Below are 115,343 nucleotides of genomic sequence, written 5' to 3' on the forward strand. Positions count from 1 at the left end.
GGCAAGCCCCTGGCGATCCTCGGCACCAGCCTCGTCACCGCGGCCGCCACCCGGGGCCGGGTACGCCCGCCGGTCGGCTGGGGAGCGACGGCCGCGGGCGGCACCGTGGCGGGCGTCGGCTTCACCGTGTCGCTGCTGATCGCGACGCTGGCCTTCCACGGGCAGCGCCTCGCCGAGGCCAAGATCGGCATCCTCAGTGCCATGGCCGGGGCCTTCCTGCTGACCTGGACGGTGACCGCGGTCATCGGCCGCCTGCCGAAGTTGCTGCGAGGCCGCGCACTGCTGGGCACCGCGGAGAGCATCGTCGATCTCGCCGTACCCGTCGATCCCGACAGGGACAAGGTGCGCGGGCCGCACGACGCGCCGGTCACCGTCGTCGAGTACGGGGACTTCGAGTGCCCGTACTGCGGTCGCGCCGAGCCCGCCATCAGGGCGCTGCTCGCCGAGTTCGGCGACGACGTCCGCTACGTGTGGCGGCACCTGCCGCTGCGCGATGTGCACCCGCGTGCCCAACTCGCGGCCGAGGCGACCGAGGCAGCCGCGGAGCAGGGGGCCTTCTGGGAGATGCACGACCTGCTCTTCGCCCACCAGGGCGCCCTCGGCTCCGCGGACCTGTACCGCTACGCGGAGGAACTGGCCCTGGACACCGAGCGCTTCCGCCGCCACCTGCGCCACCGCGCCGGAGCCCGCCGGGTCGCCGAGGACGTCGAGTCCGCCGATCTCAGCGGTGTCTCCGGAACTCCGACCTTCTTCGTCAACGGCCGCCGCCACACGGGTGCGTACGACATCGAACACCTCTCGCGTGCCGTCTCCACGGCACGCAAGAGGGCCGCCCTGGAGGCCGCCTGAGGCGGCCGCCCCGCGCGGACGGGGCGGCCGCCTCAGGACGGCAGGGCAGCGTCGGCGGAGCCGGGCTCCTCGTCCTGCGTCATCGGCAGGCACACCACGAAACGCGTGTCGCCCGGGCGGGAGTCCACCCGGATGTCGCCGTGGTGCTTGTTCACCACGATGCGGTACGAGATGTCCAGGCCGAGGCCCGTGCCCTCGCCGACGCCCTTCGTAGTGAAGAACGGCTCGAAGATCCGCGGCCTGATCTCCGGCGCGATGCCCGTCCCGGTGTCGCCGATCTCCACCAGCAGCCTGCGGCCGTCCTCACCCCAGGTCCTGACGGTCAGCGTGCCGCCCGTGCCCATCGCGTCCACCGCGTTGACGATGAGGTTCGTCCACACCTGGTTCAGCTCGGCGCCGTACGCCGGGATCTCGGGCAGCGTCCTGTCGTACTCCTTCACGATGCCGATCCCCTGCGGGATCTTCGCGCGCAGCATGGTGAGCGTGGCATCCAGCAGCTGGTGCACGTCCACGGTCTGCTGGGGCGCGCGGTCCAGCTGCGAGTACTGCTTCGCGGCCCCCACCAGGTCGGAGACCCGGGTGACCGCGTCGTCGATCTCGCCCATCAGCAGCTCGGTGTCGATCGCGTACGCGAGCCAGCGCACCGCCGAGTCGAGGTGGTCATCGCCCACCGTGTCCGCGACGGTCGCGAGCCACGGCACCCCGACACCGCCGGCGACGAGCGTCGGGGCGATGTCCCACGCGCCCGCGACGCCACGCCCGTCCAGCCAGTCCGACAGCTCGTCCTCGGCGTCCGACGCCCGCATCGCCGACAGCGCGGGCGCGGACGCGGCCTGCTTCACCGCGGCGTCCTGCAACTCGACGAGCTGGTGCAGGCGCGACCCGTCCAGCCGGCCATCCGCGATCATGGCCAGCTTGTGGCGCATGGCAGCGACCCGGTCGCGCAGCGCCTCCGTCGCCCGCACGGCGGCCGCCGCCGGGTTGTTCAGCTCGTGCGTGAGCCCCGCTGAGAGCGAGCCGAGCGCCAGCAGCCGCTCCCGCTCGCTGAGCATGAGGTAGGTCGCCTGAGTCCCGAAGAACAGGCCGTCCAGGAGGTGGAGGGCCATGGGGAACCAGGTGGAGACGGCGGTGGCGAAGTCCTCGGCCGGCAGTACGAAGAACTCGGAGTCCGAGATCGCCCGCATCGTGTTCGGGTACACCTGCTCGACCCGGTCGCCGAGGTACGCCTGGGTCGCTCCGGCATAGGCGCCACGCAGGTCCGTCCTCTTCACCTCGACCTCGTTGCCGTGCACGGACGGCGCGAGCGCGATCGAGCCGCTCAGCAGTACGAAGAAGCAGGTGGCGGGTTCTCCCTCGCGGTACACGTCGCTGCCCGCGCCGCGGGTCTCCACCCGTCCGCGCTCCGCCAGCCATCGCAGCTGGCCGTCGTCCAGCTTCTCGAAGAGGAAGAGGCCGCGCAGCTCCTCAGGCGACGACGGGCGGTCCGATGCGGTCATTGCGCCTCCAGATAGCGGTGTGCCAGCGAGACGGCCATCGCGCCCTCGCCGACGGCCGACGCCACACGTTTGACGGACTCCGACCGCACGTCTCCGGCGGCGAAGACACCCGGCACGCTCGACTCCAGGTGGTAGGGATCGCGCGGCAGCGGCCAGCCCGCCACGCGCTGCCCGCCCGACACCAGGTCCGGCCCGGTGACCACGAAACCGTTCGGGTCCCTGGCCACCACGCCGTCCAGCCACGCCGTGCGGGGCGCGGCGCCGATGAACACGAACAGCCACGACGCGTCGACCGTCTCCGTCGCGCCGGTACGCACGTCACGCAGGGTGAGCTGCTGGAGGTGGTCGCCGCCCTTGCCGTCCACCACCTCGGTGCAGGGATGGACCTCGATCGTGTCGATGGCCGAGATCTGGTCGATCAGGTAGCGCGACATCGACCTCGTCAGGTCGGGGGAGCGCACCAGCATGTGCACGCGCCGCGCGTACCGGGAGAAGTACACGGCGGCCTGCCCCGCCGAGTTCGCGCCGCCGACCACGAACACTTCCTCGCCGGAGCAGTTCTGCGCCTCCGTGACGGCCGAGCCGTAGTAGACGCCCGCGCCGGCGAACTCGTTCAGGGCGGGCGCGGGCAGCCGCCGGTACGAGACCCCGGTGGCGAGCACCACCGTGTGCGCCCCGATCGAGGCGCCCTCGCCGAGACGCACCACGCGCGCGGAACCCGCCGCCTCCAGCGAGACGACCTCCCGGGCGCTGAGGATCTCCGCGCCGAACTTCAGGGCCTGGCGGCGCGCCCGGTCGGTCAGCTGGGAACCGGAGACCCCGTCCGGGAAGCCCAGGTAGTTCTCGATGCGGCTCGACTGGCCCGCCTGGCCGCCGGTCGCCTCGCGCTCCACCAGGACGGTGCGCAGCCCCTCGGACGCTCCGTAGACGGCGGCGCCGAGCCCCGCCGGGCCGCCGCCGACCACCACCAGGTCGTAGAAGTCGGACGCGGGCGTCGTGGACAGGCCGACACGCGCCGCGAGTTCGCCCTCCGCGGGCGACACGAGGGAACTGCCGTCCGCGAGCACGACGAGCGGCAGCGCCGAGGCCGCGTCGGCACCGGCCGCGGCGAGCAGCCGCGCCCCCTCGGGCTCGTCCACGGGCAGCCACTGGTACGGCACGAGGTTGCGCGCGAGGAAGTCGCGCACCGCGAACGAAGGCCGCGACCAGCGGTGCCCCACCACGCGTGTCATGGCGGCGGCCGGGTCGGGCGTCGCCAGCCACGCGTCGAGAAGCGTGTCGATGACCGGGTACAGGTGCTGCTCGGGCGGGTTCCACGGCTTGAGCAGGTAGTGGTCGAGGTCGACGACGTTGATCGCGTTGATCGCGGCATCGGTGTCCGCGTAGGCCGTCAGCAGGACGCGGCGCGCCAGCGGGAACAGGTCCATCGCCTGTTCGAGGAACTCGATGCCGTTCATCCGGGGCATCCGGTAGTCGGCCAGCATCACGGCCAGCTGCTCGCCGCGCAGCTTGATCTCGCGCAGGGCGTCCAGGGCCTCCGCGCCCGAACCTGCGCGCACCACCCGGTACCGGTCGCCGTACCGGCGCCGGATGTCCCGGGCCACGGCCCGTGAGACCGTCGGGTCGTCGTCCACGGTCAGGATCGTCGGATTCGTCATGGAACCATCATCCGGGCTGCTCCCGATGATCGTCGAACGCATTCATCGTCGTCGAACGGGCTTCGCGACCACCCAGTCTAGTGACGGTGCACGCGCGGGCGCTCGACGTCGAAGGCGAGCGCGGTGCGCTCGGGCGCCGGCGCGGGGTGGTAGCGCCCCGCACCGAGACCGGCCACCGGGCCGCACGGCCGGGTCCCCGTGGTCGTGCGACGCGCCACCGACAGGGTTGGCCGGCTCCAGCAGGCCGTGGTTGACGGGCCCGCCCGGACACGCTGATGTACGCACGGCGACCCTCTGGCCGGCCGGCGCGAAATCGGCCTCGAACACACGCTCGCGGGCCCGCCGGGACGGGACCGCTGCGACGGGAGCAACGACGCGACCCACGTGCGACCACAGGGCGCGCGCAGAGCGCTAGCCTGGCCGCATGCACCTCGTGCTGACCTCGGACACCCATCTGCCGCAGCGGGCCAAGTCGCTGCCGGACGAGCTTCTCGACGCGATCTCCCGTGCGGACGCCGTGCTCCACGCCGGCGACTGGGTCGACGAGGCGACACTCGACCTCTTCGAGGCGCGCTCACGGCGGTTCACCGGGGTGTACGGCAACAACGACGGGCCTGAGCTGCGGGCGCGCCTGCCCGAGGTGGCGTACGCGGACCTCGGCGGGGTGCGGTTCGGCGTCGTCCACGAGTCCGGACCGGCGCAGGGCCGCGAACAGCGGTGCGCCGCCCGCTTCCCCGACGTCGACGTCCTCCTCTTCGGGCACAGCCACATCCCCTGGGACACGACGCCCCCTGGCGGCCCGCGCCTGCTGAACCCCGGCTCGCCCACGGACCGCAGGCGCCAGCCGTACTGCACGTACGCCACCGCCGAGGCAGCCCAGGGCCGGCTGACGGACATCAGGTTCCACCGGCTCCCGCGCCGGTGAGCGGACCGCCCGCTGCGACGCCCCTGCACGCGCCCAGCCCCGGGCTCACCGGGCGGCGTGTGCGGCGAGCTCCGCCTCGATGAGGTCGGCGGCACTGACGGCGCCGCCCTCCAGCGCCATGCCGGCGCTGATCTCGCCCAGCCTGCGGGCGACTTCGCGATCCGAGGCCAGCGAGAGCACCGCCTCCCGCAGCGCACCCGGCGTCGCGTCGGCCGTGTCGAGGCGACGCGCGACCCCGAGACCCACCAGCGTGTCGGCGTTGCCGAACTGGTCGACCGCCTGCGGCACGGCCAGCATCGGCGTGGCCGTGGCGAGGCCCTCCTGGCTGCCGCCCGCGCCCGCGTGTGTGATGAACGCGTCCGCCTGCCGCAGCACCGACAACTGCGGCACCCACTGCCGCACCTCGACGTTGCCCGGCACGCCGCCCAGGTCGCCCTCGGTCACGTACCGCCCGATTTGCAGGACCACGTGCCACCCCGGCAGGTCGCCGAACGCCTCGACGCAGGCGCGGTAGAAGGCCGGCTGCTTCGTGAACGTCGAGCCGAGCGAGACGAGCAGCACCCGCTCCGCCCCCTCTGGGCGCCGCCACTCGCCCTGCTCGTGACGCTCGCCCTGGCACGATCCGACGAACGTGTAGACGGACTCGTCCACCCGGTCGGCGTTCGGCTGCAGCACCTTCGGGATCAGGACGAGACACCGGTCCGGTCTGCCCATGAAGTCCTCGACTCTCATCACCATGCCGTTCTCGGCGATCCACTTGGCGAATGTGGCGAAGAACGCCGCTCCGCGCTCCGTGCGCCGCAGCGGCTCGAACAGCGGTGCGCCGACCTCCTCCTCGTAGCCGCGCCACGCCACCATGCTCGGCGAGAGCTGCACGATCGGCACGCCCCACCGGTGCGCGAGGACCCTCGCCGGGTAGGACGTGAAGTCGTACAGGACGAGATCGGGCCGGTCGTCCGCGAAGGCGGCGGCGAGTTGCGGCAGGGCCTGGATCGCGTCCGTGAGGAACGGCTCGACGGCGTCGATCAGTTCAGAGCCCCACGCGTCGGGGTCGTCGTCGGTCGGCAGGACCGACGTGTAGGGGACGGGCCGCGCGCCCGATGCCGCGACCACGTCCACGAAGGAGGGCGGGATCGCGTAGCTGACCCGGTGGCCCCGCGCGACGAGTTCCCTGACGACGCCCAGGTTCGGGTGCACGTGCCCGGCGGCCGCGACGGAGAACATGGCGATATGGGCGCGTTCGGCAGGGGTCATGCGCCCGAGCCTAGGCATGCGGCCCCGTGCGCGCGGGGCAATTCCGCTCCGGCGCCGCGCGCGCCGGAGCGGAATCGAACGGTCCCCTCGACTTCCCCTCGGATCCGGCCGGCCGGCGACCGGCGGCGGTCACCGGCCGCCCGCCCGAGGCCGGGTCAGGCGGCCGTGCTCGCGGGCGCGTTCGACGTCAGGCCGGGAGGCGCCGCGGCGAGCGCGGAGCGGATCGCGTCGATCAGGGCGAGTGCCGACTCCTCGGTGAGCTCGACCGCGACCCGGGACGACGGCCCCTGCGACGGGTTGAGGAAGTCGATGTTGACCGTGTGCTCGTAGGGCGCGTGCTGCGGGTGGTCGACGTAGACCATCGCCTCGGTCAGCGCGAAGTAGCCCTGCGCGCCCTTGCCGCTGCCATCGAGCGCGAACTTCTCGGTGAGATAGGTGCACATCAGAGGTGCTCCCCGAAGAAGCTGAAGATCTTCTGCCAGCCGTCCATCGCGGCCTGCGGCCGGTAGCTCGGGCGGTCCACGGCGAAGAAGGCGTGACCCGCGTCGTCGTAGCGGTGGAACTCGTACGCCTTGCCGCGCGCCTTGAGCTCCTCCTCCAACTCGTCCACGTGCGGCGGCGACGGGTACTGGTCGTCGTTGCCGAACAGGCCGAGCAGCGGGCTGCTCAGGTCCCGTACCCGGTCCTTCAGCGGCGACACCTGGAGCGGGAAGCCCTCGGGCGGTGTCCCGGTGACGAACGCGCCGTAGCAGTCGACGCCCGCCTGGAGGTCGAGGCTCGCGAGCGCGAGGAAGGACTGGCGGCCCCCCGAGCAGTAACCGATCGTGCCCACCTTGCCGTTGGACGACGGCAGGCCGCGCAGGTACGCCGCCGCGCCGGCGACGTCGCCGACGAGCCGCTCGTCCGGCACACCGCCGGCGGCGCGTGCCGCGGCCGCCGCGTCGTCGGGTGCCGCGCCGGGGGCCTCCCGGCTGTAGAGGTTGGGGCAGACGGCCGCATAGCCCTCGGCCGCGAAACGCCGGACGATCTCCTTGGTGGGAGCGTCATAACCGGGCATGTGGTGGATCACCACGACACCGCCGAACGGTCCGGCGGCCATCGGGCGCGCGGAGTACGCCTCGATCCTGTCCCCGCCGTGGCCGCTGACGGTGACGGTCTCTGCCAGCACTGCGTCGTACATCGAAGTCCCTTCAGTGCGGATTGCTGGCACGTACACTAAGCCTCTTCCCCGCCGCCCCCGGCACCGCCCCGCTACTACCGGAGCCAGTGACTCCGCAGGGCTGCCGCGGCCGCTCCCCGGGGCGTTGCCCCGCGTTCCCCGAACGGCACCCGAACGGGCCGCACCTGTGGTGTGATGCGCGTAGACAAACGATGAACATGACATTTGTTCGAGACGGAAAGGGCATCTCCATGCGGAAGTTGCACCAGGTCGCCGCCGCGGTCGGGGCGGGCGTACTGAGCGCGGGCATCCTCTACGGCACCGGCGTCGCGGGCGCGGACACCGGACCGCACGGCCACCCCGGAAGCGAGCCCGAGAACATAGGGCTCCTCGTCGGCCAGATCGACGACTACTACGGGGCGCACCAGGCGGCCGACGGCACCTGGGAGGCGTCCCCGGACAGCCCGTACGCCCACGACCTCGCCCGCATCGAGGCGGGCGCGAAGCGGGACATCGCACGCGCCACGGCCGGCCACGGCCACGGGCGCGACCAGGGCGGGCACGGCGGGCACGCGTCGCACAAGAAGCCCGCGATCGTCCTGGACGTGGACGACACGGCACTGCTCAGCTTCACCTACGAGCGCGCCACCCACTACGTGTACGACGACGCCACCTGGAACGCCTTCGTCTCCAAGGCCGACCGCCCGGCCGTCTACGGCATGCCGGGCCTCGTCTCCTACGCCAAGGACCACGGCGTCGCGGTCTTCTTCGTGACGGGCCTCGCCGAGGACCTGCGCGAGCCCGCCGTGCTCAACCTCAAGGCGACCGGGTACGACACCCCGCTCGACCGTGCCCACCTGTTCACCAAGGACAAGGCGAACCCGCCCGCCTACCTGGGCGACTGCGCCACCGCGGCCGCATGGAACTGCACCACCGTGCAGTTCAAGTCCGCCACCCGCGAGCACATCGAAGCGGACGGCTACGACATCATTGGCAACTTCGGGGACCAGCAGTCCGACCTGACGGGTGGCCACGCCGACCACGCGTACAAACTGCCCAACCCCACCTACTTCGTGCAGTGAGAGGGTGACCGCGGGGGCAACGGACGCGCGCGGGCGGGGTGTCATGCGGCTCCCCGCCCGCGAGGACCCCCTCGCCGACCACCGACCGATTCGCGGGAGCCCCCTACTACGCCGACGTGATCGCCGGTGCGGCCTGCCGGTTCATGATGATCCTGGTGCCGCGCCTCCGACCGGCCCGCTGACGCGGGGCGCGAAACCGGTCACACTCACCGCGGCGGCGGCGTACGCCGCACGCGCGGCGAGGGCTCACGCCCCTACCCGTGCAGCGCCGCTTCGCCCGCGACGTGCTCACGGATCTGCTCGGCCGTGAGGTAGGAGCCGGTGTACTCGAAGTCGCGCAGCGTGGCGCGCTTTTGCGCCTGGAAGCCGGTGCGCACGAAGTCGTCGCCCGCGACGGCGTTGAGCATCCAGTTCGTCATGACACGCGACTTGGCGACGTTGGTGCGCAGCGCCGACCAGTGGTAGCCGCGTGCCACCGCCTGGGCCGGCATGCCGCGCAGTGGGATGCCGAGCGGCTTGGAGACGGCGTCCCTTCCGCCGAGGTCCACGACGAGCCCGAGGTCCTTGTGCTCGTACGGGCGCAGCGGTTGGCGCCGCAACGTCGCGATGAGGTTGTCCGCCATCCGCTTGCCCTGCCGCATCGCGTGCTGGGCGGTCGGCGGGCAGATGGCGCCGTCGCCCACCGCCAGGTCGGGAACGGCGGCCGCGTCGCCGACCGCGAACACGCCGTCGAGCCCCGGGACCGCCAACTCGGGAGACACCAGCAGCCGGCCCTTGACCGTCTCGGAGTCGAGCGTCGCCACCAACGGGCTCGCCGCGACACCGGCCGTCCAGATGAGCGTCCTGCACGGCAGCACGCGCCCGTCGGTGAACGTCACCTCCTCCGGCGCCGCCTTGGCGATCGAGACGCCGAGCGACACCTCGATGCCGCGGCCGCGCAGGATCTCGAGCGCGTCGCGCCCGAGCTTGTCGCCGAGCTCTGGCATCAGCTTCGGCGCGATGTCGATCAGGTGCCACTTGATCAGCTTGGGGTCCAGCCTGGGGTAGCGTTCGGCGGAGTTGCACGTCAGCCGCTGCAGGCAGGCCGCGGTCTCGGTACCCGCGTAGCCGCCGCCGACGACCACGAACTGGAGCCGCGAGGCACGCTCCGCCTCGCTCTCGCTCGCGTCTGCCAGATCCAGCTGGGAGATGACGTGGTCACGGATGTACGCGGCCTCCGCCAGCGTCTTCATGCCACGCGCGTGCTCCTCCAGGCCGGGGATGTCGAAGGTGCGCGTGATGCTCCCCGGGGTGAGCACGAGGTAGTCGTAGGGCTCGTTGTGCGTCTCACCGGTGATCTTGCGCAGGACGCAGACCTTGGCCTTGTGATCCACGCCGATGGCGCCGCCGGGAAAGATCCGCGTGCGGTGCCGCTGGCTGCGGCGCAGCGAGACGGCCACCGACTGCGGGGTGAGCACCCCCGACGCCACCTGGGGGAGCAGGGGGAGGTACAGCTGATAGGAGAAGGGAGCCACGAGGCAGATGTCCGCCTCGCCGGGCTTGAGACTGCGTTCGAGCCGGCGTACACACTCGACACCGGCGAAGCCGGCGCCCACCACGAGGATCCTCGGTCGTGCCACGGTCTCGGTCCCTTCTCGGTGCTGCGCGGTCAACACTCGACTGCCCCCTGATACCGGTCCATCACCTCCATCTTGGCGACCCTTTTCGCGCGCCGCCACACCGTGGCCGTCGCGGCCGGAAGAAGAGCGCGGCGGTATCGGGCCGTCCCGGCCCACCGGTCAGGCCCGGGCGACGGACGTGAGGTGGGCGAAGACGACCACATTGGCGCTGTAGCCCGTCTTGCGGTCGAAGCGCCCGCCGCAGGTCAGCAGCCGGAGCTCGGGACGTCCCGTGTCTCCGTACACCTTCTTGCTGGGGAACGCCCCCCGGGCGAACGTGCGCACCGAGTCCACCGTGAACACGGCGGTCCTGTGGTCCTTCCGCGTGACCTTGACGGGGTCGCCCGGGCGCAGGGCGTTGAGGTTGAGGAAGATCGCCGGACCGGTCTTCGTGTCGCGGTGGCCCACGATCACCGCCGTTCCCTGCTGGCCCGGGCTGGGCCCCGCCGCGTACCAGCCGACCTCGTGCGGCTTGCTCATGGGCGGGGTGGAGAGCCGTCCGTGCGAGTCGAGCCCGAGCCGGATGACCGGAGCCTCCACCACCATCCGCGGCACGGCGAGCCTGACCGGCGGCGAGGCCGGCAGGGGCGCGTGGGAGGCGACCGGGGCGGGGTGCTCCCGCGGCCCGCCGCCGGCTCCGTCCGAGGAGCCGGCGGCGACCGTCGGGGCGTGGGAGGAGGCGTCGCCGCCGCACCCGCGCACCACGCCGAACAGCAGTGTCGCCGTCACGCTGAGGGTGATGGTGAGCCGGCAGCCGCGGCTTGGGCCACGGCGCCGGCGGCGGCGGCGCTGCGGTTGCGGCTGCCTGCGCGGTTGCGGTTGCGCGTAGGCGTACGGGCGCGGTCGGGGGCGGGGCCGGGGCGCGTTACGCGACACCATGGGCGCGACGGCGCGTCCGGCGCACGAAGATCAGCCCGGCGGTCGCGATGGCGCCCGTGACCAGCAGCGGGGCCGCGATGGACGAGCCGCCGCCGGTCCCGCCCGTGGTGGTGGGCGGCACGCCGCCACCGCCCGCGTGCACCGGCCCGAGCGGCTTGTGGTCGGCCGCCCCGCAGTCCACCTTGAAATTCTTGTGCTTGGGCACGCCGCCGGGGAACGTCCAGGTGAGCGTGTAGGTGCCGTTGGGCAGTGACAGGTTCTGCGTCGCGCCGGCACCCTTTTTGAGCTTCAGCCGGCCGGTCAGCGTCGGCTTGGTGGCGGCCTTGGGCAGGGGGGTGAGGCTGTAGGAGACGGCGGGCAGGGTCTGGAAGTTGGACGCGGCCAGGTTGAACGTGCAGACCTTGGGCGCGTCGCTCGTGTTGGCCGCGGGCACGCCCGCGGGGTGCACCTTGAGGACACCGCTGTCGCCGGGTGCCGCGACGGCTGCCGAGGCGCACAGGAAGGTCGTGCCGCCGAGAACCAGCGTGGCCAGGGCCACCGCGCCCGTGCGGGGCCGGCGCGGGCGGGGAGATGCCGAGAGGGTCATGCGAGGCTCCTTTAAGCCGTGTGATTGTCATACTTGTGGGCCGATGGCCACTTGATGTCACGGTCCGCAGGCGAAAGCCCCAAGAAACTCTGACGGAGCGTGATATCCCACCCGAACAGCCCACCCCGGGACCCACCGGCCTGGTCGGCCGGACCATCTGCCCGGTTGTGCGTCCGGACGAAGACGCGAAGACGGGGTCCGTGCCCCCTTGCCGACCCAGGTCGGGCCTTTTTGCTCCCCGGGACGCCGGGACTCACCGCACCGGTCACGCCGAGCGGCCCCGGACGACCACCCGGATGTCAGGCAGGGTGCGTCCGGCGGGCGTCCTGCGGCCGAATGCGGCCGTCGGCCGCAGGGGCCGTGTAGCGCAAGCGGTGCAACAGGCCTGTGTTCGTGAAGCCGATTCTCCGGTAGATCCCCTCAGCGCCGGGCTCGGCACCGAGCACAGCCGTGCGCAGGCCGTCGTCGTACGCGCGTGACAGTGCCGCGCGCACCGCCGCAGTCGCGAAGCCGCGTCCCCGGGCCCGCGGGTCGGTGGCCACGTTGTAAAGCCCCGCCACCCCCTCGTGTCGGAAGACCGACGCCACCGCTACCGGCGTCCCGTCTGCCCGGACGACCACATGGCCAAGCGGCGCGTCATCCGGGGAGGACGCCGAGAACAGGGACGCGAGGACACGGTGTCCGAAGTCGGATGTCACCGCCGTCCAGCCGTAGGCGGAGGCGTACACGCCCATGAAGTCGGCCAGTTCGGCGCGCGTGGTGACCGGCCTTACGTCAACGCGTCGCTCGGCCGGGGTCACGGCTGCCAACCGTGCCGTCATCATGCGTACCGGGGGGAGCGGTTCGAGGCCGAGCGCCTCCAGGCGTGCCGCCAAGCCGGACGGCTGCGCGTCCGGACCGACCCACCAGTCCTGCGCCCTGCTGTGCGGAGCCCGGCCGCAGATCGCCCGTACTCGTCCCGGAAGCCCGCGCACTGTGAAGGAATGCGCGAAGACCGTGTTGAGCGGCCGCGCGTCGGTGTCCGCGCTGATCGCCGTCCAGCCCGTCCCGACCTCGAGCCGCACCAGCGGCGAGGTGCCGTGGTGGGCCAGATAGGCGTAGGGGTTCGCCTCGACGCGCACGATCAGCGCACCGCCACCAGCACGCAGCTGTTGCCGACCTGCCAAACCGGCCCGACCTGGCGGAATCCGGCGTCGCGCAGCATCGCGGCGTGCCGGTTGAGCGTCAGACCGTTATTGCCCCCAGAGCCTCTCTCCGTGCGGCGTCGGCGCTCGGCGAACAGATCTGTCAGCTCCGGGTCCCGCTCGGCCGCCGCCCACCATGACTCCCAATCCTCGTACGAGAACGCGTGCTGACGCCCGGCACGCCGACGGCCCACATGCACGGCGATGTCGGCCGCTTCCTCGGGCAGCAGGTGATCGGCGTTGACCAGGACGCCACCCGGCCGCACCATCCCCGCGAGCTCCCCGTACACCCGCCGCAGCATGTCGCACGGCAAGTAGTGCATTGCCGTGGTCGACACGGCGGCGTCCAGCGGGCCGTCCAGGCCGAGCCGCGACGCCCAGCCCTCGGCGCCGATCACCGCCTCGACATAGCGGACCGCGGCTGCGGGGACGGACGCGCGGGCGTGTGCACGCCCCAGCTCAAGCAGGACGGGATCCATGTCGACGGCGACGATCCGGGCATGCGGCATCCGGCCCGAGAGGCGGACGGCAAGCGACCCCGGGCCACAGCCGAGGTCCACGACCAGGGGCCGGGCACTGTGTGCGGTCACGTGTTCGATCACGTCGGCGACGACTGTGAAGCGTTCTTCGCGGTCGAACGCGTAGCGCTGCTGTTGCTGCTCCCAGCGCTCCACCCATCGTGTCGCCGTGACAGTGCTCAGCCCCATGGTGCCCGGTCACCTCTCGTCTCGATCCGCCTTTCGGCGAGGTGACAGAAATCTACATCCGAAAATGGTTTTCATCTGAACCGCCGGTGCGATCGGGTGACGGCAGCAGTCCCGCGCAGACTGCCGGCCCCCCAGCAGCGCCTCTCGGCGCACCTCAGAGACGACCCAGTACGGCCAGAAGGCGATCGATCTCCTCGGGAGTGTTGTACACGTGCACACTGACCCGCACCGATGTCCGCGCCTCACCGGCGCGTGCCTGGCAGTGGCCGTCGGAACGCACCATGAATCCGTGGCTGTACAGGATGAACCCCAGGTCGGCCGAGTCGATCCCTTCATGGCGCAGGGTCACGACGGCCCGCCGATGCTGCGCGGACGCGTCCTTCGAGAGGCTGAGGGCGCATCCGAGCACCTCGTAGCGGCGCAGACGGCTCAGTCCCTCCGTGAGGCGCGCCGCCAGTCCCACCGTCCATTCCTCCACGCGCCCGACCCCGGCGGCGTCGAGCCAGTCGAGCGCCGATTCGAGGCTCGCGATGCCCGCGGTGTTCGGGGTGCCGGCCCAGCCGCCCGGCGCGAACGCGGGTCCGCGCGCGCCCCGCGACCACACCGCGCCCGTGCCGGGAAGCGCGAGTACCTTGTGGCCGGAGAACACCGCGAAGTCCACGTCGAGTTGCGCGAGATCGAGTGGCACGTGACCGACGCTCTGTGCCGCGTCCAGACAGATCACCGTGTCGGGGCCTGCGAGCTGCCGGATCCGGTGCACATTCATGTCGCCCCCGTACACGTGGTGCACGTGCGTCGCCGCGACGAACCGCGTCCGTGGCGTGAGGAGCCCGGCCAGGGCCTGCGTGTCGTAGTCGTGCGAACCGTCCTGGTAAGGCATCTCCCGCACCGTGACCGCCACTCCGCGCGCGGCCAGCAGGTTCACCGCATCCAGCCACGGCAGCGCGTTCGCCTGGTGGTCGCCGAACGGAACGACGATCTCGTCGCCGTCCGCCAGTACCCGCGGCAGCCAGTCCAGTGCCACCGCACGCAGACCCTCGGTCGTCCCGCTCGTGAAATGGACGCGGGAACGGTCGGGCCGTGGATCCCCGAGGAACGTCTTCACTCTCGTCCTGGCCCGTTCCACGAGCGCGGTCGTCGCGTTCGCCCAGGGATAGGTGCCGCGGCCGGCATTGGCGTTGGACGTGGTCAGATACGTCTCGACGGCGTCGAGCACGGCCCGCGGTTTCTGCGAGGTCGCCGCGCTGTCCAGGTATGCGAGTTCGGGATGGGAGGCGATGATCGGGAACTGTGCGCGCAACGGCTCCTGCCATGCGCGCAGATGGTCGGGAAAGTCCGGCAACGCCCCTCACTCCCCTACCAGTTCGCCGCCACCGTCCCGCCAGGCAACGATCCCGCCCGCAAGACTGCGTACATCGGGATGACCGAGCCGGGTAAGCAGCGCCGCGTACCGCGCCGACCGTTCGCCCACCGGACACGCCAGGAGCACCGGCCTGCTCCTGCTGAACGGCAATCCGCCTCTGACCAGTTCCTCGAACAGCTCGTCCACGATGTTGAGCGACCCGTCTATGTGGAGTGCCGCATACGCGAACGGGCTGCGCAGATCCACGACGAGGGGTGCCTCCTCCGCGATCCACCGACGAGCCCCCGCCACGTCCATCGAGAAGGCCTTCGCGACCTCCTCCTGTGACACCGATGCCACCGACTCGCCCCGCGACTCGGCCCCGAACAGTGCGGGCCGCCGCTTGCGCACATACCCCAGGTAACTCTCGATCCGATCGCACACGATGAAGACCGCCGACCTTCGCTCCCCGTCATCCGCCCTCAACCCATCCTCGTAGCGCCGTAGGTGGCGCACGGCACCGAAGTACGCGGCTCCGCCGGTCGGGCCCGAGAGCACGCCGCACCTGCGCACCAGCGTCAGCATCCCGTCGATTGCGTCGTCCGATGTCACCGGATCGATCTGCCGGTAGACCGCCGGGTCGAAGAGACCGACCTCCTTGACCTCGTCGATGTTGCGGATCCCCGGCACGAAGTCCGATTTGTGCGCGACGAGACCCACCACCTCCACCTCGGGATTGTGCGCGCGCAGCACCCGCGCCACCCCGCTGGAGGAACCGGCCGTGCCGACACAGGCGACGAAGAAGTCCGGTGCCCGCCCGCCCAGGTCCCGCACGATTTCCGGGCCCGTGCCCGCGGCGTGCGCGTCCGCGTTGCGCGCGTTGAAGTACTGGTCGGTGTGGAGGTATGCGCCGCCTGATTCGGCCAGCGCTTGGTGGAAGCGTGTGAGCGGGTCCTCGGTGTCGGCCGGATCGAGGCACTCCGTGCGTCCCGGCAGCTCTTCGATCTCCGCACCGAGCAGCAGCAGCAGGTCCTTGATCTCCGGCACCTTCATGCGGTTCGTGACGCTCTTGAACCCGAGCCCGTGCATTCCCGCGATCAACGCCAGCGCCTTCGCCGTGTTCCCGCTCGACAGCTCCACCACCTGACTGCCGCGCTCCACGGCATCGGGCAGACCGGGGCTGACCATGTTCCAGGCAGCGCGGTCCTTCACCGAACCGAACGGGTTGAACAGTTCCAGCTTCGCGTACAGATCGATGGATCTCAGACCGTGCACGGCCGGGTCGATGCGCAGCAGAGGCGTGTCCCCGATGATCTCCGTCACGTTGTCGTACCTCATGCGTTCGCTTCCTCCTGCCGGGATGCCCCGGCCTGGTGTGTCTCCTCGTCCGATGGGAGGGGCCAGTAGTCGGCGTCGATACGCCAGCGCGGGCCCGCCTCGGTGGCGCCCGGCAGGACGGCCACTTTCCGTGCCCTGGGGCGTTGTTCCGCCTCGTGCGCGCCGAAGTCCATGCAGTAGCCGGCGGTGTTGGCGAAGCACAGCAGGTCACCCTGCGCGGGCAGCCGCGGCAGGAAGACCAGCCGCTTCGTGATCAGATCGGACTCCAGACAGAGGTTGCCGAAGAGGTACACACCCACGGGCCCGTCCCCGCCTGCACCGGGGTCCGCCGAATGGCCGCCCGCGAAGGGCACTGGGCCACCGGAGGGCCCCGAGGCCCGGGGCACCAGCAGCGGATCGATCAGGATGCCGTGGTCCTCCAGCGGACAGTCGCCGGCGTTCATGTCCAGCCGTACCTGCCAGGCGCCGCTGTGTTCGTGAACGCCCCCCGGGTCCTCGTCGTCCCGCCGTACCTCCAGTACGCGGGCGAGGGTGATCCCACACTGGTCGGCCAGCGCGCGCCCGGGCTCCGCGTAGACGTCGTACAGGTGCTCCTGGAGCAAGGTGGCAAGCGGTCGGCCGAGCGACGGCGCCCGCGTGCGGAGCAGCTCGTCCAGGTATGCGGGGCCGGCTACTGCCCGGTGGGCCGGATACAGGCCGAGCCCGCCGGCGAGAGTGCCGCCCTCGTTACGCAGTCCGTATCCGTGGTTCTGCCACGTCAGCGGCGGCCTCTGCGCGAGGACCGCACGCGTCAGCTCGGTGGTGTAGGCCTCCCATTGCGCCGCCTCCGCGAGGTAGCTGACACCGAAGCCGCCTCCTGTGTCCACGACGCGCGGCCCCAGGCCGCGGGCACGGCACATGTCCATGACCTTGACGCAGCCCTCGAGCGCGAGCGCTTTCTCCTGGAGGTCGGTGGTGTCCAGGTGGTACCCGACCCCAAGCAGCTCGACCGCATCCGGGTAGCGCTCGACAGCGTCGAGTAACTGAGGCACTCCGGCCACTGGCGTACCGAACCGGCTGCGGCGCGTGAGTCTGCGCACGCCCGCGGACGGAAAGCCGGACAGCCGCAGCAGCACCCGCACACGCGGGGTCCCGTCGGTGCGCGCGAGGCGGACCAGCGCCTCCAGCTCCTCGCGGCTGTCGACGTGGAACGTGACACCGACGCGGGCCGCGAGCCAGCAGAAGGCGGGGTCCTTCGGGCCGGTGGCCACGATACGGTCCGCAGTGAACCCCGAAGCCAGCGCGTGTTGCAGCTCTTGCAGGGAGGAGACGTCGACGGACGCGCCGGTTGCCGCCAGGCGCCGCAGGAGCGCACTCGACGCGGACGCCTTGTGCGCGAAAAGCGTGGTGCCCTTCAGACGGTGGTGGCGGAAGACCTCGTCGAAACGAGCGGCGTTCTCGGCGATCTGCTCGGGTATCACGACGTTCAGTGGGGTGCCGAGGCCGTCGGCAAGCGCGTGCAGGAATGCGGTGGATCCCGTCAGCGACGCGGACCGCGGAGCGAGTCTCGGGTGCAGGTACAGCGGAGCCCCCACAACTTTTTGACCTCCTCGCAGTGGCCGGTGACCACTCGTGATCGGTTGCGTAGCCGTTGCAGGTTTTCCATCCCGTCCCGCTTACATGCAATGAAAACCGTAATCATTTGTTAATGGGATACCTGAGGCGAGGAAGCTGGCATCATCGAGGGCATGGTGGAACGTGTGGTCGCCGCGTGCGACGGGGCATCGAAGGGCAATCCGGGACCGGCGGCCTGGGGCTGGGTCGTGGGTGACACGGCCGGCGCGCCGGAGCGCTGGGAGGCGGGACCGCTCGGTACCGCGACGAACAACGTCGCGGAGCTGACCGCCCTCGAGCAGCTGCTCGGCTCCACGGACCCCGCCGTGGCGCTCGAGGTCCGTATGGACTCCCAGTACGCGATGAAGGCCGTCACCGAGTGGCTGCCCGGCTGGAAGCGCAAGGGCTGGAAGACGTCCGCCGGCAAGCCCGTCGCCAACCAGGAGCTGGTCATGCGCATCGACGCGCTGCTCGCGGGCCGCACAGTCGAGTTCCGGTACGTGCCCGCGCACCAGGTCGGCGGCGACCCCCTGAACGACTTCGCCGACCGCGCGGCCAGTATGGTCGCGCGGACGCAGGAGGTGGCCGGCAGCGCGTACGGCTCCGCGGCCCCGCCGCCGAGCGCCACCGGCGAGGGGTCGTCGGCCGCGGCCCGCGCGAAGCGCACACAGGGGGGTGGCGCCGCCCCGGGCAGGCGTGGCGGCGGCTCCCGCACGCTGAAGGCCAAGTTTCCCGGCCGGTGCCGCTGCGGCCGCTCCTACGCGGCCGGCGAGGACATCGCCAGGAACGACGACGGCTGGGGCCACCCGGCCTGCAGGACCGCCGCGGTCTGAGGCGCCTGGCCGGTCGTTATTTCAGCGCGGCGGCGGCGAGGCGCAGCTCGCGGAACGCCTGGTCCAGCTGTTCGCCGAGGGGGACCGACGGGTCCTCCATCCAGCGGTGGGTGGCCATGGCGAGCGTGTCCATGCCGACCTGGGCATGCAGTGGTGCGCTCCTGGCGTCGACGCCGCGGGCTCGCAGGGCATCGGTCAGAGCACTGACCAGGAGCGCACGCTTGGCCAGCGAACGTTCCTCAAGGGCCGGGGTCTCGGCGATCAGGCGGGCGCCGCGCTCGGTGAAGGGCCGGTTGCGCTCGAACAGCGGCACCGACTCGTGGAAGGCCGCACGCAGGGCGGGCAGCGGCTTCACGGCGTGCGGGACGGCCGCGACCGCCCGGACGAGCACGTCGCACAGTTCGCCCTCGCCGCCGAAGAACATCTCGCGCTTGTCGGTGAAGTGGCGGTAGAACGTGCGCTCGGTGACACCCGCGCGTGCGGCGATCGCCTCGACCGGGGTCTGGTCGAAGCCGCGCTCGGTGAACAGTTCGAGGGCGGCCTCCAGGAGCCGCTGACGTGCCGCCTCTCCGCTTCTTGGCATGCACCGAACGGTAGCACTTCGTGTCAGGGACTGACGTATACCGCGTCAATACGTGACATTGTGTAGCGTCAGCGAGTGACGCATTCGCGGGTGCGCGCACGGCGTGACCCGCCCGGCGTTCGGCCGGGCGGGTCACGCCGTGCGGTGCGTGGTGTGCGGTGGATGGCACCAGGCCGTCAGGGGGCCTTGTTGTAGACCGCCACGTAGTCGACGTTCATCTGGCCGCCGGAGACCGTGGCCGCGTTCGGCCCGCCCCCGAACGCGTTCGGGAAGCCACCTCCCATCGCCAGGTCGTAGATGATGAAGAACGGGTGGTCGACGGCCTTGGCCCAGGTGTCCGCGTCGACCTGGGACGAGTTGACGGTGAAGTAGTTCTGGCCGTCGAGGTACCACCGGATCTGCTCGGGCGACGTCGACCTGTCGATCTGCACGGCGTACGTGTGGTAGCCGGACTGGCAGCCGGCGCAGGCGTGCTCGCCGCTGCCGATGCCGGTGGACTCGTTGCACGGTCCGCCCGGGTTGACGCCGCAGTGCAGGGTGCCGAAGACCGAACTGCGGCCGTTGATGTCCTCCAGGATGTCGACCTCGCCCGAGGTGGGCCAGGTCGTACCCGTACGCAGCGGCTGGCCCAGCATCCAGAACGCCGGCCAGTAGCCCGCGCCGTTGGACGTCGAGACGTCCGGCTGCTGGATCGAGGACTGCATCATCACGACGCCTCCGGGAGGCGCCCCGAACGAGTCGTCCTGGGTCTCGACCCGGCCGGACGTCCAGCCGGACGCCGGATCACTGCCCGAGTGCAGGGCCTTGAGCACCAGGTGGCCGTTGCCGTCGAGGAACACGTTGGAGGTCGAGTCGGTCATCGTCTCGATCTCGCCCGTACCGAAACTGCTGCCCGGGCCGGTGTCGTACTTCCAGGTGCCCGTGTTCAGTCCACTGCCCGACGCACCGTTGAAATCGTCGCTCCACGTCGTGGTGAAGCCGGCGGGCGGGGCCGGGACGGCGGACGGCGCCGCCGCGCTGCCTGCGTCGGCCCGGGTCGCCGCCGCGCCCCGCTGCGCCGTCGCCGTCAGCCCTGCGATGCTGAGCGCGCCGACGGACAGCCCGACGAGTGCGAGACGGATCCTGGACCGCCGTGACCTGCGGTCGATCGATGGCCTTGGGGTCTCTCCAGGGGCCATGGAGCATCTCCTGTTCCGTGTGAGCCCGATGTGGGGGTCCGCCCGTACACGGCGTGTCCGCAGGGGAGTTCGGCCATGACCTCTCCTGACAGGGTGGGGGCCGTGGAGGGCGGGGACTCCGATTGAGAGCGCTCTCTCAATCAGGAGTTGTCTACCCCCGTCCGCAAGGGCCGTCAAGGCGCCGATCCAAGTGCGCACGTCAAAACAGGTGGGCCAGGACGCGCCGGCGGGCGCGCGCCCGCCGTTCAGGGCTTGACGCCCACCCCGGCGAGGCCGTGAAGCTCCGCTCGGTCGTAGGGCTCCTCGGGTGCATCGGGGCGCCACAGGGGCAGCGGCACGATCCCCGGCTCCATGAGGTCGAACCCCGCGAAGAACGGCCGCAGTTCCGCGGAACCGCGCATCACGAGCGGCGTCGGCGTCCGCTCGTACACCTCTTGCACGGCGCGCTGCCCCGCAGGCGCCGGGCCGTGGTCGAGCGTCGCGTGGGTCAGGACGAGCACGCTGCCCGGCGCGAGCGCGTCGCGGAGAGCGGCGATGATGTCCGCGGGCCGGTCCGTGTCCCGCAGGAAGTGCACGACGGCGACGAGCATCAGCGCGACAGGACGGGAGAGGTCGAGCAGGCGCGTGCCGGGATGGGCGAGCACCGCCTGCGGGTCGCGCAGGTCCGCGGCGACGATCGTCGCATCCGGGTTGCCCTCAAGCACGGCCCTGCTGTGCGCCACCGCCACCGGATCGTTGTCGACGTAGACCACCCGCGCGCCGGGCCGCGCCGCCTGCACCACCTCGTGCACGTTGCCGAAGGTCGGTATGCCGGATCCGATGTCCAGGAACTGCGTAATGCCCCGGTCCGTCGCGAACCGCAGGGCGCGCTGCATGACGGCACGGTTCGCCCGGGCGATGGCGGGGATGCCCGGCATCGAGTGCAGCGCGGAGCGTGCCGCCTCCCTGTCGGCCTCGAAGTTGTGCGAGCCCCCGAGGAAGTAGTCGTAGATGCGGGAGACGTTGGCCCTGGTGATGTCGACGCCGCGGGGCGCCCAGGAGGGTCGGTCGGTCACGGCGGGTTCCTCCGGATCAGGTCGCGCGATGCTGCTGCGCCCATGACCCTACTGAACGTCACCGGGCCGGCGGCCGCGGCCGTGACCCAGGGGCCTTCATGCCGGCCGGGGCGCGACGGCGCCCGTACGTGTCGCAGGGCGACTGGGGCGCGAGAGGGCGTCCGGTGCGTGAGATGGCGCCCGGTGAGGGGGTTGACTTCCGAGATGGTTAGTACAGAGCCTAGACATACCCCGGACGGTAGTCCGTACGAACAGTCCTGTGCGAGGTTGGCATGCAGAGAATCGGCATCATCGGCGGTGGCATCCGCGGCTCCATGTACGCGCACTCCCTGCGCGGCTTCCCCGGCGCCGACGTGCGCGCCGTGTGCGACCTTGCGGAGCCCGTCGCGCGCAAGGTCGCCGACGACTTCGGCCTCAGCGCGTACACGGACCACCGGCGCATGCTGGCCGAGCAGGAGCTGGACGCCGTGATCGTCGCGACGCCCGATTTCGCGCACCGGCAGGCGGCCGTCGACGCCGCGTCCGCCGGTTGCCACCTGCTGGTGGAGAAACCCCTCGCGACCACGCGCGAGGACGCCGATGCCATCGCCGCGGCCGTACGCGCCGCGGGCGTCCAGTGCATGGTCGGCTTCGAGAACCGGTGGAACCCCGCGATCAGGCAGCTGCGCGAGCGGTCGGCGGCCGGCGCGCTGGGAAGAGTCCTGACGCAGAACATCCTGCTCAGCAACACCTACTTCGTGCCGACGACGATGATCGGCTGGGCGGCGAAGTCGTCCCCTGCCTGGTTCCTGATGAGCCACACCGTCGACGCGGCCGCATGGGTGAGCGGGCGCACCGTCACGGCTGTCGACGCGCGCGGTTCGCGCGGTGTGCTCGCCGCTCGGTCCGTCGACACCTGGGACGTGGTGCACGCCCTGCTGACCTTCGACGACGCCACCACGGCCAACCTCACGTCGACGTGGGTGCTGCCCGACTCGATGCCCTCCGTCGTGGACTTCCAGTACCAGGTGATCGGCGAGGGCTCCGCCATGTACGTCGACCTCCAGGACCAGAGCGTCCGGCAGGCCGGCCCCGAGGGGTTCCGCTGGCCCGGCCTTCTCGGCGGCGAGATTGACGGACGCCTCCAAGGGCCGCCCACCTGGATGGTGCAGGACTTCGTCTCCCGCCTTGAGCGGGGGGAGCCGGTCGGTCCTGGACTCGACGAAGGGGCGGCCGTGACGGACGTCGTCGTGGCGATACACGAATCGCTCGAGTCCGGGAACACGGTCCCCGTCGGTGCCGGTACCCGGGGCTGACAACGCCCCGGCAGGAGAGTCACGAACCCGGCCGCCCGGCCGCCCGGCCCACCGCGCGGCCGAACGGCCGAGGCCGCGATCAAAGGAGCGCACGTTGTCCCGAACCGCCGGCACGGACACGGCCGAACCCGGCACGCAGTCTGCGGGCGCCGGCCGGCCGCTCGGCACGAAGGTCGCCGTCGTCGCGGCGGCGCTCGGCCTCATCTACGGTTACGACTCCGGCTCCATCAGCGGCGCGCTCGTATTCCTGAAGAAGGACTACGACCTCAGCACGCTGTGGGTCTCCGTGATCACGTCCATCGTGGTGTTCGGCAGCCTCGTGGGAGCCGCGGTGGGACCGAAGGCGGCCAACAGGCTCGGCAGGAAACTCACGATGATCCTCGTCGCCGGGGGCTTCGCGGTGTTCGCGGCGCTGAGCGCGGTACCCATCGGTGTGTGGTGGCTGACCGGCGTCCGGCTGCTGCTCGGCGTCACGATCGGACTGTCCACCGTGGTCGCGCCGGTATTCATCTCCGAGTTCGCCTCGGAGCACAACCGCGGCAGGCTCGGCACCGCCTACCAGTTCTTCACCTGTGCGGGCGTGATCATCTCGCTGGTCGTGGCATGGGCGCTGTCGGGCGGCGGCTCGTGGGAGGCCCTGCTCGGCATCTCCGCCGTCCCCGCCGCCGTGGTGCTCCTCGCCCTGCTGCGCTTCCCCGACAGTCCGCGCTGGTACGCCATGCGAGGACGCTACGACGAGGCCAGGGCAACCCTCGTACGGGTGGAGCCGGACAGCGACACGGACGGCCGACTGGCCGCGATCCGGGCCGACCTGGCCCAGGGCGAGCAGGGCACCTTCCGGGAGATCTTCACCCGGCGCTACGCGCGCGCCACGTTCTTCGTCATCGCCTTCGGCTTCTTCGTCCAGATCACCGGCACCAACACGATCCTCTACTACAGCCCGCTGATCTTCGACAAGGCGGGCATCGCCGACGCCTCGGAGTCGATCCTGCTGTCGGCCCTGGTCCAACTCGTCGCGGCGGTCGGCGTCGTCCTGTCCATGCTCGTGGTGGACCGCTGGGGCCGCCGCCCGCCGCTCCTGATCGGCACGGTGGCCATGGTCGCGGGGCACCTGGTGATGGCCCTGGTGTTCGCTCGGCACACCATCACTCCTGGCGCCGGCTACGCCGCCGTCGCCGGCATCGGCATCTTCTACCTCGGTTTCTACTTCGGCATCGGATCGCTCATCTGGGTCTACACCGGCGAGGCGTTCCCCGCCCGGCTGCGCAGCGTCGGCGCCGCGGCCCTGCTGCTCTCCGACTTCGTGGCCAACCTCATCGCCACGTTCGCCTTCCCCGGCGTCCTGTCCGATCTCGGCGGCTCGGTGGGATTCGGTGCGTTCGGCGTGCTGTCGCTGCTCGCCCTCGCCTTCCTGTACCGGATGGCCCCGGAGACGAAGGGACGTTCGCTGGAGGAGATCCGGGGCTACTGGGAAAACGGCGGCCACTGGCCGGCGGTCCCGCCCGGCAGCCAGGGCTGAGACGCGCGGACGCGTGCGGACAGGCGAGTCGACCGCCCTCAGCGGACCAGCCCGAGCGACTGGGAGAGCACGATCCCCGCAGCACCCAGCAGTGTGGCGTGGTCGTCGTCCCTCGCGAGGACGATGTCGGGCGGACCGCCGGGGTGCGGCAGCACCCATCCGGTGACGTGGCGCTCGATCGCCGAGCGCAGAGTCTCGCCGCCCGCGACCACGTCGCCGTGCAGCAGGAAAAGGCCGGGTGCCAGCGTGTGCTGCAGGTTGACGATGCCGACCGCGATGTTGCGCGCGTAGCGGTCGAGGAGTTCCAGGGCCGCCGGGTCGCGGCGCGCGGCGAGCGCGGTGAGCCGCCCGGGCGTCATCTCCCGCGCCGCGGGCAGGCCGAGGCGCCCCGCCTCGCGGCGCAGCCACACTCCGGTCGCTACGGTTTCCCAGCAACCCCTGCGACCGCAGTTGCACACCTCGCCGTCCAGGGCCACGACGCTGTGCCCGATCTCGCCACCGGCACCCGACCTGCCGCGCTGCACGGCGCCGTCGAGGACCAGCCCCACACCGAGCACGTCCGCGAGGTACAGCGAGGCGAACGACCGCACCCCGCGGGCCTGTCCGAACCAGCGGTCGCCGAGCGCCTGGGCGCGCGGATGGTGGTCGATGTGCACGGGCAGCCCGAGCCGCTCCGAAACGAGGGGCGCGAGGGGCAGTCCGGACAGTGCGGGGGCCAGGCTGACCTCGACGATGGTGCCCGTGTCCGTGTCGACCATGCCGCCGGTGGCGATGCCCACGCCCAGGGCGCGGCGGCCGTCGGCAGGCAGCACCCGCCTCAGGCAGTCGACCACGAGGTCCACGGCGGGCGAGCCGTCGGCGGCCTCGGCCGGGAACGTGCCGCTCGACGTCGCGAGCACCTCGCCCACAGGACTGACCGTCGCGGCCTCGACGCGTCCCGGCATCAGATGCACGGCGGCGATCGGCTGCCCGTCGCGGGAGAACCACAGGGGCCGGGCGGGCTTGCCGCCCACGGACCCGCTGGCGCGCGGCTCTCCCTCCACGAGGACGCCGCTGTCGAGCATGGGCTGAACGATGGAGCCGATGGTCGTGCGCGTCACCCCGGTGTGTTTCGCGAGGTCCGCGCGTGACAGGGGGCCCACGTCGTACAGCAGTTGCAGCACCCGCGTCCTGTTGGCCTCGTTGGCACTCACCCACGCGATGGTGCGGGACGGGCCTGGGCGTTCCCCCGCCGGCCTCGTGGCCGGGGTCACCTCGGCCCCACCGATCCTGACGACGTCTGCACGCCGCCAAGCCTACAGGGGCCTGCCGCACGCCCGGGCGGAGGTGAGGCGCCCGGACCGTGGCTCGGTGCGGCCTGATCCGGTGGGCGACGCGCGGTCGGCCCACCGGATCCGACGGAGTGGGTCAGCAGGCGCCGAGGTCCTGCCAGACACCCCACTGGCCGGTGGTGCCGGGCTCCTCGCCCGTCGTCCACCACTTCGCCTTCCACGTGTGCCCCTTGTAGGAGACCGTGTCACCGCCGACATAGATGGACGAGCTCTTCCAGGCCGTGGCCGTGCACGTGCCTGCGCCCGTGACGGTCAGCTTGTACGCGGCGGTCGCGGTCGACGGGCCGGCCGTGCCTTTCACGGTGAGGGTGTACGTCCCCGGGGCCGCCGACGACGTGGTGTGCACGGACAGCGTGGCACTGCTGCCCGCGGTCACCGAGCCGGGGCTGACGGTGGCCGTGACGCCCGCCGGCGCCCCGCTCACCGCGAGGTTCACCGAGGGGGCCGTCTCCCCGGTGGACGCGGTGCGGACAGTCGCCGTGGTGGAGCCGCCGGGCGCGACGGACCCCGACGAAGGGGACAGCGAGACCGACACACCGTTGGCCGGCGGGGTGGAGGACCCTCCGTTGAACGGCTCGAAGGTGTGACTGAACTGCCAGGTGCTCTGCGCGATGCCCGAGCACGTGTCGGAGCCGCCCTGACCAGGACAACCGCCATTGTCCCGCTGGAGCGCCCACATCGAGATCGTGTTGATGCCCTTGCTCGCCGCCCAGTTGTAGACGGTGGGCGCATTGGCCGTGGTGAACGTCTCGGCCGCGCCGAAGTCGTCGATGCCCGGCATCTCCGTGACGCCGATCATGTTCCACAGCTGCGCGTCGCTCTTCGACGGGTAGAGCGTGGCGAGTTGGTCGTGCAGCCCCTGCGCCGCCGTCTGCGTGTCGGTGGCCATGTCGTGACTGGCGCCGTCGTAGTAGTCGAACGTCATGAGGTTCACGACGTCGAGCTTCACGCCGTTCGAGACGGCGTTGCGCAGGACGGGCAGCCCGCTGCCGTCCCCCGCGGTACCGTCCGTGAGCCCGTGTGTCGTGGTGGGCAGCGTGTAGGAGAACTGCACCGAGCGCCCGTTGGCCGCCGCCCAGTCCTGGACCATCTTGACGGCCTTGTTGCGCCGGTCGATGCCGGCCGCGTTCGACAGGGACTTGTCCTCGATGTCCAGGTCGATGCGGCTGACGTCGTAGGTCGTGATGACCTTCTCGTAGGCGGCCGCGATGGAGGCCACGTTCGTGCAGCTGTCGGCGATCTCGGTCCCGCTGTCGTCGGCCGCGTAACCGCCGAACGACGGGATGACGTCTCCGCCGCCCGCCTGGATCGTGTCGATGTCCGCGCCGAACTGGGACTGGGCGACCGGCATGCTGCTGTCGCCGTTCCAGTAAGGAGTGCAGGAGCCGACGGACTGCGTCTGGAGGAAGGCCATCGTCAGGTACTTGTTCCCCGACTCCGAAGCCAGTTGGGACAGGCTGTCGCCGTTGTAGGCCTCGAAGTACGGCGCGAAGACGTGCGCGGGCAGCGGCGTGGCCGCCTGTGCGCTGCCGGCGCCTGTCACGGTGAGCCCGAGGGCGGCGGCGCCGGTGGCGATCGCCGCGAGCAGGGTGCGGACGGGTCTGCGAACGGGTCCGGGCATGGACCGTTCTCCCTTCGATGGGAGGCGGAAGGGCGGAGTAATGGTCTGGACCAATAATCTCGGTGCGCGGGCGCCTGTCAAGACATCAGGCGATACGCGTCGGTCAACTCTTGGGAATGCCGGCTCTTCGTGCCGCACTCCGCGCTCCACCGACCGCGACGCCGGACACGTCCCCGACCAGGAGCTTTCCCAGCCATCCCAGCCGCCACGATCCGTCCCGCTCCGTGCGCGAAGAGTTTCCCGGCCGGTCCCTTCCTGTTGGCCTTGCCCGGCTAATCTCCCCTCGCCCGGTCCGGCGCAGGAGAGGCACGTCCATGATCACCCCGGTCCACCACACCTCTACTCGCCGGCCCACGGCTGCCCTGATGCCGCCCCGGCGGCTCGGGGAGCGGAGCAGGGCCGTGGCTCCGCACGGGAACCCGGCCGAGCGCGCTTTGCGCGCAATCCAGTCGAGCGCCGGCAACCGAGCCGCGGCCCTGGCGGTGCAGCGGGCCGGGAGCGCGACGAGGGGCCAGGCGCCGGAGAACGGCAACGCGCCGACCGGATCGAAGAGTTACCGGGACCGGATCGCCGCGATCCTGGACAGGCTCAAGAAGAACCTCGAGTTCATCGACACCTTTGTCAAGGGCGTCCACGTCCCCGTCAACGCGGGCTTCTCCCAGCACGCCTCCGCCGCGGTGGACGAGGGTCTCAAACACACCGCCGGCGCCTCGGGCGCCGCCGCCGGTTCCGAAAACCTCCTCACCGAGGCCACCGGCGCCGTGCTCAGCTCCATGGAGGCGGTCAAAGCCGGCAAGGAGGCCGCGAAGCACAAGCGCGGGGCGGCCTTCCACGGCGCGAACAAGAAGGCCGCGTCCAAGACGGCCGACACGGTTGTCGGCGCCGCGGGCGCGGGAAAGTACGCCCTGGATGTCGCCAAGGGGCTGACCAAGGCCGAGCAGGCGGCGCACGCCATGACGGCGGCCGAGGCGAGCGGGATCGGCTCCGGTGCCGCCGGCGCCGTGAAGGGTGCACGCGCCGCGAGGCGTGTCGGGCTGACGGCGCGCAAGTACCGTGCCCTGAAACGGCTCGACGTGCCCGACCGTGCGGACGAGGCAGCCCTGGCTCGGCTGAACCAGGCGCGCGAGCAGGCCAATTGGGCTGCCGCCGAGGCGTACGTCGCGCTGGACGCCCAGTGGGGCCACGAGGGAGAGGACCGTTTTGAGCGTGTCTCCGATGCCATCGACACGGCCTGGACCGCGATGGGTGACGCCCGCGAAGCGGCCAGAGACCTGCAGCGCGCCGAGGACGCGAACACGATGAACACGGTGCGCACCTACGCGCTCGGCAAGCAGCGCAACAAGATCGGCAAGCAGGCCTTCACAGCCGTGGGCGAGTCCACCAAAGCCGCGGGCGGCATCGTGACGGCGGTGGCCGCCACGGCGGGAGGTGCCGGACTGGCCAGCAACCCCGTCGGCTGGGGCCTCGCCGCGGGGGCGGCCGGCCTCATCCTCGGCGTCACCGCCTACCGGGCGGGCCGCGCGGGCAAAAAGCGTTACGACGGAGCCCGCCACCCCGAACGCTGGGCGGCGGACAGCGAGAGCCCGGCGGCGCCCGCGTCCCGCGAGGACGCTCTCAAGGAGGCCCTGAAGTTCTGGAAGAAGGTGCAAAGCGGTGAACGTCAGGCCATGGCACGCAAGATCTACGGCCTGGCGGCGGGCGCGGACATCAGGGGGAGCGGTGACACGGCGGCCGAGATGCGGGACTCGGCACGGGCGCTCCTCATCGCCCTCAAAGCAGGCCCGGCCAACCAGCGGTTGACCCGCGAAGCATGGGCAGACTCCCTCAACGACCCTGCGAAGACCGCCGGCTGGATCACGGAGATCGCGGAACAGCTGTCCTCGGCGTGAGCGAAGGGCGGGGCACCGCGCCACCCCCGCGCGCCGCTCTGCGAGCGCCGCCGTCTTGACAGCACGTCCCATTGCTTGGTTGCTTGGCTGCGACAGGGTATGACCGAATGTTCGGTCGGCATCGTGGAGCGCCGGAGGGTTGCGTGGAGACAGACGCGGATGGGACGGACGTGGGAGGGAAGGACGGCGGCACGGCACAAGGCCCCGGACCCGCCGCGGCCATGTTCGCGCGCGACACCGCGTCGCGGGACCTGGGCATGGAGCTGACGGAGCACGGCCCCGGGACGGCCACCGTGACGATGACCGTCACCGGCCGCATGCTCAACGGCCATGGAACGGCTCACGGCGGCTTCCTGTTCCTGCTGGCCGACACCGCCTTCGCCTGCGCCTGCAACAGCGAGGGGCCGGTGACGGTGGCAGCCGCCGCGGACATCGACTTCGTGGCGCCCGCCCGCGAGGGCGACGTGCTCATCGCGTCCGCCACCGAGCGCACGCGGTTCGGCCGCAGCGGCATCTACGACGTGAGTGTGGCGTGCGACGGACGCGCGGTCGCCGAGTTCCGCGGCCGCAGCCGCACCGTCCGGACCCCCTCGGCACCCGGCGGGAACGGCTGACAGGCCGGCCGTTCAGCCGCCGTGCCGGACGCCGCGCCGCAACCTCAGCGGCGCGTAGACGACGAGCGCGGCCGCGAAGGCCACGTAGTAGGCGAGGTCCGCCCCGTGCAGTGCCCGGGCGACCGGCCCCTCGTAGAGCGTCGTGTCCATGAACGGCACAGCGGCGGCGAAGGCGGCCACGAAGGCGAGCAGCGCGGGCCACGACCGCCTTCGGCGTGCCGCTTCCGCCGCGAGGTCCACGGCGCTCCCGCCGCGCTCCCGGGACCGCGCGAGCCAGTCCACCGCGACGACGGCGACGAACCCCGGGATCCAGTAGCCGACGAACAGCAGCACGTTCTGGAAGCGGGCCGCCGTGTCCGCCGCGTGCATCCACAGCACGAGGGGAAACCCCAGGCAGGCGGCGAGTGCCGCCGCCACCGGCCGTGCCAGCCGCACACCCGCTGTCTGCAGCGCGAGGGAACCGCTGTAGTCGTTCATGGCGTTGCTGCACAACGCGGCGCACGCCACCGCGAGCAGGCCGAAGGCGCCGAGCGCGCCGCCGCCGAGCAGGGTGTCGACGCCCTTGGCGCTCTGGTCGGTGAAGACGGACGCACCCCACAGGCCGAGCGCCTGCACCGCGACGAAGGACGCACTGACCCCGAGGAGTGTGTACCAGAACATCCGCGTCCTGGACGTCTCCCTCGGCAGGTAGCGGCTGAAGTCGCTGGCGTACGGCGCCCAGGACAGCGAGAGGCTGAGCGCGACCGTGCTGGTCAGCATGAACGCGCCGAAGCGGTCGAGCCCGTGCGCCGTGCCGGAGGCGGCGGGATGCACACCGCCGAGCATCTTCACCGCGAGGATCGCGAACGCGACCGCGAGCGCCAGTGTCATGATCTTCTGCAGACGGTGTATCGCCTCGTAACCCAGCGCACCGACAAGCCCCTGCCCCGCGAGCATCACCAGCACGCCGAGCCAGAAGGGCCAGCCGAAGAGGCGGGCGAGCGCGTCACCGCCGAACAGGCCGATCAGCGCGTCCCACGCGACAGAGGACATCCACTGCAGTATCCCGGGGACGACGACCGCGCGCCCGAACGCCAGCCGGGCCAGCGGCAACTGGCCCGCACCGGTCCTGCTGCCCCACGTGCCCAGACCCGCCACCGGCACGGCGCCGGCGACCGTGCCGAGCACGACGGCCACCAGCGCCGTCGTGAAGTCGAGGCCCAGCACGACGCCCAGGGTCCCGGTGAACACGCCCGTCATCGTCAGGTTCGGCGCGAACCACACGGTGAACAGCCGGCCGGGCCCGCCGTAGCGCCGGTCCTCGGGCACGGGAGTGATACCCCGCGCCTCGATCCGCAGATCGCCGGGGGCCGCGGGCATCCGCCCGTCGAAGACGGACTCGCGCGGTGCGCCGGAGCGGCCGATCGCGGGTGCGTGGGAGCGTGGCATGGAAAGACATCCCTCCGCCAGTACGAACTGGTTCAGGTTCGGCGGGTGTGATCTCAGCCCCTCGCGGGGCACCCCGTGTCCGGTACGTACGCCAGCCTAACGCGCCATGCCGCCCGCGTCCGCGTCAGGGGATACGGGCCACGGCGGCATAGATGCCGGACACCTCGTCCTGAGGGGCCGGCGTGTCCTTGTACCAGTGCGGTGCCGGGACGAGACCGGGGTCCACGATCTCGAGTCCCTCGAAGAACGGCTCGATCTCGGCTCTGCTGCGCCACTTCGAGTCGATGCGGGACGAGTACGCGTCGTCGGGCCGGTGGAAGTCGAAGGTGCCGTGCGAGAAGACGAGGAAGCTGCCGGAGGGCATCGCGCCGACGAGCGTGCGGGTGATCCCGTACGGGTCCTGGTCGTCGGTGACGAAGTGCAGCAGCGCGACCAGCGACAGGCAGATCGGGCGATTGAAGTCGAGCAGGGAGCGCGCGTGGTCGAGGATCCCGCCCGGCTCGCGCACGTCGGCCTGCAGATAGTCGGTGGCGCCCTGCTCCGAGCTGATCAGCAGCGCCTCCGCGTGCCGCAGGACGATCGGGTCGTTGTCCGTGTACACGACCCGCGCGGCCGGCACGGTGCGCTGCGCGATCTGATGGAGGTTCGGCTCGGTGGGTATTCCGGTGCCGATGTCGAGGTACTGGTCGATGCCCCGGGAGGCTACCCAGCCCACGGCGCGGTGCATGAACGCGCGGTTGTGGCGTGCCCCTTGCGCGACGGCGGACGGCAGTTGCCCGCCCATGTCCTTGTCGACCTGGTAGTGGTCCTTGCCGCCCAGCAGGAAGTCGTACACGCGCGCCGGGTGCGGTCTGCTCGTGTCGATCTGCGGCTTGGGGCTGAATGCCGTCATCTGCTGCTCCACTGCCCGTCCCTGGCCCGGAAAAGCGCCCGGGCGGGCGCCGGTCCGGCAGCCCAGCGGGAGTATGTCACCTCCGCCCGGGCGCCGTTGGGCGCCGCCCGGTCACGCCGCCGGGGCGCGGGTCAGCACTGCGGAGCAAGGTCGTCGGCCGTGGCGCCGTCCGCTGCCGCCGCACCTGCTGCCACCGGCGCGGCCAGCGGCTTCGCGTAGCAGAGGCTGAGTTCGTCGAAGCGGTAGAGGCCGAACTTGGGACAGAGCACGTAGCCGGACGACACGTACAGGGACACGGCCTCCGGCTGCTTGGTGCCCGTCTCCAGGACCATCCGGGTGCGGCCCGAGGCGCGCGCGTTGTCCTCCAGGTCCGCCAGCATCCGCCGGGACAGGCCGTTGCCGCGTGCCTCCGGGATCACGTACATGCGCTTGATCTCCGCGTCGCCGTCCGCGTACCCCTCGTCGTTCGCGTCCTGCCGCCGCCAGCCGCCGGTGGCGATGGGGGAGCCGTCCTCGTCGTAGGCGATCAGGTAGAGGCCCCGGGGCGGCTCGAACATGGCGGGGACCAGCGGCGTGATGTCACCGTCGTCGCCGTATCGTTCGGCGTACTCCGACTGCACACGTGCGTTGAGCCGGACGGCGTCGGGGTGGTCGAAGGGGACCGTGCGGATGAGCATGCGGACTATCGTACATATGTGTCAGATGGGGGCGTCTCGCCCCTGTCCGCCCCGACCCCATCTGGCCTTCCTTGACGCCCTATTGACAGCCGCACGCGCCCTGCCTAGGTTCCGAACGTTCGGAAGACATCGTTGTCAAAACGTTGGGGAGTCGGACATGGCGGCAGCGCGGGGCAACACCTCACGACGGGGCTTCCTGGCCACGGGCGCGGCGGCGGCCGCAGCCGCGGGCCTCGGGGCGGCCGGGGCGGCGGCCCCGGCGGCCGAAGCGGCCACCCCTGGCCACCGGCGCGTCGAGTATGTCCTGCCGACGCTTGCCTTCGACGCGTCGGCGGTCCAGGACGAGCTCGGCACGGTGTACGACTCGGCGCTCACCGACGTGGTCGGCATCAACACGACGTACGCCGTTCCCGCCACGTACGACAAGGCCGGACTCGTCAGCTACCCGCCGGGCACCCTGGTACGGGCCGGCGGGGGATACCCGGAACCGCAGCGGTGGACGCGTGACGCGGCCATCAACGCCTGGAGCGCCGTCAGCCTCCTCGGCCCCTCGGTCGGCAGGAACACCCTGTGGTCCGTCGTCGACCCGGGGAAGGGGGACGACGGACCGGTCGTCCAGCAGGACAACCAGTGGTGGGACCAGATCGTCTGGGCCGTCGGCGCGTGGAACCACTACCTCGTCACCGGCGACCACGGCTTCCTGGAGGACGCCTACGGCGTCGCCTCGCGCACGCTCGCCCTGCGCAAGGCGCAGAACCTCAACACGTCCGCCGGACTCTTCCAGGGCCCCGGATACATGAACGACGGCATCGCCGGATACCCGGCGCCGCCCTGGACCCCGGGCATCGACTCCAGCTTCGTGCTGGACTACCCGCACACCGACGAGCTGATGGTGCTCTCGACCAACTGCCTCTACCACGGCGCCCACCTCGCGCTCGAAGGCATGGCAACCGCGCTCGGCCACCATGCGGCGGCCGCCGGGTACCGCAGGGCCGCCGCGTCCCTCAGGTCCGCGATCGACCGCCACCTGTGGCGCGAGGACGCGGGCACCTACGGCTACCTCGTGCACGGTGGCGATGCCGGGAAGGGGCGCCTCGACACCTCCCAGGAAGGCGCGGGCCTCGCGCTCGCCGTACTGTTCGGCGTCGCGGACAGGCGCAGGACCCGGCTGCTGCTCGACGGCGCGCACTGGCAGCCGCACGGCATCGTCAACGTCTGGCCGCACTTCGAGCGCTTCAGCGACGACCGCCCGGGACGCCACAACGTGATGGTGTGGCCGATGGTGCACTCGCTGTTCGGCCACGCGGCCGCGCAAGGCGGCAGGACCGACCTGTTCGCCCGCGCCGTGACCGAACTGGCCGCACTCGTCAAGGGCACCGGCGGCAGCTTCTACGAGCTGTACCACTCCGTGACGGGCAAGGTCGACGGCGGCTGGCAGACAGGCGGCAGCGGCACGCTGACCCACTTCGACTCCCAGCCGGACCAGGCCTGGTCCGCCACCGGCTACCTGCGGCTCATCCACCACGGCCTGTTCGGCCTGCGCCCGTCGGCGGACGGGCTGCGGTTCGCGCCCTCGCTCCCCGAGGGGTGGGGCGACGTGCGGCTCCAAGGCCTCGCATACCGGGACATGACACTCGACATCGAACTGACGGGGGCGGGCGATCAGGTCCACGCGTGCATGATCGACGGCCGGCGCGCCCGCACCGCGTCGCTGCCCGCGCACGGCGGTGGCCACCACACGGTCCGCATCGCGCTCGCGGGCTCGTGACCCGGTAGGCGGCCTCCGGTCCGGCGCCGCTCACCCCTGCGATCATGGCGATGCTTCGGCACCGCGCTCGCCGGGCAGGTGGTCGCACATCAGGGTCGACGAAAGGAGTGCCGGCGTGGCTGGGATTCGGACGGTGGCACTGCCCTCGGGCGAGCGCGTGCCCGCTCTCGGGCAGGGCACCTGGCGCATGGCTGGTGATCCCGCCCGGCGCGCCGAGGAGATCGCGGCCCTCCGGCGCGGCGTCGACCTCGGGCTGACACTGATCGACACGGCGGAGATGTACGGGCACGGCGCCTCGGAGGAACTCGTCGGCGAGGCGGTACGCGGCCGCAGGGAAGACGTGTACCTGGTGAGCAAGGTGCTGCCGTCCCACGCGGACCGCAAGGGCACCGTCGACGCGTGCCACGCGAGCCTGCGCCGCCTCGGCACCGACCGCATCGACCTCTACCTGCTGCACTGGCGCGGAGACGTGCCCCTCCACGAGACGGTCGAGGCCCTCGACGCCCGCGTCTCCGAGGGCAGCGTCGGCGCCTGGGGCGTCTCCAACCTGGACGTCGACGATCTCGCCGACCTGCCAGGCGGAGCCGTCCCCGCAACCGACCAGGTGCTCTACAACCTCACACGCCGCGGCCCCGAGTACGACCTGTTGCCGCGCTGCCGGGAACTCGGCGTCCCGATCATGGCCTACTCGCCGGTGGAGCAGGGCCGGCTGCTGGGCCACCGGACAATCGCCGCCGTCGCCGCAGCGCACGGGAAGAGTCCCGCCCAGGTCGCCCTCGCCTGGGTGCTGCGCAGGGGCGACGTCATCGCCATCCCGAAGGCGTCCACCGCCGCGCACGTCGAGGACAACCGCGCCGCCCTCGACCTGCGGCTCACGGACGAGGACCTCGCCGCCCTCGACCGGGCGTTCCCGCCCCCTGCCGGCAAGCAGCCCCTCGACATACTGTGACCGCCCCACCGGCCACGGGCCGTACCGCCGGGACCGTACGGCACGCTGCGGTGCGCCCTCACCGTGCGGGCCGTCCCGCACAGCCGATGCAGCACGTCGCCGTGGGGCGCGCCGCGAGGCGCGCGGCGGCTATGGGGCCGCCGCAGCGCTCGCAGACCCAGTACTCGCCGGTGGCCACCCGGCGGGCGGCCCGGTCGAGGGCCTCCAGGTCGCCGCGGGCCTGTACGAGGGTGTCACGCAACTGGGCCCGTTCGAACGCGACGGTCGCCCCCTCGGGATCGTGCTCGTCGTCGTCGCCTGTCAGGGCGGACGCCGCCACGACGTCGTCCCACAGCCTCGTCAGCGAGCCGACCAGCCGCGCCGTGCTCTCCCGCTTCCCGGCGATCAGCTCTGAGGCGGCCTTGCGCCGCTCCACCGCCGGTCCCTCACGCTCGATGCCCTCGTCCACTCAGCCCCTGACGCGTATTCCGTACTGATTATTCCCCTCCGCACCGATTTGGTGGGTGATGAGATGCGGCGGCACGGCCGGCCCGGGCAAGCCGCGTACTCGATCGACAGCCCGGGCGCGGCCGGGCTCAGCGCGCCGCCCGGTCCGCCGGCTCCGCGACGAACACCGGGATGACCCGGTCCGTCCTGCGCTGGTAGTCCGCGTAGTCGGGGTAGGCCTCGACGGACCGCTCCCACCACTCGTCGCGCTCCGCGCCCGAGGCCTCGTGTGTCACGTAGTCCCCGCGCGCCGGGCCGTCCTGGATCTGCACATGCGCGTCGGCCCTGAGGTTGTAGTACCAGACCGGGTGGCGCGGCGCGCCGCCGAGGGAGGCGACCAGCGCGTACCGCCCGTCGTGCTCCACTCGCATGAGCGGGGTCTTGCGGACGGCGCCCGACTTGTTGCCGCGCATGGTCAGGACGACCACGGGCCGTCCCTTCAGAAGAGTGCCTTCGGCCCCTCCGCTGCTCTCGATGAGCGCCACCTGGTCCCTGGCCATCGAGGAGGAGCTGGGCTCGTACGAGCCGTCCATCGGCATGCTGACCGCCTTTCGTGCGTCGTTCGCTGACGTGACAACCGATACCAGCCGCCCGGCCCGTCGAGCCGCTTCCCGCCATGCTCGGTGTGGCACGCCGACCGCGTGGGTGCCCGTACGGCCCCCTGGCACCGAAGACCGGGGGCGGCCGCACCGAATCGGCTGCGACCACCCCCGGCCGAGTGCCGGCTGAACGCGACCGCTACGCGGTCGCCACCGCGAACACGTGCATCACGCCGCCGGACACCGTCGACGGCAGTGTCACGCTCGCCAGCTGCTTGCCTGCCTGCAGGGCGATCGGTGCCGTCGCGAAGACGTCCGTGCCCACCGGGTCGGGCCCGCTGCTGAGCGTGTCGCGGTACGAGGTTTTCACGGCGACCGTGTTGCCGAAGGACGGCTGCTGCGAGCCGCCCCCCAGGGTCCAGTCGCTGAAGCCGATGTCCGCCTGCTGCGTCGTGCCGTCGGTGTACGTCAGCGTGACCGTGCCCTTGGCCGTGCCCTCGGCGGCGCTGCCCAGCAGGCTCAGCTTGGTCGCACCCGCGGCCGGCTGCACCGCGACGACCTGGCCGGTGGCCGGCTGACCGGGTGTGACCTGGATGTTGTCCGGGTCGCCCGGCTGGACGTCGGGCCACGTGAAGGAGAAGCCGCCGGCCGACACCGTGCCGCCCGGGACCGCGCCCCCGGCCGCGAGCGCCTGGGCGGAGTAGCTCCAGCCCTCACCGTCGAAGTTGCCCTGCGGCTTCGCGTCGTCCGAGACCCCCTTGCTGTTGAGGTTCCACAGCACGCTGTTCTCGGGGGCGACCGTCACGGACACCGACGATCCCCGCAGCTCCTTGCCTCCGGAGGAGAAGGTGACGGGCACGGTGTAGAACCCCGGCTTGGTGCCGGCGTCCGCCTTCACGGACACCTTCGCGCTCGCCGAGCCCGAGGCCGGCACCGCGAGGTCGCCCTGGGACGGGGTGACGGTGACACCCGTGGGCGCCTTCGCCGTCCAGTGCACCGTGGTGGCATGGTCGTCGATAGTCTGCGCCCGCACGGTCGTTGCGGCCGCGTCACCGCCGGGCACCGCCTTCAGCGAGCCCGTGCCGACCCCCGTGAACAGGCGCGTGCCGCCACCGGGGAACGACGGGGGAACGTCGGAGGCGGCGCTGCCCCACGCCTTGTCGGGCGTGCTGCCCAGCGTGTAGTCCAGCGTCCCGCCCCTGCTGACGAACGACGCGGGCACCCACGGCTTGCCGGAGCTCCTGCCGTTGACCCTGAGCCCCTGGATGTACGTGTTGGACGCCGAGGCCCTGGGTGCGTTGACCCTGATGGTCCTGCCGTGGCCGGTGTGGACCACCGCGCGCGGGAACAGAGGCGCGGAGAGCACCATGTCGGCTCGGCTGGGGACCTGCGGGTACATGCCCAGCGCGGAGAAGACGTACCAGGACGACATGGTCCCGGCGTCGTCGTTGCCCGGGATGCCGCCGGGCGTGTTCGTCCACAGCTGGTCCATCTCGGCCCGCACGGTCTCCTGCGTCTTGTACGGGGCGCCGAGGTAGTCGTACAGGTAGGGCGCGTTGATGTCCGGCTCGTTGGTCGGGTCGTACCGAGTGCCGTCCTTGGCCGAGAAGTCGAACTTGCCGTCCGGCGTCCTGAAGAAGGCGTCGAGACGCTGCACCGCGGCCTTGTCGCCGCCCATCGCGGCGGCCAGGCCCGCCACGTCCGAGTACACCATCCAGGTGTAGCGGGCGCTGGTGCCCTCGACGAAGCCGCTGCCGGTGTCGGGCGTGAACGTGCCGGACCAGGTGCCGTCGGAACGCCGGTCGCGGATGTAGCCGCCCTGGGGCGTCGCGTTCGGGTCGAAGACGTTGGTCCAACTGCCCGACCTGGCCAGGAAGTCCTTCTGGTCCTTGCGGTCGCCTGTGGCTCCCGCGAGTTCGGAGATGCCGAAGTCGGCGGCCGAGTCCTCCAGAGTCTCCGCGGCGCCACCCCAGCAGTGGCAGTTGTCGGCCGGCACGTACCCCAGCTTCAGGTACTGGTCGAGAGCCGGCCGCTGACCCACGCACTCGACGTTGCAGCCCGCGCTGCTCGAGTCGTTGGCGGTCGGCACGGTGGCCGCCTTGACCAGCGACTTCAGGGCGCCCTTCACGTCGAAGTGGCGGCCGCCGAAGGCGTAGATGCCGGCGAGGGCGGCGTCCGACGGGTCGCCCGACATGACGCTCGTCTTGCCGTTCTCCAGCAGCCAGCGGTCCCATTCGCCGCCACGCTGGTTCGCGTAGTTGTACAGCGATTGCGCGTAGTCGCTGCCCGCCGTCGGATTGAGCAGCGTCAGCAGCTGCACCTGGGCCCGGTACTGGTCCCAGCCGGAGAAGGTGCCGTACTGCGCGTGCTGGCCCCTGGCGAGCCGGTGCGTCTTGCGGTCGGCGCCGAGGTACTGCCCGTTCACGTCACTGGTGAGCGTCGGCTCGAGCATCGAGTGGTACAGCGCGGTGTAGAACGTGCTGCGCTGGTCGTCGGTGCCGCCGCCGACCTGGATCTTGGACAGCGCCCGCCGCCAGGCGTCGGCCGAGCGCGCCTTGACCGCGCCGAACGACAGCCGGGGTGGGTTCTCGGCGCGCAGGTTCGCCTCCGCGTTCCGCTCGCTGACGTAGCTCACGGCCACCTTCGCCTGAACATTCTTCGTCCCCTTCTTGAAGGTGACGAAGCCGCCCGAGCCCTTGCCCGCGACGGGATTGCCCGAAGAGCTGTAGCCGGTGCCGCCCTCGGCCGATGTGGAGCCGGCGTCGAGGGTGCCGTCCTTCCAGGTGCCGACCTCGGCGAAGGGCTTGTCGAAGTGCGCCGTGAAGTACAGCGTGTACAGGTCGTGGCGGTTGTTCGCGCTCTGCGGCCCGCAGAAGTTGCCCGCGGTGACCGAGCCGGTCACCGTCCGGGCCGCGGCGTCGATGTGCACGGTCGCGTCCGTGCTGCCGCTCTCCGAGTTGGAGGTGCGGAAGAGCATGCTCGCGGGCTTGTCGGCCGGGAAGCCGAACTCCCCGGTTCCGGTACGGTCCGTGGTGGTGAGGCGGACGCTCGCACCGCTGTCCAGACCCACCTTGTAGTAGCCGGCGCTCGCGGACTCGTTCGCGTGGGAGAACGTCGAGGCGTAGGTGGCGTCCTTGGTGTCCGCGGTGGGCGAGGACGTCACGTTCCCCACGATGGGCATGATGGGGATGTCGCCGTTGGCCCCTGAGCAGCCGACGCCGTTCAGGTGGGTGAGGCTGAAGCCGCGGATCTTGTTGGCGTCGTAGCGGTAGCCGCCGGGTGCCGGGGTCGACACCTGGTTGCCGGTCGAGTTCTGCGGGCTCCACGCCAGCATGCCGAAGGGCCGGACCGCGCCCGGGTACGTGTTGCCCGCGTTGGAGCTGCCGATCAGCGGGTTCACGTACGGAACGGGGTTGTGGACCATGCCGCGGCCGGCGTGGGACATGGTGGCGGCGGAGGCCGGCGCCACGGTGAGGGCGGCCCCCAGGGCCGCCATGGCGCCGACCGCGACGGAGCCCAGCCCCGCCCTTCTCAGCCGGCGCCGTCTGGAGGCCGTACGGCGCTCCCGGGTGTCTGACACCGTTCTTGCCCTTCCCTGGTGACGGACGGCAACGCGACCGGGCCTGAGTGGGGGTCAGCCACCCGACAACGTTGTCAATTCATGGGAGGATGCTTCCTGCTTGATCAGGAAGTGTCAAGGGTGTCCGGCACGCGAACCGCGACCCCGCGTCCCGCGACGGCCGCACGCGCCCTCGTGCGGAGGGCCCGTACGCCCGGTGACCGCACCGGGCGTACGGGCCCTCACACGGCGGCCCTCACGGCGGCCGTCACACGAGCGCTGTCATGCGGGGGAGGGCACCGGCCGCAGCACGGCGCCGGTGAAGTTCCCGCGGTGGGCGACGGTACGCAGGATCTCCCCGACGCGCCGCACGTAACGCCCGATGTTGGCGGCGGCCAGTTCCGTGTCGGGATAGCGGGCGAAGAGGTAGAGGCCCTCCCGCGTGCACACCACCCACAGGCACGCCTTGCCGCTGTCGGAAAGCCTCAGCAGCGCCCGCGCGTTGCACCCCTCCCACTCCGCGGCGCCGGGCGAGTCACGCACGTCCATGTACGACAGGAGGGAGAACGGGTCGGGCGTCGTCCTCTTGAAGTCCATCCCCAGTAGCTCGCACACCCGGAAGAACGGCACGCGCGCCACCTGCCTGGCCTCCCGGGCCGAGCGCTGGGCGCGGCGCGCGACGGAGCGGAAGTCGCACTCCGGCGTCAGGTCGATCTCCACCGGGCCGCCCTCCACGTACCAGCCGACCGAGGCGGACCACTCCGAGCGCGAGCGGGTGTGGAAGGGCATCACGGTGCGGTACGGCGAGGGCGCGCCCAGCTCGCGCGCCGCCAGGGCATTCGCCGCCAGCACCCCGGCGGGCAGCGCCGCGTGAGCCGACCGGCACGCCTGAGTGAGCGCGTCCGTCTCGCCCGGGTCGAGCAGCCAGGCGAACAGGGACTTCTGCGGGAGCAGTTCCTCACCCGTGGTGCCGAGCGGCAGCGGGAATCCGGGAGGCCGACCGCCGCTGTCGGCGATGAAGCGCTCCCAGCGCTGGACCGCGGGGTGGTCCCGGCCCACCAGCGCGGCTTCCGCGCGCTGCTCGTGGCTGTAGCTGACGTGGCTGCCCGTGTCCGGCAGCGCGGGCTCGCGCCGTTCGAGGGCGGCGCGGTAGAACTCGCGGATCTCGTGGACCATGCCGAACAGCGTGTAGCCGTCCGTCTGCGTGTGGTCGAAGGCCAGCACGACCGTCGCGGAACCGGCCCGCTGGACGGTCTCCACCACGTAGCTCGGCCACCTGAGCGTGTGCGTCGCCGCGTCCAGCCGGTCGCGCAGGAACCGGCCGAGGATCGCCGCGTCGCGGAAGCTGCCCAGCACCGAACTCTCCACCCCGACGACGTCCTGGGGCAGCGTGAAGCGGTGCAACTCCTCGCCCGACCTGCGGAATCCGCTGCGCAAGGTCTCGTGCCGGCCGATCCAGTTCACCAGCGCCCTGCCGAACGCCTCCACCCGGAGCTCCCCCGGCATCTCGAAGGCCACGCCACCCCAGTCGGGGGTGCGCACCCCGCGCTCCTGGAGTCTCGCCACCGTCAGTACGTGGGACTCCTGGTTGTACGACGGGGGTACGGCGTCACGCTCCGCCTGTTGTGCGGCCGTGATCGCGGGAGCGTGCAGCGTCCACTCCCGCACCTGCCCGGGACGGACGAGATACTGGTCGAGTTCGGTCATCTTCACATCGGGCCCAACGACCCTGACCTGGCACGGGCACGTGATCCCCGAAGGGGCAAGAGTGTTCGGCGTGGGTACCGGGGGAGTGCGGTCCGGCCGAAGGGCGCCTCTCCCAGGGCTACCGCACGCGCGCCGGGCAGTGCACAATCTACGCGCGTCGCTGATTCTCAGTCGCCTGACAGGAGCTCCGCATGCCGATCGACCGCAGAACCTTCCTCAACCGGACCGCCGCGACAGGAGCGGGAGTCGCCCTGGCCGGCGGAGCGATCGCCGGTGCGGACCCGGCCGAGGCCGCGCCGCGGGGCGGCCACCGCCGGGGCAGGGGAGCGCACACGGCCTCGCTGCGGGTGCTCGGCACGACGGACGTGCACGGACACGTGCTGAACTGGGACTACTTCACCAATGCCGAGTACGACGACGCCGCGCACAACGACGTGGGCCTCGCCAAGGTCGCCACCCTCGTCGAGCGGGCACGCGAGGAGGCCGGCCGCGACAGGACGCTCCTCGTCGACGCCGGCGACATCATCCAGGGCACCCAACTGTCCTACTACTACGCCCGAGTCGACCCGATCACCGGCGGCGACGGCAAGCGCCCTCCCACGCACCCGATGGCCCTGGCCATGAACCACATGAAGTACGACGCGGCCGCCCTGGGCAACCACGAGTTCAACTACGGCATCCCGCTGCTGCGCGCCTTCGAGGCCCAGTGCGACTTCCCGCTCCTCGCGGCCAACGCGCTGGACGCCAAGACACGCAGGCCCGCTTTCGCGCCCTACCTCGTCAAGCGCGTGCACGTCCCCGGCGGCCCCGATATCAAGGTCGGCATCCTCGGCCTGACCAACCCCGGCATCGCCATCTGGGACAAGGCCAACGTGCAGGGCAAGATGGTCTTCCCCGGCCTCGTCGAGCAGGCGAAGATCTACGTACCCAAGCTGCGCAGCCTCGGCTGCGACGTCGTCTTCTGCACCGACCACTCCGGTCTCGACGGCGCCACCACGTACGGCGACGCGATCCCCTACCCGGAGAACGCCTCCTCGCTCGTAGCCGCCCAGGTCCCCGGCATCGACGCGATCCTCGTGGGCCACACGCACGTGGAACGGCCCTGCACGATCGTCACGAACGAGGAGACCGGCAAGCAGGTCGTGCTCTCCGAGCCGCTGATGTGGGGGATGCGGCTCAGCGTCTTCGACTTCGACCTCGAACTGCGCCACGGGCGCTGGGAGGTCACCGCCGTCACGGCCGGGGTCCGCAACGCCGCCGACGTCGAGGAGGACGCGCGCGTCGCCTCGCTCGTCAAGGCGGAGCACGAGGCGGTCGTCACCTACGTCAACCAGATCGTCGGCACGTGCGCCGTCGCCATGAGCGCCACGGAGTCCACCTACGAGGACACCCCGATCATCGACTTCGTCAACCGCGTGCAGACCGACACCGTCACGAAGGCGCTGGCAGACGGCGAGTACGCGGACCTCCCCGTGCTCTCCGAGGCCTCCTGCTTCTCCCGCACGGCGTCCATTCCGGCAGGCCAGGTCTCGCTGCGGGACGTCGCGGGGCTCTACGTGTACGAGAACACACTGGAGGCGAAGATCCTCACCGGGGCCCAGGTCAAGGACTACCTGGAGTGGTCCGCCCGGTACTTCGCCCGCACCGCGCCGGGCGACCCGGCCGATCCCGCGAAGATCACCAACGCGAACGGTATCCCCGACTTCAGCTACGACATCCTCAGCGGCCTGTCCTACGACATCGACATCGCCCAGCCGGAGGGGTCGCGCATCGTCAATCTCACCCATGCGGGCGCACCGCTCGACCCGGCCGCCTCGTTCGTCCTCGCGGTCAACAACTACCGCTCCGGCGGCGGGAGCGGCTATCCGCACATCGCCACCGCCCAGTCGATCTGGTCGAGCAGCGACGAGATCCGCAACACGATCATCGCCTGGGTCCAGGCCAACGGCACCATCGACCCCTCGGCCTTCGGCGGCGACACGTGGCGCCTCGTCCGGGACGGTGCCCCGGTCTTCTGACGGACTCGAACGGACGCACGGATGTACGGACGTACGGACGCACCGGGCAACCATCGGGCTGCCCGGCTTGTCTGACTGGTGACCCAAGAACTCACCTGGGGGGCATCGAATGTTCCGTACCCGGACACCCACCACACGCCTCGGCGCGCAAGCACTCACGGGAGCCCTGCTCGCGTGCGGCCTCTGCGCCCTGGGCGCGGGCCGGGCCGCCGCGACGACCGCCCCGGCCCAGCGGCCGGCCGTGCCGTTCTCGGCGACGCAGCCGGACTTCAACGGGGACGGCTACCCCGACCTCGTGATCGGCGCGCCACAGGCCGCGGTCGCCGGCGCGGCCCATGCCGGCTACGTCGCCGTCATGTACGGGTCGGTCGATGGCCTCGCACTCGACCGTCGCACGGTGATCAGCCGCAACACCGGCGGCGTGCCGGGCAGTCCGAAGCCGAACGAGTCGTTCGGGTACGCCGTCACCTCGGCCGACCTCGACGACGACGGGTACACCGATCTCGTCGTCGGCAACTCCGACGGGCCCGGCACCCGGTCGGTCATCCTCTGGGGCGGCCCCGATGGGCTGTCCGGGGCTACGGCGGTCCCCGGCTCGCTCGCGGCCACAGGTGACTTCAACGGCGACGGGGCGCAGGACGTCGCCCTCATGGACACGGCCGCCTCCTCGAACGACGATCCGTTCGGCACGACAGCCGTGGTGTGGAACGGCCCCATCTCGCGAGCCGGCCACCCGGCCTCCTCGTACACGTTCGGCGAGAACGAGAAGTACTTCGACATGCGCGCCGTCGCCGCGGGCGACCTCAACGGCGACGGCCACGACGACCTCGTGGCGCTGGAGTACACCGGCGAGGGCGCCTATGCCACGGCCCTGTACACGGCAGGTGCCTCAGGACTGGGCAACGGCACCCAACTGACCAGCGAGGCGCCACCTGCGAGCATCTCCCTCGCCATCGGTGACGTCAACGGCGACGGGTTCGGCGACGTGCTCATGGGCGGCGGCGACTACGGCGCCGGACGGCTCAGGATCGGCTACGGAGCGGCCGACGGACCGAAACCGTCGGATCAGTGGCCCGTCATCGACCAGAACAGCCCGGGTGTTCCCGGTGCCAACGAGTCCGGCGACGGGTTCGGCGCCTCGCTGGCCGTCGGCGATGTCGACGGGGACGGCATCGAGGACGTGGCGGTCGGCGTGCCGGGCGAGACGCTCGGCACCACGAACGGCAAGGTCGCAGCGGGCAACATCATCCTCCTGCGCGGCAGCCTGGAGGGACTGAGCGGCGTGGGTGCGCAGGGCGTCAGCCAGGACACGGCAGGCATCCCCGGAACGGCCGAGACGGGCGACCACTTCGGCGGCAGGGTCGCGCTCGACGACGTGACCGGCGACGGCCACGCCGACCTGGCGGGTGCCGCGCCCCACGAGGACGGCGGCAACGGCGCCGTGTGGTCCGTACGCGGCACGGGGAAGGGACTGGTGGCGGCCGGGGCGCTGGTCGTCGGCCCCAAGGGCATCAACGCCCCTGCCACGGGCGCCGCCTTCGGCGCCGACCTCCGCTAGCACCGCGGCGCGCCACACCGCGGCGGGCCGTGCGGGTACGCGCCCGGCCCGCCGTGGTGTCACCCGGCGGGGCAGGTGAGGACCGGGTCGGCCCAGTCGCCGTGGTCGTTGCCGTTCCCGTCGCCGCCGTCGCCGACCACCAGGTCGAGGACCTGGCCCCCGGTGACGGGCACGTCGATGTCCACCGGCGCCGAACTGCCCCGCAGCACCGGCGTCGTGGTGAGGGTCCTGCCATCCACCAGGACCGAGAACGTGACGGTCCCCGGGTCGCCGCCGTCGACCCCGACGGTCGCGGTGAACCGGCTGCACCGCCCCGCCAGGTACACCTGCACGTCACTGGGCGAGTTGGTGCCGAGCCCCTTGGCGTGGACGGTTCCGGCCAGGGTGATGGGTGTCCCGTCGTCGGGGGCGGTGCCGCCGACGCTCTGGTCGCGCTCCACGGGTCCCCAGCCGTTGGTGGCCGAGAGGAACGTCAGGTCGCTGACCTGGTCGGTGCCCGCGGGCGGGGGCGCGGGGACAGTTTTGACGACGCGTTCGTCGTGCACGCTCGCCGTCCTGTGGTGCTGGGTGAGCCGCACGGCCGCCTTGAGGTCGCTGACCTTGGACAGGTCCTCGGGGGCGGTGACCTGCCAGCGGAAGGTCGCGGAGCCGCCCGCGGGGATCCGGGAGACGGACGGTGGTGTGGACCGCTCGTCGACCGTCCAGCCGTCCGGAGCCGTCAGCGCGGCGGTGACGTGCTCGGCCGTCGGCCTGCCCGCGGGCACGGAGACGGTCGCCGTGGCGGTGAACTGCCCGCCGGGCTCCACGGAACCGGGCACGGCCAGGGAGAGCGACGCGCCGGGCGCGGCAGGCATCCGGTAGCGCGACGCGTCGTAGCGCGGGCTGTCGTTCTGCGCGACCTTGAGCGAGGACGCGTAGCTGCCGTAGTTCGTCAGTGCGACCTTGCCGAGCCCGCCGGTCTTCCCGTCGAGGTTCCACACGGCGATGGCGACGGTGTTCGAGCCGTGCGGGTTCAGAATCCCGTCCGGGACCGGGAAACTCGTCTGCGGTCCCTTGTAGTTCACGTAGTTGCCCATGTCCCAGCCGTTGACGTAGATCTCGGCGCGGTACTTGCGTGACGGGTCGTCGGTGATGGTGAGCCCGAGTGACGTGTCCTGGCCCTTCGGCAGGCCGAGCTTGACTCTGCTGGTGTACCAGGACACACCGGGCGTGGTGTCGGTGGCCGGCAGGGTGACCGGCTTCCAGCCGCGGGTGGGGTGGCCGGGCAGCATGTACCCGGCGCGTTCGCCGTACAGGCCGCCGGTGGCCAGTGGGCCGCGCACGGTGTCGACGGGGTTCTCGCCGCCGCGCACACCCTGCAGCCGCCACGTGACGGTGTTGAGCGGGGCTCCGGTGAGCGAGGCGCCGATCAGGCCCCGTGCCGCCTTGTTGCCGTTGGACTCGTTGTAGTCCTCCTCGTGGCCCATGTCGACCGTCAGCACCGACACGACGTTGTCGCCGTCGGCCTTCAGCGCGCCGGCGGGGAAGCGGTAGGTCTTGCTGCCGTCGGCGGTCGAGCTGCCCAGGAACGTGCCGTTGAGCCACACCGAGGACGCGGCCGCGCCACCGCCGCTCTGCGTCGACAGCGTGATCCCGCTCTCCTTGCCGGTGGACGCGAAGCGCCCCCGGTACCAGGTGCTGCCGGTGTGGAAGCCGTAGTCGTCGGCGAACAGCACCGGCAGGCTCGCGGGGCTCGTGGTGCTGTTCGAGGTGGTCTTGTCGGCCACCTGCCAGCTGGAGTCGTCGAATCCCGGCTGCGCCTCGGGCGATCCCTGGACGTGCTTCCACCCGGTCAGCTTCGGCAGCGTGATCGGTGCCGCGGTGGCGATGGCCCCCGTGCGGCTGCCGGTCGGCGTCACGTGCGTGTGCACAGGCCGTCCGTTCCAGGACACCGACCTGGCGCCGCTGAACACCTCAATGCTCTTGCCGCTGCCGTTGTCGCCGGTCAGCGCGAGGTGGGCGCCGTGCGACACCGCGCCACGCAGCAGGTGCGTGCCGCGCACGAGGACGGGGCCCGCGGCGGTGTCCTGTCGCCAGAAGGTCTTCGCGGTCGCGGTGTCCGCGAGCAGCAGCATCAGCGGATGGCCGCCGCCGATCTGCACCCGGGTCAGGCCCGAGTGCTGGTAGTTGAGCCTCAGGTCGCCCGTCTTCGCATCCCATGTCGTGGTCACCTTCCCGCCACTCGTGGTCACGGTGGGCCGGGAGGCGTAGTGCAGCACGGTCTCGCCGTCGCTGCCGTGGTCCCCGTAGAGCACGGCGATCTCCCTGCCCGCCACCTCGGCCTGCGTCATGATCTCCGAGGTGGAGTAGCGCAGCGCGTTGCCGCCGAGGTCGTAGCCGGCCACGATGATCTTGCTCTGGCGGCCGTCGAGGGTGAGCGCCGTACCGGACTGCTGCGGCACGGTGTAGACGGGCGCGCTCCCGGCCGAGCCGGTGGTGACGTCGATGGCGTCGATCGTCACGAACGTGCCCGACGCGGCAGGGTTCTTGTCGCCGGTCGCCGTGATCCGCAGCGTGTGGGGGCCGTTGCTGAGGCCGTGCGCCTCGTAAGCCACGTACTGGTTGCGCTTGCTCGCGCCGTACAGGTCGACCGTCTTGACCTTTGTGCCGTCCAGGTAGACGTCCGCGGTGCCGTGGTTGCCGTCGAGGTTGCTGATCCACTTCACGCCTGTGCCGGTGAAGTCGATGCTCGCGCTGTCGCCGGCGGTGTCCGTGAAGGACTCGGTGTGCTGGTAGTCGCCGCCCGTGTAGTTCTGCTCGGCGCCGACGTGCGACCAGGAGCCCTTGTACGTGAGGGCGGAGTCGGTGTCGTCGTGTGTGTAGCCGGAGTGCGCGCCCAGATCGATCGTGAGATGCGTGCTGTCAGTGCTCGTCGCCGTGGAGTCGGCGTGCCGCACCACGTGGAACTGCGTCTTGGTGTCCGGGTTGATGCGCGCCGTGTCGACGATCTGGCTGTTGCCCGTCGGGACCGAGGGCAGCGGGTCCGTTTTGGTGAGCGGGGAGACGGACTGGGTGAAGTAGCCGATCAGCTTGTCCTCACCGTACTTCGGGTCGAGCTGGCGTGTCTCGCGTATCGCCGCCCCGTAGTCGTAGGACGTGTAGTTCTCCGGTTCGCCGAGCCAGCCCCAGTTGGTGCCGCCGTAGGTCATGTAGAAGCTCTGCGAGGTGGCGCCGACCGCGATGTTCTGCTTGTAGAAGACATCGGCGAATCGGTCGTTGATCAGCTGGGCGCACTTGTCGTAACCGGGGCCGCCCCACGGGTCGAACGCGCCGCCCTGGAACTCCGCCGTCTCCAGCGGCTTGCCGGCCGGATGGTCGTAGCTGATGTCCGGGACGCCGCTCCACCGCGTGGGGTTGCTGCAGTTGAAGCCCTGCGGGTACGAGTCGGCCCCGTCGACGTCGAGGGCCGCGTCACCTGAGTTGAACGTCCCGTTGTTGTTGCCGACGAGCGGCACGGTGATGCCGTCCGCGGTGGCCTTGTCCTCCAGGTGCTTCATGTACGTGCGACCGGACTCGCTGCCGTTGTAGTACTCGTTCTCGACCTGGTACTCGATCACCGAGCCCGTGCCGTTGGTGAGCTGATGGCGGGCGATGATGCGGTCGATCCGCGTCTGCCACTCGTCGCTGTACTTGAGGTACGCCGGATCGTCCGTGCGGGTGTTGCCCGCCTTCGTGGACAGCCACCCGGGGAAACCGCCGCCGTCCACCTCGGCGTTGATGTACGGGCCCGGGCGTGCGATCACGTAGATGCCGAGCCGGTCGGCCATGTCGAGCAGCCGGTCCACGTCCCGCACACCGGTGAAGTCGTAGACGCCGGGCGCGGGCGAGTGGTAGCCCCAGTCGAAGTACAGCGATACGGCGTTGAACCCGGCCGCCTTCATCTTCTGCAGGACGTCGAGCCACAGGTCCTGGCTCGGCAGCCGGAAGTAGTGGAACTCGCCCGCCCACAGGTAAGTGCGCTTGCCGTCGATCTTGAAGGAGTATCCGTCGTAGGTGACGGTGTGCGCGCCGGGCTTCCCGGCGCGCACCGCGGTGGACGCCGGACGGGCGGAAGAAGCGGCGCGGGTGGCGGCGCTCGCGCCGGTCCCCAGGCCCGCGCCCAGGCCGGCCGCGAGCGCCAGCGTCACGCAGACCGACAGGAAGCGCCGCAGTATGCGGCGGCGCAAGCGGTGAACCGGCATTACCCACCTCCACGTCAGGTACGGGAGCACGCGAGGCGGCGGCCGGGGCCCGGAGGAACACGCTGCCCGCCAACACCCCGGACGCCCCCCACGATTGTGCGCAAATGTGCGAACGAGTTGATTGTCGTTCGGGAGTGTTGCATCGGTGCTCGCTGAGCGCAACCAGGCGGACACACCTTTGTCGGGACCGGGTCAGCCGGCGCCCGCCAGGCCGGCCGCCGGCGCCAGATCCGTCGCCGTGGCCCGCCTGACCTCGTCCAGAGTGACCCCGGGCGCCAGTTCGGCGACGGCCATCCCCTCGGGGGTGACGTCCAGGACGGCGAGGTCGGTGATCACCCGGTCGACGACGGCGCGCCCGGTCGCCGGCAGGCTCAGCTCGTCCACGATCTTCGGAGACCCGTCCTTCGCCGTATGCTCCATGACGACGATCACCCGCCGTGCGCCGTGGACGAGGTCCATCGCGCCGCCCATGCCCTTGATCATCCTGCCGGGGACGCTCCAGTTCGCCAGGTCCCCGCCGGCCGACACCTGCATCCCCCCGAGCAGGGAGATGTCGATGCGGCCTCGGCGCACCATCCCGAAGGACAGCGCCGAGTCGAACGTGGACGCGCCGGGCAACAGGGTGACGGTCTCCTTGCCCGCGTTGATCAGATCGGGGTCCTCCTCGCCCGCGCGGGGCGACGGCCCCACACCGAGCAGGCCGTTCTCCGCATGGAGCACCACATGGGTGCCTGGCGGCAGGTGGTCGGGGACCAGCGTGGGCAGCCCGATACCGAGGTTGACGTACTGGCCGTCGCGCAGTTCGCGGGCGGCACGGGCGGCGAGGCGGGCGCGGTCGAGGGGCACGCTCAGATCTCCTTCGTCGCCGCGTACCCGGTCGCGGGCGCGTGGTTGGGCGCCGCCGCAGAGGCGGAGCCGCGCCGCTCGATGCGCCGGTCCGCCACGTCCGCCTGGACGATCCGGTCGACGAAGACGCCGGGCAGGTGGACGGAGTCCGGGTCCAGAGAGCCCGCCTCCACGATGGTTTCGGCCTCGACCACGCACACCCGCGCAGCCATCGCGCACAACGGGTTGAAGTTGCGGGCGGCCGCATGGAAGGCACAGTTGCCGTGACGGTCCGCCACCGCAGCGCGCACCAGCGCGAAGTCCGTGGTGAGCGCCTCCTCCAGCAGGTGCTGCCGGCCGCCGAACTCGCGCGTCTCCCTGGGCGGCGAGCACCGGGCGACGGAACCGTCCGCCGCGTAGCGCCACGGCAGGCCGCCCTCCTCGATCTGGGTGCCCGCCCCCGCCGGCGTGTAGAACGCCGGGATGCCCGCCCCGCCGGCGCGCAGGCGCTCCGCCAGAGTGCCCTGCGGCACGAGTTCGACCTCCAGCTCACCGGCCAGGTACTGGCGCGCGAACTCCTTGTTCTCCCCGACGTACGAGGACGTCATCCGCGCGATCCGGCCCGCGCGCAGCAGCAGGCCGAGACCCCAGTCGTCGAGACCGCAGTTGTTCGAGACCACACGCAGATCCCCGGGCCCCGCCTGGACCAGCGCCGCCAGCAGCGTCGACGGGATGCCGCACACCCCGAAACCGCCCACGGCGAGTGTTGCCCCGCCGGAAATGTCGGCGACGGCAGCTGCGGCCGATCGCACCCTCTTGTCCATGAACTCCCTCTCCCTCGGCGTACGGTCCCGCGAAGCCACCCTCATGGCGCCGCACGGCCACTCGCCATGTGACGAGGCGACACCCCCAGGGCGCCGGGAGCGGCGCGCGCCACCATGTCCCGCACGCGGCCCCACTCCTACGGTTCGGCCACATCAGCCCTTCGCCGGCAGCCACGCGGCTCGGTGCGCCACCCGCCAACTTCCCCGGGGCGGTGCGCCGATCGCGCTGCGGACGGCACGACACCGGGAGCCCCTCACGATGCGATGGCCGACCTCACCCGCACCCCGCGCCGGATCACTCTCCGCGCCTGCCCTGCCCCTCCTGCTCGCGGCGGGGCTCCTGCTCGCCGGATGCTCGGCGCCCGGCACGTCGGGAACGGCGGGCTCAGGATCCTCCTCATCGGCCCCGGTCAAGGTCGGGCTCGTCTACTCGCGCACAGGCCTGCTGGCCGCCTACGGCAAGCAGTACCGCCAGGGCTTCGACGCCGGCCTGAAGTACGCCACGCACGGCACCGGCACGGTCGACGGCCACCGCGTCGAGGTCACGGCCAAGGACGACACCGGCTCACCTCAGACCGCGGTCGCGGAAACCAAGGAGCTCATCGGACGCGGATACCGGATCATCGCGGGCACGACGGACTCCGGGGTGGCACTCCAGACCGCACCGCTCGCCGCCCAGAACCGCGTCCTGTACATCGATGGGCCCGCCGCCACCGACGACATCACCGGCATCAACCGCTACACCTTCCGCTCAGGCCGCCAGTCCTACCAGGACACCCTCACCGCAGCGTCCGTGCTCGGCGCCGCCGAGAACAAGAAGGTGACGGTCCTCGGGCAGAACACCGCCTTCGGCCAGGCCAACGTCGCAGCGGTGAAAAGCGTGCTCGGCGGCCGCGGAGCGAAGGTGACCGCCGTCCTCGCCCCACCGAGCGCCACCGACCTCACACCGTTCGCACGCCAGGTGAAGGCCGGCGCACCCGACCTCGTCTTCGTCGCCTGGGCCGGTTCGACCGCCCCCGCCCTGTGGACCGCACTCGACCAGCAGGGCGTGCTCGGCGCCACCAAGGTCGTCACCGGGCTCGCCGGCACCGCGTCCTACCCGGTGTTCGGGCGAGCCGCCTCCAAGGTGTCCTTCCTCGCGCACTACTTCCCGGGCGCGGGCGGCGGCAACCCCGTCGAGAAGGCCATGATCGACGGCGTCAGGAAGGCGGGCGGCACACCCGACCTGTTCACCCCGGACGGATTCACGGCCGCCCAGATGGTCGTACGCGCAGTGCACGCCGGCAGCGCCACCGACACCGACGCCATGGTGAAAGCCCTGGAAGGCTGGAGCTTCGCCGGGCCCAAGGGCAAGGAGCGGATACGCGCGGCGGACCACGCCCTGCTGCAACCCATGTTCACCGCACGGCTAGTGGGCAGCGGGGCCTCGGCGAAACCACGGCTGGTGTCCACGCAGCCGGCCTCGGCGGTCGCCCCTCCGGTCCGGAAGAAGGGCTGACCCGTGGCTCGCACGTACACACCCCACACACCACCCCAGCCCGCCCCGCCGGCCTCCCGGGCCGTCCTCGCCCTGCGCGGCCTGGGCCGGAGCGTCGGCGGCGCGGCCATCGTCGACGACGTCACCCTGGACGTGCGCGAAGGCGAGTTCCTCGCCGTGATCGGCCCCAACGGAGCCGGCAAGACCTCCCTGTTCGACCTGATCAGCGGGATCACCGCCGCCACCCGCGGCACCATCGCTCTGGACGGGCACGACATCACGGCAGCACCGGTGCACGCCCGGGCCCGGCTCGGCCTCGGACGCACCTTCCAGCTCTCCAGCCTCTGGCCCGCGATGACGGTCGCCGACCACGTCCGGCTCGCCGCGCAGGCCGCCGACGGCAGCTCCTACCGCCTGTGGCAGCGCGCGCCCCGCTACGCCGGCCAGGTCGAGCGCGTTCTGCGCCGTACTGGCCTCGAGCATCGCGCCGACACACCCGCGGCCGAGCTGTCCCACGGCGGCAGGCGCCAACTGGAACTCGCCGTTGTGCTGGTGGGCGGGCCACGGCTGATCCTGCTCGACGAGCCCATGGCCGGCGTGAGCGCGGAGGACGTGCCCCGGCTGACTGCCCTGATCCGCGACGTCCACCAGGAGGGCCGCACGGTTCTCATGGTCGAGCACCACATGGACATCCTGCTCGGGTTGGCCGACCGGATCGCGGTGATGCACCACGGCGGCCTGCTCGCCGTCGACACACCGCCAGCCGTGATGGCCGACGAGACCGTCCAGCAGGCGTACCTCGGGGAGGAGTTGTGAACGTCGCAGGCAACACGCCCGCGCGCCCGCTCCTGGCCGTGCGCGGCCTGCGCGTGCGCATCGGCGGCCGGCACATCCTGCACGACGTCCACCTGGACGTCGCACCGCACGGCGTCACCGCGCTCCTCGGCAGGAACGGCGCCGGCAAGACCACCACTGTCCGCGCGATCCTCGGCCTCGTCCCGCGCACCGGCGGCATCCTCCTCGACGGGCAGGACGTCTCGGGACTGCGCACCCACGCCCTCGTCCGCCGGGGCATCGGCTACGCGCCCGAGGACCGGGGCGTCTTCACCGCGCTCACCGTCGCGGAGAACCTCAGACTCGCCGAACGGCCCGGCTCAGGCCCTCCGGACTACGCCCTGGTCCACGACCTCTTCCCCGAGCTGAGGCAGCGCGCGGGCCAGCCGGCCGGAACCCTCTCCGGCGGGCAGCAGCAGATGGTCGCCATCGCCCGCACCCTCCTCGCCGGCAACCGGCTCGTCATCGTCGACGAGCCGACCAAGGGACTCGCACCGAAGATCGTCACCCAGGTCGCCGAGGCCCTCGAACGCGCCGCGCGCGCCATCCCCGTCCTCATGGTCGAGCAGAACCTCGCCGTCGTCAGGCGGCTCGCGACGGCCTGCGCCGTCCTCGTCGACGGACGCACCGCGTACGCGGGCGACGCCACGCCGCTGCTCGCCGACCCGCAGGCCACCCGGCGGCTGCTCGGAGTCGCCGAAGGCGGCACGCGCGGCGGGCAGGACCCGCCGGGCGCCCGCGCGAGCGCCGCGCAAAACCCCGACACGCGGGAGGCCCAGGCCTGATGGACACCCTCGTACTCCTCACCATGACCGGGCTCGGCCTCGGTGCCCTGTACTTCCTCATCGCCTCCGGTCTCTCGCTGATCTTCGGCCTCATGGACGTACTCAACTTCGCCCACGGCGCCCTGCTGTCCATGGGCGCCTACGCCTGCTGGTGGGCGGCCTCCGGAAACCTGCCCGGCGCGGGCCCGCACGGCGCTGGGTTCGTCCTCGCCGTCGCCTTCGGCGTCGCCACGGGCACGCTTGCCGCAGCGGCCCTGGAAGTGGGTGTCGTAAGGCCGCTGTACGAGAGGCCCCGCGAGCAGGTGCTCGCCACGGTCGGCGTCGGCCTCGCCGTGCCCGCCCTGCTGTCCGGCATCTGGGGCACCGACGCTCGCACGTTCCCGGCACCGGACGCCCTGTCCGGGACCGTCACCCTGCTCGGCGCACGGGTCCCCGCCAACCGGATCCTGCTGATCGGATGCGCCCTCGCCGTCCTCCTGGGGCTGCGCCTCCTGCTCGGACGCACCCGCGCGGGCCTCGTCGTAAGGGCGGGTGTGCAGGACCGCGCCATGGTCAGCGCCCTCGGCATCGACGTCCGCCGCGCCTTCACCCTCGTCTTCGCGCTCGGCGGGGCCCTCGCCGCGCTCGGCGGCGCCCTCGGAGGGCTGTACTTCGGCGAGGTCGACCCCGGCCGGGGCACCTCGCTGCTGATCTACGCCTTCGTCGTGGTCGTCGTCGGCGGCATGAGCTCGGTCACCGGCGCCGCTGCTGCCTGCGTGGCCGTCGGCCTCCTCCAGCAGTTCGCCAACTACTTCACGACCGCCGGCCTCGGTGACCTGGCCGTCGTCGTCCTGCTCGCCGTCGTGCTCCTCGTCCGCCCCCGCGGCCTGATGGGAAGGCTCACCTGATGTCCTCCACCCCGCCGCACGACGCCGTGGACCGCACACACCCGGCGCGAGGCACCCGAGGGCTGCTGCGCCTGTGGCCGACCGCGCTGCTCATCGCCGCCGCCGCGGTGCCGTTCGGCTCCTTCCCGCTGCCCGGACTGCTCGCCGGACCGGTCGGCAGCCCGGGAAATCTGCAACTGCTCGCCCTGTGCCTGCTGTTCGGTGCGCTGGCCACCGGCTACGACCTGCTGCTCGGGCGCGCGGGACTGCTCTCCTTCGGGCACGTCCTCTACTTCGCCTTCGGTGCGTACGCCACCAACACCGTCATGCTCGAAGCACACCTGCCGTTCCCCGTCGCGGCCCTCATCGGGGTGCTCGCCGGCACGGCGCTGTCCGCTGCGCTCGGTGCCGTCAGCCTGCGGGTGTCCGGCATCGGGTTCTCCATGGTCACGCTCGCCTTCGCGCAGGCCTTCTCCATCGTCGTCTCGCGCGACCCCGGCGGCCTCACGGGCGGCGAGGAGGGCCGCGCCGCCCCCGCGGATCTCCTGCCGGGCGGCTTCGTCGGGATCGACCACACGGCCGATCTGTACTGGCTGGCACTGGGCTGTCTCCTGCTCACCCTCGGCGTGAGCGCGTGGGCGCTGCGCTCACCGCTCGGACGCGTGTGGGACGGCATCAGCCAGAACGAGCAGCGCGTCGAGGTGCTCGGCCTGCGGCCCTACGGGTTCAAACTGACGGCGTTCGTGATCGCCGGCGCACTCGCGGCGCTCGCCGGCACGGTGCACCTGCTGCTCACCGGCGGAGCCACGCCCGGCACCACAACGACCGACTTCAGCCTCTCCCTGCTGGTGATGGTCGTCCTCGGCGGATCGGGAAGCCGATGGGGACCGATGATCGGCGGCATCCTCTACACCTGGGCCGACCAGCGGCTCTCGGACGTGGCGGGCTCGGGCGCCGTCGCCTCGCTGCCCGGCGTCCTGCGCGTGCCCCTGTCCCAGCCGCTGTTCCTGCTCGGCGCGCTGTTCGTGGTGGTCGTCGCCGTCCTGCCGGGCGGCCTGGCGCGGCTGCCCGCACGGATCGCCGCCGCGCGGCGCGAGAAGGCTGCCCGAACCCGGCCGGCGGACGCCACACCGCCCGCCCGGGAGGCCGCGGGCACGGCACGGGCAGGCGGCCGCCACGACGCTTGAGTCCCGCCCCTGCCTCAGGGCGTGACCGCCAGCAGTTGAAGCCGCAGGGCGAGTTGCAGTTCGAGGGCCCGGTCGGGGCGGTTCCAGTCCCGGCCGAGCAGCGCCTGCACGCGGTCGAGGCGCTGCACCACCGTGTTGACGTGCACGTGCAGTTCATCCTTCGCACGGGTCAGGCTCCCCCCGCAGCCGAAGTAGGCGCCGAGCGTGCGCACGAGCTCCGTGCCGCGCTGCGCGTCGTAGCGCAGCACGGGGCCCAGCACGGACTCGACGAACGCCCCCACATCGTGGCCGTCGCCCAGCACCACGCCGAGGAAGCCGAGCTCCGGAGTGCTCGCCCCCTCGCCCGTCCTGCCGAGCACGTGCATCGCCCGCAGGCAGCGGCACGCCTCCTCGTGCGCCGCGGCCAGCGCGGCAGGGCCACGCGCCGGCCCGGCAGCGGCGACGGTGACCGGCGCGCCGACGAAGGCACCGAGCCGCTCGGCGGCATCCCTGGCCGCAGCCCCTGCCGCCCCCGCCGCCGGACCCGAGGGCTCCGCGCCACCGCCGTCCGCGCTGCCCGGCCCGATCTGTTCGTCCCCCGGCCCGCAGGACAGCAGCAGCACCAGGGCGCCGCGGTGCTCGGCCCCGACGCTGCCCGGCCTGCGGCCGAAGAGGTACGGAACCGCCGCGGCGCTCAGGCGCTCCCGTGCCCGGTCCGAAGTCTGCGCCACCAGCACCAGCAGGGGCCGCTCCAGATCGATGCCGAGGCGGCGTCCTCGCTCGCAAAGACCCGCCGGATCGCGCTCCGGGAACTCGAGCAGATCTGCGACGAGTTCGCCGCGAACCCGGTTCTCGGTCTCCGCGACGGTGCGCCGCAGCAGCAGGAGCAGCCCCGTCACCACACCGGCCCGCTCGAACAGCCGCCGGTCGGCGTCCTGCAGCCGGCGGCGGCCGTACAGCACGATGACGGCGAGCATCTCCTGGCCGGCGAGCACCGCGCACACCCACCGGCCGCCACGGTGCACGGCGCGCGCCGTGGCCCGCGACTCGTCCGCCGACGCGGCCAGCCACGCGGCGTCGACGCTGCCCGCGGCGAACTCGCCACCGTCCTGGCGCACCGCGGCAAGCAGCGCACCACCCGGGTCGTGCATGGTGATCGGACCGTCGAGCAGCGTGGCGACCGCGGCCGCCACGTCCCGCACGTCCCCACCGCGCAGTACGAGGTCGGTCAGGCGGTCATGGGCCTCCTCGGCGCGCTGCAGCGCGGCGGAGTGCTCCCGCACCACCTCGTTGGCCGCCGCCAGCTCCTGATTGGCGGCGGCCAGGTCCTCCAGCGCATGCCGGGTGTCGGCGAGCGCACCCGCCGTGTCGATCGCGATCGCCGCGTGCGCGGCGAGCGACGACAGCAGCGCCACCTCGTCCTGGCCGAAAGGGCGCGGCGCACGGTCGGCGGCGAAGAGCACCCCGATGACCTTGCCCGCGCCACCCCGCCGGGAGCCGAGCAGCAGCGGGACGCCCAGGATGCCGACGAGCCCCTCGTCGACGACACCGGCGTCGATGGTGCGAGTGTGGTGGAAGCGCTCGTCGGTGCGGTAGTCGGGGGTGGCGTACGGGCTCGCCGTCTGCGCGACGAGCCCGCCGAGTCCCTCGCCGAGTTCGAGGCGCAGGTGCTGGAAGACCGGCGAGACGGAGCCGTCCGTCACCCGCATGTAGGTGTCGCCCGCCTCCTCGTCCGGCAGCGTCAGGTACGCGGTGTCGGTGCCCAGCAGCATCCGCGCCCGGCGCACGATCGCCTTCAGCACGGCGTCGAGGTCCGTGGACGCGGCCAGGTCGCCGGCCGTGTCGAACAGGGCGGCCAGTTCCTGCTCCCTGCGCCGGTGCTGGCGCAGGGAGCCCCTGACACGCAGGGCCGAGCCCGTCGCACGCTCCACTTCGAGGAGGTCGGCCGCGCCCACGCCCGCGCCGCGGGCGGTGGCCGCGACGGCCCTCAGCGCGTCGGCGGGCGCGTCGGCGGCCAGCAGGTCGAGCAGGCGCCTCAGGTGCGGGGCGGCGGAGACGGCTTCGGGCATGGGGGCTCACCAGGGTGCGTGACGGATGGTGCGGGGACGTCCCGGCGCGTCCCCGCCGGGACGAGGGCCCGGCAAGCCTAACGGCTCGGCCGCGACGGCCAGGGGCACGAGCGGACGGCCGGCCTCAGCCGGCCGAAGCCGTCCGCTCGCCCGCCGGCGCGGCGCCGGCCGGGGAACGCCCACCGTCGTCCTCCCCGATGGCCGTGAGGTCGCGGCCCCGGGTCTCCCGTGCCGCGATGACCGCGATGACCGTCACGACTGCCGCGACGCTGACGTACAGGGCGATCGGCCGCGCGCTGCCGTAGGCTCCCAGTAGCGCGGTGGCGATCAGCGGTGCGGGCGCACCGGCCACCACCGACGAGAGCTGCGCCCCGATGGAGGCGCCCGAGTAGCGCATGCGGGTCGCGAACAGCTCGGAGAAGAAGGCCGCTTGAGGCGCGTACATGGCGCTGTGGAAGAACAGGCCGACGGTCACGGCGACCGCCAGCACGGGGAAGGACCTCGTGTCGGCCAGGGCGAAGAACGCCCACGCCCAGGCGCCCACCCCGACAGCGCCGAACAGGTACACCGGCTTGCGGCCCAGCCGGTCGGAGGCCGCCCCGAAGAGCGGGATCAGGCAGAACTGGACGGCGGAGCCGATCAGGACGGCGTTCAGGGCCGTCTGCTCGTCGAGCTTCAGGTGGTCCACGCAGTAGGCCAGGATGAAGGCCGTCAGGATGTAGTAGGAGATGTTCTCCGCGATCCGCGCTCCCATGGCGACGACGATGTCCCGCCAGTGCCGGCGCACGACGGAGACCAGCGGCAGCCGCTCCGCGCCCTCCTTCTCCTTGCGCGCCTCGGCCTTGGCGAGCGCCTCCTTGAACACCGGCGACTCGTCCACACTCAGGCGTACCCACAGGCCGATGCCCACCAGCACCGACGAGGCGAGGAACGACACCCGCCAGCCCCACGCCTCGAAGGACGACGGGCTCAGGACGCCGGTGAGCAGCGACAGCACACCAACGGCGAGCAGGTTGCCCGCGGGTGCGCCGCCCTGCGGCCAGGACGCCCAGAACCCGCGGCGCCTGGTGTCGCCGTGCTCGGAGACCAGGAGGACGGCGCCGCCCCACTCGCCGCCCAGCGCGAAGCCCTGGACGAGACGCAGCACGGTCAGCAAGACAGGCGCGGCCACGCCGATGGTGTGGTAACCGGGCACGCAGCCGATGAGGACGCTGGACCCGCCCATCATCATGAGGCTGACCACGAGCAGCTTCTTGCGGCCGATGCGGTCCCCGAAGTGCCCGAACACCATGGCACCGAGAGGACGGGCCGCGAAGCCGATGGCATAGGTCAGGAAGGAGAGCAGGGTCCCGGTGAGCGGGTCGGAGCCGGGGAAGAACACCTTGCCGAAGACCAGGGCGGCGGCTGAGCCGTAGAGAAAGTAGTCGTACCACTCGATGGTGGTGCCGACGAGGGACGCGGCGACGACGCGTGTCAGTCTGGCGGTGGCTGGTGGAGCGGACGGCGAGGCGGCCATGGGTCACTACTTCCGGCTGGACGACGGGTCGTTGGATGTCGCCACACGGTAGGAAGCGGTCGATCGGCCACCCATGTGGCGGTGCACCACAATCGGTGCGGCGGGGGAGTGGCGCGCCAACATGCGGCGCGGTGGGACGCGCGGCACGGGCCGCGTCGCGTCAGTGGGCGGTCCAGCCGCCGTCGATCGCTAGGCTGGTCCCGGTGATGTACGAGGTGTCGGGGCCGCACAGCCACAGGACGGCGCGGGCGACCTCCTCCGGCTCGATGAGGCGCTTGACCGCGGTGTGTTCGAGCATGACGCGTCCGATCACCTCGTCCTCGGACAGGCCGTGCGCGCGGGCCTGGTCGGCGATCTGCCGCTCGACCAGGGGCGTGCGCACATAGGCGGGGTTGACGCAGTTGCTGGTGACGCCGTGCGGTGCCCCTTCCAGGGCGACCACCTTGCTGAGCCCCTCCAGGGCGTGTTTCGCGGTCACGTAGGCCGACTTGTAGAGGCTGGCGCGCAGCCCGTGCACAGACGAGACGTTCACGACCCGCCCCCAGCCACGCTCGTACATCCCCGGCAGTGTGCGGTGCAGAATGCGGAACGGCGCCTCGACCATGATCCGCTGCATGAGCGCGAACCGATCGGGCGGGAAGTCGTGGACGGCGTCGATGTGCTGGATCCCCGCGTTGTTGACCACGATGTCCACGTCGGCCGGCAGGGAGTCCACGGCGCGCGCATCGGACAGGTCGACGACGTGCGCGCTGCCCCCGGCCGCGGCCGCGGCCTTTCCCGCCTCATCGGCGCTGATGTCGACGACGTGCACGTGGCTGCCCGCCGCCGCAAGGGCGAGCGCGCAGGCCAGCCCGATCCCGCTCGCCGCCCCGGTGACCAGGGCCGTCCTGCCGGTCAGGTACCTGTCCGGTCGTGCTACCGGATCTTGCATGCTGTCCATGACCGCCACCGTAGGAAGGCGGGGGCATCGCGTCACACGTGATCGCCGCACACAAAGGCAGCGGCGTGTGTGGCCCTTGCCGCCATGGCGGCGACCGCCGCAGGCCTCGGCCGGACAGCGCCGCGCCCACCGGAGCACCGGGCAACGGGTCGGCTCACCACCGCCGTGGCACAGGAGCCGTCGTCCCATGCCATGTCCGCGCCCGGGCGCGCGTCCTAACGTCCGCCGGAACAAACCGCGTTACGGCGCCCAGCAGGCCACGCCACATCCACCGCCACCCCTCCCAGGAGCCTCCCATGCACCCACCGTCCGCACACCGCGACAGCCGGCGCACGCTCGCGACCGCGTGCGTCGCCACCCTGGCCCTCCTCCTCGGCGTGCTCGGGCTCGCCGCGCCCGCCTCAGCTCGCACGGGCGCCGCCGCCGGCACCTTCCAGCAGGTCACCGACTTCGGCTCGAACCCCGGCAACCTGCAGATGTACGAGTACGCGCCGGTCGGCCTGCCCTCGGGCGCGCCGGTCGTGGTCGCCCTGCACGGCTGCACCCAGTCCGCGAGCGACTACTACAACGACTCGGGCTGGGCGAAGTTCGCCGACCAGTGGAAGTTCGCCGTCGTTTTCCCCCAGACGACCACGGCCAACAACATCGAGAAGTGTTTCAGCTGGTTCGACTCCTCCAAGGACACCCGCGGCAACGGCGAAGCGGCCTCGATCCTCGCGATGGTCACCCACGCCGAGCAGCAGTTCGCCGGCGACACCCACCGCGTCTACGTGACCGGCCTGTCGGCGGGCGCCGGCATGACGGCGGACCTGCTCGCCGACTACCCGGACGTCTTCGCCGGCGGCTCCGTCGACTCAGGCCTGCCCGCGCAGTGCGCTACGACGCTCACCGCGGCGAGCGGCTGCCAGATGAACGACCAGCACCTGACTCCCGCGCAGTGGGGCAAGAAGGTCAAGGACTCCGACCCGGGTTACAGCGGGCCCTGGCCGCGGGTGGCCATCTGGCAGGGGACTGCCGACTACACGGTGTATCCGGTCAACGCCACCGAACTGGTGGCCCAGTGGACCGACGTGTGGGGGATCGGGCAGACCCCGTCCAGCACCAGGTCACTGCCGGGATCCACGACGGAGACCCTGTACAACGACGGCACCGGCGCGCCGGCTGTCGCCTCGTTCTCGATCTCCGGCATGGGCCACGGCCTGGCCATCGACCCGGGATCCGGCGCCGGCCAGTGCGGGGCGACGGGTGCGTACTTCCTCGACACGATCTGCTCCTCCTACTACACCGCCCTCTTCTGGGGTCTCGACGGCCCCGGCGGAGGCGGGGGAGGCGGCACCGGGTCACTTCCGGCGCCTTCGAGCCTGACGGTGACCGCGACCACGGACACCACCGCCGCACTGTCATGGGACGCGGTGGACTCGGCGGCCTCGTACACCGTCTACCGCGACGGCACCGAGACCGGCACGGCCACCTCGACCCACTACACCGACACGGGCCTGACCGCGGGCACCGCCTACACGTACACCGTCGCCGCGGTGGACCCCTCGGGCGCCGCGGGGGCCGCTTCGAGCGCCGTCACGGCCACCACCACCGGCGGCTTCACCCCGCGGTGCTTCACGGCGGACAACTACGACCAGGTCGCCGCGGGCCGGGCGACGACCAGCGGCGGATACGTGTACGCGGCCGGTTCGGGGCAGGCGATGGGCTTGTACAACGTCTTCGTCACCCACACACTCGAAGAGACCGCGCCGGACCACTACGTCGTCGCGGACGCCGGCTGCCCGGCCTGACCGCGCCGGACGCCGCGCCGCTCACCGAAGCGGCCAGCAGGCGGCCCCGCCACCGCCCGGGCCGCCGGGCAATCCGAAGGGCAGCGCGGGGCGGCCGTTGACCAGAGTCGCACGACCGTGCGACACTCGTTTGGCCGGTCCGGATTCGTTGGCGGGACGGGCTCTGGGAGACCTGCGGAGAGCGGCGGTGTCTGCGCCGGGCGGACCACGTCACGTGCAGACAGGCCTCGGGGCCCCGGACGGGCCCGCCATACCGGCGGTATGCGGCAGGAGTCCTCCGGCCCCCGAATCTCTAAGGAGAAACGGCAATGACGCACGATGTACAGCGGCCGTTCACAGACCGGCTGCGCGAGCTGGCAGCAGCGGATCCGGACCGTGTCGCCCTGAGGGCGGAACGCCGGGAGATGACCCGGGGAGAGCTGGAGGAGGACTCCGACGTCCGGGCGCGCGAGCTTGTTCATCTCGGTGTGAAACGCGGCGACCACGTGGTGGTGATGCTGCCCAAGGGTATCGAGTTCGTCTCCGTTCTCCTCGCCGCCTGGAAGGTCGGCGCCGTTCCTGTGCCGCTCAGCACCAGGCTCAGCGACAATGAACTCGCCGATATGCTCGAACTGTTGAATCCCACGATGGTGATCGGCACCGAGGCGGAACCGGCCGCCCGCTTCCCGCGGTTGCCGGCCGGTCACCGTCCCTCTGATCACACCGAGGTCACGTTGGACCGGGGCGTCGTCTCGCCCGCGTGGAAAGCCATCGGTTCCGGAGGCAGTACAGGACGGCCCAAGATCATACTCACCCCCGTGCCGGCGGTCCTGGAGGCGCAACTCCCGGTCAAGGGTGTGCTCGGCATGCGCGAGGGGGACACATGTGTCATCCCCGGGCCGCTCTCGCACAACGGCCCCTTCATGAGCCTCCTTCAGGCGCTCTTGCTGGGAGGCCGGGTGGTGCTCACAGGCCGGTTTGACGCCGAGGGGCTGCTACGGACCGTCGAACGTGAGAAAGCCAGTTGGCTGTACCTCGTGCCGACGATGATGAGCCGGATCTGGAAGCTGCCCGAGGATACGCGTGCCCGCTACAGCCTCGACACGCTGCACACCGTCACGCATATGGGAGCACCGTGCCCGGCGTGGCTCAAACAGGCGTGGATGGAGTGGCTGGGCTCCGAGCGGCTCCGTGAGGTCTATACCAGCACCGAGGGAGTGGTGGTGTTCGCGGCCGGCGGCGCCACGTGGCGCAAGCACCCCGGCACCGTGGGCCTGCCCGTCGGAGGGGAGGTTCAGGTCAGGTCGGCCGCGGGCGACGTGTCGCCCGCCGGCGAACGAGGGCTGATCTGGGTGAGGCGGGACCCCGCGCTGGGGCCGAGCTATGCGTATCTGGGAGCCGAAGCCCAGAGCGACCCGGACGGCTGGGAGACCGTGGGAGACATCGGCCGGCTCGACGGGGACGGCTACCTGTACGTCGAGGACCGCGAGTCGGACATGATGCTTGTCGGCGGGAGCAACGTCTACCCGGCCGAGGTCGAGGCCGCACTGCTCGACCATCCCGCCGTCGCGGACGCCTGCGTCATCGGGCTTCCCGACGACGACCTGGGGCAGGCGCCGCACGCACTGGTCTACGCCGCCTCGGATGTCGACGAGACGGTCCTGTCCTCGCATGCCAGGGACCGGCTGGCGCTCTACAAGTGCCCGCGGTCCTACGAGTTCGTCGATGCGCCACTGCACGACGCGGCCGGCAAGGTGCGCCGCGGGCGGTTGCGGGCCGAACGCGTCAACACCGACGGGGAGGCCGTTCGATGAAGGCGTGGATCAGCCGTGAGGCGGGCGGCCCCGAGTCCCTTGTGCTGCAGGAGCGTCCCGTACCCGGACTCGGCGCCCGGGACGTCCTCGTGGAAGTGCGGGCCGTGGGCGTCAACTTCCCCGACGGGCTGCTCATCCGTGACAAATATCAGATCAAGCCGCCGCGGCCGTTCGTCCCGGGCAGCGAGTTCTGCGGGGTCGTGGCGGAGATCGGGACCGAGGTCACCCGGTTCAAACCGGGCGACGTCGTCGCCGGGGGGTCCGGCTGGGGCGCGTTGAGCGAGTACATCGTCATGGCGGAGCGCCACCTGTTCCGCATCCCTTCCTCTTTCCCCGTCGACGAGGCAGCGGCCTTTCTCTTCGCCTATGCCACCGCCTACCACGCCCTGCACGACGTCGGCCGTGTCCGGGCCGGAGAGACGCTGGTCGTCCTGGGCGCGGCAGGGGGCGTCGGATCCGCCGCCGTAGAGGTGGGGCGCGCGCTCGGCGCACACGTGATCGCGGCGGCGTCGACCCGGGAGAAGGTCGACTTCGCACGGGCGCGCGGGGCGGCGAACGGCCTGGTGTACGACGCGCATCTCACGTCGGGAGAAGGACAGAAGGAGCTGGCGGGCCGGCTGAAGACCTTGGCACCCGCAGGTGTCCACGCCGTGGTGGATCCGGTGGGAGGGCCGTACACCGAGCCCGCGCTGCGCAGCCTCGCGAGAGGCGGCCGCCACCTCGTCGTCGGGTTCACGGCCGGCATTCCCAGCATCCCCCTCAACATCGCCCTGATCAGGGGACGCCAGATCCTCGGCGTGGACTGGTACACCTTCGTCCAGGTGGAGCCCGAGGCCAACGAGCACAACGTCGACGCGCTGTTCGACCTGTGGCGGAGCGGCGACATCAGGCCGCTGGTCACGGAGCGGTTCCCGTTCACCGCCGCGCCCGATGCCATCGAGCGCCTCGACACGCGACAGGCGACGGGCAAGGTCGTCGTCTCCCTGCGGCCCTGACCGAGCCGCACCCTTCCGCATACGGAGCCGATCGGGCTGTGCACCGGATCAAGGGCCCCACCGCAACCGGAAAGAGAAACCGATGGATTTCGAGCTGACCGCATCCCAGTTGGACCTGCAGCGCCGCGCGCGGGAGTTCATGGCCACGGAGGTCATGCCGTACTACCGGTCGTGGCCGGTGGCCGCCGAGGACTACAGTCCTGAACTCCTCGCCCACCTGGAGGGCAAGCAGGACGAGTACGGCCTGACCGGGCTGAACGTGCCGAAGGAGTACGGCGGTCAGGGTCTGGGCGCCATGGAGGACGTCATCGTGCTGACCGAGACCTCAAAGGTGCCGCGGTTCCTCACCGACAAGGCCTTCGCCCCGTGGCCCGTGATGTACGAGGCACCCGAGAAGATCAAGAAGAAGTACCTGTATCCGGTGCTTGAGGGCAAGACCGGATGGTCCATGTGCTTTACCGAACCCGGGGCGGGAGCGGACCTGGCGGGTATCCGCACCACCGCCGTTCACAAGGGCGACCACTGGGTCCTCAACGGCCGGAAGAAGTGGCGCAGCGGTCACGCCGGATCCTCTTACACGGCCGTCGCGGCCGTCACGGACCCGACCAAGGGCAGCGCGGGGATCAGCATGTTTCTGGTGGACAACGACACACCGGGTTTCACCAAGGAGCGCGAGGTCCGAGTCCTCGCGCGCACCTGGGGCAGCGAGGAAGAGCTGGTGCTCGACAACGTCGTCGTCCCCGAGGAGAACCTCCTCGGCGAGCCGGGTGCCGGATTCAAGATCGCACAGCACCAGTTCAACCGCTTCAGGCTCCGTATCGGAGGTATCGCACTGGGCATGTCCGAGCGCAGCCAGGAGCTGGCCGTCGACTACGCCAACGAGCGCGAGGTGTTCGGAGGGAAGCTCGGCGACAACCAGGCGATCCAGTGGATGCTGACGGACAACCACTTCGACATCGAATCGATCCGGTGGACGACGTACCAGTCGGCTTGGCTCGTCGACCACGGCGGCAGCGGCTACGCCGACAAGCGGCTGCAGGCGTCGATGGTGAAGGCCTACTGCGTCGACGCGGGGCTCCGGGTCGTTGACCGCGCGATGCAGGTGCTCGGTGGACGCGGACTCGCCATCGACGACTATCCGTTCGCGGACTTCCACGCCATGCTCCGCATGTGCAAGCAGATGGAGGGGTCGACGGAGATCATGAAGATCGTCATGGCGCGGGACATACTCGGGCGACGCGTCTGAGCATCCGGCGGTGGCGCCGGCGAGGGACCCACGCCGGGCCCGGCGCGCCGCCCCGGCCCACCATGTCGATCATCCACGCGGACCCGGGAGTCGAGGACGGCCCTCACACTGCTCCGGTTCGCAGGACGTCAGGAGCCCGACCATGCGACTGCACGGAACTTCATGCCTCGTCACCGGAGCAGCCTCCGGCCTCGGCGCGGCCACCGCCGAGCGACTGGCAGCTGGGGGCGCCCGGGTGTTCGGCCTCGACCTCGCCTCCCGTCTCGGCGCCGCCCCCGTGGTCGACGGCGTCACGTATGTACCCGCGGATGTCACGGACCGGGAGGACATCCGGCTGGCCGTGGCTCGCGCGGCGGACACGGCTCCGCTGCGCGTGGCCGTCAACTGCGCGGGTATCGGGCCCTCGGCGCGGATCCTGGGCCGCGGTGGGCCTCACGACCTGGATCTCTACGCAGACGTCGTCCGGGTCAACCTCGTCGGGACGTTCACGGTCCTGGTCCTGGCGGCAGAATGCATCGCCAGGACCCAGGCGGACGAGGACGGCAGGCGCGGTGTCATCGTCAACACAGCCTCCATCGCCGCCTACGAAGGCCAGATCGGGCAGGCTGCCTATGCGTCCTCGAAGGGCGGGGTGGTGGGCATGACCCTGCCCGCCGCGCGGGACCTCGCGCAGTACGGCATACGGGTCAACACGATCGCTCCCGGCATTGTCGAGACACCCATGCTCGACAGCGTGAGCGAGGAGTTCCGCGCGAGCCTGGCCGCCGGGGTCCCCTTCCCGCGGCGGCTTGCCCGGCCCGAGGAGTATGCGGAGCTGGTCGCCATGATCGTCAGCCACGACTATCTCAACGGCGAGACGATCCGCATGGACGGCGCACTGCGTATGGCACCGAGATAGCGCCCCCATAGCCTCGACTGCGGCGTGGCCGCTCGCCTGGCAGGGCGGTGCCACGCCGCACGAGCCGAGTCCGCGGCGCTCCCAACCTCGCCCCCTCCGGGAAGGAACAGTCCCCATGAACGACCAGGTACTGGTGGACGACGCGGGCGGTGTCCGCGTCATCACCATCAACAGGCCCCAGGCCCGCAACGCGGTGAACGCGGCCGTCGCCCGCGCCGTCGCCGACGCCATGGACGGCCTCGACGCGGATCCGGAGATCGCCGTCGGCGTCCTCACCGGAGCCGGCGGGACCTTCTGCTCGGGCGCGGACCTGAAGGCACTCCTCACCGGTGAGCTGCCCGTCGTCGACGGCCGGGGGTTCGGCGGACTCGCCGACGCGCCTCCCAGAAAGCCGCTCATCGCGGCCGTCGAGGGGTGGGCTCTCGCCGGCGGCTGCGAACTCGTATTGACGGCGGACGTCGTCGTCGCCGCACGGACCGCCGTCTTCGGACTCCCGGAGGTGCGGCGCGGACTTGTCGCGGCCGGAGGCGGTCTGCTTCGCCTTCCCAGGGCCGTGCCCCACGCCGTCGCGATGTGCATGGCACTCACCGGCGAGCCGATCACCGCCGCGGACGCGGAACGGCACGGTCTCGTCTCCCAACTCACCGAAGAAGGCGGGGCGCTCACCGCCGCGCTGGAAACCGCGCGGCATATCGCCGCCAACGGCCCCTGTGCTGTCCGTGTCACCAAGGCGATCCTGGCGCGCTCCACGAGGTGGGCAGACCCCGAGGAGATCGCCTGGATGAGGCACATGGCCGATCCCGTGTTCTCCTCGGAAGAGGCCAAGGAGGGGGCGTCCGCGTTCGCGGAGAAACGCGCGCCGTCCTGGCGGCGGCGGTGACGGCGCCCGCGGCGGAAGGCCCGCCCCGCCGGCTGTTGCCCGGTTGTCCCAGGCGTGCGTTCAGTCGCCCGCCGGCCGCGTGGCGGCGAAGAGCCCGGGCGAGGCGCCCTGGGGGTCGCGAAGGATCTCGACGGCGCGGGTGAGCTCCTCGGTCGCCCATTTCGTGACAGCGGCCGACGGGTTGATCAACTGGGCGATGGCAAGGCCGTGGGCGTAGGCGGCAAGACGCCCCGCCTCCGTCGCCGCATCGGTGTCCGGTGCGATCTGGCCTGCGGCGATGCCCCGCTCGATGCAGGCACGCCACCGGACGAGGATCGAGTCGGTCTGGGCGAGGAGCCGCTCGGAGACCTCGGCGTCGACCTGCGCGTGCGCCGTGATGGCGAGCCAGAACTGCCACCAGGAGCGGCGCGGTTCGTCCGAGAGCTCGTAGCGGTGCAGGACCCAGCGGAGCGCTTGCGCCGGGTCCATCTCGTACAACTCCTGCGGAAGATCCCAGTAGCCGTACTCGACGGCATCGAGCAGGAGCCCGTGCCGGGAGCCGAAGTGGTAAGTGATCGTGCCGGTGCTCGTGCCGGTGGTCCTCGCGACTTCCCTGAGCGACATCCCCGAGACGCCTTCACGCGCCACACACCGGAACGTCGCGAGGATGATCTGACGTCGGACATCGTCACCCCGGGGCCTCGCCATGCACACGAGCATACCGCGCATGTCCGCCGATCCCCAGAGTCGCGCATCTGTGCGACTCTGGTAGGTGTACACAACACGACCGGAAGGGGACACATCGCATGACGCTCGCACTCGGCCGGGGAACCGGGCCGCTCCGGGGCCTCAGGGTCGTCGAGATCGCAGGCATCGGCCCCGGGCCGCACGCGTGCATGCTGCTGGCCGACCTCGGCGCGGACGTCATCCGTATCGAGCGGCCGGGCGGCCCGGTACTCAGTCTGGAGGATCCGCGCCACGACATAGCACTGCGCGGCCGGCCCCGCGTCACCCTCGACCTGAAGGCCCCCGACGCCGTGGACACGGTCCTGAGCCTCGTCGAGCGTGCGGACGTGCTGGTCGAGGGGGGCCGGCCGGGAGTGGCAGAGAGGCTGGGGATCGGGCCGGACGAATGCATGGCGCGCAATCCCCGCCTTGTCTACGGACGCATCACGGGCTGGGGCCAATCAGGTCCGCTGGCTGCCCGCGCGGGCCACGACCTGAACTACACGGCGGTCGCGGGCACGCTGCACGGGTTGGGCCAGGACCGCTCGAAGCCGCACTTCCCCAGCAACCTCCTGGGGGACTTCGGTGGTGGGTCCACCTATCTGGTGATCGGTGTTCTCGCCGCACTGGTCGAGCGGGGCGCAAGTGGCAGGGGCCAGGTCGTGGACGCGGCCATCGTCGACGGCGTCGCGCACCTCAATGCGATGACCTCCTCCTTCCTCGCAGCCGGCATGCACACCGAGCGGCGAGGAGAAAACATCCTCGACGGCGGCCTGCCGAACTACGACGTCTACGAGACTGCTGACGGCGAGCACATGGCGGTCGGAGCTCTGGAACCGAAGTTCTTCGAGGAGTTCACGCGGCTCCTGGGGATCGAGAGCCCGAAGGCCGCCCCGGGTGGAGCGGCGGCGCCCGGAAAACTGCGAGCCGAGATCGCCGCACGGTTCCGGGAACGGACGCGCGACGAGTGGAGTGAGGTGTTCGCCGGCAGCGACGCGTGCGTCACGCCGGTCATGCGACTCAGTGAGGCGCCCGCGCATCCGCATGTCGCCGAGCGCGGGGTGTTCGTTCAGCGCGACGGGGTCACCCAGCCGGCGCCCGCACCGCGCTTCTCCCGCACCACCGCCAGCCTGTCGACGCCGCCGAGCGAGCCTGGGGAGAACACGGTGGAGGCGCTCACCGCCTGGGGAATCGACGACGCGGAGAGTCTCGTCGCAAGCGGCGCCGCCGTGCCGGCGGCGCGATGACGCGGACCTGGCCCGGTCCCGGATCCCGGCGGAGTCCGTTTCCGGGGTGTCCGGTTCGGGTCGGCCGAACTGGCCCGCGCCGTCAGGGCCTGACCGTGAGGGTCCCCTGTTGTTCGCTGCCGCCGTCGCGGCAACCGTGAAGCAATACGCCCTCATGGCGATCGACACGTACCTCCTGGGCACGCTTGGGCAACGGGCAAGAAGTGCACCTGATGAGGCCAAATGGCGTGTCCGGTCCTCGCGGATGAGGACTCCGTCGTTCTCGCCAAGGGTGTCGGCGACGTATTCCTGCACGTCATCGCGGATCTCGTCGGGGTTCCACTGTGCGCCGGCGAGCAAGTGCTGCAAGCCGCCCGGGGCGAGCAGGCGCGAACGTAGTCGCGCATGCGGCCGCGTAGTTCCACTCGGCCGAAGCGATGGCCGATGGTCACGGAGAGATCGTCCAGTTCCAGATCCCACTGGTGGCGACATGCTCGGTGATCACGTCCGGAGACCGCCCCGCCACCCGCTGCACTCCACCACCCGGCGAAGCCCACAGGCCAGGAAGTGAAGTACTGCTGGAGTACTGGGCGGCCGGGTACGCCACGCGGTCCACCGCCCAGCCGGCGGCGTGCCGTGCACCGGCGCACCGATGCGGCAGAGCGGCAGCCCGGCGGCGGTAGGAGGGGGACGGCCGCCGGACTCTCGTGCCGAGGTCGTCCGCCTGCACAGCTTGTATTGTGCAAGTCTCAACATCACGAAGGGAAGTCCCACGTGAAGACCTTCACCATGCCCGGCACCGGCATCCTCGCCCCGAACATCGTGCTCGGCCTGATGCGCATCGCCGACAAGACTGACGACGAAGTCCGCGAACTCGTCAGTACCGCACGTGACGCCGGCATCGACTTCCTCGACCACGCCGATGTCTACGGCGGCGAGCTCCACCACTGCGAACGCCGTTTCGCCGACGCGATGGCGCTGAGCCCCTCGCAACGCGACGAGTTCACGATCCAGACGAAGGCCGGCATCGTCACTGACGGACCGTACTTCGACTTCTCCCACGAGCACATTGTCAAATCGGTCGAGGGCTCACTCGCGGCCCTGCGGACCGACCGTATCGACATCCTGTTGCTGCACCGTCCCGACGCACTTGTCGAGCCCGAGGAGGTGGCACGCGCCTTCGACGAACTCGAAACGTCGGGCAAAGTGCGCGCCTTCGGTGTCTCGAACCACACCCCGCGCCAGATCGATCTGCTGCGCAGGTACGTACGTCAGCCCATCGTCGCCAATCAGCTTCAGCTCTCGATCACCCATGAGCCGATCATCGCCCAAGGAGTTGCCGCGAACATGCTCGCGGAGCAGCAGTCGGTGACTCTCGACGGCGGGGGCATCGTCGACTACTGCCGTCTGCACGACATCACCATCCAGGCGTGGTCGCCCTTCCAGGCCGGCTTCTTCACCGGTGTCTTCCTCGGCTCGCCGGACTACCCCGAACTCAACGCTGTCATCGACCGCCTTGCCCGCCAGTACGACGTCCCCGCGATCGCCATCGCGACTGCCTGGATCACCCGCCACCCCGCCCAGATGCAGGTCGTGCTCGGCACCACCAATCCGGAGCGCGTCGCGGGCGCCGCCCAGGGCTCCGAACTCCCGCTCACCCGCGCCGAGTGGTACGAACTGTTCCGTGCCGCAGGCCACCTCGTTCCCTGAGCCCGGGCGCAGGGCCCGGCCCAAGGCCCCATCCGGTGGCCGACCGCCTGGAACAAGACTGCTCGCAGGCCACCTGAACACCTGCGCGGATCCGGTGCCTCACTCGCCAAGAACGCCCGGAGCCGTTGGGAGTGCTTTGGGTCCCCGCCCGCGATCGCCGGGCACGAGGCAACTCAATGGCGCCCCGCGCTCCACGAGCGCTCCGTGACGGATACACCGATGTCCTGTCCTTCATGTGGCTGTCCGCCACGGCTTGGGTGAGCCTGGCGGGCCGCGGGCCTTCAGGTCAACAACCGCATCACCAACTCGTGGGGCTGCTCGTACCGGGAGTGTCCACGAAGCACCACTCGCCCGTGTACAGGCGCGTATGCCGCCCGCGCCATCGACGGCCGCCTCCCGGCAAGTCGCTTCCGCGCGTCCTCGGTCTCGCCAGGTCGCCCATCCGCTCAGCAGGAAGACAACATGATCGACAACACCACTGGACCTCTGTGGGCCTCGGCATGGCCACCCAGTACCTGCCCGCACGCGCGGTCATGCCCGTGTTCGCCGTGATGGCGGCCCTCCCCGTCGTACTGTGCTGTCGCATCGTGAGGGCGCGGGGCCTCGCAACCACCCCGCGGCCACAGTCCTCGTGACCTCGCGCGTCCGTTGGTCCACGCGGCTTCGAGCGGTCAGGCCGCAGTCCCGGCCACCGACAGGAAGCAGACAGGGCGTTCAGCCCGGATGCCTCACCAAGGAGTGGGCAGCCGGATCAGCGCCTGCTCGCCGCCGGGCCAGTCCACGCGCACCAGGAGGTCGGTCCCCTCGGTCCCGGTGGTGATGCCGGGAAGGGCGACGTCCTTGTGGCCGAGGCTGATCAGGGCGACATACGCCCTTCCCGGCACGACCGGTTCCGCCGTCTCCAGGACGGGGGTCGCCGACCGCTCGCCGATGGCGTTGCTGTCGGCGGAGACGACCACGTGGGCGTGTGGCAAGCCTTCGGCGCCGGTGATACCGGAGACCAGCCCGTCGGTCCCCGCGATGCCGGCTGTGCCGCCGGTCGCGGTAGCGGCCGGGCCGGCGCCCGGGCCGATCGCCACGGCCCAGCCACCGACGCGCAGTACGTGTCCGGCGTCCGCCGCTTCCTCGCCCGGCGCCGGGTCGACCCGCACCGCCCGCACCTCGACCGCGCCGCGCAGCGCGGAGCCGACGGTGACCCATGGTCCGGAGACGTAGCGCGTGCTGGGCCCGCCGAAGGGGTCCCAGGTGGCGTTCTCGGGCCAGTGTGCGCGGGACCGCGACACCGCCGTGGCGCCATCGATGGAGACCCGCACGGTGGGTCGGCGGTGGGAGGCGCGGCCCGCGGAGTCGAGGAGGACGACCGCGTTGTCGAGGGGATCGGCGTCCGCGCACGACTCGGGGCCCGCGGTGGGGTCCCCCGGTGTTTCGGGCGCGGTGTGCGTCGAGTACGCGAACCTGGCGTAGCAAGGGTCGTCGGCGTGCGGGTGGGCCGGATCGGCGTGGTCGCCGCCATGGTTCACCACGCGGACCACCCCGTCCCCGGCTGTCCCGGAGACAAGCCAGCCGGGCGCTTCGAGGGAGCGTGTGAAGTCGCCGCGCTCGACCGCGAGGGGTTCGGGCGGCGACGTCCAGACCGGGTGACCGGGTGGCAGGGCCAGGCCCATGAACCCTTTGGACGCCCAGTACGGCGATGCGGGCCCCGAGTACACCTGGAGCACACCGCGGAAGGGCCGGTGCCAGCCGAGGGTGAGCAGGCCGCGGTCGTCGGTGGCGCCGTGCCGCTCGAAGTGGTCGAGCATGCGGTTCGCGGCGGCCCTGGTCTCGCCCGGCCCGAGCGGGGTCGCGTCGAAGAGGGCGCCGGTCCACAGGGAGGCGAGCGCGGCGTGCCGGTAAGTGAGTGAACGGCCCTGCACCAGTGGGGAGCCGTTGGCGCCGATCAGCAGTCGCTGGTCGGCCAGGAAGCGGTGGAGCCGCGACCGGTAGCGGTCGAGGAGCCCGGTCGGTGCGTCGGCGCCGAGGACGCGGCAGAACCAGAGGGGGTACAGGTGCATGGCCCAGCCGTTGTAGTGGTCGTAGTTGCGCCGTTCGCCGCCGCTCAGCCCGTCCGAGTACCAGCCCCCGCCCGCGTACCAGCCGTCGTTGACGGCGATGACACGGTCCAGGTCCTCCTGCCGCCAGGATCCCCCGGCCGTACGGGCGAACGCCTCCGTGACCGCCTGGAACCAGACCCAGTTGTTTCCCGGCATGGCGTTGCCGACCATCGGCGCCAGCCACTCCAGGAACCGCTGCCGCACACGGTCGTCGAGGCGGTCCCAGATCCAGGCCCGGGTCTCGTGCAGGGCGATGGCGATGGACGCGGCCTCCACCTTCGCCTGGTTGCACTCGGTGAAGGTGGGCCACCGGCCCGGATTGTGCGGATCGGTGCCCGCGGCCAGCCCGGCGGCGTACCAGCCGGCGACGTCGTTCGGGTCGTGGCCGCCCGCCCCGGCGAGGCGGAAACCGGCCAGTAGGAACGTGCGCGCGAACCCTTCGAGGCCGTCGCTGAGCGGGCCGTTGAGGCTGGGCGTGCCCGGCAGTTGAACGAGGGCGTGGTCGTCGGTCGCGTACGGGCGTACCGCGAGCAGAAGCCGGTCGGCGACGCGCTCCCAGCGCGCACGGTCCTGGGCAGGGGTGCGGTACGCCACGGTGTGCCTCCTGTCTCCTCGAGATGTTCCGGGCCGGATCAGGCCAGGCGCGGCAGGGCCTGGCGGGTGACCTCCCCGAGCAGCGGCCGGCCGGCCACCCAGCGCTCGACCTCCTCGACGGCGTAGCGGCCAAGGCGGGTGACCTCGTCGCCCTGGGCGCCCGCGATGTGCGGGGTGACCAGCACGTTGGGCAGGTTCAGCAGGGCGTGGTCGGCGGGCAGCGGCTCGGGGTCGGTCACGTCCAGGTAGGCCTCAAGCCGTCCGCTCGCACACTCCGCGGTGAGGGCTGCTGTGTCCACGATGGGTCCGCGAGCCGTATTGACGAGCGCGCCGCCGTCCGGGATGAGGGAGAGCAGCGCGGCGTCGAACAGGCCACTCGTCTCGTGAAGAAGGGGCGCATGGATGCTCACCACGTCGGAGTGGCGGCACAGGTCGGCGAGTTCCACCCGTTCCGCGCCCAGCAGGCGCGCGTCCTCGTCCGCGAGGCAGGGGTCACTGACCAGGAGGCGGTATCCGGCGTCGGCCTTCGCCAATCCGGTGATCACGCGGCGGCCGATCCGGGACGCGCCGACGATGCCGACGGTGCGGCCGTCGGCGCCGGACCGCGCCTCGAACGCGGGCCAGCCCTCCCGGTAGCCCGCGGCCATGGACAGGGTCCGCCGAACGGCGAGCGTGATCAGGGCGAGTGTGTGGGAAACGACGGGTGCGGCGTTGGCGTCGGCAGCCGATGACACGGTGATGCCCCGCCTCCACACCGCTTCGCCGACCAAGGACTTGACCGAGCCCGCGGCATGCATGACGGCGCGCAGCCCGGGCGCGTGTGCCAGCACGTCGCCGGTGAGGGCGGGGCATCCCCAGCCGCTGATCAGGATGTGCGCATCGGCCAGGGCGGCCGGGAAGTCGGAGCCGGGATAGTGGACGCGGGGGTCGGGGGCCAGCCGGACCGACGCGGACAGCCTGTTCCTCAGGCCCTGGGGGAGGACCTTGGAAGCGATGGCGGGATCCATTACGCATACGGTATTCGGGCGCTCGACGCGCTCACCGCGGACTGTCACGGACGAACCTCTTCCCAAGCGGATGGCACAGGGACTGTGAGTGGTCAGACACGCTCCACACGGAGTGTGACCATCTCGAAGGGGCGGAGGGCCAGCACGATCCCGTCCTCATCCTGCCCGGGTTGCTCGGCGCCGGTGAGGGGACGCTCCAGCAGGTCCGCGAAGACGGTCCGCCCCCGCGCCGCGGCGTCCACCCGTACAGTGGCACGAGCCCTCCCACCGTGCGCCTCGTAGAGCCGGATCACCAGGTCGCCGCTGCGGTCGTCGGCCAGCTTTGTCGCGCTCACCACCACCGCATCGTTGTCGACACCGACCAGCGGGGGCACCTCGGTTGCGGTTCCCGCGACACGTCGCTCGGGCAGGTTGGCGCGGTAGCCCTCGCGTACGGCGTCCCCGATGGCGGCGCCCGGCACGAGCGCGTGCCGGAAGCAGTGCACGCCCTGGTCGGTCTCGGGATCGGGGTAGCGGGGGGCGCGCAGCAATGAGGCGCGTACCGTGGTCGTGGTGCCCGAGTCGTCGCGCACGCTCCGGGTGACGTCGTGGCCGTACGTCGAGTCGTTGACGACGGCCGCTCCCCAGCCGAACTCCTCGACATGCACGAACCGGTGGTTGCATGCCTCGAACCTCGCCCACTCCCAGCTCGTGTTCTGGTGGGTGGGCCGGTACACGTGTCCGAACTGGGTCTCGGAGGCGTACCGGTCGGCCTTCACGTCCAGCGGGAACGCCAGCTTGAGCAGCCGCTCGGTCTCGTGCCAGTCGACCTCGGTGTGAATGTCCAGGCGCTTTGTGCCGGCCGGCACCGACAGCAGCTGGGTGACGCGCGACGAGCCGAATGCGCGCTCGACACGGACCGCGGCTCCCTCGGCGGCGAGGAGGGTGACGTCGATCAGGTCGCTGCCGGTGTTGCGGTAGAAGGCGTCCACGTCCCACGCGTCCCACTCGTTGGGCAGGTCGGGGTGGAGCTGGAGCAGATTGGCGGCCTGTCCCGGGGCGATCGACTCGCGGCCCGCCACGATGTCGTACACGGAGACGACGAGGCCGCGCGCGTCGATGACCACCCGTACCTGGCCGTTGTCCAGGACGTAGCCGCCCTCATCGCGTGGCCGCGGTTCTACTTCGCGCTCCGTCGGCGCGAGCGCCGAGGCACCGCCGGCGGGCACGCCCGCACGAGCATGCGGGGCCGGATTGAAAACGAGTTCGGTACCACCGGTGGCGTCGCCCGCGAGGGCGCGCTGCGCGACTTCGACGATGTGGTTCAGTTCCCCGGCGAGGCGAGCGTAGGTCTCGCGGGCCTCGCGGTGTACCCAGGCGATCGAGGAGCCGGGCAGGATGTCGTGGAACTGGTGCAGCAGCACTGTCTTCCAGATCCGGTCCAGGTCCTCGTACGGGTAGGGGTGCCCGGTCCGCAGGGCCGCCGTCGCCGCCCACAGTTCGGCCTCGGTCAGCAGGGACTCACTGAGGCGGTTGCCCCGCTTGGTCTGCGCCTGGGTGGTCAGGGTGGCGCGGTGCAGTTCGAGATACAGCTCGCCCACCCATACCGGTGGGTTCGGGTACTCGGCCTGGGCCTTGGTGAAGAACGCGGATGGTGCCTCCCACTCCACGGTGGGCGAGCCGTTGAGGTTCCGCAGCCGGGCCGCTTTCGCGACCATCTCCCGCGTGGTGCCCCCACCGCCGTCACCGAAGCCGGTCGGCGCCAGGGAACGCGTGGCGGCCCCCTTCTCCTTGAAGTTCCGGGCGGCATGGTGGACCTGGGAGGCAGTCATCTCGCAGTTGTACGTGTCGACCGGCGGGAAGTGGGTGAAGATCCTGGTGCCGTCGATCCCTTCCCACCAGAAGGTGTGGTGGGGGAAGCTGTTGGTGCGGCTCCAGGAGATCTTCTGGGTCAGCAGGCGGTCGGCGCCGGCGGCCTTGATGATCTGGGGAAGTCCGGCCGCGAAGCCGAAGGTGTCGGGCAGCCAGACCTCGTCGTCCTCAAGGCCGAACTCGTCGAGGAAGAAGCGTTTGCCGTGCACGAACTGGCGAGCCATGGCTTCGGAGCCGGGCATGTTGGTGTCGGATTCGACCCACATGCCCCCCACGGGTACGAACCTGCCGTCGGTGACGGCCTTGGTGACCCGGGCGTAGACCTCGGGGCGGTGCTCCTTGATCCAGGCGAACTGCTGGGCCTGCGACATGGCGAACACGAAGTCGGGTTCGTCTTCGAGCAGGGTGGTCATGTTCGACGCGGTGCGGGCGACCTTGCGGACGGTCTCGCGAAGCGGCCACAGCCAGGCCGAGTCGATGTGCGCGTGGCCGACCGCGCTGATGCGGTGGGTGACGGGGTCGGCGGGCTCGGTGAGCACCTCCGCCAGCTGGTCGCGGGCGGCCTGGGCCGTGCCGCCGATGTCCTGGAGGTCCAGTGTGTCCAGGGCCCGGTCGACGGCGCGCAGCACCTCCCAGCGGCGCGCGCCCTCCAGGGGAAGCTCGGGCATCAGCTCGCCGAGCACTTCGAGGTCCATGGCGAGGTTCCACACGGTCTGGTCGAGGACGGCGAGCCGCATGTCGCCGAGCACGTACTGGGGTGCGTGGCCGGCGGTGGCCCTGTCGCCCTTGCGGGTCGGCCGGAAGGGGGCGTCGCCGGAGTGGATGTCGGGGTTGGACGCAGCCTCCACGTGCCAGCGGACGTGCTCGCGGCCGGCCACGGGTGAACCTACGCGGATGTGGGTGTTGCGCGGGTGGAGTCCTTTGACCGGGGTGCCGTCGGGGCGGTAGACGAGTCCCTCGCACTGGAATCCCGGGGTGCGCTGCGTGAAGCCCAGGTCGAGGAGGGCCTCAACGGTGCGGCCTGCCCATTCGGCGGGCACGGTGCCGGTGACCTTGAACCAACTGGTGCCCCAGGGGGCACCCCAGGGTGTGCCTGGGTCGATCGGCCGCGTGGGGGCGGCCAAACCCTCGGTCACGGGCACGGGCTCGCCCGGGGCCGTCCAGATCTCCACGGCCAAAGGCACGCTGACGGGATGGATGGCGGGCCGGACACGTTCCCTCAGGACGCGTTCCAGACGCGCCTCGACGAGGGTGCGGTCGTCGTGCATGGACGGTCTCCTGTGGCTGCGAGAGGACTGGGGTGGCACTCGTGGAGGCGCGGCGCCGCGGGGCGCGCGCCACTGCCACGGCGGATGGCGGGGTCGCGCTACGCGTAGCCTCGTGTGGGTCCGCGGGCACACGGCGCGGTACGTCAGACGCCCTGGGCCGACGCACGTGCCCGGTGCAGCCGCAACGTGCGGATCTGGAAGGGGCGCATGGCGAAGGACGCGGCGGACCCGCCCGCGGTCGGCAGATCTCGCTCCGGGTTCTCCAGCAGGTCGCAGTCGCTGACGGCGGTGATGGGGAAGTCTGCGATGAGAGTCGCCCCGGCCCTGCCGCCACAGGCCTCGTAGAGCCGCACCACGACGTCGCCGCTGCGGTCGTCGGCCAGCTTCACCGACTCGACGACGACGTCGGAGGTGTCCAGGGCGACCAGCGGGCGGGTCACCGAAGTGGTCGGCCGCAGGGGGAGGTTGAGGGCGTATCCGCCGGCGATGGCCTCCTCGATGCCGGCGCCGACGACCAGTGCGTAGGTGAAGGCATGCCGGCCCCGGTCGGCCTGCGGGTCCGGGCTGTGCGGGGAGCGCAGCAGGGAGAGCCGCAGCGTCGTGGTGGTGCCGCCGTCCTCCCTGGTGTCGCGGGCGATGTCATGGCCGTAGGTGGAGTCGTTGAGTACGGCGGCTCCCCAGTGGCGCTCACCGACGTGCACCCAACGGTGCGCCCACAGTTCGAAGCGGGCCGCGTCCCAACTGGTGTTGCGGTGTGTGGGGCGCCGCACATGGCCGAATTGGATCTCCGCGCTCTCGTGTTCGGCGTGCACATCGATCGGCCAGGCGGCCTTCAGTACGGTGTCGCGCTCCTGCCAGTCGATGTCGGTGCGCACGGTGAGCTGCTTGCTCTCGGCGGCCAGTTCGAGGTGCTGGACCAGGACCGAGGAGCCGAACCGGCGCTCCACCCGGACGGACGCGAGCAGGGGCCCCTCCTCGGCCAGGGTGACCGAGTGGGCTTCGCGCAGATCCCGGACGGTGTCGCGATAGTAGGGGTCGATGTTCCAGGCGGACCAGACGTTCGGGTCGTCCGGGTGCAGTTGCAGGAGGTTTCCGACGGTTCCGGGGGCGATGGCGTCGCGGCCGGCCTCACGGTCGTAGGCACTGCTGATCAGGCCGTCGGCGTCGATCGTCATCGTCACGGCCCCGTTGTCCAGGACGAAGCCGCCGTCGCAGGACCGTGCGGTCACGGGGGCGGTGGGGGTCTGCAGGAGACCGCCGGTGCCGAGGGCCGCGACGTCGGCCAGTACGGCGAATCGTCCGTCGGAGAGGTGCTGGCCTGCTTCGAAGGGGCTCCCGCCGTCGCTCGCGGCCGGCAGGACGGCCACCTCTCGGCGGTCGTGGGGCCCGGCGTTGAGGAAGCCGACGGATTCGCCACCGAGCCGGCCGGCCGCCGCGTCGATGACCGCTTCGAGGTCCCGGCGCAGCTCGCCGTAGACCTGCTCGGCCTGTTCGTGCACCCAGGCGATGGACGTGCCTGGCAGGATGTCGTGGAACTGGTTGAGCAGCACCCGGCGCCAGACGGCCTCCAGCGTCTCGTACGGGTACGGGGCGCCGGTGCGCACGGCGGCGGTGGCGGCCCACAACTCGGCCTCGCGCAGCAGGGCCTCGGAGCGCCGGTTGCCACGCTTGGTGCGGGCCTGGCTGGTGTAGGTGCCGCGGTGGTTCTCCAGGTACAGCTCACCCCGCCACACGGGTAGCGGCCCGTACTCGGCGCGTGCCGTGTCGAAGAACGTGTTCGGGTTGTCCACCTCGACGCGGGGTGAGCCCTCCAGATCGCGAAGGCGGCGGGCGCGTTCCAGCATGGACCGGGTGGGGCCGCCGCCGCCGTCGCCGTAGCCGAACGGGACGAGGGAGCGAGTGGCCGGGCCTTTGTCCGCGAAGTTGCTTTCCGCGTGGGCCAGTTCGGTGGCGGACAGCTCGGCGTTGTAGGTGTCGACGGGCGGGAAGTGGGTGAAGATGCGTGAGCCGTCGATACCTTCCCAGTCGAAGGTGTGGTGGGGGAGACGGTTGGTCTCGTTCCAGGAGAGCTTCTGCGTGAGGAACCACCGGGCTCCGGCAAGCTTGGCGAGCTGCGGGTAGGCAGCCGTGTAACCGAAAGAGTCGGGCAGCCACACCCCCTGCTGTACGGCTCCGAGTTCCTCCGCGAAGAAGCGGCGTCCGTAGACGAGTTGCCGGGCCAGTGCCTCGCCGCCCGGAAGGTTTCCGTCTGCCTCCACCCACATCCCGCCGACCGGTACCCAGTTCCCATCGGCGAAGGCCTGCTTGATGCGCGCGAAGACCTCGGGCTGCTGCTCCTTGACCCATGCGTACTGCTGCGCGGAGGAGCAGGCGAAGACGAGTTCGGGGTATTCGCCGGCGAGGGTGGTCATGTTGGTGAAGGTGCGTGCGCACTTGCGCATGGTTTCGCGGACCGGCCAGAGCCAGGCGGAGTCGATGTGCGCGTGTCCGACGGCGGTCACGGTGTGTGCGGAGCCGTGGGCGGGGCGGGCGAGCGCGGCGGCGAGTTGTGCGCGCGCGGCCGGAGCGGTGCCGCTGACGTCGTGCGCGTCGAGCACGCCGGCGGAGCGACGCAGCGCGTGCAGGATCTCGTGGCGCCGCGAGGAGCCCTGGGGCAGTTCGTGCATCAGCTGGTCGAGTACCTCGATGTCGTGAATGAGGTGCCAGATCTCCTCGTCGCGCACGGCGAGTTCAGCCTGTTTCAGTTGGTAGAGGTGACTGTCGCCGGCAGTGCGCGGGGAGCCGAAGTGGGTGCCTCTGGCCTGGCTTCCCGAGATGTTCGGATTGGCGGCGAGTTCCACCGCGAGGTCGACGCACTCGCCGCCGGCCGCGTCGCCCGTGAGCAGCAGGCTGCGGTTGTAGGGGTGCAGGCCTTGGACAGGAGAACCGGCCAGGTACACGAGTCCCTCAGCCTGGCCACCTGGCCCGCGGCTCGGGTCGAAACCGAGGTCGAAGACTGCCTCCACCCGGCTTCCCCGCCAGGCGGAGGGGATCTCGCCGGTTGCCTTGAGCCAGGTCGTGGCCCAGGGGCTGCCCCAGGTATCACCGAGCGCCATGGGCTGGTACGGCGCGCGCTGGGCGTCGGCGAAGGGTACGGGTTCCCCCTCGACGTGCCACGATTCGAGAGCGAGTGGACGAGTGGCACTGTACAGCGCGGGTCGGATGACCCTCTCCAGCAGTTTCCGGACGCGTGCCTCGGTGATCCGTTGTTCGTCATGCACAGTGCGAGATCCTTAGCGTGATGGTTCGTGTGCGGCCGGCGGACAGGCACCTACGTGTGCAGGCCCTCCCAGGCATGCTCGAACTCGGCGCGCATTTTGTCGCCGACGTCCTTGCGCCAGCCCTTGACCGCGTCCTCGATCGCGTTCCAGTCCGAGGTTCCGCGCATGTAACCCTTGAGTGGGCCCTCGATGATGTTCTGCTGGATCGTGGTGCCGGCCGTTGTGTTGGTTTCCGAATAGAGCCCGTAGGAGGGGTCGGTCACGAGGATGTCGACGGCGCGCTGCTGGAAGGCGTGCTGCCGCCGTACGGGTTCGGTGGCCTGTGGATAGTAGATGCTCTGGGGCGCGTCCGTGACGAAGCCGGTCGGCAGGCCGGTGTCCGTGACACCGATCGGGTTCTGTATGGGGTCAGACCTCTTGAGGGCGAAGTCGTGGCCCTGGACCCCGTACTTGCGCAGCAGGTAGTTGTCGGTGCCGAACGGCGCGGCGAGCAGGTTGAACGCCCGCAGTTGCTGTTCGATCCGTTCGCGCGGGGCCTTTTTGAGGCTCAGCATGGCGAACGAAGTGTGGCCGGCCCAGTGGGTGCCCTTGCCTCCGCCGAAGCCCGGTGCGACCATCGCGTCGACGTCGAACCTGGGGTCGGTGGCCCGGTACTGGCTGAGATACTGGTTCCACGCGGAGAGGCCGTCGTAGTTCATGGCGATGTGGCCGTTGCCGAACCAGTCCTTGAACTTTCCGATGGTGGTGAAGCCGTCGGGATGGATCGTGTGTGCCTTCACCAGTTGCCGCATGCCGTCCAGCGCCTCGCGCAGGATGTCGGCCTGTTCGAGCCACCAGGTGAACCTGCCGCCCTCCTGGGTCCAGGTGTTGGCACCGCCCAGCATCTCGAGCAGGAAGTAGAGCGTCACCGTGGGGTCGCCGTTGGCGTACTTGGCGTTCTTGGGATCGGCGACGTCCTTGCAGAGCTTGAGGTACTCCTTGAAGGACTTCGGCGCGGGGTCGAGGCCCTTCTTCCTGAAGATGTCCGAGCGGTAGAACATGGCGGAGCCGCTGTTCGCGCGGGGCATCGGCAGGCCGTACAGACCGCCCGCGATGACCATCGGGCTCCAGGAGGAGGTCGGCAGGTTCGCGAGGAACGGGTACGTGCGTACGCCGCTGCCCGACAGGTACGGCGACAGGTCCTCGAACAGTGCGTTGAGCATCGCCGGCTGGCGCGGCGCGGTGGGAAGCACCAGCATCGCGTCGGGCAGATCGCCGCCTGCCACGGTGAGGGCGAACTTGACCGGGTAGTCGCCGACGGGTGTGTCTTCGAATTCCAGCGACGTGCCGAGCTCCTTGTTGAGCCGCTGCCACATGGGGTTCTTGGACACCGGCGGTGGTACGGCGCTGTAGGTGAGGGTCATGACGTTGATGGACGGGCCCTTGGCCGGAGGGCCGTCGGGTGCCGCGGGCACCGGATGCTCGGGGTAGTGGTAATAACCGCTGAGGACCCCGGCCTCGGTCCCGGGCAGGTCAGGGCGCACTCTCTGATAGGGCACGTAGTCAGGCAGCCGCACGTCGGCGTTCTCGGCGACTGACGGTGCGGCGCCGCCGTCACCGCAGGCCGCCAGCGCGGGAGCAGCCGCGGCGGCGATTCCTGCCAACAGAACGTTTCTGCGGGTGAGGTGCACACCCATGGGTGGGTCATCCCTTCTTCCGGTCAGTCGATGCGGGCTGCGGTGGGCCCGATGACGACGGCCTCTCGACCGTCCGTGTCGTGCTGTTCAGCCCTTGACCGCGCCGATCATCACGCCCTTGTTCATGTGCCGTTGGAGGAAGGGGTAGATGACGAGAATCGGAACGATGGAAAGGATGAGGATGGCCGCCTGCAGCGAGACCGTCGGCGGCAGCGCGGCGGCGGGATCCGACGTCTGCCCCTGGCCGATGGCGGCGTTGTTCACCACATAGGTCTGGAGGACTAGTTGGAGCGGCCACTTCACCGACTGGTTGATGTAGACAAGGGCGTTGAAGAAGGCATTCCAGTAGGTGACAGCGTAGAAGAGGCCGATCACCGCGATCGACGCCTTCGACAGAGGCAACACGATCCGCGTCAGGATGCGCCATTCGTTCGCGCCGTCGATGCGGGCGGCGTCGATCAGTTCCCTGGGCAGGCTGCTGAAGAACGAGCGCAGGACGATCACATTGAAGGCGTTGACAGCGGTAGGCAGAATCAGCGACCAGTAGCTGTTGATCAGTCCGAGCTGCTTGACCAGCAGGTAGCTGGGGATCACACCGGGCACGAAGAGCAGTGAGAACACCAGGAGCAGCAGTATCGTCCGCTGGCCGTACGCGCCCGGCCTGCTCAGCCCGTAGGCCAGGCCGATCGACGCGGCGAGGCTGATGGCTGTGCCGACCACGGTGACACCGACGCTGACCAGCATCGCACGGGAGACCAGGCCTCCGCCCAGCAGTGCCTTGTACGAGTCGAGCGTCGGGTGGTCGGGCCAGAGCACGAACCCGCCGGTCTTGTTGATCTGCGCGGCGTCCGCGAGCGATGTGGAGAGGACCGCGAGGAACGGGAGGGCAACGAGGATCACGCAGACCAGGAGTATCAGCGACTTGCCGGCCCGCCAGACGGGTGAGCCACCGGACTGGCCCGGCACCGCGCTGTAGGTATGCAGCGGCCTGCGGCCCGTTGTGGACAGTATGGTCATTTGCGGTAGATGCCTTCCTCGCCGAGAAGATGGGCGATCTTGTTCGCACCCAGCACCAGCACCACTCCGACCAGCCCTTTGATCAGTCCCACGGCGGCACTGACGCCCCACTGACCGGCGACGAGGCCGTTGTTGTAGACGTAGGTGTCCAGCACTTCGGTGGTGTTCTTGTCCATCCCCGTCTGCTGGAGCACGATTTGCTCGAAACCGACGCTCAGGGCGTCGCCCAGGCGCAGAATCAGCAGCAGGACGACCAGCCCGCGCAGAGCGGGCAGCGTCACGTGCCAGGTCTGCCGCAGCCTGCTCGCGCCGTCGACGGCGGCAGCCTCGTACAGGTCCGTGTCGACCCGGGAGAGTGCCGCGAGGAACAGGATCGTCGCCCATCCGGTGTCTTTCCAGATCACCTGGGAGGTCAGCAGCGTCTTGAACAACTCCGGGTTGCCGATGATGTTCCACGTGCCCATGGCGTGCGCCTGGAGGAAGACGTTCAGCAGTCCGCCGTTGCCCAGCATCTGCTGGAAGACGGCGACGACCACGACCCAGGACAGGAAGTGCGGCAGGTACAGCACGTTCTGGATCGTGCGCTTGACCCGATCGCTGACGAGGCTGTTGAGCAGCAGCGCCAGCAGGATAGGCAGCGGAAAGACGAACACGACCTGTATGACGGTCAGTTCGAGCGTGTTGACCAGCGCGTGCAGGAACGCGGGGTCCCCATTGAAGATGATGTCGAAGTTGTCGAGCCCAGCCCATCTGCTGTGCATTATTCCCGTGAACGGCTGGTAGTCCTGGAACGCGATCACGTTGCCGAGGAGCGGCACGTACTGGAACAGCAGCAGCAAAACGGTGCCGGGGACCGCGAACCAGAAGAGTGCCCTGTTGCGGCGCTGGGCTGCGCGGGGCTTGCCCGGCGGCTCCTTGACCTTTGTCGGCCGGTCGACCGGCTGATCAACCGTTGTCATGTCATGGGGCCCCTTCCCGGAGATGCGACCGTCCCCGTCCACATCTGGACTGGCGGGCTCATGTAAATCCCATGGATTGCCTGCCGTCAATGCCGTGGACAGTGAAGGACGGTCGCTCGTATGCTGCAGCCGGCTCGGGCAGGTACGCAGATGGGCGGCGGCAAGAGGGTGTTGACCCAGGTGGTTCCCCTTACGGCCGATCGGACAAGAGCACGTGCCGCGACCGTGTGACAGCAGACCAAACGGCTACTAAATACTTTTACAGCACGGTGTGAGGGAGTCATGCACAAACCAAACACCTGGTCGTTGACCGAGCAGGAGCTGGCTGATCTGCTCGCCTGGGCCGAGGGCAGGCAGGACCGCGCCGTCCGCCTGAAGATCGTCCAAGACGCGATGGCAGGTCTGTCGGTATCCCGCAGTGCCCAGTCGCTCGGTGTCTCCCGCCCCACGGTGACCGCCTGGCGGCAGCGGTACGCCGCTCAGGGCCTCGCAGGCCTCGAACACCGTCCGCGCAGCGGGCGTCCGACCCGCATCGACGAGGCCGACGTCATGGCGGCCACACTCGCCGGCCCCCCACCCCCGCAGTGTGCCTGGTCGGCCCGGGCCCTCGCGGACCACCTGGGGCTGTCCCACACAGCGCTCGGCCGGGTGTGGCAGCGCTGGCACATCAAACCCGGTGTACTCGATTCGGCCGTCGTGCTGCCGGTCGAGCCGCCTCTGCCCTGTCACCGTCCTGAACTGCTCGCGGCCGGTGCGTACGCGGACGGCGGGTCCTATGTCGTGGTCGCCGAAGCGCCGCCCACCACGCGGAGCCGTGTGGGCGCCGCGGCGGCGGAGGAGCGCCAAATGCGCTTCGCCGCGCTGACCGCGGTGATGCGGCAGGCACAGCCGAAGAGCGCCGGCGGGCCGGACGGCGTGCAACGCGCCCCCCGAGGTGGCCAGCCGGATACCGGACATGCGCATGAGCCGGGCCCGAATCCCCGCGCATCCGCTGCCTCCCTGCCCTTCGTGGGCCGCTGGGCAGGGCGCCGGATCCACCTCATCACCTGGGGGTACCCCGATGGCTCCAAGGGTGTGTTCGGCGGAGCCCAGCAACACATCGCCCCCACCTCCATGAGCTGGTCGGCGACCGTCTGCCTGATGGGGCAGTTGGAGTTGCATCACCAGCCGCAGCGGGCCCGGGTCGCGCTGGACACGCTCGCGGACACGGCACGTGCCATGTCCGAGGCGGCCCCAGGGACGCCGTTCCGGTGGCTTCGCGAGAGCCGGGGGGAGGCCGTGCCGCGCCACCGCGCCGTCCATCGTGCCTTCGACCAAATGGAGTTGGGATCATTCAACGAGAAGCTGGTGATCGAAGTGGTGCGGGTAGCCGGCTCCCTGAGTCGCGTCGAGATCGCACAGCGCACGGGCCTGACTCCGCAGGCGGTCTCCCGGATCACCCGCAACCTGCTCACCACCGGGTTCCTGGAAGAGGACGAACGGCGCTCGACGGGCAAGGGCAAGCCGCGAGTGCCGCTGAAACTGCGCCCGAACGCGGCCTGCGCCATCGGTATCCACGTCGACCCGGAGAAGATCACCCATGTTCTGGTCGACCTGTGCGGAAACGTCCGGGACAGACGCTGTCTCGCGGTCACCCCGGACAGCGATCCGCGATCGTGCCTCGGGTGGATGGCCCGCACGACAACGGAGGCCATCGGGTCGGCGGGTCCCCTCGGCGCCAAGTTCCTCGGCGTGGGTGTGGCGGCGCCGGGGCCGCTCGACACCCACGAGGGTGTCCTCCTCAACCCGCCTCTGTGGTCGAAGTGGGGCGAGTTCCCCCTGCGCGCCGAACTCAGCCGGATGCTCGGACTGCCCACGCTGCTGGAGAAGGACGCCACCGCGGCCGCGATCGGCGAGCAGTGGCTCGGCGCCGGAGAGAGCAGCGCCGACTTCGTCTATCTCTATCTCGGCGCGGGAGCGGGCAGCGGAGCCTTCCTCAACGGCGATGTGTACCGGGGCGCCACCGGGAACGCAGGTGAGTTCGGTGAGTTGACGGCGTACGCACTCGACCGGCTGACTGCGGAGGGAGGCCCGGTCATGGTGCCGGAATGCGCGCCGATGTCAGCCGTGGTCGCCCGGGCCGCCGAGGCCGGCCTGCCGCTGCCCGACAACGAGGCCGTGTACGACGCCGTGTGCTCCGCGGCGGCGGCCGGAGACGTGCGCGCGGTCGACGCGATCCGCGGCGTGGCTCGCGTCGTGGCCAGGGGCGCGGTGGCCATGACGGACCTGTACGACATCGATCTGGTCATCGTCGGAGGGCCGGCAGTGCTGCCCGAGGTAGCCGAGCTGTACCTGTCAGAGATCTCCAGGGCAGTGAACCGGTTCCCGGTGGCCAGCCGGGTGCGCACGGTCCGGGTCACCTGCTCCACGCTGAGCGCCTCCGCGGCGGCCGTCGGCGCCGCGGCCGGAGTCTTCCACATGACCTTCGCCCCACGCCTGCGTACACACAACGGAGTAGGCGTCTAGCGGCGGACACCGAGCCGGTCCACGACCCCGCCCGCTCCCACCTACGCCGCCCGAATCCTTCGAGGAGGAGACCCTCACGATGACATCCCCCGAGTCCGGCCCCGACATCGCGCCGACGACACGAGCAGCCGTCGGCACGGGGCACCCCCAGCTCACGCAGCTCTTCCCGGCGTCTCTCATCGCCTCCCGGATGCCCGCGATCGGCGCATGGACACCAGTGCCGCCTCCGACGGACCGCGTGCGCTGGCAGGCCGTCGACGCCCGGGCCCGGGACCACGTGGTGGAGGCGGCGACCGCCTCGCTTGGCGAGCCGTGGCCGGGCCTGACCGCCACCTCGTTCGCCCGGTTCGCGCGCGACGGCGACCGCTCGCGCCACCAGGAACCGGTCTTCGCCCGCCGGGCCCGGCTCGGCCGCGCGGTGCTTGCCATGGCCCTGACCTTCGGCACCTCCCAGGCCGGCGCCTTCGCCGACGAAGTGATGGACGGTGTGTGGGCACTGTGCGAGGAGACCACATGGTGCTGGCCGGCCCACGATTTCCGCGTCCTCGGCGCGGAACACGGTCTGCTGCCCGACCCGAGCCGTCCCACGCTGGACCTCGGCGCGTCCGGCACCGCTGTGCTGCTCGCCCTCACCGACGCGATCGCCGGCGACGAACTGGACAGCCGCGATCCCTTGGTGCGCTCCCGGTTGCGCCGCGAGGTGTCCACCCGAGTCCTGCTCCCGTACCTGGAGCGCGAAGAGTGGGGCTGGTTCGACGGCTCGACCGCGAAGCTCAACAATTGGAACCCGTGGATCCACTCCGAGTTGCTGCTGGCCACCGCGCTCACCGAGGAGTCGGCGGAACGCCGCGCCGCCCTGATGTCACGGATCCTGCGCGGCCTTGAGAACTACCTGGAGGCCCAGCCGCGTGACGGTGGCTGCGACGAGGGACCGCATTACTGGTGGCGCGCCGGTGCGAGCCTGTTCGAATGCCTGGAGACCATCACCTCGCTGCTGGGCACCGACGAGGGTGTCTTCGGTCATCCGCTGGTCCGTGCCATGGCCCGCTACCCCGTGAGCACCTGGATCGGCGACGGGTGGAGCGTCAACTTCGCGGACGGGCCCGCCCGCCCGCGTGAGATGGTGCCCGCCCTGCTCCACCGATACGGACGACGCACGGGGCAGCCGGAGGTGAGGGCGCACGCACGGGCGCTGTGGGAGGCGGACGGCGGCGCCATCCGGCAACCGGCTGGGCCGTTCGACCTGCGACGAACGCTGGACACGCTGCTGGACCCCGAGTGGGAGGCGGCGCCACCCGCCCGGTTCCCGCTGCCGGGACACACCTGGCTGCCGGACACCCAGGTCCTGGTGGCTCGCGCGCGTGCCGGGTCCGGCCGTGGCCTGCTCGTCGCGGCCAAGGGCGGGCACAACGACGAGAGCCACAACCACAACGACGTCGGCAACTTCATCGTCGCCGTCGACAGCCGCCCACTGATCATCGACGCGGGGGTGGGGACCTACCGGAGGGAGACGTTCAGCGAGGAAAGGTACGGGATCTGGTCCATGACCAGCGAGTACCACAACGTGCCCGTCGTGGACGGGTTCGGGCAGTTGCCCGGACACGGCTTCCGGGCCGCTTCGGTGGCCGCCCACCACGAAGGCGGCACGGACGAACTGACCTGCGATATGGCACCCGCCTATCCGCGTCGGGCGGGCCTCGATTCCTGGACAAGGGCCGTTCGCCTGGTGCGCGGTTCCGACGAGCGGGTCGAGGTCACGGACTCCTGGCACGCGCGGGCCGCGCCTCGCTCCCTCGCCCTGCACTTCCTGCTGGGCGGTGAGGTGGACCTCGGGCCGGCAGGTCGGGCTTGCGTGGGACCGTCAAGTGGGCCTGCGCTGCAGCTGTGTTGGGAAGCAGACGCGTTCACCGCGCAGGTGGAGACGGTCGAATTGACCGACCCCGCGTTCACCCGCGTCTGGGGCGCAGCTGTTCGCCGGCTGGTCCTCACGGCGCGCGCCCCGCTGGCCGAGGGGCGGCACCTCCTGACGGCAAGGCCGGTGGGATCGGAAGCGTAAAAGTATTTACGCTTCATTGCCGACCGGACAGAAACCTGCAGTGTTCGGCAAGAAGGCTCGAACCGGGGTCCGCGGTGGCCAGTTCACGCGCCTGGAACAGCCCGGTGGGCGGAAGGCAACAAGTTTCCACGTGGCATCTCGACAGGACGCGGAATGCCGAAAGTATTGACGTGGACCAGCCCAATGATTTCCTTGAGCATCGGGGCGTCCACGATCACGAGGTTCCGGCTTCCGCAGCCCCTACGTTCCGTCCGAGACCCCGCGGTCCCTGTCCGTGGAGAACGTCGCTTCGTCCCTGAACCCGTCCCCTTCTCAAGGAGTTCAGCATGGCCGCACACATGTCGAGACGCTCGATGATTCTCGGGGGTGCCCTCACTGCCGCCGGCATCGTCCTGGGGGGCGGGGCAGCCTCGGCGGCCATCCCCGGCACGTCCAACGGCGGCGTGCGCATCATGCCGCTCGGCGACTCGATCACCGATGGGTACACGCCCTACCCGGGCGGCTACCGTGTGAAGCTGTGGCAGCTCCTGGCCGCAGGCGGTTACAAGGTCGACTTCGTGGGGTCCCAGACCAACGGCCCCGCCGAGCTGGGCGACCACGACCACGAGGGCCACCCCGGCTGGCGCATCGACCAGCTCGACGCCAACATCGCCACCTGGCTCGGCCAGAGCGATCCACGCACCATCATGCTACTCATCGGCACGAACGACCTGAACCAGAACCACGACATCGCAGGCGCCCCCGCGCGGCTTTCCGCATTGATCGACCATATTCGGGCGTTGAAGCCCCAGACCTACCTTTTCGTGGCAACCATTCCGCCGCAGTCGAACAGCACCCTCCAATCCCGGGTAGTGGCGTACAACTCCAGGATCCCGGGCATCGTGGCGGGTAAGGACAGCCACGTCCGACTGGTGAAGATGTACGACGCGCTCACCACAGCAGATCTCGCGGACGGAATTCACCCGACCAAGGCCGGTTACGAGAAGATGGCGCCTGTCTGGTACAACGCGCTCCGCTCGGTTCCCAGCTCCCTCGTACCGCTGGCCAGGAGCGGCGTCCTGACGGCCCGCCTTTGATCTCGGCACACCACCGGCACCGGCCGGTGCGTGATCACCCCCCACTGACAGGCTGAGGAGAGGACCTCACAATGACCGATCGCACCCCTTCCCGCCGCAGGGTCCTGCGCGGCGCCGGCGGCGCCCTCGGCGCGGCGGCCGCGGCATGGGCAGGCCTCGGCGGCCGCTCCAGCGCCCACGCGGCCACGCCGGCCGCCGGCTCGGAACCGAACGCCGCCGCCATCGGCGTCAAGGGCAGGACCTACGTCGGCTACCAGGGCTGGTTCGCCGCCGCCGGCGACGGCTCCCGGCTCAACGCCTGGACGCACTGGGCCGATGGCACCCCGGCCCCGGGGAACGAGACCTTCGAGCTGTACCCGGACATCTCGGTCTACCCTTCCTCGGGGCTGTACCAGACGGGATACGCCAATCTCGGCAACGGCAGGGCCGCGAAGCTGTTCAGCTCATACTCGACGGCGGTGATCGACCAGCACTTCGCCTGGATGCGGCAGCACGGCATCGACGGCGCGGCTCTTCAGCGCTTCGGAAGTGACATCGCGGCCACAGGTCAGCCCCGCCTTTCCCAGCGCAATGACATCCAGTCCAACGCGCGAAAGGCGGCCCAGGAATACGGCCGCAGCTTCTACATCGAGTACGACCTCAGCGGTCTCACCGACGCCAACGTTGTGGCCACGGTCCAAAACGACTGGACCAACGTCATCAACGGCCCGCTCAACCTGGTCAGCTCGCCGGCATACGCCCACGAGGGCGGCAAGCCCGTCGTGGAGTTGTGGGGAATCGGCGTGACCAACCGTCCCGGCACGGCCTCGGGCCTCCTCCAGCTGATCAACTGGTTCAAGAGTCAGGGCTGCTACGTCATCGGCGGCGTTCCGCGTGGCTGGCGCACGGACTCCCATGCCAAGCCGGGCTTCGCGCCCGTGTACGCCGCGCTCAACATGGTGTCCCCGTGGAACGTCGGAAACCCCAACGTCGACCAGGCACTCTTCAACGACGACATGACGAAGCTCAAGGCCAACAACCAGGACTACCAACCGGTCATCTACCCGGGCTTCGCCTGGTCGAACTGGCATGCCGGCTCGCCGAGGAACGAAATACCGCGCAGGGCAGGTCAGTTCATGTGGGACCAGGCGGTCGCCGCGGCCCGGTGCGGCACCAAGTCCGCGTTCATCGCCATGTTCGACGAGTACGACGAGGCCACGGCCATCGCGCCCGCGGCCACGGACAAGTCACAGATTCCGACGAACCAGTACTTCCTGACCCTGGACGCGGACGGGACGCATCTCTCCTCGAACTTCTACATGCGCCTCGCCGGGGCGGCGACCGACATGATCAACGGCTCCGCGCCGATCACCACGACCATCCCGATACCGCCGGTCGGCTGAATCCGCGGTGACGCCCTGACAGCCCGTGCGGGCCGTGGATCGCCGTCCGCGGCCCGCAGCGGAAACCGGATCCATCGTCGTAAGGACACGAAACATGGCGCAGTTCGACCTCCCCCTACCCGAACTGCGTGCCTACCGCGGCTCGACGACGGCGCCACAGGACTTCGACGTCTTTTGGCACAAGACGCTGGAGGAAGCGCGCGCGCACGAACTGGAGGTGGGTTTCGTGGAGGTGGGGACCGGACTGCACACAGTCCAGGTCCACGATGTGACGTTCGCCGGGTTCGGCGGGCACCCGGTGAAGGGCTGGCTGCGGCTGCCTGCCGACGCGTCAAAACCGCTACCGCTCGTCGTGGAGTTCGTCGGGTACGGCAACGGCCGCGGCCTGCCGCACGAGCACCTGCTGTGGCCCTCCACCGGTCGGGCGCACTTCGTGATGGACACCCGCGGCCAGGGCAGCGCCTTCGGCGGCGGCGGCGACACGCCCGACCCGGTGGGCGCGGCTCCCTCCTACCCGGGATTCATGACGCGCGGCATCGAAAACCCCGAGGACTACTACTACCGCCGAGTGATCACCGACGCTGTGCGCGCGGTCGAGGCGGCACGCGCACATCCGCTGACGGATGCCGCACACACCACGGTGGTAGGGCACAGCCAGGGCGGTGGACTCGCCTTGGCTGTGGGCGGGCTGGTGCCCGACCTGGCCGCCGTGGCGCCGGACTGCCCCTTCCTGTGCGACTTCCCGCGCTCGGTGAAGCTCACGGACCGCCCTCCATACCGTGAGATCGGCCAGTACCTCAAGACGCACCGCGGCGGGACTACCAACGTACTGCACACTCTGTCCTACTTCGACGGCGTGCACTTCGCTGCGCGGGGACGGACCCCGGCCCTGTTCTCCACCGGATTGGAGGACCAGGTGTGCCCGCCGTCGACGGTATGCGCCGCCTTCAACACTTGGGCGCACGAGGACAAGACGATCGAGATCTACGACTTCAACGACCATGAGGGCGGCGGCCCCTACCAGGAGGCAGCGAAGGTGAGCTGGCTCGCATCGCGCGCCTGAAACACCACGTTGGCCCCTGCACGGCAACAGGCTCTGGGGCGCACCGTGGGCATCGGCCCGCTCGAATGCCGTGACGTGCACCGTGCGCGGCCCTCAGTCGCCGAAGTCGGCGCACTTCCCATGAACCCGTACCCCACTGCGCGTGACGTGAAGGAGACAGGCATGCGGTCCCGAAATCCCATGGCATCGGCAAAACGATTGCTCGCCGCTGCGGCAGCCGCGATCGTCGTTGCCGCGCCTCCGGCGATGGCGCAGGCGAGACCGCCCGGTGCCGCGCAATCCTCCGCCACCCCGACACAGCCGATCTTTCTGGACACGCACTACTCGTTCACTCAGCGGGCGGCCGATCTGGTCTCGCGGATGACGCCGGACGAGAAGGTGGCCCAGCTGCACACCAACGACGCACCGGCCATCCCGCGACTGGGCGTGCAGCAGTACACCTACTGGAGTGAGGGACAGCACGGCATCAACCGGCTCGGTGGAGACGCCTCGGCCGGCGGTCAGGGCGAGCTCAACCCGACGGCGACCAGCTTCCCGGTAAACTTCGCGTCCACGATGTCCTGGGACCCGGAACTGACGTATCGGGAGACCACGGCGATCTCGGACGAGGTGCGGGGGTCCTTGGACAAGTCGCTTTGGGGGAAGGGACAGAACAACCTTGGCCCCTCTGCGTCGGACTACGGTGATCTCACCTTCTGGGCGCCGACGGTCAACATGGACCGCGATCCACGCTGGGGGCGGACGAACGAGTCGTTCGGCGAGGACACCTACCTCGCGTCGACGATGGCCGACGCGTTCGTCGAGGGCTACCAGGGGGAGACGATCACCGGCAAGCCGCAGACCCCGTACCTGAAAGTGGCGGCCACGGCCAAGCACTATGCGCTGAACAACGACGAGAACAGTCGGCACGTCCAGAGCGCGGACGCCACCGACGCCAATATCAGGGACTACTACACCAAGCAGTTCTCCAGCCTGGTCCAAAACGCGCACGTGTCCGGAGTCATGACGTCCTACAACGCGGTGAACGGAACGCCGGCGCCTGCGGACACCTACACGGTGGATGAACTGCTGCAGGCGACCTACGGGTTCGGCGGATACACCACCTCGGACTGCGGGGCCATCAGTGACGTCTACTCCTCCGGCGGCCACAACTGGGCGCCACCTGGATGGACAACCAACGGCACGACCTGGACGAACACCACCACCGGCAAGCGGATCCCCGCGGCAGCGGGCGCACAGGCGTTCGCCCTAAGGGCCGGTACCCAACTGAACTGCACGGGAGGGGAGGCGACCACACAGAACATCGACGCGGCCATCGCGGCGGGCCTGTTGACGCCGGGGGTGATCGACGGTGCCCTCACGAAGCTCTTCACGGTCCGGATGGAGACCGGTGAGTTCGACCCCGCCGGCAAGGTCGCCTACACGAAGATCACGAAAGAGCAGATCGAGTCGCCCGCACACCAGGCGCTGGCCGAGAAGGTCGCGGCACAGGATCTGGTGCTGTTGCAGAACAACAACGTCTCCGGCACGCGGACCCCGCTGCTGCCGGCGAATCCTGCCAAGCTGAACAACGTCGTCATTCTCGGCAATCTGGCCAACACGACCACGCTGGGCGGCTACTCCGGCAAGCCGACACTCCAGGTCGACGCCGTCCAAGGGATCACCGCGGCGGTCAAGGCAGCCAATCCGTCCGCAACGGTCACCTTCGACGCCTGCGGCACATCGACGACCGCCACCGCGCCGGCGGTCTGCTCGGCCGCAACGCAGACCGCGGTCAAAGCAGCGGACTTGGTGATCGTGGCCGTCGGCTCGGACCTCGCAGTGGCCAACGAGGGCAAGGACCGGTCCGCGCTGGCCCTGCCCGGCAACTACGACTCGCTGATCAGCGACGTCGCCGCCCTTGGCAACCCGCGTACGGCGCTGGTCATGCAGGCCGACGGCCCGTACGACATCCGGGCCGCCCAGAAGGACTTCCCGGCGATCGTCTTCAGCGGCTACAACGGCGAAAGCCAGGGCAGTGCACTCGCCCAGGTCCTGTTCGGCCGGCAGAACCCCTCGGGCCATCTGGACTTCACCTGGTTCGCCGATGACTCGCAACTTCCGCCGATCGACAACTACGGGCTCACCCCGTCCCAGACCGGCGGGCTCGGGCGCACCTACATGTACGCCACTGGCAAGCCCACGTACCCGTTCGGTTACGGCCTGTCCTACACGCACTTCGCGTACTCCCACATGCAGGCCGGACCCTCGTCCGCGTCCGCCGATGGCACGGTGCACGTCCGCTTCGACGTCACCAACACCGGTACGGCCCCCGGCGCCACCGTCGCCCAGCTCTACGCGGCACCGAAGTCGACGGCGCCCGGGGCGAAGCTCCCGAAGGAGCAACTGGTGGGCTTCAAGAAAACGGCGGTTCTCGCACCGGGGCACACCCAGCACGTCGAACTGTCCTTCAAGATCGCCGACCTCAGCCGGTGGGACGAGAGCGCCCTGAAACAGGTCGTCCATGACGGGGCCTACCAGCTGCGTGTCGGACCCGACTCCGCCACGGTGGCAGGCTCCGGCACGGTGCGGGTGCACGGTGCCATCACTCCTCGGGTCCAGTCGGTCACCGTTCAGCCGGGCCGGGTCGTCTTCAAGCCCGGCGACACGCTGGACCTCACCCGTGCCAACCCGTCGATCGCACCGGACACGGATTCCGCACTCGAACCGAAGCACGCGCCTGCGAGCAACATCGTCGAGGCGGCCGAGAACGACCAGTCGTTCGCCGATCTGTCCCGCGCTCACATCACCTATCGCACAAGCGACCCTCGGGTGGCCACAGTCAGCCGCACCGGCGTGGTCACCATGCGAGCACCCGGTGCCGGGAGCATCGAGGTGACAGTGAACGGCGTCACCGGCACCGCGCCGATCGTGGTGCAAGACCCGTTCAGCCTGCAGGCCGCCGGCATGGTGAAGCCCAACACCACCATCACCGCGACCGCGAAATTCACCAACGCCGGCGGGAAAACGGTCGGCGGTCTTGCGATGAACCTGAAGTCGCCCAGCGGGTGGACGGTGACGCCGACCTCACCGGTCGCATCGTCCGTCGCTCCGGGTCAGACGGTGACGGCCACCTGGAGCGTCGGCGTCCCGGACCGCGCGACACCGGGCGCCAAGGGGGAGTTGGACGCGACCGCGGCGTTCACCGGTGGTGCCGGAGGCTCCACGGAGGACGCGGTAAGCGTCGTCACGGTGACCTCTGGCGCCACCCCTGAACAGGTCACGCCGGTGGTGACCGGAATGAGCCCGCCAACCGGTTCGCTCCAGGCCGTCGTGCACAACCCGTCGGACACACCAACCACGGTGGCGGCGGTCAAGTGGAAGCTCGGCGACCAATCGGGCACGCGGCCGGCGAACATGACGATCGCGCCCGGGGCATCGGCCACGGTGGACGTGCCGGTGACAGGCGTGGACTTCGCGAAGCCCTACCCCTTCACGGTGACGAGCGTCATCTCCGGAGGCTCGACCTCGGAAGCCCTCTCCGGGCACGTCACCTTCCTGCCCGCGGTCAACAAGAGCCTCGGCGCCTCATGGACTCTGTCCCAGGTGCAGGACGGCCCCGCGGTGGACCTGGCAACCACCGCGGACGGGAAGTGGAGAACACTGGACGCATCACAAGCCTACGGAGGTCCATCCGATCTGTCGGGCAAGGTGTGGCTCGACTGGGACTCCACCAACCTCTACATCACGGCCGACCTCACCGACGACGTATTCTCCCAACCCAGGACGGGGGCCGATATCTGGCAAGGCGACAGCTTGCAGTTCGCGGCCACAACGGGTGTGCCGGGTGCGTCGGCCACGGAGAGCGCGGACTCCGCCAAGGGACACTACGAGTACGGAGCCGCACTGACCTCGGCCGCCGCTCAGTTGTACCGGTGGACCGCTCCGAGCGAGGGCAGCGGACAGGTCACAAACTCGATCGTCAACGTGATCAGGGACGAATCGGCGCACACCACCCTGTACGAGCTGGCGCTGCCCTGGAGCGACCTGACCTCTGTCAAACCTGTCGCGAACACGGTGTTCTCCTTTGCACTGGACGCCAATGACAAGGACAACGGGGTCCGCAAGGGCTACACCCAATGGGGCGACGGCATCGGGTCGAGCAAGGATGTCGCAGGATTCAACATGGTCCAGCTGATGCCTGCGAGCGGAGCATAGCCGCATCGCAGCACTGGACCCACAAAATCCTCCTCGGCTACGTATGACACGGCGGCTGTGGTTCTGGCGGCGGTGGAGGCCGCGGTAGCCCAGGTCGCGTGGGGCAGGCTGTTCGGGACGGTGATGGGGGCGATCGCGGAACTCCTGGTCGGGGAGAATGCCCGGTTCGGCGCGGTCGCGTTCCGCTGGCTGATCAAGACCTTCACGCTGCTGCTGTCCGGCCTCGCCGACTACTCCGCCCGCCGGGCACGCGGTGAATCCTCACGTGCCATGGACCGGCCGGTGGTTCGTCGTACTGGCGCCTGTGGTGGCCGGGCCGCTGTACGGGCCGCTCCTCCAGCGGCTCGACAAGGATGCCCGCGCCCACCGCGTCGCCGAGGTGATGTTCGCGGTGGCGCGGCGAGGCGGCAAGGTCGGGCCCAGGTGGCCCCAGTGAAGTCCTTGGCGTCCGCGCTGTGCCTCAGGGGCGGGGGATCTGTGGGGCACGAAGGGCCCGTCGTCCAGATCGGCTCCACGCCCGGCCGGCTGCTGGGGGTCGCCGAGGACCGCGGGCGCGTGCTCGTCGCCTGCGGCGCGGCCGGCGGCATCGCCGCCACCTTCAATGCGCCCCTGTCGGGGGTCTTCTCCTCGGTGGTCTCCTCCGTCATCGGCAGAGCCGCTCTGGGCAGCGGCCCGTTCCCGCACCTGCCGCCCATCGAGGTGCACCACCTGCTGGAGTGCATCCTGTTTCGTGGGCCTCGGCCTCCTGGCAGGCACCGTGGGCGCCGGCTTCACCCGGATCCGCTCCTGGATGGCGCGCCCCGCGGTCGGAGGCGCACTGCTCGGTCTGCTCCCTTTCGTGCTGCCGCAGGTGTACGGGGCGGGCGGTCCGAGGAGTGTGTTCGCCCCCCAGGTGCTGCCGGGGAGCGCGGCGCCCGTCGGCGCCTATGGCCTCATCGGCACGAGAGCCGTGTGCGCCGGGGCCGCGTCGCCACCGTCATCAGCCGTGCCCTGACCAACGACACGGTGGAGACGCTCAAGCTGCGCCGGCGCGGCATGGACATCGATGAGCCGCGGGCACCGGCCCGTTCGCCGCACAGAGTGCCCGTACACGCCGAGGACAGCACGTATGTGGGCACGGTCACGGCGCGATCCGCGGCGGAGGGGCCGCCGAGGCGCGGGACTGCCGGTCTTCGACGCCTCGCGCACCCGTGACTGCCGACGAGGAAGACTGCGTGATCCGTACAAGCCCCCGGGCGACGCACATCGCGTTGACGTCTGTCCGGGCGAGGAACCGGTCATGCCGCACAAGTTCGTCAGACGGGCAAGGCAGAAGGCCGACCTCGGGTTGCCTGGCGGCAAGGTTCCCATTCTGGACCCTCTGAGCATGTGCCGCAGGGCCTGACCGTCCACATTGCGTGAGGTCGTCCGGATACCTCGACCCCATCCAGGTCCTGCCGACGGGTCGTCTGACGTGCATCTGCAGCCTTCCCGGCGGCGAGGGGGCCGGTGGCGCCACCCGCGGCCGATGGTGCGCTTGGGGACAGGTGAGATCATGGTGCGGCAGGGGGCGGGAGGGTCAGGACTGCGCGAAGCCCGCCGCCTTGCCGCGCGCTGAGCCTGAGCGTCCCGCTGTGCGCCGTCGCGACGCTCTGCACCAGGGCCAGTCCGAGCCCGTGGCCGCGTGTGGATGACCCCACCGCACGACCGGTGCCTCGCATGAACGGCTCGATCAGGGACTCGACGTTTGTCGGGGACAGATCGGGGCCATCGTTCTCGACGTCGATCACCGCTCCCGATGCACCGCCGGTCACCCGGATGTGCACGGCTCCGCCGTCGGCGTTGTGCCGCACCGCGTTCTGCACGAGATTCCTCAGAGCTTGGGCGACCAGGACCCGGTCGGCTGTCACCCTCTCTGCCGTCACGTGTGACGACACGTCGAGGTGTTGCTCGCGGATCGCGTCCAGTTCCAGTAGGAGCGCTTCGCGCACCAGTGCCTCCAGGTCGACCTCCTCCCGTTTGAGGGTCGAGCTGCCCGCTTCGGCGAGAGCGAGCAGCGACTCTACTGTCGCCTGGTTGCGGCGGTTCATCTCGGACACCCGCTGTGCGACCGTGCGGAGGGCGGGTAGGTCGATCTTCGGGTCGGAGAGGGCGACCTGGAGCAGAGTGTGCGTGGTCGCGATGGGTGTGCGCAGTTCGTGGGAGGCGTTGGCGGCGAAGCGCTGGTGCTCACCGAACGACCGTTCCAGCTTGCCGAGCATGTCGTCGAACGTTTCGGAGAGGTCCCGTAGCTCGTCGTGCGGGCCGTCCGCCTGCACACGCTGGCGCAGATCGCCCTCGGCGGCGCGCTGTGCGACCGCATTGATCGCCTTGAGCGGGCGGAGCATCCGGCCGGCCATGATCCAGCCGACGACCGCGCCGACGGCCCCCAGCACCAGGAACGCCGCGATCGAGATGACGAGGAGCAGTCCGAACACCTGCTCGACGCTGCGGACCACAGGCGCGGCCGGCACCGCCATCGCCGCATGTCCGTGATCACCGGCCGCGGGACCCGACGACGGCATCACCTTCGGCGGTCGCTGCGCAGAGGAGGGGTTGCCGAGCTCGTACGTCGGCACGTACCGCATGTACAGGTAGACGCCGCCGAGCATGAGCGCGGAGGTCAGTCCCAGCAGGGCGCTGTAGGTCAGAGCGAGGCGTGCTCGGATGCTGAAGCGGCGTGGTTTCGCGGCTCGGGCTCGGGCGCTCACGCGGTGAACCGGTAGCCGACGCCAGGCACGGTCTCGATCACCCACGGCTCACCCAGGCGCCTGCGCAGGTTCGAGATGGTCACGCGGACGGTGTGGGTGAACGGGTCGGCGTTGGCGTCCCAGGCCTTCTCCAGCAGTGTCTCCGCGCTGAGCACGCCTCCGCGGGCGCTCATGAGTACGTGCAGCACCGCGAACTCCTTCCTGCTCAGCCGCACCAGCCGGCCCTCCCGGTAGACCTCACGGCGGAACGGGTCGAGCCTTACGCCCGCCGCCTCGATCACGGGAGGCTGAGAGACTCCCGGCCGGCGTTCCAGCGCGCGCAACCGCATCACCAGTTCCGGGAAGTCGAACGGCTTCGCCAGGTAGTCCTCGGCGCCGACCTCGAAACCCGAGACCTTGTCGCGTAGCGTGGCCGCCGCCGTCAGCATGAGAACCCGGCAGGACGGCCGGTTCGCCATCGTCCAGGCGCAGACGTCGTCGCCATGGATCGTGGGGATGTCGCGGTCGAGGACGAGCACGTCGTAATCGTTCGCGCTGAGGTACTCGATGGCGGTGGCGCCGTCATGGACCAGGTCGGTGGCGATCGTCTCGCGGCGTAGCCCGGTCTGGATCGCCTCCCCGAGATAGGTCTCGTCCTCGACGATCAACGCGCGCACTCCGGCCTGCTTTCCTCGTTCGGCTGTCACATCCTCGTCGGCCACTACTTGACCGCATGCCACGTCACACCGGCGTAAAGAAATTTTTGAACGCGCAGGTAACCGTGGACGGGCTTCGATGGCGTGTGCCGAATCCGACACACGATTCACGAAAGCGGTGTGCGATGTCCGACATTCGTCCTGGGCAACGAACGGTCCTGCTGCTGGCGGCAGTGGCACTGGTGTTCCCGTTGGCTGCCTGTTCTCATTCTTCGGGTGGCTCCACCGCCTCGGGCAAGGGGGCCGGCTCCGGCCAGAGCGCCCGCCAGGGGTGGATGCTGAAGTACGCGGCCTGCATGCGGAAGAACGGCATCGATATGCCGGACCCGAACTCCGACGGACAGAGCGTCGCCCTCAAGCCGGACGAGCAGGGCAAGACGGTCGCCGCGATCAAGGTCTGCACGGGCAAGCTCGGAACCCCTCCTCCGTACACCCCCGAGGAGCAGAAGGAGATACAGCAGAAGTCGTACGACAACGCGCTGAAGGCCGCGAAGTGCTTCCGCCGCAACGGCGTCGACGTACCCGACCCTGTCAAGGGTGAGAACCTCGCCGTGCCGCAGGACGCACCGCAGGACGTGATCAAGAAGTGCGGCAACGGAACCGGCCCGATCATGAAGGCGCAGCAGTGATCTCCGACATCCCGAAGGCCGGCACCGGGACGGAAACGGGACCAGGCGTCGCCGGAACGCGCAAGCGCCGTCGCCGGGCCACGCCATGGATCGCGGGTCTCGCGATCACGGCGGCGCTCGTCGGCGGCGGTGCGGCGGTTGTCCACGCCACGACGGGGGACAAGCCTGCGCCACGGAGCGAGCCGGACGCCTCCACGGCACCGATCGAGTACGGCAGGCTGAGCGCGACGGTGAAGGCGACGGGTTCCCTGGCGTTCGCCGGCGCTCACGACATCGGTTCCGGTGTCTCCGGCATCCTGACGGGCGCGCCCGCCCCAGGGACGACCGTACGGCGCGGAAAGGCGCTGTTCAGCGTCGACGACGTCCCCGTGTTCCTGTTCCACGGTGACAAGCCGGCCTGGCGTGCGTTCATGTCCGGGATGGACGACGGACCTGACGTGAAGCAGCTGGAACAGAACCTGAAAGCGCTCGGCCACTTCTCCGGCAAGCCGGACGAGGAGTTCACCTGGAGGACAAAGGCGGCGGTCATCGCCTGGCAGAAGGCCACCGGTCAGAAGCAGACCGGGAACGTCGACCTCGGCCGGGTTGTGTTCGAGCACGGGGACGAGCGGGTCCAGTCGGTGAAGACGCGGATCGGCTCACCCGTCGGCGCCGGGGCTGTGCTCTCGGTCACCGAGCCGGACAAACAAGTGTCGGTGGATCTGGACCTGGCCGACCAGCAGCTCGCCGTCGTCGGCAGGAAAGTGGGGATCACCCTCCCGGGCGGTTCCAGGACCTCCGGCAAGATCGTCTCGGTCGGTACCCCGCACGAGGCGGACCCGAAGGCGGGCAAGGTGACCATCCCGGTCGCCATCAGCCTTCACGACCCCGCGGCGGCCGCATCCCTGCAGCAGGCGAGCGTCACCGTCGACTTCCCCTCTGCGAGCCGGGAGAACGTGCTGTCCGTGCCGGTGGGTGCGTTGATGGCGTTCAGCGAATCCCGGTTCGGTGTCGAGGTGCTCCAGCGGGACGGCACGATCAAACGTGTCCCGGTGAAGACCGGACTGTTCGCGGGTGGCTTCGTGGAGATCTCCGGCGGAGGACTGAGGGCCGGGCAGAAAGTCGTGGTGCCGAAGCTATGACGACCATCGTCCAACTCGACGGGGTCGAGCGCAGTTACGGCGAGCCTCCGGTGCGGGCGTGCGACGGGATCTCGCTCCGCATCGACGAGGGAGAACTGGTGGCGATCGTCGGCCCGAGTGGTTCCGGCAAGTCCACACTGCTCAACCTGGTAGGCACACTGGACCGCCCTACCGGCGGAGTCGCCATGATCGACGGGGCAGACGTGCAGCGGCTCCCTGACGCGGCACTGTCCGCACTGCGTGCCCACCGCATCGGGTTCGTCTTCCAGCAGTTCCACCTGACCGACGGCGCGAGCGCCCTCGACAATGTCGCTGACGGCCTGCTCTACTGCGGCGTACCCCTCTCGGAACGCCGTCGGCTCGCCCGCGCCGCGCTCCGGCGTGTCGGTCTCGCGGACCGGATGCTGCACCGGCCGAACCAGCTCTCCGGCGGGGAGCGCCAGCGCGTCGCGATCGCCCGCGCGGTCGTCGGCGATCCTCCACTGCTCCTCGCGGACGAGCCGACCGGCAACCTCGACTCGGAGTCCGGCGCGTCGATCGTGGAACTACTGCGCGAACTGAACGGGCGCGGCACGACGATCATCGTGATCACCCACGATGTGGAGATCGCCGCACGGTTCCCACGGCAGATCGCGGTGAGGGACGGCAAGGTCCTCTCCGACAGCCGCACCACGAGCGAGGAGCGCGGAGTATGACGGCCACGGGGCAACACGCCGGCACAGCCGCACAGCGGCGCTCCTCCATCCGCCCGGCCGACGGCTTCCGGCTCGCGTTCACAGGCATCAGAGCACGGCGGTTGCGCTCGGTGCTCTCCGCGCTCGGCATCGCGATCGGCATCGCGGCGATGCTCGCTGTGGTCGGCATCTCCTCGTCGAGCCAGGCGCGCGTCACCCAGCAGCTCTCCAGCCTCGGCACGAACCTGTTGCGAGCCGAGGCGGGAAAGTCGCTGTTCGGGGACGAGACGTCCCTGCCGCCTGACACCGTGGGCAAGATCCGGCTTATGAACGGAGTCGAGTCGGCCGGCAGCATCGGCGTGCTGACCAGCGTGCATGTCTACCGCAGCCCGTTGGCCGATCCGAACGCGACCGGAGGGATCCAGGTCGCCGCCGCCGACCCCGGCCTGCTCACGGTCACCGGCACAACACTGCACAGCGGCGTCTGGCTGAACAAGGCGACCAGCAAGTACCCGGCCGTCGTGCTGGGCTCTGCCGCCGCGCAGCGCCTCGGCGTCGTCGAGCCGGGCGGCTTGGTGTGGCTGGGAGACCAGTACTTCTCCGTGCTCGGTGTCCTTGACCCCTCACCGTTGGCACCCGAGCTGGATGCCTCGGCCCTGACAGGTGAGCAGGCCGCCCACACCCTCCTGGACTGGAACAGGAGCCCGACGACCGTGTACGAGCGCTCGACCGAGCGGAGTCTGGAGCACGTCCGGAAACTGCTGCCGAGAACGGTGAACCCGCAAGCGCCAGACGAGGTCAGCGTCTCACGTCCCTCCGACGCGCTGGCAGCCAAGGCCGCGATCGACCAGGCGTTCACCCGCCTGCTGGTCGGGATCGGCGCCATCGCGCTGCTGGTCGGCGGGATCGGAGTCGCCAACACGATGATCATCTCAGTGATCGAGCGGCGCCGTGAAGTGGGTGTGCGACGTGCGCTCGGCGCCACCCGTGCCCACATCCGCACCCAGTTCCTCACTGAGGCGCTCGTGCTGTCCGGCCTCGGCGGATGCCTCGGAGCACTGATCGGCTGCGTCACAACGGCCGTGATCGCGTGGCTGAACGCCTGGCCGGTGGCGATCCCTCTGGAGCCGGTCGCGATCGGACTGATCGCCACCCTGGTGATCGGCGCGGCAGCCGGTCTCTACCCCGCGATGCGGGCCGCCGGGATCCCACCCACCAGTGCCCTCAACGGCTGACAGAGAAAGTGTGACGTGATGACGCGGCCGCTGACGAGCTCGACGGCGCTGCTTCTTCTCGTCATCAGGAACGTGCGTCCGCACGGCAGTTCGGCACTTACAGCATCAGAATCCTTCACCCGCATGCCTCCGCGGCGAGGCAACAAATCATCCAGCGGTCTTACCGGCCAACCCCTGTAAGAAGCGCCACACGGAAGGCGCGCTCGAAGTCATGGACGGGCCGGGAGGATGGGAGCTAGTTTCCCAGGGCAACCTTTGCTGGAGGAATGAGGTCAATCATGTGTGGCATCACGGGATGGGTGGCGTACCAGCGCGACCTGACCCTTCACGGACACGACATCGAGGCCATGACCGAGACCATGTCCTGCCGCGGCCCGGACGCCGCAGGCACACTGCTCGACCACCACGCGGCCCTCGGCCACCGACGGCTTGCCGTCATCGATCTCCCAGGTGGCGCACAGCCCATGACGGTTGAAACGCCTGAGGGCGACGTCTCGATGGTCTACTCCGGCGAGGCCTACAACTTCACGGAAATGCGTGATGAACTGCGTCGCGCCGGCCACCGGTTCGACACCGACTCGGACACAGAGGTGGTGCTCCACAGCTACCTCGAGTGGGGCGACGCGCTCGTCGATCGCCTCAACGGAATGTACGCGTTCGCAATCTGGGACGCGCGAACCGAGCGTCTCGTGATGATCCGTGACCGGTATGGGCATCAAACCCTTCTACTACTACGAGATGGACGATGGCGTCCTCTTCGGCTCGGAACCCAAGGCCATCCTCGCCAACCCGCTGGCCCGCCGGGTCGTCGGCCTCGATGGGCTGCGCGAGCTGTTCTCCTTCGCCAAAACGCCCGGAGCGGCGGTCTGGGAGGGCATGGCGGAGGTCAGGCCCGGAGAGATCATCACCCTCGACAGGGCCGGTCTGCGCCGCCGCAGCTACTGGCGGCTAAGGTCGGAGCCGCACACCGACAGCCGAGAGCAGACCGTCTCACACGTACGGGAGCTGCTGGACGACATCGTCCAGCGGCAGCTCGTCGCCGACGTGTCGCGCTGCACTCTGCTGTCCGGCGGACTCGACTCCTCCGCGCTGACCGCGCTCGCTGCCCGGCACTTGAAACCGCAGGGCGAAGTCGTGCGCAGCTTCGCCGTGGACTTCCCCGACCAGGAGAAGCACTTCCAGGCCGTGGACATCGCGCCCACCCGGGACGCGCCCTACGTCCGCGCGGTGGCCGAACACCTGCGCAACACGCACCAGGACATCATCCTGGACGGCGCAGCGTTGTCGAGCCCCGCCGTGCGCCGAGCGGCGGTCGGCGCACGGGATCTGCCCGTGGGAATCGGGGACCGGGACAACTCGCTGTACCTGCTGTTCGCGGCAGTGCGCAAGCACACCACCGTGGCGCTCTCCGGCGAGTCTGCGGACGAGGTGTTCGGCGGCTACCCCTGGTTCCACGACGAACGGCGCCACGCAGAGACGTTCCCGTGGTTGGCAGGCCCCAAGACCCTCATCGCCGGCAACGAGCAGGTAAGCCGCGACCTCGCGCCGAGGCTCGATCTCAAGGGCTATGTGGCGGACAGCTATCGGACCGCCGTCGCCGAAGCCCCGCCGCTGGACGGCGAGAGCGGACTCGACGCCCGGATGCGTGTCGTCAGCTACCTGCATCTGACCCGCATGGTGCAGCTGCTGCTGGACCGAAAGGACCGCATGAGCATGGCCGTCGGGCTCGAGGTGCGCGTCCCGTTCTGCGACCATCGCCTGGTGCAGTACGTCTTCAATACCCCCTGGTCGATGAAGACCTTCGACGGCCGGGAGAAGAGCCTGCTGCGCGCCGCGACCCGCGAGCTCCTGCCGGAGTCCGTGGCGAACCGCAAGAAGAGCGGCTACCCAGGCACATTCGACCCCAGCTACGTCACGGCCATCCAGGACCAGTCTGCCGACGTCGTCTCCTGCGGGCGTCCTGCAGCCGACCTGGTGGACAAGCGGGCCCTGACGGCGGCGACCACAGTGACGCCCGAGGATGTCACGCAACAGCAGCGCATGCTGATGGAACGGGCACTGGACCTCGACACCTGGTTCGCGGCGTACAACCCCACCATACGGGTGTGAGGCGGGTCTGGGGTACGTGAGGATCGGACTTCAGGAGCGCGATGTGCGTGCCTGCGGAAGAACGTTGCGTGACATGGATCTGCCCTTGCTCGGTTCGGAAAGCGCAGGCCGCGAGTGGGCCTCTGCTCAGCAGGGCTGAGGTAGCCGAGGGCGTTGTGCAAACCGGCAGCCGAATACTGCCACCAAGGAGGGCGACACCGTCAGGCGTCGCCCTCCGTCCCCTTCCTGCGAACTCGGCGTAAGTGGCGAACTTGACCATTCGCCTGTGCCGGCGTCTCCGTCAGAGTCGGGACCCTCCATGAGAGGAGTTGACAGAGCCGAATCCGACCCGCCGCGGCACGCCTCCCTTCCGCGCTCCACAGGAGGCGGGGACGTGGCCGACCACCCAAAATCCACGGCGACAAAAACTACGACATCGACCACCGGCGGCGATGGCTCCACGAGCATGGCGTCACACTGCGGATCGCCAGCCGCGGCAAGGGAAGCTCCGGCTTGCCGGAACGTCACCGTCGGGTGGTCGAACGAACCATGGTTGGCTGCCGTCGTCTGCACCGCGCTACGAACGCGCCCTCGAGCGCTCTTCGCTGTTGTGCCGGAGATGGTGCCGTCCGTGACCTCACCGGTTCCGGTGGTTGCGTCGCTCTCGGTGACATCATGGCTGGGCCATCCTCGGGTCATTGTGGAGGCCGACAGGGCGGGAACTCCACCGTGCCCCCAGGGGGATGTGAGCGGGAGAAGACACCAAGACCTCGTACGCGCCATCGGCGCAAGCAGTGCCCGCTTCGGCCTCGGGGACCTCGTCGCAGCGAGTGCGGTGCTGCCATCTTCGGCCGTCCCGCCCCTCAAGGACACTGCCGCAACAACCACGGCGAGCGAGGCAAGGCCGCGCCAGGACATGACGTCGGCGCTCCCTCGTGACGGCTTCCTGCCAGACTGGCCCTTACGCCAGGTGTAGCCGGCAAGTCCTTCTCCTGCCCGCGACCGTTTCGCCGCACACGATGTCGGGCGCCAGTTCGCCGTCGTCGGCCTCGGCGCGGACCTGGCGGACGAGGGGGACACGCCGAGGAGTGCGCTGGGGTCCGGCACCAGCCTGATGGCCGCGATGTCCTCATCAGGCTGACTGACCGGATGACGTACGGCGCCCCACCCGCGTCGCGTTCGTCATCGGCGGGGACAGCGTGGGGGAGTGGGCGGTCGGGTTGCCAGAGCCCATGTCATCCGAGGTCGGCTCGGGTCGCGCGACCTCCGGGCCGAGGACCGGCTCTTCCTGGGCTTCGGAAACCGGATGCGGTTTTTTAGTTGACTCAACTTTTTGAGCTACCTACACTCCTGGTCATCCTGAATATTCCGGTTGAGCAGGCCGAGGTGAGTCGCAACAGTGGCACGACGTGACAGCGTCAAGGTGAGTGGGAAACCGCTGCCCCTCCAGGCACGGAAGCGCCAACGGACGAGGGACTCCATCCTCAGCGCCGCGTGGCTGCTCTTCACCAGGGACGGGGTCTCCGACACGAGCATCCGGAACATCGCGGAGCTCGCGGAGGTCTCCGAGATGACCGTGTACAACCACTTCAACAGCCGCGGTGAACTTATCGAGGCCGCAGTGGCCATGAGCCAGCCCGACGTGGCGACCACGGTCGAGGCCATCGAGGAACTCCACGCGGACGGGGGCCCGTTCGAGATACTGGAGCAGATGGCCGACCGGATTCGCGGTGCCACGTCCGCCGAGCTCAAGGTCCGGCGGAAGTACCGCGAGCTGGCCAGGTCGGAACCGGAACTGATGGCCGCCTACCTCACGCGTCGGGAGCACGCCGCCGACGCGCTGACCGAGGCCCTCCTGCCCCGCGCTGCCGGAGTCGGCATGACGGAGCAGGACCTTCGCCTGCTGTGCGTCGCCTTCAGCGCGCTCTCGGAGACGGTCGCGGCGACGCAAACGGCTGACACCACGCCCGGCGACTGGGCCGACGACCTCGTGCACGCCCTCAACCTGCTCCGCGCGGGATGGGGTGGGGCGCGATGACCGGGGCCGTGAGCGCGGCCGGCGGTGACATACGCAGCCTGTCCGTGGTCAACACACCCAGGCGGCGGCCCGCGGCGGTGGCGCGTCGGCTGGCGGACCGGCTCGCCAGGACACCCGAGCCCGACGCCGTCCGTGAACTTCAGCGCCGGGTCGCCGGGCTGCTCGGCAAGGAGGCCGCGCTGCTGCTCCCGACGGGGAAGATGGCACAGCAGATCGCGCTGCGCGTGCACGCCGACCTGCGCCGCCGCCGGGCTTTCGCCGGGCACCCCACCTGCCACCTGGCGAACTGGGAGTTCGAGGGATACTCGGCTGTCCACGGGCTGCGCTTCCACGCGCTCGGCGACCGGCACACGCTGTTCGCCGGCGCCGATATCGAAGGCGTGCCCGAACCTCTCGCGGCGGTGGTGTGGGAGCTGCCTCAGCGTGAGATCGGCGGCGTGCTGCCCGACTTCGGAGCGCTGCGCGAACAGATCGGCACGGCGAGGGCGAAGGGCGCCGCCGTTCACCTGGACGGGGCCCGCCTGTGGGAGTCCGCCGCGGGCTACGGCAGGTCACTCGACGAGATCGCCGCACTCTTCGACTCGGTGTACGTCTCGCTCTACAAGACGCTCGAAGTGCCGCGCGGGGCCATGCTCGCGGGCGACCGCGAGTTCGTCGAACAGGCCTGGGCCTGGGCGGTACGCCTCGGAGGCGAGTCGGGCGGCAACTGGCCGCTGGGTGCGCTTGGCCTCATGGCCCTGGAGGAGATCGTTCCCAGGACGGGCCGGCACCTGGAGCACGCCAGGGCGCTCGCCGCGGCCATCGCCGCCACGGGCGTGGCCGAAGTCGTTCCCGACCCGCCGCAGACAGCCTTGTTCCACGTCCATCTCGATCTTCCCCCCGGGCCTGTGGCGGCGGCACATGCCGAACTGGTGGAAGAAACCGGCCTGGAGCTCTTCCACGCCTTGCGCACCACCGACCATCCGCGCCGGTGCTTCTTCGAACTCTCAGTGGGCGAAGGAGCGATGGACATCAGCCCCACCGAGGTGGCGGAGTTGGTCACCACCATGACGCGCCGTGCCGCCGACCGCGCCTCGGCCATTGCCACAGCACCGGAGAGGACCTGCAAGTGAACCGCGAACTGCTCGAAGCGGACGACACACCGGACACTCTGAAGTGGCAGGCGACTCAGAACGAACGGGCCCGTGCGGTTCTGCACGGCCTGCCCGCGTACGAGCCGTTCCGGCGCCGTCTGCTCTCGCTGGCGACACGGACCAAGGCGGCGCCACTCGTTCGCGCGGGTGACCTCTGGTTCCAGCGGGATGAAAGGGAGTTCGGACGCGTGCTCGTCCGCACGGAGCCCGACGGCCCGCCACGAGTGCTGTTCGACGCCGGTGCCGTCGCTCATGAGAGCGGTGCGCCGGCCCGCCTGGAGTGGTACGCGCCGTCACCGGACGGTGCACTCGTCGCCATGGGTGTCGAGGTCGCGGGCTCCGAGACGTCCAACGTGATGGTCATGGACGTCGGCTCGGGGGAACGCATCCGCGCGGACATACCCTGGGTGCCGGCCTGGCCGGTGTCCTGGCTGCCGGACTCCAGCGGTTTCTTCGTGGACGCGCGCAACGTGACGGGCGGCGAGTTCCTCGGAGAGGAGGACTCCCTCTACCTCTACCGGCTTTCGCAGCCGGCGCCTCGGCATCCGGAGCAACTGCCCGCTGCCGTGCGCTTCCCCCGCGCCTACGTGTCGGCCGAAGGCCGTTACACCACCCTCGTGGTGGACAACCGCACCGATCATCTGCGCCACTCCGACGGCCGATGGAGGCCCTTCCTCCACAACATCCCCGGCATGCACATCGGAGAGTTCGCAGGCGACGACTTCGTGGCCATCGTCACGGACGGGCACCCGCGCGGGCGCATCGTCCGCATGCCCGTAGCCACCGCGAGCGACCCCGAGACCTGGCACGAGATCGTCCCCGAGTGCGACGACGTACTGCTCGGCCTGTCCGTCTTCTCGGACCGCATGGTCGTGGGGATGCTTCGGGACCTGAGCACAGTGATCGAGGTCCGTGACCTCGATGGCGCGTTGATCAGCCGGCTCGACCTGCCGGAACACGGCACGGCGGGCGGCGTTTACGCCACCGCGGGGCATGTCGGCGAGCCTCCGTTCGTCCGCAGTGCCACAGAGATCTCCTTCACCTTCTCCACCCCGACGTCGTCGGCGGCGGTCTACCGCTACGAGGTGGCCGAGGACCGGCTCACCCGGGTCGCCGCACCGGCCGTTGAGCTCGACGGCGTCACCGTGCGGCGCATCACCGCCGTCTCCGCCGACGGAACCCGGGTACCCGCTACGGCGATCGTTCCCGAGAGTCACACTCCCGGCGTTCCCCTCCCCACCGTCGTCGAGGGCTACGGCAACTTCGGGCTGGCCATGCTGCCGTCGTTCAACAGCTTCGCGGTCCCCCTGCTGGAGGCGGGCGGCGCCTACGTGATCGCTCATCTGCGCGGTGGCGGTGAGTTCGGCCTCGACTGGTGGGAGCAGGGTCGGCTCGGCAACAAACAACACACGTTCGACGACCTGTTCGCGATCGCCGGAGAACTCGTGTCCACCGGGCTGACGACGCCCGGCTCACTGGCCTTCCACGGGGCGAGCGGCGGTGGCCTGACCGCGGGAGCCGCCATCGCACAACACCCCGAACTGTTCAGGGCCGTCGTGGCGCGTTCGCCCGTTCTCGACCTCATGAACAGGATGGGTGACCCGTTCCAGGACTCCATCGCCAGCCGCGAGTTCGGTTCCGTCCGCGACCCGGTGCAGGCCGGCTGGATGCGCGCCTACTCTCCGGTGCACCACGTACGGGCTGGGCTCGCCTACCCGGCGTGCCTCTTCGTCGCGGGTGAGAACGATCCCCGCTGCAAGCCCTGGCAGTCGCGGAAGATGGCCGCGCTGGTGGCGGCGGCCACCTCGGGGCAGGCACCTGTTCTGCTACGCGTGCACGGCAACCGGGGGCACGCCGCCATCGGAGCCGAGGCGTTCGCACAGGAGACGGCGGAGTGGTTGGCGTTCATCGCCGACCAGATCGCCCTCACCCCCCGGACCGAGCCGGAGGCCGCGGGACACCGTGCCGTCCGGGCGGTGGTGTTCCGTGCCGACACCGCCGACGTACGGGCCACTGGGAGCATGATGCCGGGGCAGGCGTCCGGTGACGCCGGCGGTCTACCACCCAACTCCACGACAACCCACTTCGAGAACGCCGCGGAGCGGACCGACGCGGGCGTGTGGCAGTGCGAGCCCTGCGAATGGCAATCCATGGACATGGGCGCCCGGGCGGAGTTCTTCCACGTCACCGAGGGGACGATCGTCCTGAGGGAGCAGGACGGCACAGTGCTCGAAGCACCGGCGGGCACGTCCGTCTACTCCCCTCCTGGATGGTCAGGACAGTGGCGCGTCCCGCACCGGCTGACCAAGGTCTACGTCTCGTTCTTCCCGACGCGGAGAGGTCTTGGGCAGCCGCAGGCCTCCTGACAGTACGCACGTCACACCACACCACTGCGTTCCGGACCCGCCGAAAACGACGTCCCAACGAAACAGGACCGGGCACGAAGAGTGCCGTCACGAAGGAGCGAACCATGGTCGGCCAGAGAGACAACACCGGCGTACGGCACAGCCGGCGACGGCGGACGCGGGGCGCGGCAGCGGCCGCCACCGGGCTGGCGCTCCTCCTCGCCGGCGGGTGCAGTGGCGGCGCCGAGAGCAGCACGACGGCCTCGGGCACTTTCACGCTCGGCGTCCCCGTACCCCTGCCGTCCGCCGACCCCTACAACGCGAACACCGGCTCGGGGCAGATGCAGTATCTGAGCTACCTGGCCTACGACCCCCTGGTCAACCAGAAGAGCGACGGCACCTTCCAGACGGGCCTCGCGAAGAGGTGGAGCACCACGGACACCAGCGCGACCTTCCAGTTGCGCGACGATGTCACCTGTTCCGACGGCAGCAGACTGACAGCACACCAGGTCGCCTCGGACCTCACCTACGTGGGCGACCCGAAGAACGCCTATCCGTGGCTGGGCTCCCTCACCCCGACTGTCGGCTACACCGTCCACGGCGACGACGCGACGGGCACAGTCACCATCCACACGAAGTCGCCCTACCCGTTCCTGCTGGAGACGCTGGGCAACGTGCCCATCGTCTGCGCCACGGGAATGAAGGACAAGTCGACGCTGACGCACTCCAGCGACGGTACCGGGCCCTTCGTGCTCACCTCTTCCGACCAGACGACCTACACCTACCGGGTGCGCAAGGGATACGCGTGGGGCCCTGACGGGGCACGCACCTCGGCCGCGGGCACGCCTGACAAGGTGGTGCTCAAGGTGGTCACCAACCCCACGACCGCGGCCAACGAACTCCTCGCCGGCCAGTTGACAGCGACCCAGGTGCTCGGTCAGGACGGCAAGCGGCTGACCTCGGCGGGGATTCCGCGGGCCACGGTCCAGACGCAGACGGCCGCCCTGTACTTCACCGAGACCGCCGAACAGGCCACCACCGACCGAGGCGTGCGGCGCGCGCTGGCCGCTGCCATGGACTTCCGCCAGCTCGTCAAGGTGCAGAGCCTGTCCTCCGGCGAACCCGCGACGCGATCGACGGCCCTGCGCACCGGAGCACCGCTGCCGTGCCCAGGCGCCGACGCGACCACCCAGCTCCCGGCACACGACCTGGCCGCGGCAGGGAAGCTGCTGGACGCGGCAGGCTGGAAAAAGGGCCCGCACGGCACACGCGTCAAGGGCGGCAAGCCCCTCTCGCTGACCATCGCCTACCAGCACGACAACGAGGAGTCCGTGGCACAACTGCTCCAGAGCGAGTGGCGCTCGCTGGGCGCCAAGGTCACGCTCGACCTCCTCACCACCCAGCAGAAGCAGGCGTTCATCAACGGCTCCGCCGACTTCGCGGTACTCATCGCCGCAAGCGCGCAACCCCTGCCCACACAGATCCAGCAGGAGGTGTCGGGGCCGGGGGCTCCCACCGGCATGAACCTGCAGAAGGTGAACAATCCGGAGTACGACAGGCTCGCGGCGAAGGCCATCGCCGAGCCCGGCACCAAGGGCTGCCCCCTGTGGGTGAAGGCGGAAAACTCGGTCCTGCGGGCCGCCGACATCGTGCCCATCGCCGACCAGCCCTCCGTCCTGTTCACCGCCAAGTCCGCGGCGGCCAGGCTGATCACCACACGCCAGCCGATTCCCACGAGCCTGAAGCTGCACTGACATGGCACTCGTCCTCGAAACCGACAGAGCCGCGCCGCCCGCCCGGACCCGATCCTCCCGTGCCACACGCCTCGCCGCGGAACTGACACGGTTGGCGATCTCGCTCTGGTGCCTGGTCACCGCCACGTTCTTCATGATCCACCTGGTCCCCGGCGATCCCGTGCGGGCGGCCCTGGGCTCCAGCACGCCCGCCGACGTCGTCGCCGCACGCACCCGGGCGCTGGGGCTCGACAGGCCGCTGACCGACCAGTACCTCAGCTACCTGCACGACCTCTTCCACGGCGACCTCGGGACATCGATCCTGACCGGACAGCCCGTGACCGACACGATCCGCACCCAGTTGCCTCCCACCCTGCAACTGGCCGCCCTCGCCTTCGCGGTCACGGCGCTGGTGTCCCTGCCGCTCGGTGTGCTCCTCGCGGTCACGACCAGAGGTGGCCGCCTGCGGTCGGTGGAGAGCTCCTTCACCGGCATCAGCGTGCTGATGCTGGCCGTGCCGTCGTTCCTGTTCGCCCAAGGGCTCGTGTACGTCTTCTCGATCCAGCTGGGCTGGTTCCCCATCGCAGGCCGCAGCGGAGTGGCCTCGTACGTCCTGCCGACCGTCGCACTGGCCGCGGGGCCCGCGCCGTTCTTCGCGCGCATCGTGCGCGCCGAGGTCCTGTCCGTGCTGGACGCGGACTTCGTGCGCACCGCGCGTTCCAAACGACTGCCCGGATGGCGGGTCCTGCTGTTCGATGTGCTGCCGAACTCGTTGACCTCGACGCTGACGCTCGGCGGCCTCCTGCTCACCGGGCTCGTCGCCTCGACCGTCTTCGTCGAGCAGGTCTTCTCCTGGCCCGGCCTCGGCTCGACCCTGGTCTCCGCCATCCAGGGAAAGGACTACCCGACGGTGCAGGGCATCGTCCTCGTGTACGGATCGGCCGTGCT

At 70.5% G+C, this 115,343-nt stretch carries 83 protein-coding genes, 2 pseudogenes and 1 riboswitch (2 of these 86 cut by a window edge); of the genes and pseudogenes, 43 read left to right on the plus strand and 42 right to left on the minus strand.

From position 1 onward, the window contains the following. Positions 1-849: the end of a Na+/H+ antiporter NhaA gene (gene nhaA, locus IH48_RS0117545; protein ID WP_037842311.1), read on the plus strand. The gene continues 1,053 nt to the left of window position 1, outside the view; 849 of the gene's 1,902 nt are visible here — the last part of the coding sequence; the start codon falls outside the window, past its left edge; the stop codon is at positions 847-849. Positions 850-881: 32 nt separating this feature from the next. On the opposite strand, the gene IH48_RS0117550 is transcribed toward nhaA, so the two are convergent. Beyond that, the gene (locus IH48_RS0117550) at positions 882-2,345 is read right to left on the minus strand and encodes an ATP-binding protein (protein WP_030904771.1); all 1,464 of its coding nucleotides are present in this window, start codon (positions 2,343-2,345) and stop codon (positions 882-884) included. Continuing rightward, positions 2,342-4,003, minus strand: coding sequence for an FAD-dependent oxidoreductase (locus tag IH48_RS0117555; RefSeq protein ID WP_030904772.1), 1,662 nt, complete (start codon positions 4,001-4,003; stop codon positions 2,342-2,344). The genes IH48_RS0117550 and IH48_RS0117555 overlap by 4 nt, the downstream gene beginning before the upstream one ends. 424 nt (positions 4,004-4,427) lie before the next feature. On the opposite strand from IH48_RS0117555, the gene IH48_RS0117565 reads away from it, so the two are divergent. Further along, positions 4,428-4,928: a metallophosphoesterase family protein gene (locus tag IH48_RS0117565; protein ID WP_030904774.1), complete on the plus strand. Its 501-nt coding sequence runs from the start codon at positions 4,428-4,430 to the stop codon at positions 4,926-4,928. A 45-nt stretch (positions 4,929-4,973) separates the two neighbouring features. On the opposite strand, the gene mgt is transcribed toward IH48_RS0117565, so the two are convergent. The 3 genes from mgt to IH48_RS0117580 form a co-directional block, all read right to left on the minus strand. Continuing rightward, positions 4,974-6,200 (minus strand): macrolide-inactivating glycosyltransferase, encoded by a 1,227-nt coding sequence (gene mgt / locus IH48_RS0117570; protein WP_420705496.1) that lies wholly within the window; start codon positions 6,198-6,200, stop codon positions 4,974-4,976. Positions 6,201-6,337: 137 nt separating this feature from the next. Next, entirely contained in the window at positions 6,338-6,625 is a 288-nt protein-coding gene (locus IH48_RS0117575; protein WP_030904778.1) for a DUF6295 family protein, read from the minus strand. Next, on the minus strand, positions 6,625-7,362 hold the full coding sequence (locus IH48_RS0117580) for a dienelactone hydrolase family protein (protein ID WP_030904780.1): 738 nt from the start codon (positions 7,360-7,362) through the stop codon (positions 6,625-6,627). Before IH48_RS0117580 ends, IH48_RS0117575 begins: the two co-directional genes overlap by 1 nt. Positions 7,363-7,592: 230 nt before the next feature. Here IH48_RS0117580 and IH48_RS0117585 point away from each other — a divergent pair, with 230 nt between their 5' ends. Further along, the gene (locus IH48_RS0117585; RefSeq protein ID WP_030904782.1) at positions 7,593-8,423 is read left to right on the plus strand and encodes an HAD family acid phosphatase; all 831 of its coding nucleotides are present in this window, start codon (positions 7,593-7,595) and stop codon (positions 8,421-8,423) included. A gap of 254 nt (positions 8,424-8,677) precedes the next feature. Here the strand turns inward: IH48_RS0117585 and IH48_RS0117590 are convergent, their stop codons facing one another. From IH48_RS0117590 to IH48_RS0117625, 8 genes are all read right to left on the minus strand, one after another. Beyond that, complete coding sequence (locus IH48_RS0117590) at positions 8,678-10,042, minus strand: NAD(P)/FAD-dependent oxidoreductase (protein WP_030904794.1); 1,365 nt, start codon at positions 10,040-10,042, stop codon at positions 8,678-8,680. A gap of 159 nt (positions 10,043-10,201) precedes the next feature. Beyond that, positions 10,202-10,810 carry a class F sortase gene (locus tag IH48_RS0117595; protein ID WP_420705497.1) on the minus strand — a complete coding sequence of 203 codons (609 nt, stop codon included), beginning with the start codon at positions 10,808-10,810 and terminating at the stop codon, positions 10,202-10,204. Positions 10,811-10,946: 136 nt separating this feature from the next. Continuing rightward, positions 10,947-11,546 carry a hypothetical protein gene (locus IH48_RS0117600; RefSeq protein ID WP_030904806.1) on the minus strand — a complete coding sequence of 200 codons (600 nt, stop codon included), beginning with the start codon at positions 11,544-11,546 and terminating at the stop codon, positions 10,947-10,949. Positions 11,547-11,845: 299 nt separating this feature from the next. After that, on the minus strand, positions 11,846-12,712 hold the full coding sequence (locus tag IH48_RS34430; protein WP_158710315.1) for a GNAT family N-acetyltransferase: 867 nt from the start codon (positions 12,710-12,712) through the stop codon (positions 11,846-11,848). Continuing rightward, entirely contained in the window at positions 12,670-13,437 is a 768-nt protein-coding gene (locus IH48_RS0117610; RefSeq protein WP_030904811.1) for a class I SAM-dependent methyltransferase, read from the minus strand. The genes IH48_RS34430 and IH48_RS0117610 overlap by 43 nt, the downstream gene beginning before the upstream one ends. Positions 13,438-13,591: 154 nt before the next feature. After that, complete coding sequence (locus IH48_RS0117615) at positions 13,592-14,779, minus strand: aminotransferase class V-fold PLP-dependent enzyme (RefSeq protein WP_030904813.1); 1,188 nt, start codon at positions 14,777-14,779, stop codon at positions 13,592-13,594. Positions 14,780-14,785: 6 nt separating this feature from the next. Continuing rightward, a complete protein-coding gene (locus IH48_RS0117620) occupies positions 14,786-16,117 on the minus strand; it encodes a pyridoxal-phosphate dependent enzyme (protein ID WP_030904816.1) in 1,332 nt (443 codons plus the stop codon). Beyond that, complete coding sequence (locus tag IH48_RS0117625; protein ID WP_051839972.1) at positions 16,114-17,691, minus strand: alanine racemase; 1,578 nt, start codon at positions 17,689-17,691, stop codon at positions 16,114-16,116. Before IH48_RS0117625 ends, IH48_RS0117620 begins: the two co-directional genes overlap by 4 nt. A 141-nt stretch (positions 17,692-17,832) precedes the next feature. Here IH48_RS0117625 and IH48_RS0117630 point away from each other — a divergent pair, with 141 nt between their 5' ends. Beyond that, positions 17,833-18,543: a ribonuclease H family protein gene (locus IH48_RS0117630; protein WP_030904826.1), complete on the plus strand. Its 711-nt coding sequence runs from the start codon at positions 17,833-17,835 to the stop codon at positions 18,541-18,543. A 16-nt stretch (positions 18,544-18,559) separates the two neighbouring features. Here the strand turns inward: IH48_RS0117630 and IH48_RS0117635 are convergent, their stop codons facing one another. The 3 genes from IH48_RS0117635 to IH48_RS0117645 all read right to left on the minus strand — a co-directional run bounded on the left by IH48_RS0117635 (position 18,560) and on the right by IH48_RS0117645 (position 21,359). Further along, on the minus strand, positions 18,560-19,126 hold the full coding sequence (locus IH48_RS0117635; protein ID WP_030904829.1) for a TetR/AcrR family transcriptional regulator: 567 nt from the start codon (positions 19,124-19,126) through the stop codon (positions 18,560-18,562). Between the two features lie 176 nt (positions 19,127-19,302). Continuing rightward, a complete protein-coding gene (locus IH48_RS0117640) occupies positions 19,303-20,304 on the minus strand; it encodes a glycoside hydrolase family 16 protein (protein ID WP_078849814.1) in 1,002 nt (333 codons plus the stop codon). Positions 20,305-20,549: 245 nt separating this feature from the next. Further along, positions 20,550-21,359, minus strand: coding sequence for an SAM-dependent methyltransferase (locus tag IH48_RS0117645; protein ID WP_030904835.1), 810 nt, complete (start codon positions 21,357-21,359; stop codon positions 20,550-20,552). A gap of 272 nt (positions 21,360-21,631) precedes the next feature. On the opposite strand from IH48_RS0117645, the gene IH48_RS0117650 reads away from it, so the two are divergent. Beyond that, positions 21,632-22,654 carry a Gfo/Idh/MocA family protein gene (locus IH48_RS0117650; RefSeq protein WP_030904838.1) on the plus strand — a complete coding sequence of 341 codons (1,023 nt, stop codon included), beginning with the start codon at positions 21,632-21,634 and terminating at the stop codon, positions 22,652-22,654. 94 nt (positions 22,655-22,748) lie between these two features. Beyond that, the gene (locus tag IH48_RS0117655) at positions 22,749-24,173 is read left to right on the plus strand and encodes a sugar porter family MFS transporter (RefSeq protein ID WP_158710316.1); all 1,425 of its coding nucleotides are present in this window, start codon (positions 22,749-22,751) and stop codon (positions 24,171-24,173) included. Between the two features lie 38 nt (positions 24,174-24,211). Here IH48_RS0117655 and IH48_RS0117660 read toward each other — a convergent pair whose 3' ends face one another. Beyond that, positions 24,212-25,366: an ROK family protein gene (locus IH48_RS0117660; protein ID WP_234434293.1), complete on the minus strand. Its 1,155-nt coding sequence runs from the start codon at positions 25,364-25,366 to the stop codon at positions 24,212-24,214. A 214-nt stretch (positions 25,367-25,580) separates the two neighbouring features. Beyond that, complete coding sequence (locus IH48_RS0117665; RefSeq protein WP_030904846.1) at positions 25,581-27,125, minus strand: glycosyl hydrolase family 18 protein; 1,545 nt, start codon at positions 27,123-27,125, stop codon at positions 25,581-25,583. A gap of 401 nt (positions 27,126-27,526) precedes the next feature. Between IH48_RS0117665 and IH48_RS0117670 the strand changes: the two genes are divergently transcribed. After that, positions 27,527-29,014, plus strand: coding sequence for a hypothetical protein (locus tag IH48_RS0117670; RefSeq protein WP_234434294.1), 1,488 nt, complete (start codon positions 27,527-27,529; stop codon positions 29,012-29,014). A 221-nt stretch (positions 29,015-29,235) separates the two neighbouring features. After that, positions 29,236-29,628, plus strand: coding sequence for a hydroxyphenylacetyl-CoA thioesterase PaaI (gene paaI / locus IH48_RS0117675; protein ID WP_051839975.1), 393 nt, complete (start codon positions 29,236-29,238; stop codon positions 29,626-29,628). A 12-nt stretch (positions 29,629-29,640) separates the two neighbouring features. Here the strand turns inward: paaI and IH48_RS0117680 are convergent, their stop codons facing one another. From IH48_RS0117680 to IH48_RS0117690, 3 genes are all read right to left on the minus strand, one after another. Next, a complete protein-coding gene (locus tag IH48_RS0117680; RefSeq protein WP_051839977.1) occupies positions 29,641-31,056 on the minus strand; it encodes a cytosine permease in 1,416 nt (471 codons plus the stop codon). Next, a riboswitch (TPP riboswitch) is annotated at positions 31,049-31,142 on the minus strand. (Overlaps the previous gene by 8 nt.) Before the next feature lie 38 nt (positions 31,143-31,180). Beyond that, positions 31,181-31,948, minus strand: a complete 768-nt coding sequence (locus IH48_RS0117685; RefSeq protein WP_030904858.1) for an SAM-dependent methyltransferase — start codon at positions 31,946-31,948, stop codon at positions 31,181-31,183. Positions 31,949-32,079: 131 nt separating this feature from the next. Further along, entirely contained in the window at positions 32,080-32,625 is a 546-nt protein-coding gene (locus IH48_RS0117690) for a GNAT family N-acetyltransferase (RefSeq protein WP_030904861.1), read from the minus strand. Between the two features lie 157 nt (positions 32,626-32,782). On the opposite strand from IH48_RS0117690, the gene IH48_RS0117695 reads away from it, so the two are divergent. Both IH48_RS0117695 and IH48_RS0117700 read left to right on the plus strand, forming a co-directional pair. Next, the gene (locus tag IH48_RS0117695) at positions 32,783-34,393 is read left to right on the plus strand and encodes an MGH1-like glycoside hydrolase domain-containing protein (RefSeq protein WP_030904863.1); all 1,611 of its coding nucleotides are present in this window, start codon (positions 32,783-32,785) and stop codon (positions 34,391-34,393) included. A 115-nt stretch (positions 34,394-34,508) separates the two neighbouring features. Next, on the plus strand, positions 34,509-35,342 hold the full coding sequence (locus IH48_RS0117700; RefSeq protein ID WP_030904866.1) for an aldo/keto reductase: 834 nt from the start codon (positions 34,509-34,511) through the stop codon (positions 35,340-35,342). Positions 35,343-35,400: 58 nt separating this feature from the next. On the opposite strand, the gene IH48_RS0117705 is transcribed toward IH48_RS0117700, so the two are convergent. From IH48_RS0117705 to IH48_RS0117720, 4 genes are all read right to left on the minus strand, one after another. Beyond that, a complete protein-coding gene (locus IH48_RS0117705) occupies positions 35,401-35,790 on the minus strand; it encodes a TraR/DksA family transcriptional regulator (RefSeq protein ID WP_234434295.1) in 390 nt (129 codons plus the stop codon). Between the two features lie 127 nt (positions 35,791-35,917). Continuing rightward, positions 35,918-36,367, minus strand: a complete 450-nt coding sequence (locus IH48_RS0117710) for a nitroreductase family deazaflavin-dependent oxidoreductase (protein ID WP_030904872.1) — start codon at positions 36,365-36,367, stop codon at positions 35,918-35,920. A 199-nt stretch (positions 36,368-36,566) separates the two neighbouring features. Further along, the gene (locus IH48_RS0117715) at positions 36,567-39,863 is read right to left on the minus strand and encodes a GH92 family glycosyl hydrolase (RefSeq protein WP_051839979.1); all 3,297 of its coding nucleotides are present in this window, start codon (positions 39,861-39,863) and stop codon (positions 36,567-36,569) included. A 345-nt stretch (positions 39,864-40,208) separates the two neighbouring features. Then, complete coding sequence (locus IH48_RS0117720; RefSeq protein ID WP_051839981.1) at positions 40,209-41,633, minus strand: condensation domain-containing protein; 1,425 nt, start codon at positions 41,631-41,633, stop codon at positions 40,209-40,211. Positions 41,634-41,824: 191 nt separating this feature from the next. Here IH48_RS0117720 and IH48_RS0117725 point away from each other — a divergent pair, with 191 nt between their 5' ends. Together IH48_RS0117725 and IH48_RS0117730 are read left to right on the plus strand one after the other, a co-directional pair. Further along, on the plus strand, positions 41,825-43,651 hold the full coding sequence (locus IH48_RS0117725) for a 5'-nucleotidase C-terminal domain-containing protein (RefSeq protein WP_030904880.1): 1,827 nt from the start codon (positions 41,825-41,827) through the stop codon (positions 43,649-43,651). Between the two features lie 109 nt (positions 43,652-43,760). After that, positions 43,761-45,209 (plus strand): FG-GAP and VCBS repeat-containing protein, encoded by a 1,449-nt coding sequence (locus IH48_RS0117730; RefSeq protein ID WP_030904882.1) that lies wholly within the window; start codon positions 43,761-43,763, stop codon positions 45,207-45,209. Between the two features lie 59 nt (positions 45,210-45,268). Here the strand turns inward: IH48_RS0117730 and IH48_RS0117735 are convergent, their stop codons facing one another. The 3 genes from IH48_RS0117735 to IH48_RS0117745 all read right to left on the minus strand — a co-directional run bounded on the left by IH48_RS0117735 (position 45,269) and on the right by IH48_RS0117745 (position 51,078). Then, positions 45,269-49,429 (minus strand): beta-galactosidase, encoded by a 4,161-nt coding sequence (locus IH48_RS0117735; protein WP_030904885.1) that lies wholly within the window; start codon positions 49,427-49,429, stop codon positions 45,269-45,271. A gap of 192 nt (positions 49,430-49,621) precedes the next feature. Further along, positions 49,622-50,275: a 3-oxoacid CoA-transferase subunit B gene (locus IH48_RS0117740; protein ID WP_030904888.1), complete on the minus strand. Its 654-nt coding sequence runs from the start codon at positions 50,273-50,275 to the stop codon at positions 49,622-49,624. 2 nt (positions 50,276-50,277) lie between these two features. After that, entirely contained in the window at positions 50,278-51,078 is an 801-nt protein-coding gene (locus IH48_RS0117745) for a CoA transferase subunit A (protein WP_030904891.1), read from the minus strand. A gap of 259 nt (positions 51,079-51,337) precedes the next feature. On the opposite strand from IH48_RS0117745, the gene IH48_RS0117750 reads away from it, so the two are divergent. The 5 genes from IH48_RS0117750 to IH48_RS0117770 are packed head-to-tail and all read left to right on the plus strand — an operon-like array spanning position 51,338 to position 56,227. After that, positions 51,338-52,576: a substrate-binding domain-containing protein gene (locus IH48_RS0117750; protein ID WP_030904893.1), complete on the plus strand. Its 1,239-nt coding sequence runs from the start codon at positions 51,338-51,340 to the stop codon at positions 52,574-52,576. Between the two features lie 3 nt (positions 52,577-52,579). Beyond that, complete coding sequence (locus tag IH48_RS0117755; RefSeq protein WP_030904894.1) at positions 52,580-53,371, plus strand: ABC transporter ATP-binding protein; 792 nt, start codon at positions 52,580-52,582, stop codon at positions 53,369-53,371. Then, entirely contained in the window at positions 53,368-54,174 is an 807-nt protein-coding gene (locus IH48_RS0117760) for an ABC transporter ATP-binding protein (RefSeq protein ID WP_051839983.1), read from the plus strand. The genes IH48_RS0117755 and IH48_RS0117760 overlap by 4 nt, the downstream gene beginning before the upstream one ends. After that, positions 54,174-55,061 carry a branched-chain amino acid ABC transporter permease gene (locus IH48_RS0117765; protein ID WP_030904899.1) on the plus strand — a complete coding sequence of 296 codons (888 nt, stop codon included), beginning with the start codon at positions 54,174-54,176 and terminating at the stop codon, positions 55,059-55,061. Before IH48_RS0117760 ends, IH48_RS0117765 begins: the two co-directional genes overlap by 1 nt. After that, complete coding sequence (locus tag IH48_RS0117770) at positions 55,061-56,227, plus strand: branched-chain amino acid ABC transporter permease (protein WP_078849818.1); 1,167 nt, start codon at positions 55,061-55,063, stop codon at positions 56,225-56,227. The genes IH48_RS0117765 and IH48_RS0117770 overlap by 1 nt, the downstream gene beginning before the upstream one ends. Positions 56,228-56,241: 14 nt before the next feature. Here IH48_RS0117770 and IH48_RS0117775 read toward each other — a convergent pair whose 3' ends face one another. The 3 genes from IH48_RS0117775 to IH48_RS0117785 form a co-directional block, all read right to left on the minus strand. Continuing rightward, positions 56,242-58,275 carry a helix-turn-helix domain-containing protein gene (locus IH48_RS0117775; RefSeq protein ID WP_030904905.1) on the minus strand — a complete coding sequence of 678 codons (2,034 nt, stop codon included), beginning with the start codon at positions 58,273-58,275 and terminating at the stop codon, positions 56,242-56,244. Between the two features lie 124 nt (positions 58,276-58,399). After that, complete coding sequence (locus tag IH48_RS0117780) at positions 58,400-59,791, minus strand: MFS transporter (protein WP_030904908.1); 1,392 nt, start codon at positions 59,789-59,791, stop codon at positions 58,400-58,402. Positions 59,792-59,951: 160 nt separating this feature from the next. Beyond that, entirely contained in the window at positions 59,952-60,731 is a 780-nt protein-coding gene (locus tag IH48_RS0117785) for a 3-hydroxybutyrate dehydrogenase (protein ID WP_030904910.1), read from the minus strand. A gap of 296 nt (positions 60,732-61,027) precedes the next feature. On the opposite strand from IH48_RS0117785, the gene IH48_RS0117790 reads away from it, so the two are divergent. The 6 genes from IH48_RS0117790 to IH48_RS0117815 all read left to right on the plus strand — a co-directional run bounded on the left by IH48_RS0117790 (position 61,028) and on the right by IH48_RS0117815 (position 68,333). Beyond that, the gene (locus IH48_RS0117790) at positions 61,028-62,521 is read left to right on the plus strand and encodes an alpha/beta hydrolase family esterase (protein WP_030904912.1); all 1,494 of its coding nucleotides are present in this window, start codon (positions 61,028-61,030) and stop codon (positions 62,519-62,521) included. A gap of 308 nt (positions 62,522-62,829) precedes the next feature. Next, on the plus strand, positions 62,830-64,314 hold the full coding sequence (locus tag IH48_RS0117795; protein WP_030904914.1) for an AMP-binding protein: 1,485 nt from the start codon (positions 62,830-62,832) through the stop codon (positions 64,312-64,314). Next, positions 64,311-65,309 (plus strand): NADPH:quinone oxidoreductase family protein, encoded by a 999-nt coding sequence (locus IH48_RS0117800; protein ID WP_030904915.1) that lies wholly within the window; start codon positions 64,311-64,313, stop codon positions 65,307-65,309. Before IH48_RS0117795 ends, IH48_RS0117800 begins: the two co-directional genes overlap by 4 nt. Positions 65,310-65,391: 82 nt before the next feature. Next, the gene (locus IH48_RS0117805; protein ID WP_030904916.1) at positions 65,392-66,555 is read left to right on the plus strand and encodes an acyl-CoA dehydrogenase family protein; all 1,164 of its coding nucleotides are present in this window, start codon (positions 65,392-65,394) and stop codon (positions 66,553-66,555) included. 142 nt (positions 66,556-66,697) lie between these two features. Next, positions 66,698-67,453, plus strand: a complete 756-nt coding sequence (locus IH48_RS0117810; RefSeq protein WP_030904917.1) for an SDR family oxidoreductase — start codon at positions 66,698-66,700, stop codon at positions 67,451-67,453. Between the two features lie 115 nt (positions 67,454-67,568). Then, positions 67,569-68,333, plus strand: a complete 765-nt coding sequence (locus IH48_RS0117815; protein WP_030904918.1) for a crotonase/enoyl-CoA hydratase family protein — start codon at positions 67,569-67,571, stop codon at positions 68,331-68,333. A 60-nt stretch (positions 68,334-68,393) separates the two neighbouring features. Here the strand turns inward: IH48_RS0117815 and IH48_RS34435 are convergent, their stop codons facing one another. Further along, positions 68,394-69,020 carry a TetR family transcriptional regulator C-terminal domain-containing protein gene (locus IH48_RS34435; protein ID WP_158710317.1) on the minus strand — a complete coding sequence of 209 codons (627 nt, stop codon included), beginning with the start codon at positions 69,018-69,020 and terminating at the stop codon, positions 68,394-68,396. 98 nt (positions 69,021-69,118) lie between these two features. Between IH48_RS34435 and IH48_RS0117825 the strand changes: the two genes are divergently transcribed. Then, positions 69,119-70,285: a CaiB/BaiF CoA transferase family protein gene (locus IH48_RS0117825; RefSeq protein WP_030904920.1), complete on the plus strand. Its 1,167-nt coding sequence runs from the start codon at positions 69,119-69,121 to the stop codon at positions 70,283-70,285. A gap of 234 nt (positions 70,286-70,519) precedes the next feature. Here the strand turns inward: IH48_RS0117825 and IH48_RS37645 are convergent. Then, positions 70,520-70,737 (minus strand): annotated as a pseudogene (locus tag IH48_RS37645) (IS701 family transposase); the annotation flags it as partial. 301 nt (positions 70,738-71,038) lie between these two features. Between IH48_RS37645 and IH48_RS0117835 the strand changes: the two are divergent. Then, complete coding sequence (locus tag IH48_RS0117835; protein ID WP_030904932.1) at positions 71,039-71,974, plus strand: aldo/keto reductase; 936 nt, start codon at positions 71,039-71,041, stop codon at positions 71,972-71,974. A 728-nt stretch (positions 71,975-72,702) separates the two neighbouring features. Here the strand turns inward: IH48_RS0117835 and IH48_RS0117845 are convergent. The 7 genes from IH48_RS0117845 to IH48_RS0117875 all read right to left on the minus strand — a co-directional run bounded on the left by IH48_RS0117845 (position 72,703) and on the right by IH48_RS0117875 (position 85,696). After that, a complete protein-coding gene (locus IH48_RS0117845) occupies positions 72,703-74,658 on the minus strand; it encodes a DUF2264 domain-containing protein (RefSeq protein ID WP_030904934.1) in 1,956 nt (651 codons plus the stop codon). A 38-nt stretch (positions 74,659-74,696) separates the two neighbouring features. After that, the gene (locus IH48_RS0117850) at positions 74,697-75,665 is read right to left on the minus strand and encodes a hydroxyacid dehydrogenase (RefSeq protein ID WP_051839985.1); all 969 of its coding nucleotides are present in this window, start codon (positions 75,663-75,665) and stop codon (positions 74,697-74,699) included. A 92-nt stretch (positions 75,666-75,757) separates the two neighbouring features. Beyond that, on the minus strand, positions 75,758-78,784 hold the full coding sequence (locus tag IH48_RS0117855; RefSeq protein WP_030904940.1) for an alpha-mannosidase: 3,027 nt from the start codon (positions 78,782-78,784) through the stop codon (positions 75,758-75,760). Positions 78,785-78,927: 143 nt separating this feature from the next. Next, a complete protein-coding gene (locus IH48_RS0117860; protein WP_030904942.1) occupies positions 78,928-82,044 on the minus strand; it encodes an alpha-mannosidase in 3,117 nt (1,038 codons plus the stop codon). A 50-nt stretch (positions 82,045-82,094) separates the two neighbouring features. Then, positions 82,095-83,687 carry an ABC transporter substrate-binding protein gene (locus IH48_RS0117865; protein WP_234434297.1) on the minus strand — a complete coding sequence of 531 codons (1,593 nt, stop codon included), beginning with the start codon at positions 83,685-83,687 and terminating at the stop codon, positions 82,095-82,097. Positions 83,688-83,807: 120 nt separating this feature from the next. Beyond that, positions 83,808-84,737: a carbohydrate ABC transporter permease gene (locus tag IH48_RS0117870; protein ID WP_030904948.1), complete on the minus strand. Its 930-nt coding sequence runs from the start codon at positions 84,735-84,737 to the stop codon at positions 83,808-83,810. Continuing rightward, positions 84,734-85,696 (minus strand): ABC transporter permease, encoded by a 963-nt coding sequence (locus tag IH48_RS0117875; RefSeq protein WP_030904952.1) that lies wholly within the window; start codon positions 85,694-85,696, stop codon positions 84,734-84,736. The genes IH48_RS0117870 and IH48_RS0117875 overlap by 4 nt, the downstream gene beginning before the upstream one ends. Positions 85,697-85,978: 282 nt before the next feature. Here IH48_RS0117875 and IH48_RS34440 point away from each other — a divergent pair, with 282 nt between their 5' ends. The 8 genes from IH48_RS34440 (at position 85,979) to IH48_RS35090 (ending at position 99,169) form a co-directional block, all read left to right on the plus strand. Beyond that, positions 85,979-88,201: an ROK family protein gene (locus IH48_RS34440; protein ID WP_030904955.1), complete on the plus strand. Its 2,223-nt coding sequence runs from the start codon at positions 85,979-85,981 to the stop codon at positions 88,199-88,201. 79 nt (positions 88,202-88,280) lie between these two features. Continuing rightward, positions 88,281-90,257 carry a heparinase II/III domain-containing protein gene (locus tag IH48_RS0117885; RefSeq protein WP_030904958.1) on the plus strand — a complete coding sequence of 659 codons (1,977 nt, stop codon included), beginning with the start codon at positions 88,281-88,283 and terminating at the stop codon, positions 90,255-90,257. Between the two features lie 326 nt (positions 90,258-90,583). Continuing rightward, entirely contained in the window at positions 90,584-91,333 is a 750-nt protein-coding gene (locus tag IH48_RS0117890; protein WP_030904961.1) for an SGNH/GDSL hydrolase family protein, read from the plus strand. 71 nt (positions 91,334-91,404) lie between these two features. Next, on the plus strand, positions 91,405-92,715 hold the full coding sequence (locus IH48_RS0117895; protein WP_030904964.1) for a glycoside hydrolase family 71/99-like protein: 1,311 nt from the start codon (positions 91,405-91,407) through the stop codon (positions 92,713-92,715). A 94-nt stretch (positions 92,716-92,809) separates the two neighbouring features. Continuing rightward, on the plus strand, positions 92,810-93,778 hold the full coding sequence (locus IH48_RS0117900; RefSeq protein ID WP_030904967.1) for an acetylxylan esterase: 969 nt from the start codon (positions 92,810-92,812) through the stop codon (positions 93,776-93,778). Between the two features lie 162 nt (positions 93,779-93,940). Beyond that, on the plus strand, positions 93,941-97,975 hold the full coding sequence (locus tag IH48_RS33440) for a glycoside hydrolase family 3 C-terminal domain-containing protein (RefSeq protein WP_051839987.1): 4,035 nt from the start codon (positions 93,941-93,943) through the stop codon (positions 97,973-97,975). Positions 97,976-98,240: 265 nt separating this feature from the next. Next, positions 98,241-98,411: a hypothetical protein gene (locus IH48_RS37060; RefSeq protein WP_234434298.1), complete on the plus strand. Its 171-nt coding sequence runs from the start codon at positions 98,241-98,243 to the stop codon at positions 98,409-98,411. After that, positions 98,408-99,169, plus strand: coding sequence for a chloride channel protein (locus IH48_RS35090; RefSeq protein WP_234434299.1), 762 nt, complete (start codon positions 98,408-98,410; stop codon positions 99,167-99,169). The genes IH48_RS37060 and IH48_RS35090 overlap by 4 nt, the downstream gene beginning before the upstream one ends. A gap of 338 nt (positions 99,170-99,507) precedes the next feature. Here IH48_RS35090 and IH48_RS0117915 read toward each other — a convergent pair whose 3' ends face one another. Next, entirely contained in the window at positions 99,508-100,704 is a 1,197-nt protein-coding gene (locus tag IH48_RS0117915; protein WP_037842320.1) for a sensor histidine kinase, read from the minus strand. Next, complete coding sequence (locus IH48_RS0117920) at positions 100,701-101,360, minus strand: response regulator transcription factor (protein ID WP_030904976.1); 660 nt, start codon at positions 101,358-101,360, stop codon at positions 100,701-100,703. Before IH48_RS0117920 ends, IH48_RS0117915 begins: the two co-directional genes overlap by 4 nt. A 164-nt stretch (positions 101,361-101,524) precedes the next feature. Here IH48_RS0117920 and IH48_RS0117925 point away from each other — a divergent pair, with 164 nt between their 5' ends. The 10 genes and pseudogenes from IH48_RS0117925 to IH48_RS0117970 all read left to right on the plus strand — a co-directional run. Beyond that, positions 101,525-102,028: a hypothetical protein gene (locus tag IH48_RS0117925; RefSeq protein WP_158710318.1), complete on the plus strand. Its 504-nt coding sequence runs from the start codon at positions 101,525-101,527 to the stop codon at positions 102,026-102,028. Further along, positions 102,025-103,149, plus strand: a complete 1,125-nt coding sequence (locus tag IH48_RS0117930) for an efflux RND transporter periplasmic adaptor subunit (RefSeq protein ID WP_037842322.1) — start codon at positions 102,025-102,027, stop codon at positions 103,147-103,149. Before IH48_RS0117925 ends, IH48_RS0117930 begins: the two co-directional genes overlap by 4 nt. Beyond that, on the plus strand, positions 103,146-103,844 hold the full coding sequence (locus IH48_RS0117935) for an ABC transporter ATP-binding protein (RefSeq protein WP_030904985.1): 699 nt from the start codon (positions 103,146-103,148) through the stop codon (positions 103,842-103,844). Before IH48_RS0117930 ends, IH48_RS0117935 begins: the two co-directional genes overlap by 4 nt. Then, positions 103,841-105,058, plus strand: coding sequence for an ABC transporter permease (locus IH48_RS0117940; protein ID WP_030904988.1), 1,218 nt, complete (start codon positions 103,841-103,843; stop codon positions 105,056-105,058). Before IH48_RS0117935 ends, IH48_RS0117940 begins: the two co-directional genes overlap by 4 nt. Positions 105,059-105,336: 278 nt before the next feature. After that, positions 105,337-107,167, plus strand: a pseudogene (asnB, locus tag IH48_RS33450) (asparagine synthase (glutamine-hydrolyzing)). Positions 107,168-108,545: 1,378 nt separating this feature from the next. After that, positions 108,546-109,184, plus strand: coding sequence for a TetR/AcrR family transcriptional regulator (locus IH48_RS0117950; protein WP_030904992.1), 639 nt, complete (start codon positions 108,546-108,548; stop codon positions 109,182-109,184). Then, positions 109,181-110,296, plus strand: a complete 1,116-nt coding sequence (locus IH48_RS33455; RefSeq protein ID WP_051840033.1) for a threonine aldolase family protein — start codon at positions 109,181-109,183, stop codon at positions 110,294-110,296. The genes IH48_RS0117950 and IH48_RS33455 overlap by 4 nt, the downstream gene beginning before the upstream one ends. After that, on the plus strand, positions 110,293-112,683 hold the full coding sequence (locus IH48_RS0117960; RefSeq protein ID WP_030904997.1) for a prolyl oligopeptidase family serine peptidase: 2,391 nt from the start codon (positions 110,293-110,295) through the stop codon (positions 112,681-112,683). Before IH48_RS33455 ends, IH48_RS0117960 begins: the two co-directional genes overlap by 4 nt. A 104-nt stretch (positions 112,684-112,787) precedes the next feature. After that, positions 112,788-114,416 (plus strand): ABC transporter substrate-binding protein, encoded by a 1,629-nt coding sequence (locus tag IH48_RS0117965; RefSeq protein WP_030905000.1) that lies wholly within the window; start codon positions 112,788-112,790, stop codon positions 114,414-114,416. Between the two features lie 91 nt (positions 114,417-114,507). After that, positions 114,508-115,343 carry the 5' portion of an ABC transporter permease gene (locus IH48_RS0117970; protein WP_234434300.1) on the plus strand. The gene runs 67 nt beyond the window's last position, so only the first 836 of its 903 coding nucleotides appear in the window; it begins with the start codon at positions 114,508-114,510; its stop codon lies beyond the right edge, outside the window.

The sequence above is a fragment of the Streptomyces sp. NRRL F-5126 genome (assembly GCF_000721265.1).
GTDB lineage: Bacteria > Actinomycetota > Actinomycetes > Streptomycetales > Streptomycetaceae > Streptomyces.

Bases quoted from the DNA above. Each gene is read 5' to 3' on its own strand.
- IH48_RS0117550 (WP_030904771.1), bottom strand. From the start codon at position 2,345: ATGACCGCATCGGACCGCCCGTCGTCGCCTGAGGAGCTGCGCGGCCTC.
- IH48_RS0117555 (WP_030904772.1), bottom strand. From the start codon at position 4,003: ATGACGAATCCGACGATCCTGACCGTGGACGACGACCCGACGGTCTCA.
- IH48_RS0117565 (WP_030904774.1), top strand. From the start codon at position 4,428: ATGCACCTCGTGCTGACCTCGGACACCCATCTGCCGCAGCGGGCCAAG.
- mgt (WP_420705496.1), bottom strand. From the start codon at position 6,200: ATGCCTAGGCTCGGGCGCATGACCCCTGCCGAACGCGCCCATATCGCC.
- IH48_RS0117575 (WP_030904778.1), bottom strand. From the start codon at position 6,625: ATGTGCACCTATCTCACCGAGAAGTTCGCGCTCGATGGCAGCGGCAAG.
- IH48_RS0117580 (WP_030904780.1), bottom strand. From the start codon at position 7,362: ATGTACGACGCAGTGCTGGCAGAGACCGTCACCGTCAGCGGCCACGGC.
- IH48_RS0117585 (WP_030904782.1), top strand. From the start codon at position 7,593: ATGCGGAAGTTGCACCAGGTCGCCGCCGCGGTCGGGGCGGGCGTACTG.
- IH48_RS0117600 (WP_030904806.1), bottom strand. From the start codon at position 11,546: ATGACCCTCTCGGCATCTCCCCGCCCGCGCCGGCCCCGCACGGGCGCG.
- IH48_RS0117610 (WP_030904811.1), bottom strand. From the start codon at position 13,437: ATGGGGCTGAGCACTGTCACGGCGACACGATGGGTGGAGCGCTGGGAG.
- IH48_RS0117620 (WP_030904816.1), bottom strand. From the start codon at position 16,117: ATGAGGTACGACAACGTGACGGAGATCATCGGGGACACGCCTCTGCTG.
- IH48_RS0117635 (WP_030904829.1), bottom strand. From the start codon at position 19,126: ATGCCAAGAAGCGGAGAGGCGGCACGTCAGCGGCTCCTGGAGGCCGCC.
- IH48_RS0117640 (WP_078849814.1), bottom strand. From the start codon at position 20,304: ATGGCCCCTGGAGAGACCCCAAGGCCATCGATCGACCGCAGGTCACGG.
- IH48_RS0117650 (WP_030904838.1), top strand. From the start codon at position 21,632: ATGCAGAGAATCGGCATCATCGGCGGTGGCATCCGCGGCTCCATGTAC.
- IH48_RS0117665 (WP_030904846.1), bottom strand. From the start codon at position 27,125: ATGCCCGGACCCGTTCGCAGACCCGTCCGCACCCTGCTCGCGGCGATC.
- paaI (WP_051839975.1), top strand. From the start codon at position 29,236: ATGTTCGCGCGCGACACCGCGTCGCGGGACCTGGGCATGGAGCTGACG.
- IH48_RS0117680 (WP_051839977.1), bottom strand. From the start codon at position 31,056: ATGCCACGCTCCCACGCACCCGCGATCGGCCGCTCCGGCGCACCGCGC.
- IH48_RS0117685 (WP_030904858.1), bottom strand. From the start codon at position 31,948: ATGACGGCATTCAGCCCCAAGCCGCAGATCGACACGAGCAGACCGCAC.
- IH48_RS0117690 (WP_030904861.1), bottom strand. From the start codon at position 32,625: ATGCTCATCCGCACGGTCCCCTTCGACCACCCCGACGCCGTCCGGCTC.
- IH48_RS0117695 (WP_030904863.1), top strand. From the start codon at position 32,783: ATGGCGGCAGCGCGGGGCAACACCTCACGACGGGGCTTCCTGGCCACG.
- IH48_RS0117710 (WP_030904872.1), bottom strand. From the start codon at position 36,367: ATGCCGATGGACGGCTCGTACGAGCCCAGCTCCTCCTCGATGGCCAGG.
- IH48_RS0117715 (WP_051839979.1), bottom strand. From the start codon at position 39,863: ATGGCGGCCCTGGGGGCCGCCCTCACCGTGGCGCCGGCCTCCGCCGCC.
- IH48_RS0117720 (WP_051839981.1), bottom strand. From the start codon at position 41,633: ATGACCGAACTCGACCAGTATCTCGTCCGTCCCGGGCAGGTGCGGGAG.
- IH48_RS0117725 (WP_030904880.1), top strand. From the start codon at position 41,825: ATGCCGATCGACCGCAGAACCTTCCTCAACCGGACCGCCGCGACAGGA.
- IH48_RS0117730 (WP_030904882.1), top strand. From the start codon at position 43,761: ATGTTCCGTACCCGGACACCCACCACACGCCTCGGCGCGCAAGCACTC.
- IH48_RS0117735 (WP_030904885.1), bottom strand. From the start codon at position 49,429: ATGCCGGTTCACCGCTTGCGCCGCCGCATACTGCGGCGCTTCCTGTCG.
- IH48_RS0117745 (WP_030904891.1), bottom strand. From the start codon at position 51,078: ATGGACAAGAGGGTGCGATCGGCCGCAGCTGCCGTCGCCGACATTTCC.
- IH48_RS0117750 (WP_030904893.1), top strand. From the start codon at position 51,338: ATGCGATGGCCGACCTCACCCGCACCCCGCGCCGGATCACTCTCCGCG.
- IH48_RS0117765 (WP_030904899.1), top strand. From the start codon at position 54,174: ATGGACACCCTCGTACTCCTCACCATGACCGGGCTCGGCCTCGGTGCC.
- IH48_RS0117770 (WP_078849818.1), top strand. From the start codon at position 55,061: ATGTCCTCCACCCCGCCGCACGACGCCGTGGACCGCACACACCCGGCG.
- IH48_RS0117775 (WP_030904905.1), bottom strand. From the start codon at position 58,275: ATGCCCGAAGCCGTCTCCGCCGCCCCGCACCTGAGGCGCCTGCTCGAC.
- IH48_RS0117780 (WP_030904908.1), bottom strand. From the start codon at position 59,791: ATGGCCGCCTCGCCGTCCGCTCCACCAGCCACCGCCAGACTGACACGC.
- IH48_RS0117785 (WP_030904910.1), bottom strand. From the start codon at position 60,731: ATGGACAGCATGCAAGATCCGGTAGCACGACCGGACAGGTACCTGACC.
- IH48_RS0117790 (WP_030904912.1), top strand. From the start codon at position 61,028: ATGCACCCACCGTCCGCACACCGCGACAGCCGGCGCACGCTCGCGACC.
- IH48_RS0117795 (WP_030904914.1), top strand. From the start codon at position 62,830: ATGACGCACGATGTACAGCGGCCGTTCACAGACCGGCTGCGCGAGCTG.
- IH48_RS0117800 (WP_030904915.1), top strand. From the start codon at position 64,311: ATGAAGGCGTGGATCAGCCGTGAGGCGGGCGGCCCCGAGTCCCTTGTG.
- IH48_RS0117805 (WP_030904916.1), top strand. From the start codon at position 65,392: ATGGATTTCGAGCTGACCGCATCCCAGTTGGACCTGCAGCGCCGCGCG.
- IH48_RS0117810 (WP_030904917.1), top strand. From the start codon at position 66,698: ATGCGACTGCACGGAACTTCATGCCTCGTCACCGGAGCAGCCTCCGGC.
- IH48_RS0117815 (WP_030904918.1), top strand. From the start codon at position 67,569: ATGAACGACCAGGTACTGGTGGACGACGCGGGCGGTGTCCGCGTCATC.
- IH48_RS34435 (WP_158710317.1), bottom strand. From the start codon at position 69,020: ATGGCGAGGCCCCGGGGTGACGATGTCCGACGTCAGATCATCCTCGCG.
- IH48_RS0117825 (WP_030904920.1), top strand. From the start codon at position 69,119: ATGACGCTCGCACTCGGCCGGGGAACCGGGCCGCTCCGGGGCCTCAGG.
- IH48_RS0117850 (WP_051839985.1), bottom strand. From the start codon at position 75,665: ATGGATCCCGCCATCGCTTCCAAGGTCCTCCCCCAGGGCCTGAGGAAC.
- IH48_RS0117855 (WP_030904940.1), bottom strand. From the start codon at position 78,784: ATGCACGACGACCGCACCCTCGTCGAGGCGCGTCTGGAACGCGTCCTG.
- IH48_RS0117870 (WP_030904948.1), bottom strand. From the start codon at position 84,737: ATGACCATACTGTCCACAACGGGCCGCAGGCCGCTGCATACCTACAGC.
- IH48_RS0117875 (WP_030904952.1), bottom strand. From the start codon at position 85,696: ATGACAACGGTTGATCAGCCGGTCGACCGGCCGACAAAGGTCAAGGAG.
- IH48_RS34440 (WP_030904955.1), top strand. From the start codon at position 85,979: ATGCACAAACCAAACACCTGGTCGTTGACCGAGCAGGAGCTGGCTGAT.
- IH48_RS0117885 (WP_030904958.1), top strand. From the start codon at position 88,281: ATGACATCCCCCGAGTCCGGCCCCGACATCGCGCCGACGACACGAGCA.
- IH48_RS0117890 (WP_030904961.1), top strand. From the start codon at position 90,584: ATGGCCGCACACATGTCGAGACGCTCGATGATTCTCGGGGGTGCCCTC.
- IH48_RS0117895 (WP_030904964.1), top strand. From the start codon at position 91,405: ATGACCGATCGCACCCCTTCCCGCCGCAGGGTCCTGCGCGGCGCCGGC.
- IH48_RS0117900 (WP_030904967.1), top strand. From the start codon at position 92,810: ATGGCGCAGTTCGACCTCCCCCTACCCGAACTGCGTGCCTACCGCGGC.
- IH48_RS33440 (WP_051839987.1), top strand. From the start codon at position 93,941: ATGCGGTCCCGAAATCCCATGGCATCGGCAAAACGATTGCTCGCCGCT.
- IH48_RS0117925 (WP_158710318.1), top strand. From the start codon at position 101,525: ATGTCCGACATTCGTCCTGGGCAACGAACGGTCCTGCTGCTGGCGGCA.
- IH48_RS0117935 (WP_030904985.1), top strand. From the start codon at position 103,146: ATGACGACCATCGTCCAACTCGACGGGGTCGAGCGCAGTTACGGCGAG.
- IH48_RS0117940 (WP_030904988.1), top strand. From the start codon at position 103,841: ATGACGGCCACGGGGCAACACGCCGGCACAGCCGCACAGCGGCGCTCC.
- IH48_RS33455 (WP_051840033.1), top strand. From the start codon at position 109,181: ATGACCGGGGCCGTGAGCGCGGCCGGCGGTGACATACGCAGCCTGTCC.
- IH48_RS0117965 (WP_030905000.1), top strand. From the start codon at position 112,788: ATGGTCGGCCAGAGAGACAACACCGGCGTACGGCACAGCCGGCGACGG.